This window comes from Streptomyces sp. NPDC048484 (assembly GCF_040651415.1).
Lineage (GTDB): Bacteria > Actinomycetota > Actinomycetes > Streptomycetales > Streptomycetaceae > Streptomyces.
The window spans coordinates 1-114747 of sequence record NZ_JBEZJY010000012.1; the positions used below are offsets into that span (position 1 = coordinate 1).

97 protein-coding genes, 2 tRNA genes and 1 riboswitch (1 of these 100 only partly in view) are annotated in these 114747 nt (G+C 70.6%); of the genes, 57 read left to right on the plus strand and 42 right to left on the minus strand.

Annotation, left to right across the window (positions count from 1 at the left end):
- Positions 1–255: 255 nt before the first annotated feature.
- A complete protein-coding gene (locus AB0D14_RS14060; protein WP_362778221.1) occupies positions 256–402 on the plus strand; it encodes a hypothetical protein in 147 nt (48 codons plus the stop codon).
- Here AB0D14_RS14060 and AB0D14_RS14065 read toward each other — a convergent pair.
- Complete coding sequence (locus AB0D14_RS14065; protein WP_362778223.1) at positions 383–1279, minus strand: adenosine kinase; 897 nt, start codon at positions 1277–1279, stop codon at positions 383–385. The two genes, AB0D14_RS14060 and AB0D14_RS14065, sit on opposite strands and share 20 nt — an antisense overlap.
- 119 nt (positions 1280–1398) lie before the next feature.
- Entirely contained in the window at positions 1399–2589 is a 1191-nt protein-coding gene (locus AB0D14_RS14070; RefSeq protein ID WP_362778225.1) for a saccharopine dehydrogenase NADP-binding domain-containing protein, read from the minus strand.
- Positions 2590–2788: 199 nt separating this feature from the next.
- Between AB0D14_RS14070 and AB0D14_RS14075 the strand changes: the two genes are divergently transcribed.
- Genes AB0D14_RS14075 through AB0D14_RS14090 form a run of 4 tightly spaced genes read left to right on the plus strand, consistent with a single transcriptional unit; the run spans position 2789 to position 8599 of the window.
- Positions 2789–3928, plus strand: a complete 1140-nt coding sequence (locus AB0D14_RS14075; protein WP_362778228.1) for a CaiB/BaiF CoA-transferase family protein — start codon at positions 2789–2791, stop codon at positions 3926–3928.
- Positions 3925–5067: an acyl-CoA dehydrogenase family protein gene (locus AB0D14_RS14080; RefSeq protein ID WP_362778230.1), complete on the plus strand. Its 1143-nt coding sequence runs from the start codon at positions 3925–3927 to the stop codon at positions 5065–5067. Before AB0D14_RS14075 ends, AB0D14_RS14080 begins: the two co-directional genes overlap by 4 nt.
- Before the next feature lie 39 nt (positions 5068–5106).
- Positions 5107–6321, plus strand: coding sequence for an acetyl-CoA C-acetyltransferase (locus AB0D14_RS14085; RefSeq protein WP_362778232.1), 1215 nt, complete (start codon positions 5107–5109; stop codon positions 6319–6321).
- Positions 6322–6379: 58 nt separating this feature from the next.
- Positions 6380–8599: a 3-hydroxyacyl-CoA dehydrogenase NAD-binding domain-containing protein gene (locus tag AB0D14_RS14090; RefSeq protein WP_362778233.1), complete on the plus strand. Its 2220-nt coding sequence runs from the start codon at positions 6380–6382 to the stop codon at positions 8597–8599.
- A 207-nt stretch (positions 8600–8806) separates the two neighbouring features.
- On the opposite strand, the gene AB0D14_RS14095 is transcribed toward AB0D14_RS14090, so the two are convergent.
- On the minus strand, positions 8807–9517 hold the full coding sequence (locus AB0D14_RS14095) for a MerR family transcriptional regulator (RefSeq protein ID WP_362778235.1): 711 nt from the start codon (positions 9515–9517) through the stop codon (positions 8807–8809).
- A gap of 267 nt (positions 9518–9784) precedes the next feature.
- On the opposite strand from AB0D14_RS14095, the gene AB0D14_RS14100 reads away from it, so the two are divergent.
- The 3 genes from AB0D14_RS14100 (at position 9785) to AB0D14_RS14110 (ending at position 14851) form a co-directional block, all read left to right on the plus strand.
- Positions 9785–11749 carry a Xaa-Pro dipeptidyl-peptidase gene (locus tag AB0D14_RS14100; RefSeq protein WP_362778238.1) on the plus strand — a complete coding sequence of 655 codons (1965 nt, stop codon included), beginning with the start codon at positions 9785–9787 and terminating at the stop codon, positions 11747–11749.
- Positions 11746–13044: a M14 family metallocarboxypeptidase gene (locus AB0D14_RS14105; protein ID WP_362778241.1), complete on the plus strand. Its 1299-nt coding sequence runs from the start codon at positions 11746–11748 to the stop codon at positions 13042–13044. The genes AB0D14_RS14100 and AB0D14_RS14105 overlap by 4 nt, the downstream gene beginning before the upstream one ends.
- A gap of 88 nt (positions 13045–13132) precedes the next feature.
- Positions 13133–14851 carry a BCCT family transporter gene (locus AB0D14_RS14110; protein ID WP_362778244.1) on the plus strand — a complete coding sequence of 573 codons (1719 nt, stop codon included), beginning with the start codon at positions 13133–13135 and terminating at the stop codon, positions 14849–14851.
- A 195-nt stretch (positions 14852–15046) separates the two neighbouring features.
- Here AB0D14_RS14110 and AB0D14_RS14115 read toward each other — a convergent pair whose 3' ends face one another.
- Positions 15047–16006: an FAD-dependent oxidoreductase gene (locus AB0D14_RS14115; RefSeq protein WP_362778247.1), complete on the minus strand. Its 960-nt coding sequence runs from the start codon at positions 16004–16006 to the stop codon at positions 15047–15049.
- A gap of 66 nt (positions 16007–16072) precedes the next feature.
- Between AB0D14_RS14115 and AB0D14_RS14120 the strand changes: the two genes are divergently transcribed.
- Entirely contained in the window at positions 16073–17119 is a 1047-nt protein-coding gene (locus tag AB0D14_RS14120; protein ID WP_362778250.1) for an oxidoreductase, read from the plus strand.
- Between the two features lie 135 nt (positions 17120–17254).
- A complete protein-coding gene (locus AB0D14_RS14125; protein ID WP_362778253.1) occupies positions 17255–18895 on the plus strand; it encodes an ABC-F family ATP-binding cassette domain-containing protein in 1641 nt (546 codons plus the stop codon).
- 31 nt (positions 18896–18926) lie between these two features.
- On the opposite strand, the gene AB0D14_RS14130 is transcribed toward AB0D14_RS14125, so the two are convergent.
- From AB0D14_RS14130 to AB0D14_RS14140, 3 genes are all read right to left on the minus strand, one after another.
- Entirely contained in the window at positions 18927–21347 is a 2421-nt protein-coding gene (locus AB0D14_RS14130; protein ID WP_362778255.1) for a Tex family protein, read from the minus strand.
- Positions 21348–21519: 172 nt separating this feature from the next.
- Entirely contained in the window at positions 21520–21663 is a 144-nt protein-coding gene (locus AB0D14_RS14135) for an LPFR motif small protein (protein ID WP_362778257.1), read from the minus strand.
- A gap of 130 nt (positions 21664–21793) precedes the next feature.
- Entirely contained in the window at positions 21794–22660 is an 867-nt protein-coding gene (locus tag AB0D14_RS14140; protein WP_362778260.1) for a hypothetical protein, read from the minus strand.
- A 187-nt stretch (positions 22661–22847) separates the two neighbouring features.
- Here AB0D14_RS14140 and AB0D14_RS14145 point away from each other — a divergent pair, with 187 nt between their 5' ends.
- Positions 22848–23483, plus strand: a complete 636-nt coding sequence (locus AB0D14_RS14145; protein WP_362778261.1) for a DJ-1/PfpI family protein — start codon at positions 22848–22850, stop codon at positions 23481–23483.
- On the opposite strand, the gene AB0D14_RS14150 is transcribed toward AB0D14_RS14145, so the two are convergent.
- Complete coding sequence (locus tag AB0D14_RS14150; protein ID WP_362778264.1) at positions 23470–24249, minus strand: enoyl-CoA hydratase-related protein; 780 nt, start codon at positions 24247–24249, stop codon at positions 23470–23472. The two genes, AB0D14_RS14145 and AB0D14_RS14150, sit on opposite strands and share 14 nt — an antisense overlap.
- A 95-nt stretch (positions 24250–24344) precedes the next feature.
- Here AB0D14_RS14150 and AB0D14_RS14155 point away from each other — a divergent pair, with 95 nt between their 5' ends.
- Together AB0D14_RS14155 and AB0D14_RS14160 are read left to right on the plus strand one after the other, a co-directional pair.
- Complete coding sequence (locus tag AB0D14_RS14155) at positions 24345–24983, plus strand: DUF308 domain-containing protein (protein WP_362778267.1); 639 nt, start codon at positions 24345–24347, stop codon at positions 24981–24983.
- Positions 24984–25139: 156 nt separating this feature from the next.
- A complete protein-coding gene (locus tag AB0D14_RS14160; protein ID WP_362778569.1) occupies positions 25140–25649 on the plus strand; it encodes an ATP-binding protein in 510 nt (169 codons plus the stop codon).
- Between the two features lie 145 nt (positions 25650–25794).
- On the opposite strand, the gene idi is transcribed toward AB0D14_RS14160, so the two are convergent.
- Both idi and galE read right to left on the minus strand, forming a co-directional pair.
- On the minus strand, positions 25795–26388 hold the full coding sequence (gene idi / locus AB0D14_RS14165) for an isopentenyl-diphosphate Delta-isomerase (protein ID WP_362778270.1): 594 nt from the start codon (positions 26386–26388) through the stop codon (positions 25795–25797).
- 322 nt (positions 26389–26710) lie between these two features.
- Positions 26711–27679: a UDP-glucose 4-epimerase GalE gene (gene galE, locus AB0D14_RS14170; RefSeq protein WP_362778273.1), complete on the minus strand. Its 969-nt coding sequence runs from the start codon at positions 27677–27679 to the stop codon at positions 26711–26713.
- Between the two features lie 292 nt (positions 27680–27971).
- Here galE and AB0D14_RS14175 point away from each other — a divergent pair, with 292 nt between their 5' ends.
- The 20 genes from AB0D14_RS14175 to AB0D14_RS14270 all read left to right on the plus strand — a co-directional run bounded on the left by AB0D14_RS14175 (position 27972) and on the right by AB0D14_RS14270 (position 49231).
- Positions 27972–29783 (plus strand): DUF5941 domain-containing protein, encoded by a 1812-nt coding sequence (locus tag AB0D14_RS14175; protein ID WP_362778571.1) that lies wholly within the window; start codon positions 27972–27974, stop codon positions 29781–29783.
- Positions 29780–30532, plus strand: coding sequence for a phosphocholine cytidylyltransferase family protein (locus AB0D14_RS14180; RefSeq protein WP_210887711.1), 753 nt, complete (start codon positions 29780–29782; stop codon positions 30530–30532). Before AB0D14_RS14175 ends, AB0D14_RS14180 begins: the two co-directional genes overlap by 4 nt.
- The gene (locus tag AB0D14_RS14185) at positions 30520–31581 is read left to right on the plus strand and encodes an iron-containing alcohol dehydrogenase family protein (protein ID WP_362778275.1); all 1062 of its coding nucleotides are present in this window, start codon (positions 30520–30522) and stop codon (positions 31579–31581) included. The genes AB0D14_RS14180 and AB0D14_RS14185 overlap by 13 nt, the downstream gene beginning before the upstream one ends.
- A gap of 28 nt (positions 31582–31609) precedes the next feature.
- Positions 31610–32338 (plus strand): CDP-alcohol phosphatidyltransferase family protein, encoded by a 729-nt coding sequence (locus tag AB0D14_RS14190; RefSeq protein ID WP_362778277.1) that lies wholly within the window; start codon positions 31610–31612, stop codon positions 32336–32338.
- Positions 32335–33228 (plus strand): glycosyltransferase, encoded by an 894-nt coding sequence (locus AB0D14_RS14195; protein ID WP_362778279.1) that lies wholly within the window; start codon positions 32335–32337, stop codon positions 33226–33228. Before AB0D14_RS14190 ends, AB0D14_RS14195 begins: the two co-directional genes overlap by 4 nt.
- 120 nt (positions 33229–33348) lie before the next feature.
- Complete coding sequence (locus AB0D14_RS14200) at positions 33349–34284, plus strand: ABC transporter permease (protein WP_362778281.1); 936 nt, start codon at positions 33349–33351, stop codon at positions 34282–34284.
- Positions 34277–35056: an ABC transporter ATP-binding protein gene (locus AB0D14_RS14205; RefSeq protein ID WP_362778283.1), complete on the plus strand. Its 780-nt coding sequence runs from the start codon at positions 34277–34279 to the stop codon at positions 35054–35056. Before AB0D14_RS14200 ends, AB0D14_RS14205 begins: the two co-directional genes overlap by 8 nt.
- A gap of 384 nt (positions 35057–35440) precedes the next feature.
- The gene (hpnC, locus tag AB0D14_RS14210; protein ID WP_362778284.1) at positions 35441–36343 is read left to right on the plus strand and encodes a squalene synthase HpnC; all 903 of its coding nucleotides are present in this window, start codon (positions 35441–35443) and stop codon (positions 36341–36343) included.
- A complete protein-coding gene (hpnD, locus tag AB0D14_RS14215) occupies positions 36340–37290 on the plus strand; it encodes a presqualene diphosphate synthase HpnD (protein ID WP_362778287.1) in 951 nt (316 codons plus the stop codon). The genes hpnC and hpnD overlap by 4 nt, the downstream gene beginning before the upstream one ends.
- A complete protein-coding gene (locus AB0D14_RS14220; protein WP_362778290.1) occupies positions 37290–37430 on the plus strand; it encodes a DUF6380 family protein in 141 nt (46 codons plus the stop codon). The genes hpnD and AB0D14_RS14220 overlap by 1 nt, the downstream gene beginning before the upstream one ends.
- On the plus strand, positions 37427–38851 hold the full coding sequence (gene hpnE / locus AB0D14_RS14225; RefSeq protein WP_362778292.1) for a hydroxysqualene dehydroxylase HpnE: 1425 nt from the start codon (positions 37427–37429) through the stop codon (positions 38849–38851). The genes AB0D14_RS14220 and hpnE overlap by 4 nt, the downstream gene beginning before the upstream one ends.
- A gap of 53 nt (positions 38852–38904) precedes the next feature.
- A complete protein-coding gene (locus tag AB0D14_RS14230) occupies positions 38905–39993 on the plus strand; it encodes a polyprenyl synthetase family protein (RefSeq protein ID WP_362778573.1) in 1089 nt (362 codons plus the stop codon).
- A 112-nt stretch (positions 39994–40105) separates the two neighbouring features.
- Entirely contained in the window at positions 40106–42124 is a 2019-nt protein-coding gene (gene shc, locus AB0D14_RS14235; protein ID WP_362778295.1) for a squalene--hopene cyclase, read from the plus strand.
- On the plus strand, positions 42124–42768 hold the full coding sequence (locus AB0D14_RS14240; protein WP_362778297.1) for a 1-hydroxy-2-methyl-2-butenyl 4-diphosphate reductase: 645 nt from the start codon (positions 42124–42126) through the stop codon (positions 42766–42768). The genes shc and AB0D14_RS14240 overlap by 1 nt, the downstream gene beginning before the upstream one ends.
- Positions 42769–42773: 5 nt before the next feature.
- Positions 42774–43796, plus strand: coding sequence for an adenosyl-hopene transferase HpnH (gene hpnH, locus AB0D14_RS14245; protein ID WP_362778300.1), 1023 nt, complete (start codon positions 42774–42776; stop codon positions 43794–43796).
- 4 nt (positions 43797–43800) lie between these two features.
- The gene (ispG, locus tag AB0D14_RS14250; RefSeq protein WP_362778302.1) at positions 43801–44982 is read left to right on the plus strand and encodes a flavodoxin-dependent (E)-4-hydroxy-3-methylbut-2-enyl-diphosphate synthase; all 1182 of its coding nucleotides are present in this window, start codon (positions 43801–43803) and stop codon (positions 44980–44982) included.
- A gap of 30 nt (positions 44983–45012) precedes the next feature.
- The gene (dxs, locus tag AB0D14_RS14255) at positions 45013–46947 is read left to right on the plus strand and encodes a 1-deoxy-D-xylulose-5-phosphate synthase (RefSeq protein WP_362778304.1); all 1935 of its coding nucleotides are present in this window, start codon (positions 45013–45015) and stop codon (positions 46945–46947) included.
- The gene (locus tag AB0D14_RS14260) at positions 46944–48341 is read left to right on the plus strand and encodes an aspartate aminotransferase family protein (RefSeq protein ID WP_362778306.1); all 1398 of its coding nucleotides are present in this window, start codon (positions 46944–46946) and stop codon (positions 48339–48341) included. The genes dxs and AB0D14_RS14260 overlap by 4 nt, the downstream gene beginning before the upstream one ends.
- A gap of 87 nt (positions 48342–48428) precedes the next feature.
- Positions 48429–49109 carry an XRE family transcriptional regulator gene (locus tag AB0D14_RS14265; protein ID WP_362778308.1) on the plus strand — a complete coding sequence of 227 codons (681 nt, stop codon included), beginning with the start codon at positions 48429–48431 and terminating at the stop codon, positions 49107–49109.
- Positions 49106–49231, plus strand: coding sequence for a DUF6126 family protein (locus AB0D14_RS14270; RefSeq protein WP_362778311.1), 126 nt, complete (start codon positions 49106–49108; stop codon positions 49229–49231). Before AB0D14_RS14265 ends, AB0D14_RS14270 begins: the two co-directional genes overlap by 4 nt.
- A gap of 55 nt (positions 49232–49286) precedes the next feature.
- Here AB0D14_RS14270 and AB0D14_RS14275 read toward each other — a convergent pair whose 3' ends face one another.
- The gene (locus AB0D14_RS14275; protein WP_362778313.1) at positions 49287–50084 is read right to left on the minus strand and encodes a tyrosine-protein phosphatase; all 798 of its coding nucleotides are present in this window, start codon (positions 50082–50084) and stop codon (positions 49287–49289) included.
- Between the two features lie 168 nt (positions 50085–50252).
- On the opposite strand from AB0D14_RS14275, the gene AB0D14_RS14280 reads away from it, so the two are divergent.
- The 3 genes from AB0D14_RS14280 (at position 50253) to AB0D14_RS14290 (ending at position 54797) form a co-directional block, all read left to right on the plus strand.
- Entirely contained in the window at positions 50253–52343 is a 2091-nt protein-coding gene (locus AB0D14_RS14280) for an alpha-galactosidase (protein WP_362778314.1), read from the plus strand.
- Positions 52344–52645: 302 nt separating this feature from the next.
- A riboswitch (cyclic di-AMP (ydaO/yuaA leader) is annotated at positions 52646–52802 on the plus strand.
- A gap of 4 nt (positions 52803–52806) precedes the next feature.
- Positions 52807–53745: a LysM peptidoglycan-binding domain-containing M23 family metallopeptidase gene (locus AB0D14_RS14285; protein WP_362778316.1), complete on the plus strand. Its 939-nt coding sequence runs from the start codon at positions 52807–52809 to the stop codon at positions 53743–53745.
- 266 nt (positions 53746–54011) lie between these two features.
- Positions 54012–54797 carry an SGNH/GDSL hydrolase family protein gene (locus AB0D14_RS14290; RefSeq protein ID WP_362778576.1) on the plus strand — a complete coding sequence of 262 codons (786 nt, stop codon included), beginning with the start codon at positions 54012–54014 and terminating at the stop codon, positions 54795–54797.
- A gap of 179 nt (positions 54798–54976) precedes the next feature.
- Here the strand turns inward: AB0D14_RS14290 and AB0D14_RS14295 are convergent, their stop codons facing one another.
- Positions 54977–55597 (minus strand): TetR family transcriptional regulator C-terminal domain-containing protein, encoded by a 621-nt coding sequence (locus AB0D14_RS14295; protein WP_362778318.1) that lies wholly within the window; start codon positions 55595–55597, stop codon positions 54977–54979.
- Positions 55598–55702: 105 nt separating this feature from the next.
- The gene (locus AB0D14_RS14300) at positions 55703–56866 is read right to left on the minus strand and encodes a Glu/Leu/Phe/Val dehydrogenase dimerization domain-containing protein (protein ID WP_362778578.1); all 1164 of its coding nucleotides are present in this window, start codon (positions 56864–56866) and stop codon (positions 55703–55705) included.
- Between the two features lie 347 nt (positions 56867–57213).
- Here AB0D14_RS14300 and AB0D14_RS14305 point away from each other — a divergent pair, with 347 nt between their 5' ends.
- The 9 genes from AB0D14_RS14305 (at position 57214) to AB0D14_RS14345 (ending at position 66637) form a co-directional block, all read left to right on the plus strand.
- Complete coding sequence (locus AB0D14_RS14305) at positions 57214–58437, plus strand: MBL fold metallo-hydrolase (protein WP_362778320.1); 1224 nt, start codon at positions 57214–57216, stop codon at positions 58435–58437.
- A gap of 372 nt (positions 58438–58809) precedes the next feature.
- Positions 58810–61083, plus strand: coding sequence for an ATP-binding protein (locus tag AB0D14_RS14310; protein WP_362778322.1), 2274 nt, complete (start codon positions 58810–58812; stop codon positions 61081–61083).
- Between the two features lie 65 nt (positions 61084–61148).
- The gene (locus tag AB0D14_RS14315; protein ID WP_055509592.1) at positions 61149–61583 is read left to right on the plus strand and encodes a roadblock/LC7 domain-containing protein; all 435 of its coding nucleotides are present in this window, start codon (positions 61149–61151) and stop codon (positions 61581–61583) included.
- Positions 61584–61585: 2 nt separating this feature from the next.
- Positions 61586–61957, plus strand: a complete 372-nt coding sequence (locus tag AB0D14_RS14320) for a DUF742 domain-containing protein (RefSeq protein WP_362778325.1) — start codon at positions 61586–61588, stop codon at positions 61955–61957.
- The gene (locus AB0D14_RS14325) at positions 61935–62534 is read left to right on the plus strand and encodes an ATP/GTP-binding protein (protein ID WP_362778328.1); all 600 of its coding nucleotides are present in this window, start codon (positions 61935–61937) and stop codon (positions 62532–62534) included. The genes AB0D14_RS14320 and AB0D14_RS14325 overlap by 23 nt, the downstream gene beginning before the upstream one ends.
- Positions 62531–63226: a GAF domain-containing protein gene (locus tag AB0D14_RS14330; RefSeq protein WP_362778331.1), complete on the plus strand. Its 696-nt coding sequence runs from the start codon at positions 62531–62533 to the stop codon at positions 63224–63226. The genes AB0D14_RS14325 and AB0D14_RS14330 overlap by 4 nt, the downstream gene beginning before the upstream one ends.
- A gap of 176 nt (positions 63227–63402) precedes the next feature.
- Positions 63403–64431, plus strand: a complete 1029-nt coding sequence (gene tdh / locus AB0D14_RS14335; RefSeq protein WP_362778334.1) for an L-threonine 3-dehydrogenase — start codon at positions 63403–63405, stop codon at positions 64429–64431.
- Between the two features lie 76 nt (positions 64432–64507).
- Positions 64508–65710, plus strand: a complete 1203-nt coding sequence (locus AB0D14_RS14340) for a glycine C-acetyltransferase (RefSeq protein ID WP_362778580.1) — start codon at positions 64508–64510, stop codon at positions 65708–65710.
- A gap of 21 nt (positions 65711–65731) precedes the next feature.
- Complete coding sequence (locus AB0D14_RS14345; protein ID WP_362778337.1) at positions 65732–66637, plus strand: LysR family transcriptional regulator; 906 nt, start codon at positions 65732–65734, stop codon at positions 66635–66637.
- Between the two features lie 14 nt (positions 66638–66651).
- On the opposite strand, the gene AB0D14_RS14350 is transcribed toward AB0D14_RS14345, so the two are convergent.
- Entirely contained in the window at positions 66652–67947 is a 1296-nt protein-coding gene (locus AB0D14_RS14350; protein ID WP_362778340.1) for an RICIN domain-containing protein, read from the minus strand.
- A 226-nt stretch (positions 67948–68173) separates the two neighbouring features.
- On the opposite strand from AB0D14_RS14350, the gene AB0D14_RS14355 reads away from it, so the two are divergent.
- A complete protein-coding gene (locus AB0D14_RS14355) occupies positions 68174–68533 on the plus strand; it encodes an MmcQ/YjbR family DNA-binding protein (RefSeq protein WP_362778343.1) in 360 nt (119 codons plus the stop codon).
- A 146-nt stretch (positions 68534–68679) separates the two neighbouring features.
- Here AB0D14_RS14355 and AB0D14_RS14360 read toward each other — a convergent pair whose 3' ends face one another.
- Together AB0D14_RS14360 and AB0D14_RS14365 are read right to left on the minus strand one after the other, a co-directional pair.
- Positions 68680–69585 carry a transketolase gene (locus tag AB0D14_RS14360; protein WP_362778346.1) on the minus strand — a complete coding sequence of 302 codons (906 nt, stop codon included), beginning with the start codon at positions 69583–69585 and terminating at the stop codon, positions 68680–68682.
- Positions 69586–69649: 64 nt separating this feature from the next.
- Positions 69650–70363: a transketolase gene (locus tag AB0D14_RS14365; RefSeq protein ID WP_362778348.1), complete on the minus strand. Its 714-nt coding sequence runs from the start codon at positions 70361–70363 to the stop codon at positions 69650–69652.
- Between the two features lie 139 nt (positions 70364–70502).
- On the opposite strand from AB0D14_RS14365, the gene AB0D14_RS14370 reads away from it, so the two are divergent.
- Positions 70503–70576: transfer RNA gene (locus AB0D14_RS14370), tRNA-Pro, on the plus strand.
- Positions 70577–70918: 342 nt separating this feature from the next.
- Here the strand turns inward: AB0D14_RS14370 and AB0D14_RS14375 are convergent.
- The 4 genes from AB0D14_RS14375 to AB0D14_RS14390 form a co-directional block, all read right to left on the minus strand.
- Positions 70919–74371 (minus strand): glycosyl hydrolase, encoded by a 3453-nt coding sequence (locus AB0D14_RS14375; protein ID WP_362778350.1) that lies wholly within the window; start codon positions 74369–74371, stop codon positions 70919–70921.
- Between the two features lie 181 nt (positions 74372–74552).
- Complete coding sequence (locus tag AB0D14_RS14380) at positions 74553–74759, minus strand: hypothetical protein (RefSeq protein ID WP_362778352.1); 207 nt, start codon at positions 74757–74759, stop codon at positions 74553–74555.
- Between the two features lie 678 nt (positions 74760–75437).
- The gene (locus tag AB0D14_RS14385; RefSeq protein WP_362778354.1) at positions 75438–76529 is read right to left on the minus strand and encodes a DUF5937 family protein; all 1092 of its coding nucleotides are present in this window, start codon (positions 76527–76529) and stop codon (positions 75438–75440) included.
- 21 nt (positions 76530–76550) lie between these two features.
- Positions 76551–78125, minus strand: a complete 1575-nt coding sequence (locus AB0D14_RS14390) for an AbgT family transporter (RefSeq protein ID WP_362778356.1) — start codon at positions 78123–78125, stop codon at positions 76551–76553.
- 238 nt (positions 78126–78363) lie between these two features.
- Here AB0D14_RS14390 and AB0D14_RS14395 point away from each other — a divergent pair, with 238 nt between their 5' ends.
- The gene (locus tag AB0D14_RS14395; RefSeq protein WP_362778359.1) at positions 78364–80277 is read left to right on the plus strand and encodes a CocE/NonD family hydrolase; all 1914 of its coding nucleotides are present in this window, start codon (positions 78364–78366) and stop codon (positions 80275–80277) included.
- Positions 80278–80431: 154 nt separating this feature from the next.
- Here AB0D14_RS14395 and AB0D14_RS14400 read toward each other — a convergent pair whose 3' ends face one another.
- The 3 genes from AB0D14_RS14400 to AB0D14_RS14410 form a co-directional block, all read right to left on the minus strand.
- Positions 80432–81925, minus strand: coding sequence for a DHA2 family efflux MFS transporter permease subunit (locus AB0D14_RS14400; RefSeq protein ID WP_362778362.1), 1494 nt, complete (start codon positions 81923–81925; stop codon positions 80432–80434).
- 98 nt (positions 81926–82023) lie between these two features.
- Positions 82024–82926, minus strand: coding sequence for an alpha/beta hydrolase (locus AB0D14_RS14405; protein WP_362778364.1), 903 nt, complete (start codon positions 82924–82926; stop codon positions 82024–82026).
- 131 nt (positions 82927–83057) lie between these two features.
- Positions 83058–83666 (minus strand): TetR/AcrR family transcriptional regulator, encoded by a 609-nt coding sequence (locus tag AB0D14_RS14410; RefSeq protein ID WP_362778366.1) that lies wholly within the window; start codon positions 83664–83666, stop codon positions 83058–83060.
- A 117-nt stretch (positions 83667–83783) separates the two neighbouring features.
- Between AB0D14_RS14410 and AB0D14_RS14415 the strand changes: the two genes are divergently transcribed.
- The 4 genes from AB0D14_RS14415 (at position 83784) to AB0D14_RS14430 (ending at position 89241) form a co-directional block, all read left to right on the plus strand.
- Entirely contained in the window at positions 83784–84680 is an 897-nt protein-coding gene (locus tag AB0D14_RS14415) for an SAM-dependent methyltransferase (RefSeq protein ID WP_362778368.1), read from the plus strand.
- Positions 84677–86230 (plus strand): MmgE/PrpD family protein, encoded by a 1554-nt coding sequence (locus tag AB0D14_RS14420; protein ID WP_362778370.1) that lies wholly within the window; start codon positions 84677–84679, stop codon positions 86228–86230. Before AB0D14_RS14415 ends, AB0D14_RS14420 begins: the two co-directional genes overlap by 4 nt.
- Before the next feature lie 66 nt (positions 86231–86296).
- A complete protein-coding gene (locus tag AB0D14_RS14425) occupies positions 86297–87673 on the plus strand; it encodes a hypothetical protein (protein ID WP_362778372.1) in 1377 nt (458 codons plus the stop codon).
- Positions 87674–87765: 92 nt separating this feature from the next.
- The gene (locus tag AB0D14_RS14430) at positions 87766–89241 is read left to right on the plus strand and encodes a cation:proton antiporter (RefSeq protein WP_362778374.1); all 1476 of its coding nucleotides are present in this window, start codon (positions 87766–87768) and stop codon (positions 89239–89241) included.
- On the opposite strand, the gene AB0D14_RS14435 is transcribed toward AB0D14_RS14430, so the two are convergent.
- From AB0D14_RS14435 to AB0D14_RS14480, 10 genes are all read right to left on the minus strand, one after another.
- Positions 89211–89846, minus strand: coding sequence for a sigma-70 family RNA polymerase sigma factor (locus AB0D14_RS14435; protein WP_362778376.1), 636 nt, complete (start codon positions 89844–89846; stop codon positions 89211–89213). The two genes, AB0D14_RS14430 and AB0D14_RS14435, sit on opposite strands and share 31 nt — an antisense overlap.
- Positions 89843–90343, minus strand: a complete 501-nt coding sequence (locus tag AB0D14_RS14440; RefSeq protein ID WP_362778377.1) for a flavin reductase family protein — start codon at positions 90341–90343, stop codon at positions 89843–89845. The genes AB0D14_RS14435 and AB0D14_RS14440 overlap by 4 nt, the downstream gene beginning before the upstream one ends.
- Positions 90336–90815, minus strand: coding sequence for an aromatase/cyclase (locus AB0D14_RS14445; protein WP_362778379.1), 480 nt, complete (start codon positions 90813–90815; stop codon positions 90336–90338). The genes AB0D14_RS14440 and AB0D14_RS14445 overlap by 8 nt, the downstream gene beginning before the upstream one ends.
- 187 nt (positions 90816–91002) lie before the next feature.
- A complete protein-coding gene (locus tag AB0D14_RS14450) occupies positions 91003–92307 on the minus strand; it encodes an aspartate aminotransferase family protein (RefSeq protein ID WP_362778381.1) in 1305 nt (434 codons plus the stop codon).
- On the minus strand, positions 92307–93356 hold the full coding sequence (locus tag AB0D14_RS14455) for an SDR family oxidoreductase (protein ID WP_362778383.1): 1050 nt from the start codon (positions 93354–93356) through the stop codon (positions 92307–92309). Before AB0D14_RS14455 ends, AB0D14_RS14450 begins: the two co-directional genes overlap by 1 nt.
- Before the next feature lie 94 nt (positions 93357–93450).
- Positions 93451–94584 carry an acyl-CoA dehydrogenase family protein gene (locus AB0D14_RS14460; protein ID WP_362778385.1) on the minus strand — a complete coding sequence of 378 codons (1134 nt, stop codon included), beginning with the start codon at positions 94582–94584 and terminating at the stop codon, positions 93451–93453.
- A gap of 94 nt (positions 94585–94678) precedes the next feature.
- Complete coding sequence (locus tag AB0D14_RS14465) at positions 94679–95701, minus strand: DUF2156 domain-containing protein (RefSeq protein ID WP_362778386.1); 1023 nt, start codon at positions 95699–95701, stop codon at positions 94679–94681.
- A complete protein-coding gene (locus AB0D14_RS14470) occupies positions 95685–96239 on the minus strand; it encodes a hypothetical protein (RefSeq protein WP_362778388.1) in 555 nt (184 codons plus the stop codon). The genes AB0D14_RS14465 and AB0D14_RS14470 overlap by 17 nt, the downstream gene beginning before the upstream one ends.
- A 52-nt stretch (positions 96240–96291) precedes the next feature.
- The gene (locus AB0D14_RS14475) at positions 96292–97260 is read right to left on the minus strand and encodes a VlmB-like protein (RefSeq protein WP_362778390.1); all 969 of its coding nucleotides are present in this window, start codon (positions 97258–97260) and stop codon (positions 96292–96294) included.
- A 220-nt stretch (positions 97261–97480) separates the two neighbouring features.
- Positions 97481–98560 carry a ferritin-like domain-containing protein gene (locus AB0D14_RS14480; RefSeq protein ID WP_362778392.1) on the minus strand — a complete coding sequence of 360 codons (1080 nt, stop codon included), beginning with the start codon at positions 98558–98560 and terminating at the stop codon, positions 97481–97483.
- A gap of 336 nt (positions 98561–98896) precedes the next feature.
- On the opposite strand from AB0D14_RS14480, the gene AB0D14_RS14485 reads away from it, so the two are divergent.
- Positions 98897–98992, plus strand: a tRNA-Trp gene (locus AB0D14_RS14485).
- 90 nt (positions 98993–99082) lie between these two features.
- Positions 99083–100084: a diacylglycerol kinase family protein gene (locus AB0D14_RS14490; protein ID WP_362778394.1), complete on the plus strand. Its 1002-nt coding sequence runs from the start codon at positions 99083–99085 to the stop codon at positions 100082–100084.
- A 69-nt stretch (positions 100085–100153) separates the two neighbouring features.
- On the opposite strand, the gene AB0D14_RS14495 is transcribed toward AB0D14_RS14490, so the two are convergent.
- Positions 100154–100468, minus strand: a complete 315-nt coding sequence (locus tag AB0D14_RS14495; protein ID WP_362778397.1) for a DUF4873 domain-containing protein — start codon at positions 100466–100468, stop codon at positions 100154–100156.
- Positions 100469–100581: 113 nt separating this feature from the next.
- On the opposite strand from AB0D14_RS14495, the gene AB0D14_RS14500 reads away from it, so the two are divergent.
- Positions 100582–101568, plus strand: coding sequence for a diiron oxygenase (locus tag AB0D14_RS14500; RefSeq protein WP_362778399.1), 987 nt, complete (start codon positions 100582–100584; stop codon positions 101566–101568).
- 99 nt (positions 101569–101667) lie between these two features.
- Here AB0D14_RS14500 and AB0D14_RS14505 read toward each other — a convergent pair whose 3' ends face one another.
- The 5 genes from AB0D14_RS14505 to AB0D14_RS14525 all read right to left on the minus strand — a co-directional run bounded on the left by AB0D14_RS14505 (position 101668) and on the right by AB0D14_RS14525 (position 108713).
- Positions 101668–102195, minus strand: a complete 528-nt coding sequence (locus tag AB0D14_RS14505; protein WP_362778581.1) for an NUDIX hydrolase family protein — start codon at positions 102193–102195, stop codon at positions 101668–101670.
- A 139-nt stretch (positions 102196–102334) separates the two neighbouring features.
- Positions 102335–103399 (minus strand): iron-siderophore ABC transporter substrate-binding protein, encoded by a 1065-nt coding sequence (locus AB0D14_RS14510; protein WP_362778402.1) that lies wholly within the window; start codon positions 103397–103399, stop codon positions 102335–102337.
- On the minus strand, positions 103399–105402 hold the full coding sequence (locus tag AB0D14_RS14515) for an ABC transporter ATP-binding protein (protein ID WP_362778583.1): 2004 nt from the start codon (positions 105400–105402) through the stop codon (positions 103399–103401). Before AB0D14_RS14515 ends, AB0D14_RS14510 begins: the two co-directional genes overlap by 1 nt.
- A gap of 17 nt (positions 105403–105419) precedes the next feature.
- Complete coding sequence (locus AB0D14_RS14520; protein ID WP_362778405.1) at positions 105420–107123, minus strand: ABC transporter ATP-binding protein; 1704 nt, start codon at positions 107121–107123, stop codon at positions 105420–105422.
- Between the two features lie 198 nt (positions 107124–107321).
- Complete coding sequence (locus tag AB0D14_RS14525) at positions 107322–108713, minus strand: SidA/IucD/PvdA family monooxygenase (RefSeq protein WP_362778406.1); 1392 nt, start codon at positions 108711–108713, stop codon at positions 107322–107324.
- Positions 108714–108798: 85 nt separating this feature from the next.
- On the opposite strand from AB0D14_RS14525, the gene AB0D14_RS14530 reads away from it, so the two are divergent.
- The gene (locus tag AB0D14_RS14530; protein WP_362778408.1) at positions 108799–109746 is read left to right on the plus strand and encodes a methionyl-tRNA formyltransferase; all 948 of its coding nucleotides are present in this window, start codon (positions 108799–108801) and stop codon (positions 109744–109746) included.
- Between the two features lie 126 nt (positions 109747–109872).
- Here AB0D14_RS14530 and AB0D14_RS14535 read toward each other — a convergent pair whose 3' ends face one another.
- The 3 genes from AB0D14_RS14535 to AB0D14_RS14545 form a co-directional block, all read right to left on the minus strand.
- Complete coding sequence (locus AB0D14_RS14535) at positions 109873–110772, minus strand: ABC transporter ATP-binding protein (RefSeq protein WP_362778410.1); 900 nt, start codon at positions 110770–110772, stop codon at positions 109873–109875.
- 4 nt (positions 110773–110776) lie between these two features.
- Positions 110777–111796 (minus strand): iron chelate uptake ABC transporter family permease subunit, encoded by a 1020-nt coding sequence (locus AB0D14_RS14540; RefSeq protein WP_362778584.1) that lies wholly within the window; start codon positions 111794–111796, stop codon positions 110777–110779.
- A 137-nt stretch (positions 111797–111933) separates the two neighbouring features.
- Complete coding sequence (locus AB0D14_RS14545) at positions 111934–112956, minus strand: iron ABC transporter permease (protein WP_362778412.1); 1023 nt, start codon at positions 112954–112956, stop codon at positions 111934–111936.
- Between the two features lie 188 nt (positions 112957–113144).
- Here AB0D14_RS14545 and AB0D14_RS14550 point away from each other — a divergent pair, with 188 nt between their 5' ends.
- Positions 113145–114747: the beginning of an amino acid adenylation domain-containing protein gene (locus AB0D14_RS14550; RefSeq protein ID WP_362778413.1), read on the plus strand. It continues 17534 nt past the right edge of the window; only the first 1603 of its 19137 coding nucleotides appear in the window; its start codon is at positions 113145–113147; its stop codon lies off the right edge, out of view.

Sequence of the window (114747 nt, forward strand, 5' to 3'; positions counted from 1 at the left end):
GTGTTCCCCAACCTCGTGGTACCGGTGCCGGACGGCCACCCGGCACCAAGAACCGCCGTCCCGCACCCCGCTACGACGTGGGCAAGACCGTCAAACGCCCTGAGACCCTCAAGGCCATCGGCAGACCCGGTAGATTCTGGTAGATAAAGAACAAGCTGAAAGCGACGACGGTTCCTGAGTACCTGCCTTCTGAGTACCTGTTCTGAGTATCCGTACGGATGCCGGGGCGCCGCCACGATCGGCAGGCTGGTCCGTATGACGACCCACCGTGCTCCGAAGCCAGCCGCAAGCCCCAGCCAGCCCGTCGAGCGTGCCGTGATGGCCGGGCTGGTCCTCGCGGTGGTCGCCGGGGTCGCCTGGATAGCCGGGATGATCTACACGGTCATGGGGTGGCCGCTCTGAGCAGCTCCTCGCGCCCGATGACGTCGGCCCTCGTGGCCGGCACCGTGCAGGCGTAGGCCCCGGCGATCGAGCCGAAGAGGCCGCACCGCTCGGGCGGTTCTCCCGTCAGCCGTCCGAAGAGATAGCCCGCCGCGAAGGCGTCCCCGGCCCCGTTCGAGTCCACGACCGGCGCGGACGGCACGACGGTCGGGATGTGCGTCAGCGCGCCGTCGAGCAGCTGGTACGCGCCCTCGGCTCCGGCGGTGGCGACGACCACCTCGGCCCGGCCCCGGCCGGCGATCCGCCGCATGGTCTTCTCCGGGTCCGCCAGTTCCGCCGCCGACAGGAAGACGATGTCGGCCTGGTACGCGAACTGCTCCTGGTAGGCCTGCGTACCGTCCCAGTTGTGCAGGTCGGTCGAGAGGGTCGCTCCCGACTCGCGCAGGAGCGGCAGGGCGTGCGCGCAGGGCTGGGTGATGGAGACATGGACGTGGCGGCTCACCGAGGCCAGGGCCCGTACCGTCTCCGGGGGCAGCCGGTCGTCCTCGTGCCCGCGCGTGCTGTCGTACAGCGACAGCCGCCGCCCGTCCGGCCCGACGAGGTTCACGGCACGCTTGGTGCCGGCCGGCTGGGGAACCTCGGTGAGCGCGACACCCCGCTCGCGGTGCAGAGCCCGGACCAGATCACCGTGGTGGTCCGCGCCGAGCATGTCGAGATGATGCGTACGCAGCCCCAGCGCGTGCGCCCCGAGCGCCACGAAGTCACCGGTCTGCCCGGCCCGCGCCTCGATCGAGGGCACCATGTGACTGTCGGCGTAGGGCAACGGCAACTCGGGCACGTACACAATGGTGTCGACCCCCGCCCCGCCGAGGACAAGGACATCGATCTCGCTGCTCAACTGCACTCCTTTGACGGCGTGGGTTCAGTCTTCAGGGGCGCGGGGAACTGGCGCGACAAGCCACGACGGCGCCGCAGCAGTCATCCGGCCACAGTCGTACGTCGCCCAGAGGCGGAGCGCTACCGCACCGCGGCAACCCGAAAACTGATCCCGGCCTCCCGCAGCCGCTCGATGAGCGAGTCCCCCATGGCGACCGCCGTCGTCACCTGCCCCGAAGTCGGGGGAAGCTCGTCGAAGGCAAGGCACAACGCGGACTCGGCAAGCATCTTGGCGGTTTCCCCGTAGCCAGGGTCGCCGCCGGTCACCTCGGTGAAGACCCGCTTCCCGCCCCCCTCACCGACGAACCGCACCGAGAACCAGCTCTTCGCCCGCTTCTCCTCACTCGGTCCGTCACCCGGCTTGAGCCGGTTCGACAGCCAGCGCCGCACGGGCGGCACCTGCGCCGCCGCGAAGAGCGCTCCGGCCCCGGCCACTCCGCCCACGGCCGACGGCAGCGTCTCGACCGCCGCGTAGTGCCGGTAACGGAAGTGGGGCCCGTACCGTTCCAGCACCCGCGCGGACCGCTGCACGATCTGCGCGTCGATGGTGGGCAGGGGCAGCGCCCACGCGCCGAGTTCCCCGGCGTAGTGCGGGACGCCCGGCGGCGCGTACGCCCGGCGCCCCACCCTCCGCGGCTCGTGCCGCTCGCGGTCGCGCGCGGCGGCGATGATGTGCCGCCCGCGCGCGAACTGGCTGAGGGCGGAGGCGAGGGTGCCGCCCGAGATCGTCGCCTCGGCCCGCACGAACCCGTCCACGGTCAGCGGCACGCCTTCGGGCAGCTGTCGCACGGTGAAGTAGGCGCCCAGGTCGTGGGGGACCGAGTCGAAGCCGGCGGCGTGCACCAGCCGGGCACCGGTCTCCCGCGCGCGTGCGTCGTGCCGCACGTACATGAGGTCCACGAACTCGGGCTCTCCGCAGAGGTCCAGATAGTCGGTGCCGGCGTCCGCGCAGGCGGCGAGCAGGTCCTCGCCGTACTCTACGTAGGGGCCGACGGTCGTGGCCACCACGCGCGCGTGCTCCACGAGTTCCCGCAGGGAGGCCGGATCGGTGGCATCGGCCCGGAGTACGGGCAGCTCCTTGCAGGCCGGGTCGATCGCCGCCAGGCGGTCCCGCAGTCGGGCCAGCTTCGCGGTGTCGCGGGCCGCGATCGCCCAGCGCAGCCCCTGGGGAGCGTGTGCGGCGAGGTACTCCGCGGTGAGCGTTCCGACGAACCCCGTGGCGCCGAAGAGCACGATGTCGTACGCGCGTCTCGTCCCGTTCTGCCTGTTCATGGCACCTCACAGCCGTCCAGCCCCGCGCCGTTGTCGGTGGCCGAGGCTAGCGTGAGGGGCGAAGACCGATCCAGGCACCCCGCGCAGGAGCCGGAATTGACTGAGCGCTTGCTCGCCAAAGGCTTGTGCGGAGTGGAACACGTTCTTAACATCACTGATGTCACATCAGTTGTGTCACAGCGCAGCGCGGGGGGACTTGATGGCAGCGGCAGGAACGGCAGGACCCGGCCCGCTGGCGGGTGTGCGGGTGGTCGAGCTGGCGGGCATCGGGCCCGGCCCGTTCGCCGCCATGCTCCTTGCCGACCTGGGCGCGGACGTGGTCCGCGTGGACCGGCCGACCGGCGGGGGACTCGCGATCGACCCCGCGTACGACATCACCAACCGCAACAAGCGCTCGGTGATCGTCGACCTCAAGGCGCCCGGCGGCGCGGAGCGAGTCCTCGCCCTGGTCGAGCGCGCCGACATCCTCGTCGAGGGCTACCGTCCTGGCGTGGCCGAGCGCCTGGGCGTCGGGCCCGAAACCTGCCACGCCCGCAACCCGAAGCTCGTCTACGGACGGATGACCGGCTGGGGCCAGGACGGGCCGCTCGCCCCGCGCGCCGGCCACGACATCGCGTACATCGCGCTGACCGGCACCCTCGGCATGATCGGCGCCCCGGACGAGCCGCCGGCCGTCCCCGCGAACCTCCTCGGGGACTACGCGGGCGGCTCGCTGTACCTCGTGGTCGGCGTCCTCGCAGCCCTTCACCACGCGCGCGCGAGCGGCACCGGACAGGTCGTGGACGCGGCGATCGTGGACGGCACGGCCCACCTCGGCGCGATGATCCACGGCATGCTGGCCGCCGGCGGCTGGCAGGACCGGCGCGGCGCTAACCTCCTGGACGGCGGCTGCCCGTACTACGGGACGTACGAGACGGCCGACGGCCAGTACATGGCGGTCGGCGCGCTGGAAGCGCAGTTCTACGAGGAGTTCACCGAGCTGCTCGGGCTCGGGGAGTACGCCTCGGCACGCAAGGACGTGTCCCGCTGGGGCGAGCTGCGCGAGGCGGTCGCGGCCCGCTTCAGGACCCGTACCCGGGACGAGTGGACCGCGGTCTTCGAAGGGTCGGACGCGTGTGTGGCGCCCGTGCTGTCGCTGCGCGAGGCACCGCACCACCCGCATCTCGCGGCCCGCGGCACCTTCACCGACCACGGAGGCATCACCCAGCCCGCCCCCGCACCCCGCTTCTCCGCCACCCCCACCACCGTCCGCGGCGGGCCCGCCCTGCCGGGCACCGACACCGCGGACGTGGCCCGCGACTGGGACGTACCGGACCTCCTGAAGGGCGCCACCGAATGAAGCGGCAGATCTTCTCGCCCGAGCACGAGGCGTTCCGCGAGACCGTGCGCACCTTCCTCGCAAAGGAGGTGCTCCCGCACTACGAGCAGTGGGAGAAGGACGGCATCGTCTCGCGAGAGGCCTGGCTGGCGGCCGGACGGCAGGGGCTGCTCGGTCTCGCCGTCCCCGAGGAGTACGGAGGCGGCGGCAACGCGGACTTCCGGTTCAGCGCCGCCCTGGCCGAGGAACTCACGCGCGCGGGAGCCGGCGGGCTCGCCCTCGGGCTGCACAACGACATCATCGGGCCGTATCTGACCGGGCTCGGCACCGAGGAGCAGAAGCGGCGCTGGCTGCCCGGCTTCTGCGACGGCTCCCTGATCACCGCCATCGCCATGACCGAGCCCGGCGCCGGATCCGACCTCCAGGGCATCAGGACGCACGCCGAGGACCGGGGCGACCACTGGCTGCTCAACGGCTCCAAGACCTTCATCTCCAACGGGATCCTGGCCGATCTCGTCATCGTCGTCGCGAAGACCACTCCCGAAGGCGGTGCGCGCGGGCTCTCCCTGCTGGTCGTCGAGCGCGGCACGGACGGCTTCGAGCGCGGCCGCAACCTCGACAAGATCGGCCTGAAGGCCCAGGACACCGCAGAGTTGTTCTTCAACGACGTGCGCGTCCCGAAGGAGAACCTGCTCGGCGAGCTGAACGGCGCCTTCGTGCATCTGATGACGAACCTCGCCCAGGAGCGCCTGGCCATCGCCGTTGCCGGGATCGCGGCGGCCGAGCACCTGCTGGAGATCACCACCGATTACGTCAAGGAGCGCGAGGCCTTCGGGCGACCGCTGTCCAGGCTCCAGCACATCCGCTTCGAGATAGCCGAGATGGCGACCGAGTGCGCCGTCACCCGGACGTTCGTCGACCGCTGCATCGTCGACCACGCGGCGGGCGAACTCGACGCGGTGCACGCCTCGATGGCCAAGTGGTGGGCCACCGAGCTGCAGAAACGTGTCGCGGACCGTTGTCTGCAACTGCACGGCGGCTACGGCTACATGACGGAGTACCGCGTCGCCAAGGCCTTCACCGACGGCCGCATCCAGACCATCTACGGCGGGACGACCGAGATCATGAAGGAGATCATCGGCCGTTCCCTGCTCGGCTGACCGTCTCCTGCTTCCGGGCTCTTCCTGAAAGGCTTACGCGTGACCACCGAAGCGTACGTGTACGACGCGATCCGCACCCCGCGCGGCCGGGGCAAGGCGAACGGCGCCCTGCACGGCACCAAGCCCGTCGACCTGGTCGTCGGACTCATCCACGAGATCCAGGCCCGCTTCCCGGGACTCGACCCGGCCGCGATCGACGACATCGTGCTCGGTGTCGTCGGGCCGGTCGGCGACCAGGGCTCCGACATCGCCCGTATCTCGGCCATCGCCGCCGGGCTGCCGGAGACCGTGGCCGGCGTCCAGGAGAACCGCTTCTGCGCGTCGGGCCTGGAAGCCGTCAACCTGGCCGCGATGAAGGTCCGTTCGGGCTGGGAGGACCTGGTCCTCGCGGGCGGCGTCGAGTCGATGTCCCGGGTGCCCATGGCCTCGGACGGCGGCGCCTGGTTCGCCGACCCGATGACCAACCTCGCCACGAACTTCGTACCGCAGGGCATCGGCGCCGACCTCATCGCCACCATCGAGGGCTTCTCCCGCCGGGACGTCGACGAGTACGCCGCGCTGTCCCAGGAGCGCGCCGCCGCGGCCCGGAAGGACGGCCGCTTCGAGAAGTCGGTCGTCCCCGTCAAGGACCGCAACGGACTCGTCGTCCTCGACCACGACGAGCACCCGCGCCCCGGCACCACGGCCGACTCCCTGGGCAGGCTCAAGGCGTCGTTCGCGGACATCGGCGACCTGGGCGGCTTCGACGCCGTGGCACTGCAGAAGTACCACTGGGTGGAGAAGATCGACCACGTCCACCACGCCGGCAACTCCTCCGGGATCGTGGACGGCGCCTCGCTCGTCGCCGTCGGCTCCCGCGAGGTCGGCGAGCGGTACGGCATCACCCCGCGCGCGCGGATCGTCTCCGCGGCCGTCTCCGGCTCCGAGCCGACCATCATGCTGACCGGGCCCGCCCCCGCCACCCGCAAGGCACTCGCCAAGGCCGGACTGACCATCGGCGACATCGACCTCGTCGAGATCAACGAGGCCTTCGCGGCGGTCGTCCTGCGCTTCGCCAGGGACATGGGCCTGTCCCTGGACAGGATCAACGTCAACGGCGGTGCCATCGCCCTCGGCCACCCGCTCGGCGCGACCGGCGCCATGATCCTCGGCACGCTCGTCGACGAACTGGAGCGCCAGGACAAGCGGTTCGGCCTCGCCACCCTGTGCGTGGGCGGCGGCATGGGCATCGCGACGATCATCGAACGCCTGTAACCGCCCAGTGGACCCCCGGACTTCTGTGGACCCCCGGACTTCTACGGAGAAGACCCTCATGACCGAGAGCACCACCATCCGCTGGGAACAGGACGAGACGGGCGTCGTCACCCTGGTTCTCGACGACCCCGCCCAGTCCGCGAACACCATGAACCAGGCGTTCCGGGAGTCGCTCACCGCGATCGCCGACCGCTTGGAGGCGGCGGTCCGGGCCGACCCCGCGTCCATCCGGGGCATCGTCTTCACCTCCGCCAAGAAGACCTTCTTCGCGGGCGGCGACCTGCGGGACCTCATCCGGGTCACGCCCGAGACCGCCCAGCAGCTCCTCGACGGCGGACTCGCCATCAAGCGCGACCTCCGCCGCATCGAGACGCTCGGCAAGCCCGTCGTCGCCGCCATGAACGGCGCGGCCCTGGGCGGCGGCTACGAGCTCGCGCTGGCCTGCCACCACCGGGTCGCCCTCGACGCGCCCGGCTCCAAGATCGGCTGCCCCGAGGTCACCCTCGGCCTGCTGCCCGGAGGCGGCGGCATCGTCAGGACCGTACGCCTCCTCGGCATCGCCGACGCACTCCTCAAGGTGCTGCTCCAGGGCACCCAGTACAGCCCGCGGCGCGCCCTGGAGAACGGCCTCGTCCACGAAGTGGCGGCCACCCGCGAGGAGATGCTTGACAAGGCCCGCGCCTTCATCGACGCCAACCCCGAGTCGAGTCAGCCCTGGGACAAGCCCGGCCACCGCATCCCGGGCGGCACCCCGTCCAGCCCGAGGTTCGCGGCGAACCTGCCCGCCTTCCCGGCCAACCTGCGCAAACAGACGGGCGGCGCCCCCTACCCGGCGCCGCGCAACATCCTCGCGGCCGCCGTGGAGGGCTCCCAGGTCGACTTCGAGACCGCGCAGGTCATCGAGTCGCGCTACTTCGTGGAGCTGGCCGCGGGACAGACCTCCAAGAACATGCTCCAGGCCTTCTTCTTCGACCTCCAGGCCGTCAACTCCGGCGCCAACCGCCCGAAGGACGTCGAGCCCCGCCAGGTCCGCAAGGTCGCCGTTCTGGGCGCCGGGATGATGGGCGCCGGCATCGCGTACTCGTGCGCCCGCGCCGGCCTCGACGTCGTCCTCAAGGACGTGTCGGCCGAGGCCGCCGCGAAGGGCAAGGGCTACTCCGAGAAGCTCTGCGCCAAGGCCGTCTCCCGGGGGCGTACGACGAGGGAGAAGGCCGACGCGCTCCTCGCCCGCATCACGCCCACCGCCGACCCGAACGGCCTCGCGGGCTGCGACGCCGTCATCGAGGCCGTCTTCGAGGAGCCGGCGCTCAAGCACAAGGTGTTCCAGGAGATCCAGCACATCGTCGAGCCGGACGCGCTGCTGTGCTCCAACACCTCGACCCTGCCGATCACCGCGCTCGCCGAAGGCGTCGAGCGGCAGGCGGACTTCGTCGGGCTGCACTTCTTCTCGCCCGTCGACAAGATGCCGCTCGTCGAGATCATCAGGGGCGGGCGCACCGGCGACGAGGCCCTCGCGCGCGCCTTCGACCTCGTACGGCAGATCAGGAAGACCCCGATCGTCGTCAACGACTCGCGGGGCTTCTTCACCTCCCGGGTCATCGGGCGCTTCCTGGACGAGGGCGTGGCGATGGTCGGCGAGGGCATCGAGCCCGCCTCCGTCGAACAGGCGGCCGCCCAGGCCGGCTACCCCGCCAAGGTCCTCTCCCTGATGGACGAACTGACGCTCACCCTGCCCCGCAGGATCCGCGCCGAGTCGAAGCGGGCCGTCGAGGAGGCGGGCGGCACCTGGGAGACGCACCCCGCCGAGGCCGTCATCGACCGCATGGTCGACGAGTTCGGCCGCACCGGCCGCAGCGGCGGCGCGGGCTTCTACGAGTACGGGGAGGACGGCAGGCGCGCCGGACTGTGGCCCGGCCTGCGGGAGCACTTCACCCGCGCGGGCACGGAGGCCCCCTTCGAGACTGTGCCTTTCAAAGACATGCAGGAGCGCATGCTGTTCTCCGAGGCGCTGGACACCGTCCGGCTCCTGGAGGAGGGCGTCCTCACCTCGGTCGCCGACGCCAACATCGGGTCCGTCTTCGGGATCGGCTTCCCCGGCTGGACGGGCGGTGTCCTGCAGTACATCAACGGTTACGAGGGCACCGGCGGGGAAGCTGCCGGGCTGCCCGCGTTCGTGGCACGCGCGCGGGAACTCGCCGAACGCTACGGGGAGCGGTTCGCGCCGCCCGCCCTGCTCGTGGCGAAGGCGGAGAAGGGGGAGCGGTTCAGCGACCGCTGATCCCGCGGCCCGCAGCGCGACGGCGGTGTACGGAGGAACGGCGGTGTATCGCTGAGTGGTACGCCGCCCTTGGCCCCGTGGGACGGGTTCCCGACGCTGACCGGCGAACGGGCCCCGTCCCCACGAGGAGCCAACGATGGGCTGCCGCCCCGCCTCCGCCCTGCGCACCCCGCCCGGCCAGACCCTCAACGTGGCCGGCGGCTCCGCCTAATTGTGAGGCGCCTTCAGCCACTCCCGCAGTTCTTCGTTGAGGGATCGCTGAAACGTCGTCAGGAGGGCCTGTACGACGAGTGGTTGCATGTGCGCCGACAGGTCCTTCACCGCCTCGACCGAATCGTGCTCGGACACCTCGTCCCGGAACAGCAGGGAGAGCTCGTGGGCCGCGGCGCGCGTGTGTTTCAGCAGAACCTCGCGCGCGGCGAGTATCGTCTCGTGCGCCATCGGTACGTCGAGCAGCTGGACGCCGAGCCGCAGCAGCCCGAGATCCACGCGGTACGCGTCCGGGCCTGCCGTCTCCCTGAGGACGCCCATCGCGGTGAGCCGGCCCAGATCCTTCTCGCCGAGCGGGCGTCCCGCCCGGCGCTCCAGCTCCGCCCTGATCACCTCCTCCGCGGCGTCGGGCGCCCAGGAGGCCACCACGGCACGGTGGATGGCCAGGTCATGGGCACTGAGCCCGTCCGGCAACTGCTGCAGATAGCGCTCGATCCCGGCCAGCGTCATCCCCTGGTGCTGCAGCTCCTCGATGAGCGCGAGGCGCGCCAGATGCTCCTGGCTGTAGTGCCCCACCCGGCGCGGCCCGATCACGGGCGGTGGCAGCAGCCCCCTGGTGCTGTAGAAGCGGACCGTCCGCACGGTGACGCCCGCCCGCGCGGCCAGCTCGTCGACGGTGAGTGCCGGTTCCTCGATGTCCGTCGCCATGCCTGCTCCTTCGGGTACCGCGTCCACCACCTGGTGCGGTGCAACAGTATTGCTGTCTCACCCGTGTTGTGAAAGATCCTCGGTGACGGGTGCCCTCAGCCCTCCGCGGGGCCCGCCCCTACCCATGAACGTACCTGTCACATGCCGCCATTCGGCCGACATGCGCGATCCCCGTCCCCTGCACCGTTCAAGCCACACATGGGCCGAACCCCGTACACCCAGATCGGCCCCCTTTTGCACAGGAGTTGACCGGAGTACCTTCCGCGCATGCGGACACCTGCGCGCTACATGCGCCTCATCACCTGGAGATCGCTCGCGACGGCGGCCACCGCCGCCCTGATGGCGACCCTGCTCACCCCGGCCGCCGCCCAGAGCGCTCCGCGGGAGAGCACCCCTGTCTACTCGTACGACAACGCGATCCGTGAGTCCGTCTGGGTGGACACCGGACTGGACGGCGACAGCGACGGGAAGACCGACCGCGTCGCCGTCGACATCGTCCGCCCGCGCGAACCCGCTCAGCAGGGCCGCAAAATCCCCGTGATCATGGATGCCAGTCCGTACTACTCCTGCTGCGGCCGAGGCAACGAGAGCCAGCTCAAGACGTACGACGCGAACGGCGACGTCGTCCAGATGCCGCTGTACTACGACAACTACTTCGTGCCGCGCGGCTACGCCTTCGTGGGCGTCGACCTCGCCGGCACCAACCGCTCCGACGGCTGCGTGGACGTAGGCGGACGCTCCGACGTCCAGTCCGCGAAGGCTGTCGTCGACTGGCTGAACGGCCGGGGCAAGGGCTACACCTCCCGTACGGGGAGCACGAAGGCCAAGGCCGGCTGGACCAACGGCAGAACCGGCATGATCGGCAAGAGCTACGACGGCACCATCGCCAACGGCGTCGCGGCCACCGGGGTCGAGGGCCTGGAGACGATCGTCCCGATAGCGGCCATCTCCTCCTGGTACGACTACTACTTCGCCAAGGGCGCCCCCCTCTACGACTCCGGCCCGGACTGGCTGTCGGACTACGTCGAGAGCCCCGAGGCCCGCGCCAGGTGCGCCGCCGTCCAGCAGAGCATCGTCGACGGGGCTCCGCGCACCGGCGACCGGACGAAGTTCTGGACCGAGCGCGACTACGTGAAGGACGTCGGCAAGGTCGACGCCAGCGTCTTCGCCATCCACGGCATGCAGGACCTCAACGTCCGCCCGAAGCACTTCGGCCAGTGGTGGGACGGCCTCGCCGAGAACGGCGTCGACCGAAGGGTCTGGCTGTCCCAGACCGGCCACGTCGACCCCTTCGACTTCCGTCGCGCCGCCTGGGCCGACACGCTGCACCGCTGGTTCGACCACGAACTCCTCGGCTACGACAACGGCATCGACGACGAGCCCATGGCCGACATCGAGCGCGCCCCCGACCAGTGGGTCACCTCGGACGTCTGGCCGCCGCGGAGCACCGACACAGTGAAGCTGCGTCCGGGCAAGGGCGAGCAGGCCGGCGTCGGCACCCTCGGACTGCGTACCGGATCGGGCACCGAGACCTTCACCGACGACCCGGGCCAGGACGAGACCGCCTGGGCCGCCCAGATCGACCGCTCCACGTCCGCCAAGGCCGGATTCATCACCAAGCCGCTCACCCGAGACGTCCGCCTGTCCGGCTCGTCCGAGGTGACCGTCACCGCCACGCCGACCACGTCGAGCGCCCATCTGTCCGCGGTCCTGGTCGACCTCGGCCCCGACACGATCCGTGACTACGCCGCCGCGGGCGAGGGCATCACCACGCTCACCGACCGCACCTGCTGGGGGCCGAGCACCACGGGCGACAGCTCCTGCTTCAGGCAGACACAGGCCAGGACCACCGCCGTCGACCACACGGTGTTCAGCCGGGGCTGGGCCGACCTCGGCAACCACGCCTCCGAAGCGAAGGGCGAACCGCTCACCCCGGGCAAGCGGTACACCATCACGCTCGACCTGCACGCGAGCGACCACGTCGTCCCGAAGGGCCACCGGCTCGCGCTGATCGTCGCCGGCACCGACCAGGGCCTCATCGACCCTCCGCCGAGCACCCCGACGCTCACGCTCGACCTGTCCCGTACGTCGGCCAGTGTGCCCCTCGTGGGAGGCGCCGCCGCCTTCGCCCGCGCCACCTCGGGATCCTCGTACGTGACGCCCGACGCCATCCTCGACGGTGTCGGCGAGCCCCGTGCCACCCAGCGCGTCCCGGGAGGCGGCGAACGATGACATCCCGCCGGATCGCAGCCCTCGCCCTGACGGCGGCGGCGCTCACCGCACCCCTCCTCACCGCGCCCGCCCTGACGGCACCGGCCCAAGCGGCCGAACGCCCGCCGCGCACCGGATTCGAGCGGACCGGTGGAGCACGCTGGACCACCCAGCCCGAGGAACAGACCTTCCTGACCGCCGTCGACCGGAAGAGCGAGCGGGTGTCGCTCAGCCGGATCGGCACCACGAAACAGGATCGCCCCGTCCAGCTCGTACGCGTCGGGAATCCGCACGCCGACACCACCGTGCTGCTCATCTGCAGCCAGCACGGCGACGAACCGTCCGGGCGCGAGGCCTGCCTGACCACCGTCCGCGACCTCGCGTTCGCCGCGGACGCGGGCACCCGCAGGTTCCTCGACCGCACCACGCTGCTCGTCGTGCCCACCGCCAACCCGGACGGCCGGGCCGCCGACACCCGCGGCAACAGCGACGGCGTCGACATCAACCGTGACCATCTCGCGCTGCGGACGGCCGAGGCCCGTGCCATGGCCGCCGTCGTCCGCGACCGCGAGCCCGACGTCGTCTACGACCTGCACGAGTACGGGGCCACCCCGCCGTACTACGACAAGGACCTCTTCGACCTCTGGCCGCGCAACCTCAATACCGACACGGCCGTGCACGACGAGGCACAGAACCTGTCGGGGGTGTACGTACGGCCCGCCGCCCGTGCCGCCGGCTACTCGATCGGAACGTACGGCATCTGGACCGACCCGGTGACCGGCGACCCGATCCAGCAGGTGGCGGGCGACGGACAGGAGCGGATCCTGCGGAACATGTCCGGCATCAAGCACGGCGTCGGACTGCTCATCGAGAGCCGCGTCGACCCCCTCACCGAGGCCGAGAAGGCCGACGAGGCGCTCAACAACCGGCGCCGCGTCCACTCCCAACTGGCCGCGCTGGACGGCCTGTACGACTTCACGGACGAACGGCGCGGCCGTATCTCGGCAGCCACGTCGGTGGCCCGGCTGGCCGGCTACCGGGACACCGGACCGGTCTACACGGGAGGCGCCGACAACGACCCGGCCGAACCGTCCGAGATCATCGGGGACCCGCCCTGTGCCTACCGGCTGACAGCGGACCAGTACGCGGACGTCGGGGACGAGCTGACCCTGCACGGCGTCCGGGCGCGGCAGGACCCGCGCGGTGGCGGCGCCGTCGTACCACTGCGCCAGTCGCTGCGTGCCCTCGTCCCGCTGCTGCTCGACGAGCGCGCCCCGTACCACCTGACGGTCGCGGAGCCCGACACCCGTTGCTGACGCGGTTGGGATCGGCGGTACCTGTGGTAGGTCGTAGGCACACGATCAGGTATGTGTGTCCGAACGCTTTCCAGGGAAGGTGCCGCCGATGACCGAAGATTTGAAGAACAGGGGAGGCCGGGACGATCCGTCGGGCGTTCCCGGCGTTCCCGGCAGCTCCGGCCCCCACACCGACCGGGTGGTGTTCGGCGTCACAGCCGCGCTCACCGTGGCCTTCGTGATCTGGGGGTCGGTGGCCACCGACTCCCTGGAGAGCGCCTCCACGACGATGCTCGGCGGCCTGATCCACAACGGCGGCTGGGCGTTCATGCTCGCCGCCTCGTGTTTCGTGGTCTTCGCGCTGTGGATCGCGATGAGCCGCTACGGAAGAATCCACCTCGGTGCCGAGGGTGAGGAGCCCGAGTTCCGCACCGTCTCCTGGGTGGCGATGATGTTCAGCGCCGGCATGGGCATCGGCCTGATGTTCTACGGCGTGAGCGAGCCCCTCTCGCACTACTCGACGCCTCCGCCGGGCACCGCGCCCGCCGACTCCGCAGAACGCATGGAGACGGCGATGGCCACCACCCTCTTCCACTGGACACTGCATCCCTGGGCGATCTACGCGGTGGTCGGCCTCGCCATCGCCTACAGCACCTACCGCAAACGCCGCCGCCAGACCATCAGCGCGGTCTTCACCCCGCTCATCGGCGAGAAGCACGCCAACGGCTCGGTGGGCCGGGCGATCGACATCCTCGCCATCATCGCCACGGTCTTCGGATCGGCGGCCTCACTGGGTCTCGGCGCCCTCCAGATCGGCTCCGGTTTCACAGAGCTCGACTGGATGGACGACGTGAGCAACGGCCTGCTCGTCACGATCATCGCCGTGCTGACCGTTGCGTTCGTCGCCTCGGCCATCTCCGGCGTGGAGAAGGGTATCCAGTGGCTGTCCAACATCAACATGGTGCTGGCCCTGGTGCTCGCGGTCTTCGTTTTCATCGCGGGCCCCACGATCATCGTGCTCGACCTGCTGCCCACCTCGATCTTCTCCTACCTCGGTGACCTGCCGCAGCTCGCCGGCCGTACCGAGGCCAGCGGCGGGAAGGGCGTCGCCGACTGGCTCGGCAGCTGGACCGTCTTCTACTGGGCGTGGTGGATCTCCTGGACGCCCTTCGTCGGCATGTTCATCGCCCGCATCAGCCGTGGCCGCACCATCCGGCAGTTCGTCGGCGGCGTCATCCTCGTGCCCAGCACGGTGAGTCTCGTCTGGTTCGCGGTCTTCGGCGGAACGGCGATGAAGCTGAAGCAAGGCGGCGCGCTCGCCGGTGAGTCGACTCCCGAGGGGCAGCTCTTCGGCGTCCTGCAGGAGTTCCCCATCGCGACGATCACCAGCCTGCTCGTGATGATCCTCGTCGGCATCTTCTTCGTCTCGGGAGCCGACGCCGCGTCCATCGTCATGGGCACGCTCTCCCAGAAGGGCGCCCTCGAACCCAGCCGGTTCGTCGTGATCTTCTGGGGTGTGGTGACCGGAGCCGTCGCCGCCATCATGCTGCTCGTGGGCAGCGGCAGCGGCGACGCGCTCACCGGCCTGCAGAACCTCACGATTCTGGCCGCCGCACCCTTCGTCCTGGTGATGATCGGGATGTGCGTCGCACTCATGCGCGACCTGCGCAGGGACCCGGTCATCGTCCGCAACGAGATGGGCTCGGAGGCCGTCGAACTCGCTGTGATCGAAGGCCACAAGAAGTACGACGGCGACTTCGAGATCAGGGTCGGCCCCGGCGCCGGCACAGAAACCGACGGCGACCCCTTGGGCCACGACCACACCTGACCACAGTCCAGAGCCACAGACGGGCGCCCCGCTCTTCGGACGCGGGGCGCCCGTCTGTCTTTGTCTTTCAGGGGCGCGGAGAGCGGCTGTCTTTCAGAGGCGCGGGGAACTGCGCGACCAGCCACAGCGAACCCGCAGCCAACACACGGCCACCCGGCAGAGCCACCCGCGCTCACTCGGCAGAGCCACCCGCGCTCACTCGGAGACAAGGTCCAGAACAACCCGCGCACATCCCCAAGCCACAGTCACGCCCGCCCCACCATGCCCGTAGTTGTGCACCAACACCCCACCCCCACGTCGAACCTCCCGCTCAAGTCGCACAGCGTCCCGCACGGGCCGCAACCCCACCCGATGCCCCAGCACCCGCGCCCCCGCGACCTCGGGCCGCAGCAGCGCGCACCGCTCGACGATCCGCGAGGCCACCGCCGGGTCAGCCGTCTGCGACCACTCGTTGTCGTCCGTGGTCCCGCCCAGAACCAACCGGTCCGGCTGCGGAAAGAGGTACGTGGTCGTCCCGGCGACCGCGTCGGTCGACACGAGCCACGTCCGGATGCCCGGGTTCTCCACGATCACGAGCTGCCCCCGCACGGGCCGGACCGCCGGATCCGCCACGAGCTCACGCGCACCGAGCCCCGTGCAGTTGACGACGGTCCCCGCCTCCGCCCGAGCCTCGGCGAGGTCCGTCACGGTGCGTGCCTCGACCGTCCCGCCCGCCCGCAGGAACCGCTCGCGCAGCCACCCCAGATGCACCGGCATGTCGATCAGCGGCAGCCGCGCCCACAGTCCCGTGCCCGCGTACTCCTCGGCCGTGGACGCCCGCAGCCCCGGCAGCCGGGCGGCGGCCCACGAGCCCTGCTTGTCCAGTCGGGCCTCACCCATTACGCCCTCGACCATGCGTACGCCCGTCTCCTGTGGGCGCGCCGCCAACTCCTCGTACACGGAAAGTGATTGCAGCGCCCACGCGCGGGCGAGCCTGCGCGGTTCGATGGCGTACGGCCACCACAGCGCGCCCGCAACCGCCGAGGTGGTCCGCTCGGCGGGCTCCCGCGTCCAGATCCGTACGCGCCTGCCGCTCTCGGCGAGAACGAGGGCCGTCGTGAGCCCGATGACACCGCTGCCGACCACGATCACGTCACTGCTTCGATCTTCCGCCACGCGGGGACGTTAGCGAAATATGTCATGCCGTGCTCAGAGTCCGCCCACTCTGGGGATACTCACAACATGTCTGCCGAGTACACGACCTTCGGCCTGGCACCGGCGATGCGTGCCGGTGGGGTTCTGGCCAACGGTGACTACCAAGCGCATCGGGACTTCGTGGACTTCATCGTCGACGGACGCCCGCTGCTGTACCAGCTCTCCGACCTCGACGCCGTGTCCCCCCTCGCCTCCGACGTACCCCCCGCCATCTTCACCGCCCAGGTGCGCAGTCTGCTGCTGGAAGCCGACCCTCCGCTGGAGGACGGCCGGTACGTCATATACGGCTGCCCGGAGTGCGAGGACCTCGCGTGCGGCGCCGTGACCGCCGTGATCGACCGGCACGGCGACGACTTCGTGTGGCGCGACTTCGCCTGGCAGACCGACGAGCACGCCGACCTGGAACGGAACGGCTATCACGGCATCGGCCCCTTCCTCTTCCACGGCGACGACTACCGCGCCGCCCTGAGCTCCCTGCTCACCGGGCCCACGGGCCCCACCGGGCTCACGGGCGCCGCGGGCGAACGCCGCCGGGTCCTGCTCATCGGCGCCCGGGCAGCCGTCCTGGCCAAGCTCGCCGCCGCCCTGCGCATCATCGGCATCGGCGCCGACATCACCAGGGACGCCACCGACGTCCCCGCCGACGAACTGCGTGCCTACGGCGCCGTCGCCTTCGGCCGTGCCGTCACCGAGCAGGAACGTGCCGCCGTCCGGGAGTCCTTCGAGCATGCCGGAGTCCACGTCGCGTACGTCGAGGGCCTGGCCCCGATCGTCCCGCTGCTGGTCGCCCAGATAGAGAACGCCCTGGACCGCAGCCCGCGGGAGCAGCGCCGGCTGACCCGGCTGGTCGCCGCCGACGGTGAGGCGGGCGTAGAGGTCACCTCCCCCTGCCGGGTCCGGCTGACCGCGTACCGCCTGGACCGTCTCTACCGCACTCATATGCACGAGGTGTTCGACGGCGTCCTGGAAGCGGGCCGCCACCGGCTTCCGCTGGACGCGAGGGCGACGAGAGGGGAGTCGTTCATCGTGGCGCGGACCTCCGGGAGCGTGCTGGTGGAGGCGATGGCCCGCTGACACCCCGGAGCCGGCGCGTGTGCCGACACGCGTGCCGACGCGGGTGTCGGCACGCGAAGGGCGTGGGCGTGCGCGTGGGCGTGCGCGAAACCCTGGCGCGGGCGGGCGAGCTCGGCGATTAGGATCGGCTCCCTGATGACTGCCACTCTCGTCGCCAAGAACCTCGCCGCCGGCCACGGCGACCGCACGCTCTTCGCCGAACTCGACCTCGTCGTCGCGCCCGGCGACGTGATCGGTCTCGTCGGTGCCAACGGTGCGGGCAAGTCCACCCTGCTCCGGATGCTCGCCGGGCTCATCAAGCCCGAGGAGGGCGAGCTGCGGCTCTCGCCGCCCACCGCGGCCGTCGGCCATCTGCCGCAGGAGCCGGAGCGCCGGCCCGGCGAGACCGTGGGGGAGTTCCTGGCGCGCCGCACCGGTGTGGCCGAGGCCCAGCGGGTGATGGACGAGGCCACGCAGGCACTGGTCGACGGAGCACCGGGCGCGGACGACGCGTACGCGGACAGCCTGGAGCGCTGGCTCGGGCTCGGCGGCGCCGACCTCGACGAGCGGGCCGAGGAGGTCGCCGACTCGCTCGGTCTCGCCGTCGGCCTGGACCAGCCGATGACCTCGCTCTCCGGTGGCCAGGCGGCCCGCGCGGGACTCGCCTCACTTCTCCTCTCCCGCTACGACGTGTTCCTGCTCGACGAGCCGACCAACGACCTCGACCTGGACGGTCTGGAGCGCCTCGAACGCTTCGTCTCGGGCCTGCGCGCCGGAACGGTCGTCGTCAGCCACGACCGCGAGTTCCTCACCCGCACGGTCACCAAGGTCCTCGAACTCGACCTGGCCCAGCAGCAGATCACGCTGTACGGCGGCGGCTACGAGGCCTATCTGGAAGAGCGGGACGTGGCGCGCCGGCACGCCCGCGAGGGCTTCGAGGAGTACGCCGACAAGCGGTCCGCGCTCGAGGGCCGCGCCCAGATGCAGCGCTCCTGGATGGACAAGGGCGTCAAGAACGCCAGGCGCAAGGCGAACAACGACAACGACAAGATCGGCCGCAAGTTCCGCAGCGAGGCCAGCGAGAAGCAGGCCGCGAAGGCCCGGCAGACGCAGCGCATGATCGAGCGGCTCGACGTGGTGGACGAGCCGCGCAAGGAGTGGGAGCTGCGGATGGAGATCGCGGCGGCCCCGCGGTCGGGCTCCGTGGTCGCCACCCTGCGCGACGCGGAGGTCCGGCGGGGCGCATTCACCTTCGGCCCGGCCACGCTCCAGATCGACTGGGCGGACCGGGTGGCCGTCACCGGTGTGAACGGCGCGGGCAAGTCCACGCTGCTCGGCGCCCTGCTCGGCCGGGTGCCCCTGGACTCGGGCCACGCCACGCTCGGCTCGGGCGTGATCGTCGGCGAGGTCGACCAGGCCCGCAAGCTGTTCCACGGCACGGAGCCCCTGCTCGACGCGTTCTGCGCGGCCGTCCCGGACACCGAGCCGGCCGAGGTCCGCACGCTGTTGGCCAAGTTCGGCCTCAAGGCGGAACACGTCCTGCGCCCGGCGGCCGGCCTCTCCCCGGGCGAACGCACCCGCTCGGCCCTGGCGCTCCTCCAGGGCCGCGGCGTCAACCTCCTGGTCCTCGACGAGCCGACCAACCACCTCGACCTCCCGGCGATCGAGCAACTGGAATCGGCCCTCGACTCCTACGAGGGCACCCTCCTCCTGGTCACCCACGACCGCCGCATGCTGAACGCGGTCCGCACGACCCGCCGCCTGGAAGTGGCTGCGGGCAAGGTACTGGAACGCTAGGCGCCCCGCAGGGCGCGCCCGGCAGGCCAACTCAGCCGCGCCCCTTCCCACCCTTCGGGTCGGCAAGCCCCGCCCGCCGCAACGCGTCAGCCATCGCACTGTTCCCGGGCGCGGGCGCGGGCGCCGGCTGACGCCCCCCGGAGCCACCCGCACCGCCACCACCACCGGTACGGCCCCGCTGCCGATCCCGCTGCTGAGGCGGCCGTCCACCCCGCTGAGGGCGCCCCCCGGAAGCGGCCTCCTGCCCCGCCGGTACCGCTTCGTCGTCCAACCGCAGCGTCAAAGAAATCCGCTTGCGCGGAATGTCGATCTCAAGCACCTTCACCTTGACGATGTCGCCGGACTTCACCACGTCCCGCGGGTCCTTGACGAACGTCCTGGACATCGCCGAGACGTGCACCAGGCCGTCCTGGTGCACACCGACGTCCACGAACGCACCGAAGGCCGCCACATTGGTGACGACCCCTTCGAGGACCATCCCGGAGGCCAGGTCGGAGATCTTCTCCACGCCGTCCTTGAAGGTCGCCGTCTTGAAGCCCGGCCGCGGGTCGCGCCCCGGCTTCTCCAGCTCCCGCAGGATGTCCGTCACCGTCGGCAGACCGAACGTCTCGTCCACGAAATCGGTCGGCCTCAGCGAGCGCAGCACCCCGGTGTTGCCGATCAGCGAGCCGACCTCGCTCCCCGCCGTCTTCACCATCCGACGGACCACGGGGTACGCCTCGGGGTGAACACTCGACGCGTCCAGCGGGTCCGCCCCGCCGCGGATCCGCAGGAAGCCCGCACACTGCTCGTACGCCTTGGGGCCGAGCCTGGCCACCTTCTTCAGCGCCGTACGCGACGTGAACGGGCCGTTCGCGTCGCGGTGCGCCACGATGTTCTCGGCGAGTCCGGAAGTGATGCCGGAGACCCGGGTGAGCAGGGGAGTCGACGCCGTGTTCACGTCCACGCCGACGCCGTTCACACAGTCCTCGACGACCGCGTCCAGGGAGCGCGAGAGCTTCACCTCGGACAGGTCGTGCTGGTACTGGCCGACACCGATCGACTTCGGGTCGATCTTCACCAGCTCGGCGAGCGGGTCCTGCAGACGCCGGGCGATGGAGACGGCGCCGCGCAGCGACACGTCCATGCCGGGCAGCTCCTGCGACGCGAACGCCGACGCCGAGTACACGGACGCCCCCGCCTCGGACACCATCACCTTGGTCAGATTCAACTCCGGGTGCTTGGCGATCAGTTCACCGGCGAGCTTGTCCGTCTCGCGGGACGCCGTGCCGTTGCCGATCGCGATCAGCTCGACCGCGTGCTCCTTGGCGAGGCGGGCGAGCTTGGCGACGGCCTCGTCCCACCTGTTCGCCGGGACGTGCGGGTGGATGACGTCCGTGGCGACGGCCTTGCCCGTCGCGTCGACCACGGCGACCTTCACACCCGTACGGAATCCGGGGTCGAGCCCCAGCGTCGAGCGGGTGCCGGCCGGAGCGGCCAGCAGGAGGTCGCGCAGGTTCGTCGCGAAGACGTTGACCGCCTCGTCCTCGGCGGTCGTGCGCAGGCGCAGCCGCAGATCGATACCGAGGTGGACGAGCAGCCGGGTGCGCCAGGCCCAGCGGACCGTGTCCGTCAGCCACTTGTCGCCCGGCCGGCCGCGCTCGGCGATCCCGAAGCGATGCGCGACGATCCCCTCGTACGAGGACGGGCCGGGCTGCTCGGACGGCTCCTCGGGCTCCAGGACGAGGTCCAGGACCTCCTCCTTCTCCCCGCGCAGCATGGCGAGGACGCGGTGTGAGGGCAGCTCCTTGAAAGGCTCGGCGAAGTCGAAGTAGTCGGCGAACTTGGCGCCCGCCTCCTCCTTGCCGTCCTTCACCCTGGCGACCAGCCGGCCACGCACCCACATACGCTCGCGCAGCTCGCCGATCAGGTCGGCGTCCTCCGAGAACCGTTCGGTGAGGATCGAGCGGGCGCCGTCCAGGGCCGCTTGCGGATCGGCGACGCCCTTGTCGGCGTCGACGAAGGCCGTGGCCGCGGTGATCGGGTCGACCGACGGGTCCCCGAGGAGCCCCTCGGCGAGCGGCTCCAGGCCCGCCTCACGCGCGATCTGCGCCTTCGTGCGCCGCTTCGGCTTGAACGGCAGGTAGATGTCCTCCAGCCGCGCCTTGGTCTCCGCGCCACGGATGCGCGCCGCCAGCTCTTCGGTGAGCTTGCCCTGCTCGCGCACCGAGTCGAGGATCGCCGACCGCCGCTCCTCCAGCTCCCGCAGGTAGCGCAGCCGCTCTTCGAGCGTGCGCAGCTGCGCGTCGTCGAGCATCTCGGTCGCTTCCTTGCGGTAGCGGGCGATGAAGGGCACCGTCGAGCCGCTGTCGAGCAAGTCGACGGCCGCCTTGACCTGCCGCTCCCGTACGCCGAGTTCCTCGGCGATCCTGCTTTCGATGGACCCTGCGAGGGGTGGCAGCTCTGTGGTCACGATTCCCGTACCGCCTTCTTGACTGAGGTTGCGCGGCAATTGTGGCAGGTGGCACCGACAACGGGGGGATCAAGGGCGGCTCGGACCTGCGGGGAGCCGGACCTGCGGGGAGCCGGACACGCGGGGAGCCGGACACGCCCTCGGCGTGTCCGGCTCCCACAGCGGTCTCAGGTCAGGCCCTGCGCGTCCGTCCGCCCCTGCGCGTCGCGCTTGAGGCGCCGCCGAACAGCCGGGCCACTGCCCGGAACGGGAGCGTCACCACTGTGGCGACGGCTCCGCCGATCTGCCGGAACACGTCTGCGATGGCACGGAACACGAGATACCCCTTTCGTCTCCCGATCAGTACGGCCGGGAGGCTTACGGGTACCTCGGATCCGCGTCCTGAACCCTGGCTGAACCCTGGCTGAACCCCGGGGCCGGCCAGGGCCGGTGTGAGCGGGGCGTGTTCAGCTCTTGCCGATCATGCCCTCCGGGAACGCGCCGGCGGCCATCGCCGCCGTGACCAGCTCCGTGGCCAGCTCCGTGAGGCGGTCGACGCCCGCGGCGCCCAGATGCTCGTACGGGGCCGTGTCGAGGCGGTCCGTCCGGGCCTCGATCTCCTGGCGGAGGGCGACACCGCCCTGCGTCAACTCGCCCTCGGCGGTGAGCAGCCCCCGCTCCTGGAGCCGCCCGGTGGCCGCGTCCCAGTCCTCGCGGCGCCAGCCACGGGTGGAGAGGACCCATTTCGGCGCCATGCCCCTGCCGGTGGCGGTGTGGCTCACCAGCGCCTCCATGGGGTCGAGTTCCGCGCCGAGCAGCACTGCGAGGTGCCCGTCGCCCCGGTGCTCGCGCAGCAGCGTGGCCGCGTGCCAGAGCGCGAGGTGCGGCTCGTCGGGTACCGGCAGGTCCGCGTGGGCGGCGTACAGCGGGCGGGCGGTCCTGGTGCACGCCTCGGCGGCCCGCAGCGCGAGCCCCGCCGCCTCGGCGACCTCCTTCGAGGCGATCACCTCGTCTCCGAGCAGCCGCCGCAGCGTCGAGTCGGCGGCACGCGCGCGTGCCGCGAGGACCACCTCCGGAGAGGCGATCCGCCACACCTCGGGCACATGCCGCGCCACGAGCTCGTGCCGGAAGTTGTAGAACGTCGCCGTCACCGTGCCCGCCCCCACCGGCCCCATGGCCGCGGCGCGCACCGCGAAGTACGCGGCGCTGCGGTCCGTCACCCCGATCTCGGCCAGCTCCTGGCCGAGATCGGGCGAGAAGTAGTGGCACGAGTGCAGCGGATTGAGGACGTTGTGGCATCGGCGTCCGGCACGCTCCGGCAGAACTGTCATCATGCCTCGCACGTTACCGACTGGTCAGTACGCAGAAAAGAGGGGGCGCCCATCCGGCCCCGTGTCCGTCCGGACAGGGCGCGCAGGGCACGCCCGCCTCCGCTCGGCACAAAACACCTGGCGGGCAAGGCCGGGCGCGTGCGAGAAAGGGCGAGGTTATTCGTCCGCCGCAGGAAAACGAAAGGCCTTCATGCAGATCGCCATCGTCCTCTTCGACCGCTTCACGGGCCTCGACGCGGTCGGCCCGTACGAGATCCTCGGCCGCCTCCCCGACGCGGAGACGGTCTTCGTCGCCGAACACCGAGGACCCGTCCGTACGGACACCGGCGACCTCGCCATCACGGCCGACAGGACCTTCGCCGAGGTCCCGCGCCCGGACATCGTGGTGGTCTCGGGAGGTCCCGGCCAGACTCCGCAGATGGAGAACGAGATCCTCCTCGACTGGCTGCGCACGGCCGACGCCACGAGCACCTGGACGACGTCCGTGTGCACCGGCTCACTGCTGCTCGCGGCGGCCGGACTGCTGACGGGCCGCCGGGCCACCTCGCACTGGCTGGCCCTCGAACATCTCCGGCGCTTCGGCGCCGAGCCCACGGAGGAGCGGGTCGTGACCGACGGCAAGTACGTCACGGCCGCCGGCGTCTCGTCCGGGATCGACATGGGTCTCACGCTGCTCGGCAGGATCGCGGGCGACGAGCACGCCCGGACCGTACAGCTGGCCGTGGAGTACGACCCCCAGCCGCCCTACGACGCGGGCTCCCCGCGGAAGGCGCCCGCGCACCTCGTCGAGCGGCTCCGCTCGCGGAGCCGGTTCAACCTCTCCTAGCCGCCGACGTGGCCGACGTGGCCGACGTGGTCCATGGGAACTCGGGCGAGCGGCGTTCCAGGAAGGCGGCGACGCCCTCCGCGGTGTCGCCGCCCTCCCGCGCCTGCCTCGCCCAGTAGGCATCCCGGTCGGTGCGGCCGTCGGCGAACTCCTTCGCCGCGGCCTGCGTCAGCTGCGAGCGGGACACGAGGATCCGCGTGAACTCCGCGACCCGGTCGTCCAGTTCGGCGCCGGGCAGCACCTCGTCCACCAGGCCGGTGCGCAGCGCTCGTCCCGTGTCGATCAACTCACCGGAGTACAGCAGGTACTTGGCGGTGGCGGGCCCCACGAGGGACACCAACCGCCGTGTGGAGGACGCCGCGTAGACGATTCCCAGCTTCGCCGGAGTGATCCCGAACGACGCCTGCTCGTCCGCGAACCGCAGATCGCACGCCGCCGCGAGCTGGCATCCTCCGCCCACGCAGTAGCCGCGTACGACGGCGAGCGTAGGCCCGGGGAACGCGGCCAGCGCTTCCTCCGCCGCCACGGCGAGGTTCTGTGCCTCCCCGGCCGAATCCCGCAGCGAGGAGATGTCGGCCCCGGCGCAGAACGTCCCGCCCTCTCCGGTGAGCACGAGCACGCGGACGGCCGGGTCCGCGGCCAGCGTGTCGAGCAGGGGTGGCAGCGCCCGCCACATGTCCGCCGTCATGGCGTTGCGCTTGGCCGGGTGGTGGATGACGACGGTGGCGACCCCGTCGGCGACGCTGTGCAGCAGCTGCGGCTCCATGGCCGGATGCTATCCGTCCTCCTCGAACGTACGATCAAGAAGGGGGCGGGTAGGCGTGAGGACAGGGGGCAGACAGGCAGTCCGAGGAGGCGCTGATGGCCAGGTCCAGGTTCCGGTCCGCAGCCAAGTCCACATCCGCGGCCAAGGCCGGGGGTGAGACCGCGAAGCTCAGCCGCAGCTTCGGCTGGCTCGCCGCGCTCGGCGTGATCCTGGTGCTCGCGGGCCTGGTCGGGCTCGTCTACACCGGGGTCGCCACGCTGACCTCGATGCTGCTGTTCGGCTGGCTGCTGCTGATCGGCGGCGTGGTCGGTCTGCTGCACGCGGTGCAGGCCCGCGCCTCCAACTTCTTCTGGCTCGGAGTCGTGGTCGCTGCCCTGAACATCGCGGCGGGCGTCGTGATCATCAGCAGGCCCGAGGCAGCCGCCGAGGCGCTGGCCATGTTCGCCGCGCTGCTGTTCCTGACCGGAGGTGTCTTCCGGCTGGTCGGCAGCCTGGTGGTGCGCGGCCCCCAGTTCGGCTGGTCGCTCGTGCAGGGAGCCTTCGGTCTGCTGCTCGGCATCCTCGTGCTCGCGTCCTGGCCGAGCAGCAGCAAGTACGTCATCGGCACCTTCTTCTCGCTCGCGCTGCTCTTCGACGGGCTCGGCCTGGTGGCGACCGGATACGGTGGCCGGCGCATCGTCAGTCTCGTCTCGGACCAAACCCGTACAACCGGAAGAGTTCGGGAATCGCCATAAGACGGACAGGACTCGTCGCGCAGCTGACGGCGCCATGCGGAGGCGATCAAAAAATATCGATAGTTGCCGACTTCTGTTCAGTTATCCGGCACGGACCAGCGCGTTACCAACACTCGACGTGTGGTGACAATCGAGCGCAAGGGCGGCGACCGGACGATGGACGACCAGGGGCGGGGGTCCGGCCCCCGTCCTGAACGCGGTGAGGAGGCGTCCCCCGATGCCGGACCACCCGGCCCGCTGCCGTACGAGGGCGTCTGGCGATTCAGTGCTCCCGCCGTCGAAGCCTCCGTACCGCAGGCGCGGCACGCGGTCCGTGACCTGCTGGTCCGCCAGGGCGTACCGGTCTCGGACGACGTCGTCCACGGGCTGCTGCTGATCGTCTCCGAGCTGGTGACCAACGCGGTCCGGCACGCGGCGGTGCTCTCCCCGACGCTCGCCGTCGAGGTCGCCGTCGGCGCCGAGTGGGTGCGGGTCTCCGTCGAGGACAGCCATCCGTACCGCCCGACGGCCCTGGAAGCCGACCACGGCCGGACGGGCGGCCGCGGCCTCCTCCTGGTCAGCGAGATCACGCGAGAGGCGGGCGGGTGGTGCGACGTGGAGCATACGGCGACGGGAGGCAAGGTGATCTGGTCGGCGCTGCCCCTCACCGTCGCGCGAGCGGTCTGAAGCCTCGCGCGAACGGCCTGAGCGCCGGCCATGATGCAGGCCGCCGCCATGAGGTGTGCCCCGCCATGAGGTGTGCCGCTGTCATGACATGTGTGCCGCCGCCATGACGTGTGCCGCGCCCCTTCCGGGGCGCGGAAACCCGAGGTCACCAGCCCGCGGAGTCGCCCGTCAGCTCCCTGATCGCGGGCCGGGCGGCGTCCAGCACGGTCATGAACCATGCCGAGAACGGGTCCTTCGCGTGCCGCTCGGCCAGCTCGGCCGCGCTCACGAAGGCCGTCGACCCGACCTCCTCGGGGTCCGGCCGCAGAGAGGACTGCACCATCCCGACGAACAGGTGGTTGAACTCCTGCTCCACCAGTCCCGAGGCCGGGTCCGGGTGGTTGTAGCGGACCGTGCCCGCCTCGGCCAGGAGTGAGGGCGAGACCCCCAGCTCCTCGTGCGTCCGGCGCGCGGCCGCCGCGAAGGGCGCCTCGCCGGGGTACGGGTGACCGCAGCACGTGTTGGACCAGACACCGGGGGAGTGGTACTTGCCCAGCGCCCGCTGCTGCACCAGCAGCCGGCCCCGCTCGTCGAAGAGGAAGACGGAGAACGCCCGGTGCAGTTGCCCGGGCGGCTGATGGGCCGTGAGCTTCTCCGCCGTGCCGATCGTGGCGCCGTCCTCGTCGACCAGTTCGAGCAAGATGGCTTCAGCGGTGCCGTTCGACGAACTGTGCGTCGCGGTGGCAGGAGTGATCGGCATACCCATCCTTCGCATCGGTCTTCAAGTCCCAAGTCTGCCGTACGGGACCGGCACTCCCGGCACCACGCGGGGTCCCGTACGTCCGGTTCCGCCGCGCGACCGAACCGGACATCACGCCCCGTACCGGCCGGACACCGAAAAGGGCCGGACAACTGATCGTTCCCGCCGCAACCGGCATGGAATCGTCCAGACCGGGAGTTTCGCCCCTTCGCCCGCAGCGCGAAACCGGGCCGTACGCCGTAGCGCGCAGTCGGTGCACCACGCCTGCCGACCGGCCCTCACCCGCGCGGGGTGCCTCCACCACCGGGCGCACGCCGGATCGTCAAGAGTGGTGCAGCTGCCAGCCCCGCCATGCGGATTCGACCATCTCGCGCATCCCGCGCCGGGCCGTCCAGCCCAGTTCCGCCGCGGCCAGCGCCGCTGAGGCGACCGCACGCGGGGCGTCACCCGGTCGGCGCGGCTCGACGAGAACCGGACGGGTGTCACCGGTGACCTCGCCGACGAGCGTCACGAGTTCGCGCACCGAGACACCCTCGCCGCGGCCGATGTTCACCGTCAGATCACCCGGGACATCCGTCGAGGCCGGCCGCCGGGCCGCCGCGAGATGCGCCTCGGCGAGGTCGGCGACATGGATGTAGTCGCGTACGCACGTGCCGTCCGGCGTCGGATAGTCGTCACCGAAGATCCGGGGGGACTCGCCGCGCGTGAGCCGGTCGAAGATCATCGGGACCACGTTGAAGACGCCGGTGTCCGCCAGCTCCGGCGTGGCGGCGCCCGCCACGTTGAAGTAGCGCAGGCACACGGTCCTGATGCCGTGCGCGTGGCCCGCGGCCCGCACCAGCCACTCACCCGCGAGCTTCGTCTCGCCGTAGGGGCTCATCGGAGCGCACGGAGTGTCCTCCGTGATCAGCTCCGTGTCCGGGTTGCCGTAGACGGCAGCGGACGAGGAGAAGACGAAACGCTCCACACCCGCTCCGGCGACCGCGTCCAGGAGCGTGGCGAGCCCTCCGACGTTCTCCTGGTAATAGCGCGTGGGCTGCTCCACGGACTCCCCGACCTGCTTGCGCGCGGCCAGGTGCACCACACCCGTCACCGCGTGCTCGGCGAGGACCCGTTTCAGCAACTCCCCGTCCAGCGCCGAACCCCGCACGAGGGGAATCCCGTCGGGCAGCCGTGCGGGAACCCCGGCCGAGAGATCGTCGAGCGCGAGCACGCGCTCCCCGGCCTCGGCCATGGCCCGCGCCACGTGCGCCCCGATGTATCCGGCCCCACCTGTGATCAGCCATGTCATGGGTGCTCACCCTATGCCGGTCCGCCGCCTTCACGGGGCACGGGAGCTATGCCGTGAATTGCGTCGTAATAGGCCGTGGTTTGTGGGCCGGGGCCCGAATCCACGATGATGATCGCGGCGGACGCGCCGATCGGAACGTGTTGATCGGGCCGTGAACGGGCGGTGAACGGCCGCTTCCCACCATCCGATAGCCTCTGCCGACATGCCGCCCGGCCGTACCTGGCCCGAGGCGCACCCCCACCACGCACATGCCCGGCGTCGCGCACGCCGGAACCCGGAGGAGTGAGTTCGTCTGTCGACCGCCATCCTCACCGGTCAGCCGGCCCCCGGATCGTCGATCGAGGGCGATCTGAGGTCGCTCGGCTTCGACGTGCGGGCCGCCGCCGACGCGGCCGACGCCGAGACGCTTCTCGCCGCCGTCCCCGCGGACCAGCGGGTCGCCGTCGTCGACGCCCGCTTCATGGGACACGTCCACGCGCTGCGGCTCGGACTGACCGACCCCCGCTTCGAGGCCGCCGCGATCCCCGGCGCCGTCACCGCCCGGCCCGCGGCCCGTCCGGCGCTGGCCAGGGCGCTGCGCACCGCCTCCGGTGACGCGTCGAACGGTTCCGTGGTGGTCGGCATCCTCGCCGACCGCGTCGCGGAGGCCCTCGACACCGATCTGCACCGCCCCGAGCTGGGCGAACTCGTCGCCGAGGTCCCCAGGGATCCCCAGGCCCGCAACGAGGTCCGCCAGGCCGTCGCCTCCGTGGACGACGAGGCGATCCGGCTGCGTACCGCTGTGAAGTCCCGCGACGGCTTCTTCACCACGTACTGCATCAGCCCGTACTCCCGCTACCTCGCCCGCTGGTGCGCCCGCCGCGGCCTGACCCCGAACCAGGTCACCACGGCGTCGCTGCTCACCGCGCTGATCGCGGCCGGCTGTGCGGCGACCGGCACCCGGGCCGGCTTCGTCGCCGCGGGCCTGCTGCTCCTCTTCTCCTTCGTCCTCGACTGCACGGACGGCCAGCTCGCCCGCTACTCCCTGCAGTACTCCACGCTCGGCGCCTGGCTCGACGCGACCTTCGACCGCGCCAAGGAGTACGCCTACTACGCGGGCCTCGCCCTCGGCGCCGCCCGCGGCGGGGACGACGTGTGGGCGCTGGCCCTCGGCGCGATGGTCCTGCAGACCTGCCGGCACGTCGTCGACTTCTCCTTCAACGAGGCGAACGCCGACAGCACGGCCGCCAACACCAGCCCCACCGCCGCCCTTTCGGGCAAGCTCGACAGCGTCGGCTGGACGGTCTGGCTGCGGCGGATGATCGTCCTGCCCATCGGTGAGCGCTGGGCGATGATCGCCGTACTCACGGCGGTCACGACACCCCGTATCACCTTCTATGTGCTGCTGATCGGGTGCGCCTTCGCCGCGTGCTACACCACCGCGGGCCGTGTCCTGCGGTCGGTGACCCGCAAGGCACAGCGCACCGACCGGGCCGTCCAGGCGCTGGCGGACCTCACCGACTCGGGCCCGCTCGCACGGGCCTGTGCCTCGCTGCTCGGGAAGCTGCCCGCCACACCGCCGTTCGGATCGCGCCTGCTGATCGCGCTGCCGGGCGCGGTGATCCTCGTCGCCGCGGCCTGGACCGCCGACTACGGCAGTGGCTGGTCCGCCCTCGCCGCCGTGCTGTACGTCCTCACCTCCGGCGCCGCCGTCGCGCTGCCCCTCAAGGGCGCCCTGGACTGGCTCGTCCCGCCGGTGCTGCGCGCCGCCGAATACGGCACCGTTCTGGTACTGGCGGCCAAAGCCGACGTGAACGGCGCGCTTCCGGCGGCTTTCGGGCTCGTCGCCGCGGTCGCCTACCATCACTACGACACGGTGTACCGCATCCGCGGCAACGCCGGCGCGCCTCCGCACTGGCTGGTGCGGGCGATCGGCGGGCACGAAGGCAGGACGCTGCTGATCACCGTCCTGGCCGTGCTGCTCGCCGCCGAAGATTTCAAGGTCGCGCTCACGGCTCTCGCCGTGGCCGTGGCACTGCTGGTGCTCTTCGAGAGCATCCGCTTCTGGGTGACCGCCCACAGGCGCGGCGCACCCGCCGTACACGATGAAGGAGAACCCGCATGATCGGCCTCGTGCTGGCTGCCGGCGCCGGACGGCGTCTGCGCCCCTACACCGACACCCTGCCCAAGGCTTTGGTGCCGGTGGGACCCGAAGGCGACGAGGACAGCATCACCGTGCTCGACCTCACCCTCGGCAACTTCGCCGAGATCGGCCTGACCGAGGTCGCGATCATCGTCGGTTACCGCAAGGAAGCCGTCTACGAGCGCCGTGAGGCGCTGGAGCAGAAGTACGGCGTCAAGATCACTCTGATCGACAACGACAAGGCCGAGGAGTGGAACAACGCCTACTCCCTGTGGTGCGGCCGTGACGCGATCAAGCACTCGGTGATCCTCGCCAACGGCGACACCGTGCACCCGGTCTCCGTCGAGAAGACGCTGCTCGCCGCCCGCGGCGACGGCAAGAAGATCATCCTCGCCCTCGACACGGTGAAGTCCCTCGCCGACGAGGAGATGAAGGTCGTCGTCGGGCCCGAGGGCGGCATGACGAAGATCACCAAGCTGATGGACCCCGCCGAGGCGACCGGTGAGTACATCGGCGTGACCCTCATCGAGGGCGACGCCGCCGACGAGCTGGCCGACGCGCTCAAGACGGTCTTCGAGACGGACCCGCAGCAGTTCTACGAGCACGGCTACCAGGAGCTCGTGAACCGCGGCTTCCGCATCGACGTGGCCCCCATCGGCGACGTCAAGTGGGTCGAGATCGACAACCACGAGGACCTCGCCAAGGGACGTGTGATCGCGTGCCAGTACTGACGAGGCTCATCCCCTCGCCGGTCGTCGTGGACATCCGACCGGGTGCCCTGGACGACCTCTCGGCCGTCCTCGCCGACCAGCGCATCTCGCACTCCGGCAAGCTGGCCGTCGCGATCAGCGCCGGTTCGGGCGCCAAGCTGCGCGACCGGCTGAGCCCGGCGATGCCGGGCGCCGACTGGTTCGAGGTCGGCGGCGGCACCCTGGACGAGGCGATCAAGCTCGCCGACGCCATGAAGAAGGGGCACTACGACGCGGTCGTGGGCCTCGGCGGCGGCAAGATCATCGACTGCGCGAAGTACGCCGCGGCCCGGATCGGCCTCCCGCTGGTCGCCGTCGCGACGAACCTCTCGCACGACGGCCTGTGCTCACCGGTCGCGACCCTCGACAACGACGCGGGCCGCGGTTCGTACGGTGTGCCGAACCCGATCGCCGTGGTCATCGACCTCGACGTGATCCGGGAGGCCCCGGTCCGCTTCGTGCGCTCCGGCATCGGCGACGCCGTGTCCAACATCTCCGCGGTCGCGGACTGGGAGCTGGCCAACCGCGAGAAGGGCGAGCAGATCGACGGTCTCGCAGCCGCGATGGCCCGCCAGGCCGGCGAGGCCGTGCTGCGGCACCCGGGCGGCGTCGGTGACGACGCCTTCCTCCAGGTGCTCGCCGAGGGCCTGGTCCTCACCGGCATCTCGATGTCCGTCGCGGGCGACTCCCGTCCGGCGTCCGGCGCCTGCCACGAGATCAACCACGGCTTCGACCTGCTCTTCCCCAAGCGCGCCGCCAGCCACGGCGAGCAGTGCGGTCTGGGCGCCGCCTTCGCGATGCACCTGCGCGGTGCCCGCGAGGAGTCCGCGTACATGGCCGAGGTCCTGCAGCGCCACGGCCTGCCCGTGCTGCCGGAGGAGATCGGCTTCACCCCGGACGAGTTCGTCCAGGTCGTGGAGTTCGCTCCGTCGACCCGGCCGGGCCGCTACACCATCCTCGAACACCTCGCCCTCTCCACCGAGCAGATCAGGGACGCATACGCCGACTATGCAAAAGCCATCGGTAGCTGAACTCCGCCCGGTCGTCCACCCCCCGGGTGTGAAGGACCGGCGGAGCGGCGAGCACTGGGGAGGCCGGCTCTACATGCGCGAGATCTCGCTGCGCATCGACCGGCACCTGGTGAACACCCGGGTCACGCCCAACCAGCTGACCTACGTGATGACCGTCTTCGGCGTGCTCGCCGCCCCGGCCCTGCTCGTGCCGGGCATCCCGGGCGCCGTGCTCGGCGTGCTGATGGTCCAGCTGTACCTGCTGTTCGACTGCGTCGACGGCGAGCTCGCCCGCTGGCGCAAGCAGTACTCGATGACCGGGGTGTACGTCGACCGCGTCGCCGCCTACCTGTGCGACGCCGCGGTCCTGGTCGGCTTCGGCCTGCGCGCCGCGGACCTGTGGGGCACCGGGCGGATCGACTGGCTGTGGGCCTTCCTCGGCACCCTGGCCGCCCTCGGCGCCGTCCTGATCAAGTCCGAGACCGACCTAGTGGGGGTCGCCCGGCACCAGACCGGCAAGGCGCCGGTCCAGGAGTCGGCGTCCGAGCCGCGCTCCTCCGGCATGGCGCTGGCCCGCCGGGCCGCCGGCGCGCTCAAGTTCCACCGGCTCGTCCTCGGCATAGAGGCCTCCCTGCTCATCCTGGTCCTCGCGGTCCTGGACACGGTCAGGGACGACCTGTTCTTCTCGCGGCTCGGCGTCGCGGTGCTGGCCGGCATCGCGCTGCTGCAGACCCTGCTGCACCTGGTGTCCATCCTCGCTTCGAGCAGGCTGAAGTGAGCACGGCCACGAAGGTCGGCGCGGTGATCATCACCATGGGCAACCGCCCCGACGAACTCCGCGCCCTCCTCGACTCGGTCGCCAAGCAGGACGGCGACCCGGTCGAGGTGGTCGTGGTCGGCAACGGCTCGCCCGTCCCGGACGTCACGGGGTCCATACCCGGTGTCCGTACGGTCGAGCTGCCGGAGAACCTCGGCATCCCCGGCGGCCGCAACGTCGGCATCGAGGCGTTCGGCCCCGGTGGCACCGACGTGGACGTGCTGCTCTTCCTGGACGACGACGGTCTCCTCGCCCACCACGACACCGCCGAGCTCTGCCGGCAGGCGTTCGAGAACGACCGGGAGCTCGGCATCATCAGCTTCCGCATCGCCGACCCCGAGACCGGGATCACCCAGCGGCGCCACGTACCGCGGCTGCGCGCCTCCGACCCGATGCGCAACTCCCGCGTCACCACCTTCCTCGGCGGCGCCAACGCGGTCCGTACGAAGGTGCTGGCCGAGGTCGGCGGACTGCCCGACGAGTTCTTCTACGCCCATGAGGAGACCGACCTCGCCTGGCGGGCCCTCGACGCGGGCTGGATGATCGACTACCGCTCGGACATGGTGCTCAACCACCCCACGACCGCACCCTCGCGGCACGCCGTCTACCACCGGATGGTCGCCCGCAATCGCGTCTGGCTCGCCCGCCGCAACCTGCCCGCCCCGCTGGTCCCCGTGTACCTCGGCGTGTGGATGCTGCTCACGCTCGCCCGTCGCCCCTCCCGCCCGGCCCTGAAGGCCTGGTTCGGCGGTTTCAAGGAGGGCTGGACCAGCCCGTGCGGCCCCCGGCGCCCCATGAAGTGGCGTACGGTATGGCGCCTGACCCGACTGGGCCGACCACCCGTCATCTGACAAGCTCGATGTCTGAGAGCATTCGGGCCGTACCCCGGTCCCTGCCGTACCCCGGTCCCGGTCCCTGTCTTTGGCCTACGCCCCACCAGGCCGCGCATCCTGAGGACGAAAGTTTCCACTGTGAGTGAGACAACGCATGACGGCGGCGTCGCTGTGAGCGCCCCTCCGTCCCCCGACGAAGGGCTTTCCGCGGCGGACCTCGCCGGCAAGTACGGGCTGTCCGTGAGCGGCGCCCGGCCCGGACTCGTCGAGTACGTCCGCCAGCTCTGGGGACGGCGTCACTTCATCCTCGCCTTCTCGCAGGCGAAGCTCACCGCCCAGTACAGCCAGGCCAAGCTCGGCCAACTGTGGCAGGTGGCCACACCGCTGCTGAACGCGGCCGTGTACTTCCTGATCTTCGGCCTGATCCTGAAGGCCGACCGCGGCATGGAGCGGGAGGTCTACATCCCGTTCCTGGTGACCGGCGTCTTCACCTTCACCTTCACCCAGAGTTCGGTGATGGCGGGCGTGCGGGCGATCTCCGGCAACCTCGGCCTGGTCCGCGCGCTGCACTTCCCGCGCGCCGCGCTGCCGATCTCGTTCTCGCTGCAGCAGCTCCAGCAGCTGCTCTTCTCGATGATCGTGCTGTTCGTCGTGGCGATCGGCTTCGGCAGCTACCCCAGACTGTCCTGGCTGCTGATCGTCCCCGTGCTGGCCCTGCAGTTCCTCTTCAACACCGGCCTTGCGATGATCATGGCCAGGATGGGCTCCAAGACCCCGGACCTGGCCCAGCTCATGCCGTTCGTGATGCGTACGTGGATGTACGCGTCCGGTGTCATGTTCTCGATCCCCCTGATGCTCGCCGAGCACCCCAAGTGGATCGCCGACATCCTTCAGTGGAACCCGGCCGCCATCTACATGGACCTGATGCGCTTCGCGCTGATCGACGGCTACGGTCCTGCCCACAAGGTTCTGCCGCCGCACGTGTGGGCGGTCGCGAGCGGCTGGGCCGTCCTCGTCGCCGTCGGCGGCTTCGTGTACTTCTGGAAGGCTGAGGAGCGTTACGGCCGTGGCTGAGCAGAACACCGGGTCACTGATCCCGACCGTCATCGCGGACGAGCTGCACATCGTCTACCGCGTCAACGGCGCCAGGACCGGCAAGGGCAGCGCCACCGCCGCCCTCAGCCGCATATTCAAGCGCGGCGAGGAGCGGGGCGTCCGCAAGGTGCACGCCGTGCGGGGTGTCTCCTTCAAGAGCTACCGCGGTGAGGCGATCGGCCTGATCGGATCCAACGGCTCCGGCAAGTCCACCCTGCTGCGGGCCATCGCCGGACTGCTCCCGGCCGAGCGGGGCCACGTCTACACCGACGGCCAGCCCTCGCTCCTGGGTGTCAACGCGGCCTTGATGAACGACCTCACCGGCGAGCGGAACGTCATCCTCGGCGGACTGGCCATGGGCATGTCCCGGGAACAGGTCAGGGAGCGCTACCAGGACATCGTCGACTTCTCGGGCATCAACGAGAAGGGCGACTTCATCACCCTGCCCATGCGCACCTACTCCTCCGGCATGGCCGCCCGGCTGCGCTTCTCCATCGCGGCCGCCAAGGACCACGACGTCCTCATGATCGACGAGGCCCTGGCCACCGGCGACCGCAGTTTCCAGAAGCGCTCCGAGGCCCGCATCCGAGAGCTCCGCAAGTCGGCCGGCACGGTGTTCCTCGTCAGCCACAACAACAAGTCGATCCGCGACACCTGCGACCGCGTCCTGTGGCTGGAGCGCGGCGAGCTGCGCCTGGACGGCCCGACCGGCGAGGTTCTCAAGGAATACGAGAAGTTCACGGGCAAGTAGCGCGAACCGCACAAAAGAACGCAGGGCCCCGCCGGAACGGTTCGGCGGGGCCCTGCGTCTGCAAAGGAAAAGCCAACTCCCGGCACCCCTAGGAATCTTGAGGCCAATCGGTGTGTTCTTGTGATGCGCAGGACACCCCGGCGGGGCATGTCGGGTTGTACAACGTAAGCTGTACCGGTGCTGATTCGCGGCAAGTGGGGCGATAATACGCGACACCCGGCATAGGGTCTGCTGCGCGGACGACCGGGCGGCGTGTCCGAAATAGGCACCATTGGGTCAGCAGTGTAGAACGGGAGATGTGACGGCTATGGCTACGGAAACTCTCCAGCCCCGCTGTGCGTGTGCCGTCTGTGCGTGTGCCGTTCCCGGCCCGGGCAGCGAGCGGTGACGCCAGTCGGGACGGATCGCGCCGGTGACCCGGAGCGCGGGACCCTCGACAAGGCCGCGGGCGAGAACTTTCCCGTGGCACCGTTCTTCCTTCCCAGGGCCTGGCGCGCCGACCTCATGGCCGTCTACGGCTTCGCCCGGCTCGTCGACGACATCGGCGACGGAGACCTGGCCCCCGGCGGCGCCGACGCCCGCCTCCTGGGCGTCCCGCCCGAGGAGGCCGAGGACCGGTCGGTCCTGCTCGACGCCTTCGAGGCGGACCTGCGCAAGGTCTTCGACTCGACTCCGGACCACCCCATCCTGCGCCGCCTCCAGCCGACGGTCCGCCGCGCCGGCCTGACCCCCGGGCCCTTCCTCGGTCTGATCGCGGCGAACCGCCAGGACCAGCTCGTCAAGCGGTACGAGACATACGACGACCTCCTCGCCTACTGCGAGCTGTCCGCCAACCCGGTCGGCCGTCTGGTCCTCTCCGTCACCGGCACCTCGACCCCCGAGCGGGTCCGCCGCTCCGACGCCGTCTGCACGGCCCTGCAGATCGTCGAGCACCTCCAGGACGTCGCCGAGGACCTCGGCCGCGACCGCATCTACCTCCCCTCCGAGGACATGAAGCGCTTTCACGTCCAGGAGGCGGATCTCGCCACACCCACGGCAGGCGCATCGGTGCGCGCACTGGTTGCATACGAAGCAGAACGCGCCCGGTATCTCCTGAATGAAGGCACCCCCCTCGTGGGTAGCGTCCACGGCAGGCTGAAGCTGCTGCTCGCGGGGTTCGTGGCAGGAGGGAGAGCGGCAATCCGGGCGATTGCCGCCGCCGAATACGACGTACTTCCCGGCCCGCCGAAGCCCGGCAAGATCCAGTTGCTGCGCGAGGTGGGAGTGACTCTGCGAGGAGAGGGGTGATCCGGACCGTGGAGTCGGAACCACACATGTCCCCACCGGTACTCGCCGCCTACGGCTACTGCGAGGCGATCACCGGGCAGCAGGCCCGGAATTTCGCGTACGGCATCAGGCTGCTGCCGACGCAGAAGCGCCGTGCCATGTCTGCGCTGTACGCGTTCTCACGGCGCGTCGACGACATCGGTGACGGCGCGCTGGCGCCCGAGGTCAAGGCGAAGCGGCTGGAGGACACCCGGGCGCTGCTCGCCCGGATCCGCGACCGGTCGGTGGACGAGGACGACACCGACCCGGTAGCCGTCGCCCTCAGGCACACGGCGGACCACTTCCCGGTCCCGCTCGACGGCCTCGACGAACTCATCGACGGCGTCCTGATGGACGTCCGTGGCGAGACGTACGAAACCTGGGACGACCTGAAGGTCTACTGCCGCTGCGTCGCCGGGGCCATCGGCCGGCTCTCGCTCGGTGTCTTCGGTACGGAACCGGGAGCACGCGGAGTCGAGCGGGCGTCGGAGTACGCGGACACGCTCGGGCTCGCTCTCCAACTCACCAACATTCTCAGGGACGTTCGCGAAGACGCCGAGGGCGGGCGGACCTATCTGCCCGCGGACGATCTGGCGAAGTTCGGCTGCTCGGCCGGGTTCAGCGGGCCGCGTCCACCGGAGGGCTCCGATTTCGCGGGCCTCGTGCACTTCGAAGTGCGTCGGGCCCGCGCGCTCTTCGCGGAGGGCTACCGGCTGCTGCCGATGCTGGACCGCCGCAGCGGCGCCTGTGTCGCCGCGATGGCCGGCATCTACCGCCGCCTCCTGGACCGCATCGAGCGCGAACCGGAGGCGGTCCTGCGCGGCCGTGTCTCGCTGCCCGGACGCGAGAAGGCGTACGTCGCCGTACGGGGCCTTTCCGGCCTCGACGCCCGGTACGTCTCGCGCCGAACCGTCAGGAGGCGCGCTTGATGGACACTCTGGGCGAAGATGACCCAAGCGCCTGGAAACGGCACGCAACCCTCCGGTCGAGGACGGCGTCCCTGACTTCAACGGTCGGCCGTGCCCCGTTCCACCGGCACGGCGAGGCCGCGGGGGAAGGTGCACGATGAACGACACCACGCAGGACGAGGGGCTCGATGCCGACGCGTCGAACCGCCCCGCGACGGCCGTAGTGGTCGGCGGGGGGCTCGCGGGAACGACCTCGGCGCTCGCGCTGGCCGACGCGGGAGTGCGGGTGACGCTGGTCGAGGGCCGGCCCCGCCTCGGCGGGCTCGCCTTCTCCTTCCAGCGCGGCGGACTCACCGTGGACAACGGCCAGCACGTGTATCTGCGCTGCTGCACGGCATACCGCTGGTTCCTCGACCGCGTCGAGGGAGCGGACCTCGCGCCGCTGCAGGACCGTCTCGACGTCCCGGTCCTCGACGCCGGGGCGAAACCCGGGCGACGGCTCGGCAGAATCGGCCGAACGGCGTTGCCCGTCCCGCTGCATCTGGCGCGCAGCCTCGCGACCTACCCGCATCTGTCGCTCGCCGAGCGCGCCAAGGTCGGCCGTGCCGCATGGGCGCTCAAGGGACTCGATCTCGCCGATCCGGCGCTCGACGCGCAGAACTTCGGCGGCTGGCTGGCCGCGCACGGTCAGTCGGATCGGGCCGTCGAGGCACTGTGGGACCTCGTGGGGGTCGCCACCCTCAACGCGGTGGCCGGCGACGCTTCGCTCGGGCTCGCCGCGATGGTGTTCAAGACCGGGCTGCTCTCCGCCCCGGGCGCCGCCGACATCGGCTGGGCACGCGTCCCGCTGGGAGAACTGCACGACCGGCTGGCCCGCAAGGCGCTCGACTCCGCGGGCGTCCGTACCGAAGTCCGTACACGCGTCACCTCCATCTCCCAACACGAGAACGGACGTTGGCACGTTCAGGTTCCCGGCGAGACGCTCGACGCCGACGCGGTCGTACTCGCCGTACCGCAGCGCGAGGCCCACGATCTGCTGCCCGAGGGCGCACTCGACGCCCCCGGGCGACTGCTGGAGATCGGCACGGCGCCGATTCTCAACATCCACGTCGTGTACGACCGAAAGGTGCTCAGTCGGCCGTTCTTCGCCGCGCTCGGCTCCCCGGTGCAGTGGGTCTTCGACCGGACCGAGGCGTCCGGGCTCACCCAGGGCCAGTACCTCGCGCTGTCCCAGTCGGCCGCGCAGGACGAGATCGACGAACCCGTCCCGTCGCTGCGCGAGCGCTATCTGCCGGAACTGGAGCGGCTGCTGCCGCACGCCCGGGACGCGGAGGTCCGGGACTTCTTCGTGACGAGGGAGCGTACGGCGACGTTCGCTCCGACCCCCGGCGTCGGACGGCTGCGGCCCGGCGCCCGCACCAATGCACCCGGCCTGTACCTGGCCGGCGCGTGGACCGCCACAGGGTGGCCCGCGACCATGGAGAGTGCGGTCCGCAGCGGCGTGAGCGCGGCCGACGCCGTGCTGGATGCCCTGGGCCGGCCCCGAGACCACCTCTTCGAGGTCTTCGAGGAGGCGGCGTGACGCTCGATCAGAGCGCGGCTGCCCGCCGCGGTACTGGCTCCCGCACCCCCCGTATCGCAAATAGAGGAGAGACTGTGCCCACTGTGCCCCCGGCATCGAAGGCTGCCGACGCGGTGGACGTGACCGCGCTCCTGGAGCGCGGCCGGACCCTGGCCTCACCCGTACTGCGGGCGGCCATCGACCGCCTCGCACCTCCCATGGACACTGTCGCCGCCTACCACTTCGGCTGGATCGACGCCGCGGGCAACCCCGCCGAGGGTGACGGGGGCAAGGCTGTACGACCCGCCCTCGCCGTGCTGTCCGCCGAGGCCGCCGGCGCGGCTCCCGAAGTGGGGGTGCCGGGCGCGGTCGCCGTGGAACTGGTGCACAACTTCTCGCTCCTGCACGACGACCTGATGGACGGCGACGAGCAGCGCCGCCACCGGGACACCGTCTGGAAGGTGCATGGCCCCGCCCAGGCGATCCTTGTCGGCGACGCCCTGTTCGCGCTGGCCAACGAACTGCTCCTGGAGCTGGGCACGGTCGAGGCGGGCCGCGCCACGCGCCGCCTCACCACCGCCACGCGCGCGCTGATCGACGGCCAGGCCCAGGACATCTCCTACGAGCACCGCGACCGCGTCAGCGTCGAGGAGTGCCTGGAGATGGAGGGCAACAAGACCGGCGCCCTGCTCGCCTGCGCCTGCTCCATCGGCGCCGTCCTCGGCGGCGCCGACGACCGCACGGCCGACACGCTGGAGACGTACGGCTACCACCTCGGCCTCGCCTTCCAAGCCGTCGACGACCTGCTCGGCATCTGGGGCGACCCGGTGGCCACCGGCAAGCAGACCTGGAGCGACCTGCGCCAGCGCAAGAAGTCCCTGCCCGTCGTGGCCGCTCTCGCGGCCGGCGGCCCGGCCTCCGAGCAGCTCGGCGAACTGCTCGCCGCGGACGCCAAGAGCAGCGACTTCGAGACCTTCTCCGAGGAGGAGTTCGCCGTGCGCGCCGCGCTCATCGAGGAGGCCGGCGGCCGCGAGTGGACCGCCCAGGAGGCGCGCCGACAGCACACCGTCGCCGTCGAGGCGCTCGACACGATCCACATGCCGGACCAGGTACGGGCCCAGTTCGTGGAGCTCGCCGACTTCGTCGTCGTACGAAAGAGATGATCATTATCGGTCGAATAGCCCTCGCGTAGTCGCCGGCCGGTGCCGCGGGATCACGAGCACCGGCCGACGGCGGACCCACAGCAGAGACCTGCCACTGCACGAAGGGGAAGCCATGACAGCGACGACCGACGGAAGCACCGGGGCCTTGCCGCCCCGCGCTGCCGCGGCCAGCGACATCCGGACAGAATCGATTCCCGTGGCGGCCGGGACAGCCGACATCCGAGACACCGCCGTGCGTGCGATACAGCGCGCGACCGACTTCCTCCTCACCACGCAGGACGCCGAGGGCTGGTGGAAGGGCGACCTCGAAACCAACGTCACGATGGACGCCGAGGACCTGCTGCTCCGTCAGTTCCTGGGCATCGAGGACGAGAAGACGACACAGGCCGCCGCGCTGTTCATCCGCGGCGAGCAGCGCGAGGACGGCACCTGGGCCTCCTTCTACGGCGGACCGGGCGAACTCTCCACGACCATCGAGGCGTACGTCGCCCTGCGGCTGGCCGGTGACGCGCCGGACGATCCGCACATGGCGCGGGCGTCCGCGTGGATCCGGGAGCGGGGCGGCATCGCCGCGTCCCGGGTCTTCACCCGGATCTGGCTCGCCCTGTTCGGCTGGTGGAAGTGGGACGACCTCCCCGAACTCCCTCCGGAACTCATCTGGTTCCCGAAGTGGATGCCGCTCAACATCTACGACTTCGGCTGCTGGGCGCGGCAGACCATCGTGCCGCTCACCATCGTCTCGGCGAAGCGCCCGGTACGTCCCGCGCCCTTCGCACTGGACGAGCTGCACACCGACTCCCGTAACCCCAACCCGGCCGAACCGCTTGCCCCGGTGGCGAGTTGGGACGGAGCGTTCCAGCGGCTGGACAGGGCCCTGCACACCTACCGCAAGGTGGCTCCGCGCAGGCTCCGCAGAGCCGCGATGAACACCGCGGGCCGCTGGATCATCGAGCGCCAGGAGAACGACGGGTGCTGGGGTGGCATCCAGCCGCCCGCCGTCTACTCGGTCATCGCGCTGTACCTGCTCGGCTACGACCTCGAACATCCGGTGATGCGGGAAGGGCTGGCCTCCCTGGACCGGTTCGCCCTGTGGCGCGAGGACGGGGCCCGGATGATCGAGGCCTGTCAGTCACCGGTGTGGGACACCTGCCTCGCGACCATCGCGCTCGCCGACGCGGGCGTGCCCGCGGATCATCCGCAGATGGTGCGGGCCGCGGACTGGATGCTCGGAGAGGAGATCGTCCGCCCGGGGGACTGGGCGGTCAAACGGCCCGGACTCCCGCCCGGAGGCTGGGCGTTCGAGTTCCACAACGACAACTATCCCGATATCGACGACACCGCAGAGGTGGTCCTCGCACTGCGCCGCGTCAAGCACCACGACCCGGAGCGTGTGGAGAAGGCCATCGGGCGCGGGGTGCGCTGGAACCTCGGCATGCAGTCGAAGAACGGCGCGTGGGGCGCCTTCGACGTCGACAACACCAGTCCCTTCCCCAACCGGCTGCCGTTCTGCGACTTCGGTGAGGTCATCGACCCGCCGTCCGCCGACGTCACCGCGCATGTCGTGGAGATGCTCGCGGTCGAGGGTCTCGCCCACGACCCGCGCACCCGCCGGGGCGTCGAATGGCTGCTCGCCGAACAGGAGGCGAACGGCTCCTGGTTCGGCCGCTGGGGCGTCAACTACGTGTACGGGACAGGGTCGGTGGTGCCCGCGCTGATCGCCGCCGGACTGCCCGGGTCGCATCCCGCGATCCGCCGTGCCGTGGCCTGGCTGGAGACCGTGCAGAACGAGGACGGCGGCTGGGGCGAGGACCTGCGCTCCTATCACGACGCCGCCGAGTGGAGCGGTCGAGGCGCCTCGACCGCCTCCCAGACCGCGTGGGCGCTGCTGGCGCTGCTCGCGGCAGGGGAGCGGGATTCCAAGGCCGTCGAGCGCGGGGTCGCCTGGCTCGCGGAGACCCAGCTGGCGGACGGCTCCTGGGACGAGCCGTACTTCACCGGTACCGGGTTCCCGTGGGACTTCTCGATCAACTACCACCTCTACCGGCAGGTCTTCCCGCTGACCGCGCTCGGCCGGTACGTCAACGGCGAACCGTTCGCCGACCGGCAGAGCTCCTTCGGCAGGGCGAGCTGATGAGCACGACAGCGGGCGCCGTCCCGCTGCTGATCGCCTGCGCGCTCGGCATCGAACGGCTCGCCCTGCGCACCGGCGGCGACCCGGGCGGCGCCGGAGGACCGGTCACCGTGCTGCGTACGGGCATGGGACCGCTGGCCGCCGACCGGGCGGTCAGCAGGGCGCTGGCCACTCCCGCCCTGCGCGGGGCGGCCGTCCTGGCCACGGGCTTCTGTGCCGGGCTCGGCCCCGGGATGCATCCGGGAGACCTGGTCGTCGCCGAGGAGACCCGGGGCCCGAGCGGCGCGACGCCGTGCGTGGGCACCGATCTGCTCGTCGGGGAACTGACGCGCGCCGTGCCGGGGCGCATCGTCCACACGGGACCGCTCATCGGTTCCGATCACGTCATCCGCGGTCACGAACGGCCGGGACTGCTCGCGACCGGCGCCATCGCGGTCGACATGGAGTCGGCGGCCACGCTCCACAGCGCCGTCCGCGCCGGCGAGCGCCCGGTTGCCGCCGTACGGGTGGTCGTGGACGCTCCAGAACATGAACTCGTCCGGATCGGAACGATACGCGGTGGAATATCTGCCTTCCGTGTACTTCGTGCCATCCTTCCAGTTTTCTATGAATGGCACCGTTCTTCGCTGCTCCCCAGGAGGTGAGCCAGATGGCCATGCCACTGCGCCAGACCATCAAGGTCGCGACGTATCTCATGGAACAGAAACTCCGCAGGCGGGACAAGTTTCCGCTGATCGTCGAGCTCGAACCGCTCTACGCCTGCAATCTGGCATGCGAGGGGTGCGGCAAGATCCAGCACCCGGCCGGAGTGCTCAAGCAGCGCATGCCGGTGGCGCAGGCCGTGGGCGCGGTGCTCGAATCGGGCGCGCCGATGGTGTCCATCGCCGGTGGCGAGCCCCTGATGCACCCTCATATCGACGAGATCGTGCGGCAGTTGGTGGCCCGGAAGAAGTACATCTTCCTCTGCACCAACGCCATGCTGCTGCGCAAGAAGATGGACAAGTTCACGCCTTCGCCGTACTTCGCGTTCGCCGTGCACATCGACGGCCTTCGGGAGCGGCACGACGAGTCCGTCGCCAAGGAGGGGGTGTTCGACGAGGCGGTGGCGGCCATCAAGGAGGCCAAGAAGCGCGGCTTCAGGGTGACCACCAACTCGACCTTCTTCAACACCGACACCCCCCAGACGATCATCGAGGTGCTCAACTTCCTCAATGACGACCTGAAGGTGGACGAGATGATGATCTCGCCCGCGTACGCCTACGAGAAGGCGCCCGACCAGGAGCACTTCCTCGGCGTGGAGCAGACCCGCGAACTGTTCAAGAAGGCCTTCGCGGGCGGCAACCGGCTCCGCTGGCGGCTCAACCACTCCCCGCTCTTCCTGGACTTCCTGGAGGGCAAGGTCGACTTCCCCTGCACGGCGTGGGCGATCCCCAACTACTCGCTGTTCGGCTGGCAGAAGCCCTGCTACCTGATGAGCGACGGGTACGTCACGACGTACAAGGACCTGATCGAGAAGACCGACTGGGACGCCTACGGCCGCGGCAAGGACCCGCGGTGCGCCAACTGCATGGCGCACTGCGGCTACGAGCCGACGGCGGTCATGGCCACCATGGGCTCCCTCAAGGAGTCCCTGCGGGCCGCCCGTGAGACCGTCTCGGGAAACCGCGGGTGACGTCATGACCGCCATCTCCTTGGGCCTCCCCGAGGTACCGGTCCGGCCGATCGCGGAGCGCCGCGTCGCGCGGCAGATCCAGGTCGGACCGGTGGCGGTCGGGGGCGGGGCACCCGTGTCGGTGCAGTCGATGACGACGACGCGTACGTCGGACATCGGCGCCACCCTGCAGCAGATCGCCGAACTCACCGCGTCCGGCTGCGAGATCGTCCGCGTCGCCTGCCCCACGCAGGACGACGCGGACGCGCTGGCCACCATCGCGCGCAAGTCACAGATCCCGGTGATCGCGGACATCCACTTCCAGCCGAAGTACGTGTTCGCCGCGATCGAGGCGGGCTGCGCGGCGGTGCGGGTGAACCCCGGCAACATCAAGCAGTTCGACGACAAGGTGAAGGAGATCGCGCGGGCCGCGAAGGACCACGGCACGCCGATCCGGATCGGGGTCAACGCCGGTTCGCTGGACCGGCGGCTGCTCCAGAAGTACGGGAAGGCGACGCCCGAGGCGCTGGTCGAGTCGGCGCTGTGGGAGGCGTCGCTCTTCGAGGAGCACGGCTTGAGGGACATCAAGATCTCGGTCAAGCACAACGACCCGGTTGTGATGGTCAACGCCTACCGGCAGCTGGCGGCCCGGTGCGACTACCCGCTGCACCTCGGCGTGACCGAGGCGGGTCCGGCCTTCCAGGGGACCATCAAGTCGGCGGTCGCCTTCGGCGCACTGCTCAGCCAGGGCATCGGAGACACCATCCGGGTGTCCCTCAGCGCGCCGCCCGCCGAGGAGTGCAAGGTCGGCATCCAGATCCTTCAGTCGCTGGGGCTGCGGGAGCGGCGCCTTGAGATCGTGTCCTGTCCCTCCTGCGGACGGGCCCAGGTCGACGTCTACAAGCTCGCCGACGAGATCACGGCAGGTCTGGAAGGCATGGAAGTGCCCCTGCGCGTCGCGGTCATGGGCTGCGTCGTCAACGGGCCGGGAGAAGCGCGGGAGGCGGACCTGGGGGTCGCCTCCGGCAACGGCAAGGGACAGATCTTCGTCAAGGGCGAGGTCGTCAGGACGGTGCCCGAGTCGAAGATCGTGGAGACCCTCATCGACGAGGCGATGAAGATCGCCGAGCAGATGGAGGCGGACGGCGTCGCGTCAGGCGAGCCGAAGGGCACAGCGCCGGGGAAACCCTCCGTCACTGTGAGTTGACTGCAGCACGGACCGAGAGGGGGCCCGAGCGTGACGATTCTGGAGACCATCCGGGGACCACGCGACCTGAAGGCGCTGTCCGAGGCCGAGATAGACCAAGTGGCCGAAGAGATCCGGGAGTTCCTGGTGCACGCGGTCGCCAGGACCGGCGGGCATCTGGGACCCAACCTGGGAGTGGTGGAACTGTCCATCGCGCTCCACCGGGTCTTCGAGTCACCCGTCGACCGCATCCTGTGGGACACCGGCCACCAGAGCTACGTACACAAGCTCCTGACAGGGCGTCAGGACTTTTCCAAACTGCGCGGCAAGGGCGGCCTCTCCGGCTACCCGTCGCGCGAGGAGTCCGAGCACGACATCATCGAGAACAGCCACGCGTCCACCGCGCTCGGCTGGGCCGACGGGCTCGCCAAGGCCCGCCAGGTGCAGGGGGAGAAGGGACACGTCGTCGCTGTCATCGGCGACGGCGCCCTCACCGGAGGCATGGCGTGGGAGGCGCTGAACAACATCGCGGCCGCCAAGGACCGGCCGCTGATCATCGTCGTCAACGACAACGAGCGCTCGTACTCGCCGACCATCGGCGGTCTCGCGAACCACCTGGCGACCCTGCGCACGACCGACAGCTACGAGAAGGTCCTGGCCTGGGGCAAGGACGTCCTGCTGCGCACACCCGTCGTCGGCGGCACGCTCTACGAGTCGCTGCACGGCGCCAAGAAGGGGTTCAAGGACGCGTTCGCCCCACAGGGCATGTTCGAGGACCTCGGGCTGAAGTACGTCGGGCCGATCGACGGGCACGACGTGGGCGCGGTCGAGTCGGCCCTGCGGCGCGCGAAACGCTTCCACGGGCCCGTACTCATCCACTGCCTGACGGAGAAGGGGCGCGGTTACGAGCCCGCGCTCGCGCACGAGGAGGACCGCTTCCACACGGTCGGCGTGATGGACCCGCTCACCTGCGAGCCCCTCGCACCCGCCAACGGCCCTTCCTGGACCTCGGTGTTCGGCGACGAGATCGTGCGCATCGGCGAGGAGCGCGAGGACGTCGTGGCGATCACGGCGGCCATGCTGCACCCGGTGGGGCTGGCGAAGTTCGCCGAGCGGTTCCCCGGCCGGGTGTGGGACGTCGGTATCGCCGAGCAGCATGCCGCGGTGTCCGCGGCCGGGCTCGCGACCGGCGGGCTGCATCCGGTCGTCGCCGTGTACGCGACCTTCCTCAACCGTGCCTTCGACCAGCTCCTCATGGATGTCGCGCTGCACCGCTGCGGAGTGACCTTCGTGCTGGACCGCGCAGGCATAACGGGAGCTGACGGGGCGTCACACAACGGCATGTGGGACATGTCCATCCTCCAGGTCGTGCCGGGGCTCAGGATCGCCGCGCCGCGTGACGCCGACCAACTCCGTGCCCAACTGCGCGAGGCGGTCGCCGTGGACGACGCCCCCACAGTGATCCGCTTCCCGAAGGAGTCGGTGGGACCCGGGATTCCGGCGGTCGACCGGGTCGGCGGTGTCGACGTGCTGCACCGCGGCGAGCGGCCCGACGTACTTCTCGTCGCCGTGGGCGTGATGGCACCGGTGTGTCTCCACGCGGCCGATCTCCTTGAGGCCCGGGGCATCGGCTGCACGGTGGTGGACCCGCGCTGGGTCAAGCCCGTCGATCCCGCGCTGCCCGGCCTCGCCGCCGGCCACCGCATCGTCGCGGTCGTCGAGGACAACAGCCGGGCCGCCGGGGTGGGCGCGGCGATCGCGCTCGCCCTGGGGGACGCCGAAGTCGACGTGCCCGTACGGCGGTTCGGGATTCCCGAGCAGTTCCTCGCGCACGCCAAGCGGGGAGAGGTGCTGGCCGACATAGGTCTGACCCCGGTCGAGATCGCGGGCCGGATCAGCGCGAGCCTGGCAGTCCAGGAGGCCGCGCCGCCCCTGGACGCCGCCGGGGACGCCACCACGGACGTGTCCAAGGAGAAACAGGAATGACGACCAGCGAGTCCCAGGAGTTCGACCTCGGCAGTCTCCTCGCCGGGCGCGGAGCCGAGCGTTACGAGCTGCACGCGAAGTACCTGAACCACCAGTTGCCGCGCATGCTGCACACCATCGGCTTCGACAAGGTCTACGAGCGGGCCGAGGGCGCCCACTTCTGGGACGCGGACGGCAACGACTACCTGGACATGCTCGCCGGGTTCGGGGTGATGGGCCTCGGCCGCCATCACCCCGTCGTCCGCAAGGCGCTGCACGACGTCCTGGACGCCCAGCTCGCCGACCTCACCCGGTTCGACTGCCAGCCGCTGCCCGGGCTGCTGGCGGAGAAGCTGCTCGCCCACAGCCCGCACCTGGACCGGGTGTTCTTCGGCAACAGCGGTACGGAGGCTGTCGAGACCGCGCTGAAGTTCGCCCGGTACGCCACCGGGAAGCCGCGCGTGCTGTACTGCGCGCACTCCTTCCACGGCCTGACCACCGGGTCCCTGTCCGTGAACGGCGAGGACGGCTTCCGGGACGGATTCGCCCCGCTGCTGCCCGACACGGCGGTCCCGCTCGGCGATCTCGGCGCCCTGGCAGCCGAGCTGAAGAAGGGCGACGTCGCCGCACTGATCGTCGAGCCGATCCAGGGCAAGGGCGTGCACGAGTCGCCGCCCGGGTATCTGCGCGCCGCCCAGGAGCTGCTGCACAAGCACCGCGCGTTGTTGATCGCGGACGAGGTGCAGACCGGGCTCGGCAGGACCGGGGACTTCTACGCCTACCAGCACGAGGACGGGGTGGAGCCGGACCTGGTCTGCGTGGCGAAGGCACTCTCGGGCGGCTATGTGCCCGTCAGCGCGACGCTCGGCAAGGACTGGATCTTCAAGAAGGTCTACTCGTCCATGGACCGCGTCCTCGTGCACTCCGCGAGCTTCGGGTCCAACGCGCAGGCCATGGCGGCCGGCCTCGCGGTGCTGTCGGTCATGGAGAACGAGCAGATCGTGGCGAACGCCCGCGCCACGGGGGAGCAGCTGAAGTCCCGGCTCGCGGCGCTGATCGGCAAGTACGAGCTGCTGAGTGACGTACGCGGCCGCGGGCTGATGATCGGCATCGAGTTCGGCCGGCCCAACTCGCTGAAGCTGCGCGGCCGCTGGACGATGCTGCAGACCGCGCGCAAGGGACTGTTCGCGCAGATGGTGGTCGTGCCGCTGCTGCAGCGCCACCGGATCCTCACCCAGGTCTCCGGCGACCATTTGGAGGTGATCAAGCTGATCCCGCCGCTGGTGATCGGCGAGCAGGACGTGGAGCGGTTCGTCGACGCCTTCACCGCCGTGATGGACGACGCGCACAGCGGGGGCGGACTGATGTGGGACTTCGGGAAGACACTGGTCAAGCAGGCGGTTGCCAACAGGTAGGAAAACGGCTCCCCGGCTCCCCCTCAGCCTTTTGCCTCTGAGGCAATAGATTTGCCTCAGAGGCAAGCCTGCGGCCCAATGGAACACATGAACCCTGCCAAGGGTACGAGCCCTTCCGAGCCGGTAGCAGCCGAGGACCCGTTGCCCGCCGTCGCCCCCCAACTGCGTGCGCTGCGGCGCCGCGCGTCGCTCACCCTGGAGTCCGCGGCCCGGGCCGCCGGGCTGTCGCCCGCCCACCTCTCCCGGCTGGAGACCGGGCAGCGCCAGCCCTCGCTGCCGATGCTGCTCGCGCTGGCCCGGATCTACGCCACCACCGTGTCGGACCTGCTCGGTGAGACCGTCACCGAGCGGGACGCGGTCGTGCGCGGCGCCGACATGGAGCCCACCCGGGCGGGCGGCTGGACGTACTGGCAGGCCGGTGCTGCCGGTCGCGGCATGCAGGCCCTGCGTGTGCACGTCCCCTACGGGGCGCAGGGCGATATCGTGCGGGTCCACCCCGGCGAGGAGTGGCTGTACGTCCTCCAGGGGCGGCTGCGGCTGCGCCTCGGGGACACCGCACACGTCCTCGCACCCGGTGACAGCGCCCACTTCGATTCGCTGACCCCCCACCGGATCGCCGCCGCGGACCGGGACGGAGCCGAGCTCCTCTTCGTACACACCCTGCTGCAGAGCCCGACGGCCGCCCTGTGTCTCGGCCCGAATACGACCTCGTCGGCCGCCTCGACGACCTCGACGACCTCGACGACAACCTCAGGAGAAGACTCATGAAGGATCTGGAGGAGAAGTTCCCGCGCGCGCTGTGGGTGCGGCTGCTCATCTACGTGGCGGTCGGGCACGTCTTCGCCGCCTTCATCTACCTGCTGTTCACGCTCGGAGCCAAGAACCAGTAGAGGTGCTGCCACGGGTGGCGGCGCGCGGCGCGGTCGGTCGAAGGTCGGTCGAGGGTCAGTCGAGGAACCGCTCCCGCAGCCGCTCCCCTGTCTCGGGGGTCACTCCGAGCCCCCGCTCCAGGTACGCGTCGACCCCGCCCCATGTCTCCTCGATCGTCTCGAACGCCGCCGCCAGGTACTCGGCGCGTGCGTCGAAGAGCGGGCTGAGCAACTCCATCACCTCGGGCGTGTACGCCGAGGCGGCGGAGCTGCTGCGGTGGACCTTGTAGCGGCGGTGCGCCGCGTTCGATTCCAGATAGTCCGTGACGATGGCCTCGCGCTCGACCCCTATGGCGAGGAGCGTCACGGCGACGGACAGTCCGGCCCGGTCCTTGCCGGCCGCACAGTGCATCAGGGCCGGGACGCTGTCCTCGGCCAGTGCGTGCAGCACCTGGCGGTGCTCGGCTGTGCGCTCTTTGATGATCGTGCGGTAGGACACGATCATGCGGTTCGCCGCCTTGCCGTCCGCGAGCAGCCCACGCAGCTGGTCCAGGTCCCCGTCGCGGACCATCGTCCAGAACTCGGCGCCGTGGGCGGGGTCCGTCAGCGGCAGGTTCACATTGCGCGTCCCGGGGAGCTCGACGTCGGCGCCCTCCAGCTTCTGGTCCGCCGCGTTGCGGAAGTCGAAGATCGTGTGCAGGCCCAGGGAGGTGAGGAACGCGGCGTCCGACGCCGTCGCGTGCGCGAGGTGGCCGCTGCGGAACAGCCGTCCGTACGCCACCCGCCTGCCGTCCACCGTGGGCAGGCCGCCCACGTCCCGGAAGTTGCGCACTCCGGTCAGCTCGGGTTCGGTCGACGGGACCTGCTGCGTCACGGGGGCTCCTCCCATCCGCTGCCGACGCGGCTCGTCGACGAGGTGCGTGTCCGACGATACGACATCGGTTCGTGGGCCAATGAGTTGTCCACAGGCGTTGCCCGAAAGGCCCGCGGGCCCCGATGATGTTGGGGCTTGAGCGTGCCTGTTCGAATATGTGAGGGCTTGATGGTAGAGATCGGCGCAGACGGCCGTACGTGGCTTCTTTCGGGGCCCACGAGCAGTTACGGCCTGCGGCTCGGTGACGAGGACGAGCTGGTTCATCTGCACTGGGGTCCGAGGATCGCCCTCGCGGACGCCGAGGCGCTCGCCGCGGGCCCCGGTCCGGAGTACTGGGCGTTCGAGGCCACCCTGGACGGCCACGAGGAGTACCCGGTCGAGGGCGGCCCCCGCTTCGTGCGGCCCGCGCTGTCCGTGCGTACGGCCGACAGGCGCGGAACGGAATGGCGTTTCGAGGGATACGAGACCGACGGGGGCGACGGTGACGAACTGCGACTGCGGTTCTCCGACTCCGGGCTCGGCATCACGCTGCACTACCGGATGCGGGCCGACGCCGATGTCGTCGAGCGATGGGTGACCCTCGCCAACGAGGGCCCTGCCCTTGAGGTGCTGCGCGCCGACTCCGCGACCTGGACACTGCCGCTCCGTGACGGATGGCGGCTGTCCCAGCTGCACGGGCGGTGGGCGGCCGAGTCCCGCCTCGTGCGCTCCGAACTCACCTACGGCGAGAAGATCATCGGCAGCCGGCGCGGACACACCGGGCACCAGCACCTGCCCTGGGTCGCCCTGGACGCGGACGGCACGGCGACCGAGGAGCTGGGCGAGGTCTACGGGTGTGCGCTCGCCTGGTCGGGAACCTGGCGGATCGCGGTGGCGCAACTGCCGGACGCGCGCGTGCAGATCACCGGCGGAGCCGGGTACGACGACTCGGGTCTGCTGCGGCTGGAGCCGGGGGAGAGCTTCGTCACTCCCGTCTTCGCGGGGCTGTGGAGCGACGGCGGCTTCGGCGGGGCGAGCCGCGCCTGGCACGCGTACCAGCGTGCGCGGGTGATCCCGGACGCGGACCAGGACCGCCCTGTGCTCTACAACTCGTGGGAGGCCACGGAGTTCGACATCTCCGAGGAGCAGCAGCGGGCGCTGGCCCGCCGGGCCGCCGAGACGGGAGTCGAGCTGTTCGTGGTCGACGACGGCTGGTTCGGGGCGCGCACCAGCGACCGGGCCGGGCTCGGCGACTGGACGCCCAACCGGGACCGCTTCCCCGGCGGCCTCAAGCCGCTGAGCGACTACGTGCACGGGCTCGGGATGCGGTTCGGGATCTGGGTCGAGCCCGAGATGGTCAACGCGGACAGCGAGCTGTACCGCGCGCACCCGGACTGGGTGCAGTTCCAGCCAGGACGAAAGCGGACGGAGCTACGCAATCAGCTCGTTCTGAACCTCGCCCGCGAGGACGTCCAGGAGTATCTGTGGGAACAGCTCGACACGCTGCTCTCCAGTGCGCCCATCGACTACGTGAAGTGGGACTTCAACCGCTGCTTCACCGACGCGGGGTGGCCCGGCGATGCCTACCCGCAACGGCTGTGGGTGGACCATGTGCACGCCCTGTACAACCTGTTGGACCGGTTGCGGGCGGCCCACCCCGGGGTGGCCTTCGAGTCCTGCTCGGGCGGCGGCGGCCGGATCGACCTCGGGATCATGGCCCGCACGGACCAGGTGTGGACCTCGGACAACACGGACCCGCTCGACCGGCTCGCCATCCAGCACGGGTTCAGCCAGGTGCATCCCGCGCGGGCCATGGCCGCCTGGGTCACCGACAGTCCGAACGCACAGCTCAACGGGCGCGTCAGCTCACTGCGGTTCCGCTTCGTGAGCGCGATGGCCGGGGTGCTCGGAGTCGGTGGCGACCTCACCCGGTGGAGCGAGGCGGAGCTGGCCGAGGCGCGGACCTGGGTGGAGCTCTACAAGGAGATCCGGCCCGTGGTGCAGGGCGGTGACCTGTACCGGCTGCGGGCGCCGGAGGGCGGGCTGAGTGCCGTCCAGTACGTCCGCGACGGCGAGGTCGTCGTCCTCGCCTGGCTCCAGGCCCAGCACTTCGGTGAGCCGGCTGCGCCGGTGAGGCTGCGGGGCCTCGACCCGTCGGCAACGTATGAATGCCTCGAAACGGGCGAAGTTCATCGAGGTGCGGTGCTGCTGCATCACGGAGTGCGGACCGGGTTGCGCGGGGACCTCGATGCGACGGTTATCCGACTGCGCCGCATGTGACTGTTGTGTCCGTAATGGAGCCTTCGTTACAACTTGCTCTGGAGTGAGGGCTCCTGGGGCGGTGGTCCGTGAGCAGCGTCATACTCGTGACGTTCCGCTGTCGCCATGCTCATGTAAGTCCGGTTTGTTTCCAGGGAAATGACAAGTGGAGAAGATTCCTGATTAACACAGGGTGACCGGTATTTCGGTCGGGATCAAGAAAGTGGGGCACACAGGAAACCCCAAAGGTTGTTTCCGTGTCTTGGTGTCGCTTACGTTCACCTCCACTCCGGACGGACGCCCAATCCTGCCGCCGCCCGGAATCCGCACACCCACCCGTCCACGGCAGGAGCGGGGGACCCACAGGTACAACGCCTGTTCCGGTCTCCGGAACGGCTAGGGGTTAAGTCGTGTGACAGCACGGCCGGGCATCTCCAGCTCGCACCCGACAGCTCACCTCGCAGGCGCCGGAGAGGAATTCGACATGCCCGCGAAGGGTAAGCACCGCCGTCCCAAGTCCCAGCGTTTCACCCGCTCCATAGCCGTGGCCGGAACCGGGGGCGCCGCGCTCGCCCTCCCGCTGCTCGGAGCGGCCGGGGCGCACGCCGCGACTCCGCAGTCCGCCGCCGATTCCGTCGCGAGCGCCTCGAACGTCGCGAGCGAGGCCGCCGAGTCCGCTCCCGCCGCCGGGAAGCAAGCCGAGGCGAAGAAGGCCGAGGCGAAGAAGGCCGCGACCAAGACGTACGCCGTGCGTTCGGGCGACTCTCTCTCGAAGATCGCCGACACGCAGGACGTCAGCGGCGGCTGGAAGAAGCTGTACTCGGACAACCGGAAGTCGATCGGCGGTGACCCGGAGCTCATCCACCCGGGCCTGAAGCTCACCGTCAGCGGCAAGGCCGCAGCCACCCCCGGCTCCGACTCCGGCGCTTCCGCCGACTCCAGCGCCTCCAAGGCCGAGAAGTCTCCCGCGAAGAAGTCGACCACGGCGTCCAAGGCGGCGGACACCTCGACCGCCAGCGGCTTCGCGCTGCCGGTGGCGGGCGCGTCGATCGGCACCTCGTACAAGATGTCGGGCAGCATGTGGTCCAGCGGCTACCACACCGGTGTCGACTTCGTGGTTCCCACCGGCACCGCGCTCAAGTCCGTCGGCGCGGGCACGGTCGTCTCCGCCGGATGGGGCGGCGCGTACGGAAACCAGGTCGTCATCCAGCTCGCCGACGGCCACTACGCCCAGTACGCCCACCTGTCCTCCCTCTCCGTCTCGGCCGGACAGACCGTGACCGGGGGGCAGCAGGTCGGCCTCTCCGGGGCGACGGGCAACGTCACCGGCCCGCACCTGCACTTCGAGATCCGCACCACCCCGGACTACGGCTCCGACGTGGACCCACTGGCGTACCTGCGCGCCAAGGGCGTCTCCGTCTGACACCGGGCCCGCACCCGCGGGCCCTGCCGCTTCGCCCGCCTCGCTCATCTCCGAAGGCCGGACCCCGTGAACCCCGGGTCCGGCCTTCTCCCACGTCCGGGAGCTGCGACAACATCCCTGAACGAGCCCCTTATTCCGGGATTGACCAACACTTGACGAGTGGCTTTTCTCACCGCGCGTCAACCCCTTCCTACGGTCGCGTAGCTCACACCCAAGGTGAATCATGGGCCGACGTGGCAGACGATTCTAAAGACGGCAACAGTTCAGTGATCGGGTCGTACGTGGCGGTGGGGGACAGCTTCACCGAGGGCGTCGGCGACCCTGGCCCGGACGGGGCATACGTAGGCTGGGCCGACCGGTTCGCGGTATTGCTCGCGGACCGGCGGCCCGAAGGCGACTTCGACTACACCAACCTCGCGGTCCGCGGGAAGCTGCTCGACCAGATCGTCGAGCACCAGCTGCGGCGGGCCAGGGAGCTGGGGCCGGACCTGGTCTCCTTCTGCGCGGGCGGCAACGACATCATCCGGCCGGGCACCGACCCCGACGAGGTCGCGGAGCGCTACGAGCGTGCCGTCGCGGACCTCACGTCGGCCGTCGGCACGGTCCTCGTGACCACCGGCTTCGACACCCGTGGCGTACCCGTGCTCAGGCACATGCGCGGCAAGATAGCCACGTACAACCTGCATCTGCGGGCCATCGCCGACCGGTACAACTGTCCGGTGCTCGACCTGTGGTCCCTCAAGACCATCCAGGACCGGCGGGCCTGGGACGGCGACCGGCTCCATCTGTCGGCCGAGGGGCACACCCGGGTCGCCCTGCGCGCCGGGCAGGTCCTCGGCCTTGAGGTGCCCGCGGACCCGGACCAGCCCTGGCCGCCGCTGCCGCCGCGCGGCACGTCGGAGACGCGGCGGGACAACATCCTCTGGGCGCGCGAGTATCTGGTGCCCTGGATCGGGCGGCGGCTGCGCGGGGAGTCCTCCGGCGACCGGGCGGTCGCGAAGGGGCACCTTTCACCGGGCGACATCAAGACGTGGATCGAGGCGGTGGCTTGAAGGCCCGAGGCGAGTGAGGGCCCGAGGGGAGTGAGGGGGAGTGAAGGGCCGCGGGGTGGCGGTGGCGGGTGTTGTCCGACCGGCCGATGCCGGGCTTCACCGGCCGTCCCTCGCCGTCCCTCGCCGTCATTACGTCCCGGGTGAGCGTCCCACGCCGTCGCGTCCCGCGTACGTGGCCCTCAGGCGTTCGGTGTCTTCAACGCCTCGTGGTCGAGTCCCAGCTCACGGGCCAGTGCCTCGTCCACCCACTGCTGGGTGCGGGCGCGTGACACCGCACCCGGATACGCCGTCATCTGGACGGCCAGCCCGTCCAGCAGGGCGGTGAGGCGCAGCGCCGTGGCCGTCGGGTCCGGGCACGTGAACTCGTCCCCGGCCACACCCTCGGCGATCACCTCGGTCAGCGCGGCCTTCCACTGCCGGTCCAGATCGCGGGTGACGTCCCGCAGCGCGGGCTCGCGCAGTGCCACCGCCCAGCCCTCGATCCACAAGCGCCAGCCCTTGGCCGGCCCCGTCGGCGCGTACCACCGCACGGCGGCCCGCAGCCGCCGCAGTGCCGTCGTCCGGCGGCCGAGCAGCTTCCGCAGGTGGGTGAGGTCGTCCTCGGCCGCGTACGTGAACGCGGCGGCGACCAGCTTCTCCTTGGTGGAGAAGTGGTAGAGCACCAGGGCGTTGCTCACCCCGAGCGTGTTCGCCACATCGGCGATCCGCACCGCGGACACACCGCGCTCCTCGATCTGCCGGATGGCGGCCCGCAGCAAGTCCTCGCGCCGCTCCGCCACACTCAACCGCACTCTTGCCACCGGGCAACCCTATGGCCCGTCCGGGAGCGGTGCCGCCGCAGGGGTGGTTACCGGCCGTTCAGGGGCCGTCACCAGCCGTACGGCCGTGCGGCCGCACGGGGATCATCACCGGTACCAGCCGAACCGCTCCGCGATGGCCGGCAGCCGCTCCGCGACGATGGCGTGCGCGGCCGCCCGCGGCGTCGTCCCGTCGGCCTCCGCGCGCGCGAGCGTCCGGTCGATCAGGGCACGCATCGAGCGCCGCGTGTACGCGAACGCCTCGTCCCCGTCGGCACCGATGTCACCGAACAGCGTCCACCACCACCAGGCGTTGGTCCCGGAATTGACCACGACGTCCGGCAGGACGGTGACACCGCGTGCGGCGAGCAGTTCCTCCGCCTCGGGCAGGACAGGCATGTTGGCCGCCTCGACGATCCAACGGGCCGTGATCCGCCCCTGGTTGGCGCTGTCGATGGCGTAGGAGACCGCGGCCGGCACCAGCACGTCGGCACCGGTGGACAGCCAGTCGTCGCCGGGCAGTTCGCGGTCGGCGGGGCGCAGGGCCGAGCGGTCGACCGTCCCGTACGTGTCACGTGCGGCGAGCAGCGCGTCCACGTCCAGCCCCTCGGCATTGGCGATCGTGCCCTTCACGTCGGCGATCGCCACAAGGCGCAGGCCCGCGCGGACCAGGAACCGGGCCGTGGCCCCGCCCATCGTGCCCAGACCCTGCACGGCGACCCGCGTCCCGTCGTACGCCACCCCGGCCCGGTCCAGGGCCGCGAGCACCGACTCGGCCACCCCGCAGCCGCCGACCAGCTCGTCCAGGCCGATGCCGTCCACCTCTACCGCGAACGCGTCCGCCAGCCGCTGCCGTGCCGCCCCCTCGTCGTCGAGCAGTGGATACACGGCCTGGATCGACGACACGAGACCCGCCTCCGCCGCGGCCCGGTCGACGAGGTCCTGGGTGAGGCCGAGGTCCTCCCCGGTGGTCCAGTGGTTCTCGATGTAGGGGCGCATGGCGCGCAGATAGCGCACGAGCACGCCGTACGCCTCCGGGGCCTGGGGATCGCAGTCGATGCCACCCTTGGCACCGCCCAGCGGGATGTAGCGGCCCTCCGGGTTGTAGTGCAGCGCCTCCTTCATGGTCATTCCCCGGGCCAGACCCGCGACCTCGTCCAGCGTGCACCCCGCCCGCATCCGCAGTCCGCCGCTGGAGACGCCGCGCACCAGGCGGTCCACGACCAGGTGACCCTGGTGGCCGGTGACGTGGTCGGTCCAGGTGAGCGACATCAGGGGGACGCTGTCCGGGGCGGTCACATGGTCTCCTCAAGAAACTCGGGAACAGGGATCGGCTTCGGAACGTTTGACCCGCTGGGAGCCGGGCGCATGCAGTGTCCCGGTGCCGGTCCGGCACCCTCGCTACTGAATGATCGGTCAGTGTCGAAAGCGCCGAGCGTACCTGTCAACGTGCTGAACGGTGCCGAACGGACCTCCGGCGCGGTGACGTCGTACGGAGCGATCCGGACGACGCCACCCGGCCGTGTCCGGCACGGACACCGCCCCGTCACATGCCTGACCCGGCGCTGTCGGAGAGGGCGACCATAATGGAAGATCAGACCTACCCACCTGGAGGTGCCGTGACCGGCTCCCGTTCCCTGAGTTCCGGGCTCCGTGCTCTGCGCCCCGCCGCGTTCGGCGCGGATCCGAGTGGTGAGCGCATGGAGCGCATCCGCAGATCACCGAATTACGCGGACGGCGTCTTCCGCAATCCCGAGGGCGCCCCTCGTCCGGACGGAGCCATGCTCGAGTTCGGGCGCGCCTTCTTCCGTAAAGAGGAACGTGTCCGCCGGGCTCCGGCGGGCGTCGTGCCGGTGCATGCCACGACCCTCGCCGATCTCGCCTCGCCCCCGACCGACGGGCTGCGGCTGACTTGGATGGGCCACTCCAGTGTGCTCGCCGAGATCGACGGGCACCGGGTGCTCTTCGACCCCGTCTGGGGCGAGAGGTGCTCCCCGTTCGCCTTCGCCGGGCCCAAGCGGCTGCACCCCGCGCCCCTGCCGCTGGCGGCGCTCGGCCCGGTCGACGTGGTCGTCATCTCCCACGACCACTACGACCACCTCGACCTGCCCACGATCAAGGCGCTGGCCACTACGGACACGGTGTTCGCGGTGCCCCTCGGGGTCGGCGCCCACCTGGAGCACTGGGGCGTCCCGGCGGACCGGCTGCGCGAGCTGGACTGGCACGAGACGACGAAGGTCGGCGGCATCTCCCTGACGGCCACACCGGCCCGTCACTTCTGCGGCCGCGGCCTGCGCAACACGCAGCACACCCTCTGGGCCTCCTGGGCGGTGGCGGGCGACGAACACCGGATCTACCACAGCGGCGACACCGGGTACTTCGCCGGCTTCAAGGACATCGGCGCCGCGTACGGTCCCTTCGACGCCACGATGATCCAGATCGGCGCGTACAGCGAGTTCTGGCCCGACATCCACATGACGCCCGAGGAGGGTATGCGCGCCCACCTCGACCTCCAGGGCGGCCGGCCCTCCGGTGTGATGCTGCCGATCCACTGGGCCACGTTCAACCTCTCGACGCACCCCTGGGCCGAGCCGGGCGAGGGCACCATCGACGCCGCCCGCGCGGTCGGCGCCCGGATCGCGCTGCCCCGTCCCGGCCAACCCTTCGAACCCACGACCGAGACCGTTCCGTCCGAGCCATGGTGGCGTGGTGTGGCCCTGGCGCCGCAGGGCGGCTGGCCCGCCGTCGAGGAGACGGTCCGTGACACACCGCGTGACAAGGCGGAGGTCACCGGGGACAAGGCGGAGGGCACCGGGAACCCGGAATCGGTCCCCACCGGGTGACGTGGACGTGCCCGAAGGCGGTCGGCGAGGGCCGAGGAGCAAACTGCTCCTCGGCCCTCCGCCGTTTTTCGCTGACCGCTTCTGACCAGGTGTGATCGGTTCAATGGGCCTTGCGAGCGCGCGTTCGAGGGGTTTATCGGTCTGTCGTACGAACGCTCATACCAGAGCGGGACGTCGGCCGTCGGACTTTGTCAACTGCCCACCGCACATGATGCGGTGGCGACTACCGTGAGTGGTCGCTGAGCGACGCAGAGCCGAATTCTTCGGCTCTCCCGCCCGGCGGCGCAGCGATGGCGCACGCCCCCTCGGCGCACGCCTTGATCGCAGACCGGGGGAGCCCCACAGCCCCGACACACCAGTACGAGGACGTCGATGTCTCACCTTCGCGCACCGGCCGCACGCGCAGACCGCCGCGAGGGCGGGCGGCACGGGCGACCGGTCACCCGAGCCGCCCCCACGCTGCCCGAGACCCACATACGGCCCCAACTGCTCCGGCTCGCGGTCCTGCCGCCCATCGCGGTGGCTCTCAGCGGGAGCGCCGCCGTGCTCTTCACCGTCCGCACGGCCGGCGAACGTCCTGGCCCAGTCCTGTGGATCGTTCTCGCCGGCGCCGTCGGGGTAGCTCTCGCGGGCATCGTCATCGCCGCCGTGGCCGCCAACCGAGCCGCCCGGTCCGTGCACGACCGCATCGGAACACTGCGCCGCACCAGCGCCCGCGGTCAGGCCGATCTGCACACCCTCGTCGAGTCACTGCGCCGCGGCGACGGGCCGCCCGCCCGCCGGCCGCGCGGCCGCCCCGCCCCGGACGCCGACGACTTCGACCTGCTCGCCGACGACCTGGCGTCCGCCCACGACGGCGCGGTCGCCGCGGTGGTCCAGGCCTCCCAGCTCTCCAGCCACGCCGGCAGCGAGCAGAAGGTCGAGGTCTTCGTCAGTCTGGCCCGGCGGCTCCAGTCCCTCGTGCACCGCGAGATCTCCATCCTCGACGAGCTGGAGAACCAGATCGAGGACCCGGACCTGCTCAAGGGCCTCTTCCACATCGACCACCTCGCCACCCGCATCCGGCGCCACGCCGAGAACCTCGCGGTGCTCGGCGGTGCCGTCTCGCGCCGGCAGTGGAGCAATCCGGTCCCCATGACCGAGGTGCTGCGTTCCGCGACCGCGGAGGTCGAGCAGTACTCACGGGTCAAGCTCGTCCCGCCGATCGACGGGACCGTGCGCGGGCACGCCGTGGCCGACGTGATCCATCTGCTGGCCGAACTCGTCGAGAACGCCACGGTGTTCTCGGCCCCTCACACCCAGGTGCTGCTGCGGGCCAACGTGGTGACGTCCGGGCTCGCCGTCGAGGTCGAGGACCGTGGTCTTGGCATGCCGTTGGCCGAGCAGCACAAGATGAACGCGCTGCTCGCCGACCCGGACCAGGTGAACGTCGCGAGTCTGCTGCAGGACGGGCGGATCGGGCTGTTCGTGGTCTCACAGCTCGCGCGCCGACACGGGATCACGGTCCGGCTGCAGACCAACATCTACGGCGGCGTACAGGCAGTGCTGGTCGTACCGCAGGCGTTGCTCGGGGCCGAGGAGGGGCCGCAGGCCGGGGCGCGCGGTGCTTCGGCGCGCGGTGCGCCCGTACGCAGTGGGCCGGCACACGGTGCATCGCTACGTGGGGCGGTGGCACAGGAGGCGGTGGTACAGGGGAGGTCCGCCTATGAGGCCCCGGTCCATCGCGCTCCTGCCCATGGGACGTCTGCCCATGAGACGCCCGCACATGGGACTTCGGGTTCTCATGGCATGTCGGCACAGGGAATGTATGCGCATGGCGTGCGTGGCCACGACGGCCTGGCAGGGCAGGGCGCACCGGTGCAGGACATACCGGTGCAGGACATACCGGTGCAGGACATACCGGTGCAGGGCACTCCGTCCCACGGGGTGAGGGCCGTCGTGCCCCCGACCCCGGCGCCCCCGCAGCGGCAGTCGCAGCGGGGCGGTACGCCGGTCGGGCCGACCGGCGTGAACGGTGGAGGCGGCCCCGCCCCGCTTCCCATGCGCGGCGCCGAGACGAGGGCCAACCCCGCGGAGGCCGTTCCCGGCATCCGGCCCGACGACAGGCACACCGTCGCCGAGAACGCGGTCACGCCGCCCACTCCGCGCAACAGCACGGTGCGCGGCAGCATGAGCCGGCCGCAACTGCCCAAGCGGCGGGCTCAGGAGCACATCGCGCCCGAACTGCGGGGCGGGCCCGCGCCCCGGCAGGAGTCCGAGTTCCTCGTGGAACACGACCCCGGTCTGATGGCAGCGTTCCAGCGCGGCATCGGGCTGGCCGAGGCCCAGGACAGGGACGCGGGGCCAGTGGGCGCGGCCCACACCGAGCCCCCGCACACCGAGCCCCCGTATACGGAGGCGGCGCACATGGCGCCCGCCCACACGGGGGCTGCCCATATGGAGCCCGCCCACATGGGACCCGATCACATGGGACCCGATCACATGGACGGGGTGCCCTCCGGTGCAGCGCACACAGCGCACACAGCGCACGAACCGCCCGGGCCACCCGGATCACCCGGATCACCCGGATCACCCGGACCATCCGAACCATCCGAACCATCCGAGGCTCCCGCCTCACGCGAGAGTGGGAGCACGCCAGCCGGATGAACGACGCCACCCCCACCCACACTTCCGCTCCCGCTGACCTTCGTATTTCAAGGAGTCGATCCCCCATGGCGAGCGATGTGCCGACCGGCCATGCATCCGATCTCGACTGGCTGATGAGTGGCTTGGTGCAGCGCGTACCGCACACCAGAAGCGCGGTGCTGCTGTCCTGCGACGGCCTCGTGAAGTCGGTGCACGGACTCGACCCCGACAGTGCCGACCACATGGCCGCCCTGGCCTCCGGGCTCTACTCCCTGGGGCGCAGCGCGGGCGTCCGCTTCGGCGACGGCGGCGACGTGCGCCAGGTCGTCGTCGAACTGGACTCCACGCTGCTGTTCGTGTCCACCGCGGGTTCCGGCACCTGTCTGGCCGTGCTCGCCGGACGCGACGCCGACGCGGCCGTACTCGGCTACGAGATGGCGATGCTGGTCAAGAGCGTCCGCCCGTACCTGATGACCGCCCCGCGGCAGCACTCCGTCGAACCGTCGGCGATGAGGCCTTGAACGTGGCTGCGGCCGGCGACGGGCCCTGGCTCGATGGCGCGGCCGGCCGCCTGGTGCGTCCTTACCAGGTCAGCAACGGCCGGACCCGGCCGAGCACCGCGCTCGACCTTCTGTCCCATGTGATGGCCACCGGAGTCACCCCCCTCGGTTACCTCGGCCCGGAGCACGCCCAGGCACTCGAACTGTGCCGAGACCCCGTGTCGGTGGCCGAGGTTGCCGCACATCTGAAGCTGCCGGCAGTGGTGACCAAGGTGCTGCTGTCCGACCTCGTCGACTGCGGGGCGCTGTCCATGAAGCCCCCTACGTTCCACCACAACCCCACTGACCGGTCTCTTCTGGAGGCAGTGCTCGATGGACTACGACGACAGCTCTGACCCTTTCCCCACCGCGCTGAAGATCCTGGTGGCAGGAGGTTTCGGGGTGGGCAAGACCACCTTCGTCGGCGCGGTGAGCGAGATCGCGCCGCTCAGCACGGAGGAACTGCTGACCACGGTCAGCGCCGCGACCGACAATCTCGACGGCATCGAGAACAAGGTCGAGACGACCGTGGCGATGGACTTCGGGCGCATCACCCTCGATCCGGAGCATGTGCTGTACCTGTTCGGCACACCCGGCCAGGAGCGGTTCTGGTTCATGTGGGACGAGCTCTCCGAAGGCGCACTCGGTGCGGTCATCCTCGCCGACACCCGCCGCCTGGAGGAGTGCTTCGCCGCCGTCGACTTCTTCGAACAGCGCGGCCTCGGTTTCATCGTCGCCGTCAACGAGTTCGACGGCGGCTTCCGCTACGACCCGGAGGAGGTACGGGCGGCCATCGACCTCGACCCGGACGTGCCGGTCGTCCGCTGTGACGCACGGATCTCCAGCTCAGGAGTGCAGACCCTGCTCACCCTCGTCCGCCACCTGCTCGCTCACGCGCCCTCGCGCGCCCCAAGTCACGGAGCACACACATGAGCTACGACCCGCCGCGCCCGGCCGGTCGACTGCTGCTCACGCCCGAGGACAAGGAGGCACCCGCCCGGACGTGCCGCCTGCGTGTGCTGGGCCTGGGAGAGCGCGCGGAACCGGCCCTCGACGCGTTCGCGGAGCGGCTCGCCGAGCTGGCCGGGGCGCCGTACGCGATGGTCAACTTCGTCGGCGAGGAGCAGCAGTTCTTCGCGGGACTGCACACCCGGCACGGCACGGCGATCGGAGGCGTCCCCGTCCCCGCAGACCTCCTGGGAACCGACGGAACCCACAGGACCAACGGAACCGACGGAACCAACCGAAGCGACGGAATCGACGGAATCGACGGAATCCTGGCAACCACGGGAGCCGCGAGCCGCGCGGAGGGCGCGCGGTTCGGGCTCGGCCGTCGCATGGCCCGCGACTACGGGTTCTGTCCCCATGTGGTCGTCCGCCACAAGGCGCTGGTCCTGGAGGACGTCCGGGACTATCCGCGCTTCGCCGGCAACCCGGTCGTCGACGAGTTCGGCATCCGCTCCTACCTGGGGGCCCCTCTCCTCGACCGCACGGGGATCGCGCTCGGCACGGTGTGCGTCACCGATGTCGAGCCCAGGCCGTGGGGAAGGTCCGGCCTGGACACCATCAAGGCGATGGCCGTGGAACTGGTCGAGCAGATCGAGCTGCGCGAGGGCGGGTTCTGAACGGGATCCGCCCGCCGGCGGCACCGGTGTGAAGGAAAGCTGCGGCAGCGCTTAAGAAAACCTCGCTGGACCCGGGGTACCGACGTACGGCAGATTGCTCGGCGAATCCACTTTTCTCCCCGGTGCGGGCCTCCGTCGGCATGCCTGGATCCGGGACCTCACCCACGGGAGTCCCGTTGAAGGCGCTGGTCAAGGAGAAGGCGGAACCCGGGCTGCGGCTCATGGACGTACCGGAGCCGGCCATCGGCACCGGCGACGTGCTGATCAAGGTCCTCAGGACCGGGATCTGCGGCACCGACCTGCACATCCGCAACTGGGACGGCTGGGCGCGGCAGACCATCAAGGCCCCGCTCGTGATCGGGCACGAGTTCGTCGGCGAGGTCGTGGAGACGGGCCGTGACGTCGGCGACATCGCGGTGGGCGACCGGGTCAGCGGTGAGGGCCACCTCGTCTGCGGGAAGTGCCGCAACTGCCGGGCCGGGCGACGCCACCTGTGCCGCGCGACGGTCGGGCTCGGGGTCGGCCGCGACGGCGCGTTCGCCGAATACGTGGCGCTGCCCGCGTCCAACGTCTGGGTGCACCGCGTTCCCGTCGACCTCGATGTGGCCGCGATCTTCGACCCGTTCGGCAACGCCGTGCACACCGCGCTGTCGTTCCCGCTGGTCGGAGAGGACGTACTGATCACCGGCGCGGGCCCCATCGGCCTGATGGCAGCCGCCGTCGCCAGACACGCGGGCGCCCGCCACGTCGTCGTCACCGACGTCAGCGAGGACCGCCTGGAACTCGCCCGCAAGATCGGCGTCAGCCTCGCGCTGAACGTCGCCGAGTCGAGCATCGCCGACGGACAGCGCCAACTGGGCCTGCGCGAGGGCTTCGACATCGGCCTTGAGATGTCGGGCAACCCCGTCGCCATGCGGGACATGCTCGCCAACATGACGCACGGCGGCCGGATCGCCATGCTCGGGCTGCCGTCCGAGGAGTTCGCCGTCGACTGGTCCCGGATCGTCACCTCCATGATCACGATCAAGGGCATCTACGGCCGTGAGATGTTCGAGACCTGGTACGCGATGTCCGTGCTCCTCGAAGGCGGCCTCGACCTCGCGCCCGTGATCACCGGCCGCTACGGCCACCGCGACTACGAGGCGGCCTTCGCGGACGCGGCGAGCGGCCGCGGTGGCAAGGTCATCCTCGACTGGACCTCGTAAGGACCTGGACCCCTTGGTTCCGGCCCCCGGCCCCCGGCCCCCGGTCTTTGGACTCTGGACTCTGTAAGGACTGATGATGTTCGACTCCGTACGCGACGACCTCCGCACCACTCTCGACGAGATCCGCGCCGCGGGTCTGCACAAGCCCGAGCGCGTCATCGGCACCCCGCAGTCCGCGACCGTGACCGTCACCGCGGGCGGCCGCCCCGGCGAGGTCCTCAACTTCTGCGCCAACAACTACCTTGGCCTCGCCGACCACCCGGAGGTCGTCGCCGCCGCCCACGAGGCGCTCGACCGCTGGGGTTACGGCATGGCCTCCGTGCGTTTCATCTGCGGTACGCAGGAGGTGCACAAGGAGCTGGAGGGGCGTCTCTCCGCGTTCCTCGGCCAGGAGGACACGATCCTCTACTCGTCGTGCTTCGACGCCAACGGCGGAGTGTTCGAGACCCTGCTGGGCGCGGAGGACGCGGTGATCTCCGACGCCCTCAACCACGCGTCGATCATCGACGGCATCAGGTTGTCGAAGGCCCGCCGGTTCCGCTACGCGAACCGTGATCTCGCCGATCTGGAAAAGCAGTTGAAGGACGCCGCGGGCGCCCGCCGAAGGCTGATCGTCACCGACGGTGTCTTCTCGATGGACGGTTACGTGGCCCCGCTGCGCGAGATATGCGACCTCGCCGACCGCTACGACGCGATGGTGATGGTCGACGACTCGCACGCCGTCGGTTTCGTCGGCCCCGGCGGCCGTGGCACCCCCGAACTCCACGGCGTCATGGACCGCGTCGACATCATCACGGGCACCCTGGGCAAGGCCCTCGGCGGAGCGTCGGGCGGTTACGTCGCCGCCCGCGCGGAGATCGTCGCCCTGCTGCGCCAGCGGTCACGCCCGTACCTGTTCTCGAACACGCTGGCCCCGGTGATCGCCGCCGCCTCGCTCAAGGTGCTCGACCTGCTGGAGTCGGCGGACGACCTGCGCGAGCGGCTCGCCGCGAACACCGCGCTGTTCCGCTCGCGGATGACCGAGGCGGGCTTCGACATCCTCCCCGGCGACCATGCCATCGCCCCGGTGATGATCGGGGACGCGACCGTCGCCGGCCGGATGGCGGAGCTGCTCCTGGAACGCGGTGTGTACGTGATCGGCTTCTCGTACCCGGTGGTCCCGCAGGGCAAGGCCCGTATCCGCGTACAGCTGTCCGCCGCGCACTCCACCGAGGACGTGAACCGGGCGGTGGACGCGTTCGTAGCGGCCCGCGCGCAGCTGACGGACGACACCGTCTGAATTCCTGAGAGAATCGGCCGCATGATCGAAGCGCGGCGGCTGCACATCCTCCGGGCGGTCGCGGACCACCGTACGGTGACCGCCGCTGCCGCCGCGCTCTATCTCACCCCCTCCGCGGTCTCCCAGCAGCTGACGGCCCTCGAACAGGAGACGGGCCATCGCCTGGTCGAGCGCGGCGCCCGGGGCGTACGGCTGACTCCCGCGGGGGAGATCCTGCTCAGCCACACCAACAAGGTTCTCGCGCAACTGGAGCGGGCCGAGGCGGAGCTGGCCGCCTACAGCTCGGGTTCGGCCGGCACGGTCACCGTCGCCTCCTTCGCGACCGGCATCGGCCTCGTCGTCGCACCGGCTCTGGCCCGGCTGGCGGGCACGGCGCCCGGCATCCGTATCCGCGTCCAGGACGCCGAGGGCGACGCCAGCCTGCCGATGCTCCTCGACCGGCAGGTCGACGTGGCGGTCGCCGTCGAATACCGGGGTGCCCCGGACGCCGACGACCTACGTCTCGCGCACATCCCGCTGTACGCCGAGCCGTTCGACGCCGTCGTGCCACAGTCGCACCGCCTCGCCGACCGTACGGAGGTGCCGCTCGCCGAGCTGGCGAAGGACCCGTGGATCGGCCCGTATCCGGGAAACCCCTGCCATGACGTGGTGGTCCTGGCCTGTGAGCACGCCGGTTTCCAGCCCCACCTCGAACACCGGTCGGACGACTTCCGCGCGGTCGTCGCCCTCGCGTCGGCGGACGCCGGGGTCGCCCTGGTGCCGCGTTCGGCCCTGCATGGCATGGACCTCGCAGGGGTGGTCGTGCGCCCTGTCGACGGCGTCGCCCCCACCCGCCGGGTCTTCGCCGCGGTACGCCGAGGAGCCGAGGACCACCCGCTGATCCGGCCGGTGCTGGACGCACTGGCGCAGGTGGCACCCGTCGGGTGAGGCGGCCGGCCCGGTCAGGAACGGGTGAAGGCCCACTCGTGGTTGTTCTGGCCCTCCGGAGCGCAGGGCCAGATGATCAGGTTGCGCGTATTGTCATTGTTGGCGTAGGAGTCCAGGCACTGATTGTTGCTGGCGGCGTTGCGTATCCAGAACCTGCCGTCGGACTGTTTGTCCAGCCACCACAGCTGGTTGTCCTTCGTGGTGCCGTTGCAGGGAAACTCCGTGACCTTCGTGGCGCCGCCGACGCCCTGGTAGCCGGGCAGATCCAGGCACATGCCGTCCATGACATTGCGGATCTGGAAAAGCGGTGCCCCGCCGGGCCCGGCGCTGGCGTAACGCTTCTCGACATTCCACAGCTGGTTGTCGTCGGTGTTGCTGTTGCACGTCGCGTGCGTCACCGGACCGTCGGGTCGGCCACTGGCGAAGCCGGGGACGTCCACGCAGGTGTGATTGGTGTTGTTCTTGATCAGCACCCTGGTCATGACGGCCGGCAGGTTGCTCGGCGCCTTCTTCGAGGCAGCCTTCTTCTTCGTCTCGGCCTTCTCTGCCTTCTTCGCCTTCTTGCTCGGCGAAGGGCTGGGTGCCGGAGCGGGTGCCCCGGCCTTCTCCCCGGCCGGCGACCCGGGCTCCGCCTTCTGCTTCTTCTTCTCGGGCTTCGTCTTCGCGGGGGAGGGCGACCGGGTGGCGAAGACGCCGGCCGGGCCGCCCGCGTCGCTCAGCACGGTGTCCGCGGCCGCGTTGTCGACGGTCTTCTTCTCCTCGTCGTCGCCGGTCAACGCGATCAGCAGCGGCACGGCGACGAGAAGGGCGCCCGCCAGTGCGGCACCGGCCAGCACCGGCTTACCGGGTCGGCCGACCGCGCTCCGGGTGGAACCGGCCGCGCCCTTGGCGGTCGCGGCGGCCGCGACGGCCCGGTGGTGCTCTCCGGTCGCGGCGGCGGAGAGCGCTCGCGCGCTGTTCCCGTCCGGGCCGGCCTCGCCCGGGGGATTCTCGGCGGCACCCTTCTCGTTCTCGCCGCCCTGAGCCTCGCCGCTTTCGGCCTCCTCGGCCGTCGCCTCGGCGCTCGCGGTCTCCCCGGCCTTCAAGCCCTCCGTCGACGGGGACGGGGTGGGCCGGGACTCCTCCTCGGTGTCACCACCAGCCTCCGGTCCGCTCGGGGCCGAGCTTCCCGCATCGGTGCCTTGCGGCACGGGGGCGGTCTGGGCCTCCCCTGTACCGGTGAGTTGGGCGGCTACGGCCTCGGCGTCAGGTGAGGTGGTCGCCGTTTCGTGGGCGGAGGACTCTCCCGATGCCTGCTGCTGGTCGGACATGTACTTCCATACCTTTCCTCTGGGTCGACCGGGGAAGTTCATGCAGAAACTGTTGGGCGGGGCTCGATCCGGAATTCGTGGGCACGGTTGTACGGCTGGGGCCAGAGTAGTTGGTGATGTTCCGGTGTCTGCCGCGGCCTGCCGGGTTCCGGGCCGGCCCCGGACCAGGCTGACCGCCGAGGTCCGCCGACCGCCGATGTCAGTGGCATTGGCTACGGTGCGTTCCATGCAGGATGCCGATGACGTACGCCGAATCTGTCTCTCTCTGCCGGACACGGTGGAGAAGATCGCCTGGAGCATGCCCACCTTCAGGGTGGCGGGGAAGATGTTCGCCACCCTGCCCGAGGAGGAGACCTCCATGGCCGTGCGCTGTCCGAAGGCGGAGCGGGACGAACTGGCCCTCGCGGAGCCCGACAAGTTCTGGATCGCCGATCACGAGGCCGGTTCCGCCTGGGTACGTGTGCGGCTCGCGGCTCTGCAGGACGCGGACGAGTTGCGTGACATCCTCGCGGACTCCTGGCGACAGGCGGCTCCGACCCGGCTGCTGGAGTCCTACCCGGAGTTGGGGATCGTGTCGGACGGCTGAGGGGCCTTCAGGCAATCAACAGCGTTCGGGCGGGGGCGTTGTCAGTGCCGCGTGGCATGATCCGAAGGCTGGTGGGAGCGCGGCACACGGGGGCCGCGATCCTACCCGGTCCCGGCGCGGCACCCTGATCCCCGTGGTCCTCGTGGTCACGCCCGCACGCCCAGGAACCTGTCGATCCGCTGCCTCAGCGTCTCCGCGTCCAGCCCGTGCGCGGCCATGTGCTCATCCACGAGGCCGTAGCGGCGCAGCTCCCGACGGCCCACACCGAGGCCGAGCACGCGGTGCGGAAGATCGGCGAGGGCGTCGTTCACGGCGGACGCCGACGTTCCGGCCAGATACGGCTCGACCAGGATCACGTCGGTGCCGGCTGCTTCCGTGGCACGGCGCAGCGCCGCCGAATCGAAGGGCCGCACGGTCGTCGCGTACAGCACGGTGACGTCGAGCCCGTCCGTGGCGTCGAGCACCGGGTCGAGCACGGGGCCGACTGCGACGACCACGCCGGCGTGCCCCTCGCGGACGGTGTGGAACCGGGCGCCGTCGCCGGGGCGAGCCTGCGTGTTCGACTGCGCCGACAGCCGTACGTACACCTTGTCGTCGCCCGCCGCGACGGCGTGCCGCAGCAGTGCCTCGGCCTCGTCCGGGTGCCCCGGAACATGCACGGTCCAGCCGTCCAGGGTGTCGAGCAGAGCGACATCGCCGGGGGACATATGGGTGTAGCCGCCCGCCGGCCAGTCGAACGACGCGGCGGCGCTGACCAGTACCGCGCCGACGCCCTGGTGCCCGAGGTCCAGCTTGATCTGCTCGAAGGGCCGCTCGACGAGGAAGCTGGCGAACGTGTGCACCACGGGCCGCAGCCCGGTCAGCGCCAGGCCCGCGCCCGCCCCGATCAGCAACTGCTCACGGATGCCGACGTTGATCACACGGTCCGGATGCCGCTTCCGAACCTCCTCGAAACCGGCCAGCCCGACCTCGGCGAGTACGACGGCGACGCGCGGATCCTCGTCGAGCAGCCGGGATACGACGGGGACGAACCGGTCACGCATGGTGTCCATGGAAAACCCTTCGGGAGGAAAGATCGGGAGGAAAGAAGGGGAAGGACGGAGATGGAGAGCAGCCTTAGTCACCCTTCGGCTCGACCTGGGCGACGACCACGCGAGGGCGTCCCGGATGAGGTGCCGTGAACGCGGCGTACAGGGCCTCGTGGTCCCGGCCGTCGAGGGTCGCGGCCGACCAGCCCGCGGCCTCGAACCGTGCGGCGATCCCGCCGGGCAGCGCCCAGCTCGCGGAGGAGTTGTCGATCACGACGGTGTGCAGGCGGTCGAGCCCGGCGGGCCCCGCGTAGGCGATGGCCTCGTGGTTGCTGCCCTCGTCCAGCTCGGCGTCCCCGACGAGTACCCACACGTGCGGGTCGTGAAGTCCCTGGGCCCTCAGCCCCAGCGCCGTGCCGACCGCGATCGGCAACCCGTGCCCGAGCGAACCACTGCCGATCTCGGCGCCCGGCACGAGCACACGGTCCGGATGGTGGCCGAGCGGTGAGTCGTACGAGCCGAATTCCGGAAGCCAGTCGACCGGTACGAATCCCTTGGCGGCGAGCACCGCGTAGTAGGCCATCGGTCCGTGCCCCTTGGACAGCAGGAACCTGTCCCGTCCGGGGTCGTCCGCCCGCTCGGGATCCACCCGCAGCACCCGGTCGTAGAGCACCCAGAGCGCGTCCAGCGTGGACGTCGCCGCGGGGCCGTGCTTCTCGTCCCCGCTCATCAGCGCCATCAGACCGGACAGCGCCTCGTACCTGTCGTATCCGTGTTCCGTTGCCGTTGCTGTTGCCGTCATGCGGACGATCGTGCAACCTCAAGCGAGGTTGAGATCAAGCGGCGGCCGCGGGACAAAAGGAGTGCGCGACCACCGACTCGAGTGCGGTAGGATTTCGGTGCACGTTCAGCCAGGGGAAACCCCAGGTCACAGCGGGCATCGGGACGTGGCGCAGCTTGGTAGCGCACTTGACTGGGGGTCAAGGGGTCGCAGGTTCAAATCCTGTCGTCCCGACTGGAGACAGTCGCAGGTCAGGGCCGGTTTCGGAGACATCCGAAACCGGCCCTTGGTCATTCTTGGGGACCAGTTGGGGACCGGCGGCCTTGACCGGGGTCAGCGGGTCATGACGATCGGGCTCGGCAGGGAGCGCGGCGCGCGGAGCACACTGAGGTGTGCGGAGAGCGCCGCGCCGGCGGCCGTGTGCCCTTGGTGCCCTTGTCGGTCGGTCGGCCTGCCGGGTGCGCATCTGCCGCGTTGTCGTCGGTCGCGATGGCTCCGCCATCACTCCCTCCTCCGCCTCGCAGCCGCACGCACCAGACCCCGCTCCTTCTCCCACCCCCCAACTGCCGGTCGGTCTTAGCCGAGACGCGTTTGGCGGGGCGTACGGGCGAGGGGGACCCGGACCCGGAGTTCTGGGCGCAGCACGGCCGGCCCCAGGAGCCCCGAGGTGGCCACATCTCCGCGCGCGTTGGCGCCGGTGTTGGTGACTCGCACGCGGACAACGTTCGAGCCCGGGCGCAGGGCGGTGGTGACGTCGAGGCGGTAGGGCGCCCAGAGGCGTGCAGGGAGCGTTACCCCGTTGACGGTGATCTCGGCGACGTCGCGCACCTGCCCGAGGTCCAGGTACCAGAGGCGGCCAGACAGGGTGGCCGCGTCCAGGGTTACCTGACGTTCGTAGAAGGCGGATCCGGAGTACGCGGGGTCCAGGGCCGTCCAGCTGCCCAGAGGTCGGCGGGTTTCGGGCGCGCCGTCGCGGTCGAAGCGGAAGCTCCAGTCACCGTCCAGTGGCACGGCGGTCAGCGGGTCGGTGACTGCGAGGGTTCCGCCATATCGGCGCTCGCCGTGCCGGGCCGCGACCCGGACGGTCGTGGCGGAGGCAACGCGGACGGTGGCGGTGCCGGTGCGGGCGTCGACCGACAGGGCCTCCACCGGGGCGTTCGACTCGACCACGTGCGCGGGACCTCGGCGCGCGGACGGGCGGAAGACGATGGCGAGCATCGCTTTCGCCTGCAGTGTCAGCGGTATCGCCGTACCCCTGCCCTTCCCCGGCCGCGTGCCATCCGGGAAGGGCGCTGTGCGCCAGACGCCCGCCGCCGCGGTCTGCCCGGTGTCGGGGTCCCAGAGTTCTGGCACCCCCAAGGCGGGGAAGGTCGCCGTGATCTGGACCGGTTCGGCCCGCTCATTGTGCAGGAGGAAAGCTTGGCGGCCGGCGCGTTCAAGGCGCAGCACCCGGATCGCTGGGGTGGCGGGCTCCAGTACGGCGGCGCCGCCGCCGGCCGCCGCTACGATAGCCGCCGCTTCGGTGGGGTCCTTGACTCGGTGGGCTTTGGACGTGCGCCCGCCGGAGAAGAGCCGCTCAAGAGCCCTCGCCAACTGGTCGTCCCGGCCCGACGGTTCGCGCTGGGGCAGCTCGCCGATCAAGACCATGGTGCCGCCGCCGTCCACGAAGGCGGTGAGTGACTCGACGGCGCCGACCGACAGTACGGGAGTGTGCGGGAGGACGACGATCCCGTATTGCTGGCGTCCCACGGCCAGCCGGGGTCCGCGGGGCCGGGCGTGCTCGATCAAAGCAGGGTCCCGGTCCAGCGCGCCCTCGTCGAGGAGGTCGAAGTCGATCTGCATGTCCTCCAGGGCGTGAACCAAGGCGACGAACTGCTCGTCGAGGGCAGTCTGCTGGGAACGGTCCTGGCAGGTTTCCGCGGCCCGCTGGGGCTGCAGGAGCGCGGTGCGGGCCCTGCCCGTTGCGCGCGCAGCCTCGACCACCCTGCCGATCCACTCGTTGAGCGGCAAGGAAAGGTCCCACCACGGGCTGGCCGGCTGGAACGGCGGCGGGAAGACGACGGTGTCCTGATCGGAGAACCGGGCGTGCAGAAGGACCTTGTTGACGCCGCGGACCACGAAGGCCCCGATCACCTCACGGGTCAGGGCGGGTGTCACGCTCCAGCCCGTGCCGCCCATGGCTTCCAGGTAGACGCGGGAGTGCCCCAACTGGTGGGCCGAACTCGCCGGCCAGCGCGGCAGGATCCGGTGATACCCGCGCTGGTAATGGTCGAAGATCAGGTCCGTGCCTGGAATCTGAGCCCACTGGTGTGCCGTGTGGAGGTTGCCGGTGCTCTTGATCTGTTCGGCGGGGCCGTACTCGTCCCACAGCGGGTTGGAGATGAGATCGAGACCGCGCTCACCCATCCAAGTGCCGAAGCGCTGGTGGTACGCGGCGGAAAACCGATTGGAGACCGCGCGCCAGAAGACGCCACGCAACCGGTCACCCTCCTCGCCGAGGTCGTCCAGGACCGCGGACAGGACGATTCCGAGCCCCGCCTTGGCTTCCAGTTTGCTGATCTCGCCCGGAAGGCTCGGGGACCAAGGGGGTTGCCCCCAACCGGCGTCCGCGGATGCCAGGAAGGGCTCGTCGTCGGCGAATCCGCGCAGCACACCACCCACGGCCCAGGGGAACCTGCGCAGGTACTCCCCGGGCACGATGTCCAGGAAGAGGTCAACCGCCTCGTCGTCGAGAAGGTCGAGGTAGTTGCGTCGGCTGCCGGTCGCGTCGACGAGCGGCCGGGAGATGTGCAGGTCGACCTGCCATCGGCCGGCCGGAGCGGTCCACCGGCCGGTGCCGTGCGCCGCATCGGTAAGGTCGATCATCCTGGAAACCGTGCCGTCCCCGGTGGCACCTGAGGGGCGGGCAACGGCAGCGATTACCTCGCCGAGGCCGGCCGGCGTCTCGAAGTCGTCGACCGCGGTGGGGTCTTCGAACGCCTGAGCGTACAGCGTGGTGTCGGTGGGGTCGACGACGGTGAGGCTGTCCCAGGAGGAGCGCTGGGTGGCAGTGGCACGTACGCCGACGGTGCCGGTGGTGTACGCGGAGTCACTCACCGCTGGGTACGCGATGCCATCCAGCGACGGAGTGAGGGTCGGTCCACGCAGCAAGAGGGCGAGTACGTGGTCGGCGGCGGGGTCGAATCCCTCTGCGGGGCCGCCTTGGCGCAGCAGGGTGAAGCCACCGTCGCGCTGGCGCCAGATATCGATGCCGCCGTCCGCGCGCAGGTCGGCCAGGTAGCCGTTTCGAGCGCCAGAACAGCGCGCCATCAGCCCGGCGTTGGCCCGTTCGACGCGGACGGTGGCAGTGACCGTGTAGTCGTCCCAGTCGGCGCCCCGCTTCAGAACGCGCACACCGTCGTATGTGGCGGCGTCTACGCTCAGCCGTCCGCCTGAGGCCGTCAGTGCGGCGGCGGTCAGTGGGAGAACCGTACCGCCGGTGACCTCGATGCTGGTCCGGCCCAGGTTCTTGGCCCGCAGGTCGGGGCGCGGTTGGTAGTTGTGGTCGCCGACCCTGCCGCCCCGCACCACGTATCCGCCCGCCCTGCCGCTCGGGAAGAAGTCGTCGTCGAACAGCCACACACGCATGCGATGACGGTCCGCCTCGCGGAGCGTGTGCTCGATGATGTCGAACCAGGCCTCGGTGAAGAACGCCGGGCGCAGGGCCGGAGTGTCGAAGGGGAAGACCAGGACCTCGGTCACTCCCTTGTCGCGCATGTCCGCCAGGGCCGAGTCCACGAGGGCGGGGGTCACCGTGCCGTTCCAGAACCACAGGATCAGCGGCATGCTCCCGGTCCCGGGGCGGGCAAAGCGCGCGGCGGAGTATGCGTCCGGGCCCTCGGGGGTGCGGCCGAGGGCGGAGAGGGCCGCAGGTTCACCGGGCGTCGCGGCGTGTGCGGCCCCCCAGGGGGCAGCACCACCGGCTGCGGCGGCCGCCGCAGCGGCGCCAATCTGGAGGACGTGTCTGCGGCTGCTTGTGCCATCGTTCATCAAGTCTCCCTCAGCGGGCCGCAACACGTCCCATGGAACGGATGAAAGCTTGCAATGACGCAGGTACAGAACGTAGAGAATGAATCGTTTCAGTCCCAGAAGCTAGGGCTCCACGGGGCGGCTGTCAATGGGGCTGGACCATTCTCCGAGTAGGACCTCGTCCATCGGACACAGGGGCGATTCAGTCGCCCGACCCACCCATGTCGGTCACGGGATCTGACGCCGCGTCGACGTCGTTCAGGTCACCCATCACAACCGCGAGAGCCACTTCCAGCGGGATCGTGCGCCGCCCGAGCCCGTCGCTGCGTCGAGCGCCGCGATACCGTCCTGTCAGGCTGGCAACGGGGACGGTTTTCACCAGCGGCGCCCCGCCGACCTGCGAGACCACCCCGCTCCTGCAGCACTCGATGCGGACACGCGGATGGTCTCGATTCGCTTCCTCACCCAAGGAAGGAGCCGGGCCCCAGACAAGCCCCAGGACTACGAAGCATGCGTACTCGTGGCGTTCCGACACGCATCGGACACTCTGGAGGAACTGGCGGCTTGGCAGCCGGTCGATGACGAAGAGTGGTGCAGCAGCGCTTCCTGGCAACGGCAGGACACCATCCGAGAGCTCAGGAGCAGGGCCGCGAGGTGTCACGCCGTGACGGGTCCTGGCGAGTCGGCCTCTTGACCTGGCGGCGACCGTTGGACGTGCGTCACGGACATGCCCCGTGGGGACCAGTTGGGGACCAGGCGGTGTCCGCGCACCTGAACGGCACGCGCGGCGCCGCACGCTGTACACCCTGATTTCTGACCTATGTGCAGGCAGAAGGGGTACCCCCTGTTCCTGGGGGGCAAGGGGTCGCAGGTTCAAATCCTGTCGTCCCGACTTTGAAGTCGTAGGTCTGGGGCCGTGTCGGAGTCATTCCGGTACGGCCCCTTGACCGTTCCTGGGGGCCATGTGGGGATGCGGCAGTCACGGGTCAGCTCGGTCCGGTCGGTCCGGGGTGTTGCGCGGCGTGCAGCTGCTTGGGATGCGTCGACATTGGCCGGTGGCCGGGTAGGTCTGTCATCTCTCGTCGGTTCACCGTGCCACGGTTGCGAGGACATCGTTGCCCAGCCGCTGGATGACATCCGTGGCGAGCCGGTGTCGAACCAGCTTGCCGTCTCGGGTCGAGCGAACCAGGCCCGCGTCGCGCAGGGTCCGCAGGGCGCGGGAGACCTGTGGTTCGCTGGAGCCGAGCCGGGCGGCGAGCTCCGAGGTGGTGATGGGCTCGCCCAGCAGATGGCGGCAGAGCTCCATCCGGGCGGGGGAGGTCAGCGCCATCAGCCGGTGGTGCAGATCCCGAAGGGTCAGCTGTCCGGACGGGACGGTGCCGCGGGCCGCGTACTGCACCACCACGCACGACGGGTGCTCGTTCTTGACCGTCAGATGCGGCCACACCCGGGCGGACGGGACGAGGACAAGTGGGCGCGGGGCCACCTTCACCTCGTCGATCTGCAGCTTGTCCAGCCGTACCCGTTCCCCCGGACCGACCCGGGCCGCCGTCGGCAGCAGCTCGGTGAGCACCTCCGCGGGCGACCGGACCGCCAGCCGGCGACGCACCTCCCGCGCGTGCCCCTCCAGGGCCGGGCGCAGGGTGCGCCAGTCCTCGGCGAAGAACGCGGTGTCGGCGGCCCGCAGCACCGCCAGCAGCCGGTCCCGCAGTTCCAGCGGTGCCGCCACCAGCTGTCGCGCCAGTTCACCGCGGGCGTAGGAGCGGCGCAGGCAGCGGCGGGTGTAGTCCTCCGCGGCGGCAGTGCCGGCACGCAGCTCGCGGGCCGGTGGAACGGACTGCGCGCTGGTGCCGAGGACTCCGGGCGCCACCAATTCGAGGAAGGCGTCCTTCGGCAGCTCCCCTATCGCCGCCAGCTCCTCGTCGAGGCTCGCCGCGAGCGGCACCGTACGGGGAAAGAACAGGCGGCAGCGGAAGCGGGCCCACAGCGGAGCGAACACGGACAACTCGTCGCGCAGCTCGGGTCCCGCCGCGGCGGCGCGGGCCGTCCAGTCGGCGGCCTCCGGGTGGTGCTCGGGTTCGGCGAGCACATGCAGGCTCGCCATCAGTTCCGACAGCGCGGAGGGCCCGGCCGTGAGGTCCGCGGGACCGAGCTCTCCGAGGTCGAGGACGATGCTCACGCCGTCAGCGTACGGCGGCGCTCACCGTACGGGCGCGCCGGGACCGAGCGGGATGCCCAGCAGGTACCAGACGAAGAACAGCAGCACCCAGACCACCAGCATGATCATGGCGAGGGGCAGGGTGAAGGAGACCAGGGTGCCGATACCCGCTGTGCGGCGGAGGGTCTGCAGGTAGCCGACACAGAGCATGAACGAGGTGCTCATCGGGGTGATGGAGTTCGTGCAGGAGTCGGCGATGCGGTAGAGGGCCATGGTGGTGGCCGGGCTGGTGCCGAGCAGCATCAGCATCGGCACCAGTGCCGGGGCGACCAGGGCCCACAGGGCGGAGCCGGAGGTGATGAGGAGGTTCATCAGCGCGACCGCGACGATCAGCAGGGAGAACAGCACCAGAGTGGGCGCGCCCAACTGCTTGAGGAAGTCCGCGCCTTCGACCGCGACGACCGTGGCGATGTTGGTCCACTTGAACAGGGCGAGGAACTGGGACACGGCGAAGAAGAGCACCAGCAGCGGCGCGATGGAGCGCACTCCCTCCGCCATGAACTCCGGTATCGCACGGCTCCCGCTGATCCGCCCGGTGAGCCGCCCGTACACGGCGCCGACGAGCAGGAAGAAGACGGTGAGGAAGACGGCGATGGAGCCCATGAAGGTGGACTCCACGATCGCGCCCCCCTCGCCGCGCAGCGGTGACGAGGCGGGCAGCATCGCGAGCACGATCAGCGCGGCGTAGCCGAGCACGGCCAGGCCGGTCAGCTTCAGGGCACGCACCTCGGTGGCGTCGTCGACCTTCGCGGCGACGACCTGCTGTGCCGCGGCGGCCTCCAGGTCCGCGTCGGGGGTCAGGTGGTGCTCGCGTTTGGCGAGGATCTTGTCCACGACCAGGGCGATGGTGCCGGCCAGCACGAACGCCGAGACGGTGGTGAAGTACATGTTGTCCGTCGCGCGGACCACCACGTCCTTGTCGACGAGCTGCGCGGCCTCGGTGGCCACGGAGGCGAACAGAGCATCACCGGGGGCGATCAGCGGGTTGGCGTCGCCCGCGGCGTTGATGGAGACGAACGCGACGATCATGCCGAGGACGGGGGAGCGGCCCACGGCGCGGAAGGCCACTGCCCCGAGTGGGATGAGGACCACGTACGCGGAGTCGGACAGGAACTTCCCCAGCACACCGCCCAGGGCCACGCCGAAAACGACCGTGCGCGGGGACAGGCCCGACAGCATGCGGCGCGCGAGCGCTTCGAAGAGGCCCGACCTCTCGGCGACCGCGACGCCGAGCATCACCATCAGCACGGTGCCGAGCGGGCCGAAGGTGACGAAGGACTCCTCGGCGCCGCCGATCAGGTCCCGTACGGCGTCCGCAGACAGTGCGCTGCGGACGCCGACCAGGTCACCCGAGGACGGGTCCTCGACGCGCAGGCCGGAGGCGTTCAGGACCCAGCTGACGCAGGCGACCACCCCGCACAGGATCCAGAACAGCCAGAACGGATGCGGCAGTGCGTTTCCCGCGCGTTCGACCAGGTCGAGGAGCCGGGAGCCACGGCCCCCCTCGTCGGGCTCCGGGGCCTGCACCTCCTGAGTGCGGTGGGCAGGTGTGCTCATGGCGGCCTCCTGTGAGGACGGGGAAACGAGGGCATGGCGCTGCCGCGCCGCGAGCAGTGCGAAACGGGACCCAGGAGCCGCGCACGATCCGTCGCGCCGTCGCGATGGCACGTGGGGCATTCCCGGGTTGCGCTGCACAGTAGGTCCCGTGTCCTGTCCCGTCACCGTCTGGCGGAACAGTTGACCTGATGACGTCAAGTGATCGCCATGATCTGAGTCACTGCCTAGCGTCACGGGCGTGACCTGCTACGACACCTCCCACGCCGGCCGACCCGAATCGCTCCAGGGCGGCGCCCTGCGGCGCCGCACCCTGCGCATCCCGATGCGGGACGGCATCCGTCTCGCCGCCGACCTGTACTCCGCCTCACCCGAGCCGGAGGCGACCGCGCTTCCCGTGCTCCTCGAACGCACCCCGTACGGTCGGCGTGCGCAGCGCGGTTCGGACCAGGACCGCAGCGACGCCCCTGTCCCACAGCCGGAGGACATCGCCCGGTACTTCACCGAGGCCCGTTACCACGTCGTACGGCAGGACTGCCGCGGCCGCGGCGGCTCCGAGGGAACGTTCGTGAAGTACCTCGGCGAGGGCCAGGACGGGGCGGACACGATCGCCTGGATCAGGAACCAGCCGTGGTGTGACGGCAGGGTCGTGATGACCGGGGTGTCCTACTCCGCCCACGTCCAGGCAGCCGCGGCCGCCGAGGAGGTGGCCGGGCTCGCCGCCATGTTCCAGGACTCGGGCGGTTTCTCCTCCGCGTACGACGCGGGGATGCGGATGGGCGGCGCCTTCGAGCTGAAGCAGGTGACCTGGGCACTGCGGCAGGCGGCGAGGAGCCCCGAGGCGGCGGCGGATCCGGTGCTGGCGGAGGAACTGCTGCGGGTGGACGTGGCGGGCTGGTTCGGTGCGATGCCTTGGCGGCCGGGCTGCACGCCGCTGCGGCACCTGTCGGCGTACGAGGACTTTCTGCTGGAGCAGTGGCGGCAGGACACCTTCGGGGACTACTACCGCAACCCGGCGATCTACGGGCGAGGCTTCTACGAGCGTTTCCCGGACGCGCCGAGCCTGCACATGGGCAGCTGGTACGACCCCTACGTCCGTTCCACCATCGAGAACTTCACCGCCCTGCGGGAGCTGAAATCGGCACCCTCCTACCTGGTGATGGGCCCGTGGACGCATGGGCACCGCTGCGAGACGTTCGCCGGGGACGTGGACTTCGGTCCGCGGGCGACACTGGACGGCAACCTCGCCCCGTCGTACCTGGAGTTCCGCCGTCGCTGGTTCGACCGGGCGCTGGGCCGGGAGGGCGAGGGGAACCCGGACGGCGGAGACCTCCCCGCCGTCCAGTACTTCCTGATGGGCGGCGGCGACGGCCTACGGGATGCGGCCGGGCGGATGAGGCACGGCGGCGCATGGCGCACCGACACCAACTGGCCGCCGGCGTCGACAGCCCCCGTCGCGCTGTACCTCACCACCGACGGCGCCCTCACCCTCGCCCCGCCCACCGCGTCCGCCGCGTCGGTGACCTACGACTTCGACCCGCGCCGCCCGGTCCCCACCATGGGAGGCCAGGTCACCTCGGGTGAGCCGGTGATGACGGGCGGGGCCTACGACCAGAACGCCCCGGACGTCCGGGTGTACGGGGCACATGAGCCGTACCTGCCGCTGGACTCCCGCCCGGACGTGATCAGCCTGACCACACCGCCACTTCAGCGAGACGTGGTCCTGGCCGGCCCGGTGTCGGCAACGCTCCACATCTCCACCACGGCCCCGGACACCGACTTCACCATCAAGCTGGTCGACGTCCACCCGCCCAACGCGGACTACCCGCACGGCTTCGCCATGAACCTCACCGACGGCATCGTCCGCTGCCGCTTCCACCGCTCCTACGAGAAGCCGGAGCTCCTCACTTCCGGCGAGGTGTACGAGATCGAGGTCACCGCCCCGGACACGGCAAACCGCTTCGCCGCCGGCCACCGCATCCGGCTCGACATCTCCTCCAGCAACTTCCCCCGCTTCGACGTCAACACCAACACCGGCGAACCAGAGGCAGCGGCCCGCCGCACCGCCGTAGCCGCGAACACCGTGCACATGGATGCCGAGCACCCCTCCCACCTGCGCGTGTGGCTGGAAGGAGGAACGGACGCGCTCACGTAGCCGGACGGCAGGGTGCCCGCCGGGCCGACCCAGGGATTGGCTGGGGCGACGATTGGCTGGGGCGACCGGATCGGCCAGACCTTCCTGCTCCTGTGGTGACTTGTGTCAGTCACCACGCGTGAGGAATGGGCGGTTTGCTCGCCGCGTCGACCGCTCAGCGATCCGTGGTCAACGCCGCGGCCCCGTGCCCGTCCGCCGCCGGTGCGTCTGTCGGTGCGTCTGTCGGGGCGGCCGTCTGTGCCGCCGTCGGGGTGGGCTCGCGGCGCAGCAGGGCGAGGCCGGACAAGGCCGCGACGGCTGCCGCGATGCCGCTGAAAAGGAATATCTCGCGGAAGCCGAGTGGCCCCGTGATGCCCCGTTCGGCGAGGATCACCGCGGTCGCCGCCACGCCGAGCGCACCGCCCAGCTGACGAGCCGTGGTGTTGAGGCCGATGCCTGTGGCGAACTTCTCGCCGGGCACGGACATCGCGGCGGCCGTCGACAGTCCGGTCATGGCGGCGCCCAGTGCCGCGCCGCCGAGGGCACCGGCCGGCAGCCAGACCTGCAGGAACTCGCGCTCCGCCCCGACGCCGAGATACATCCACACACCGGTGACGGTGAACATCAGCAGGCCGACCGGGACCGCAGCACGCTGCCCCGCCGGGGACAGCCGTTTGCCCACGATGATCGCCGCGATCGCGGAGGTGACCGCGCCCGGTGTCACCGCGAGCCCGGCATCGAGGACCGAGTACCGCCAGACGGTGGCGCAGAACAGCGGACCGCTCAGCAGCCAGGCGAACATCCCGATGCCCGCCAGCAGCGAGGTGAGGTTGGCCGCGGCGAACGTGCGGTTCTGCCACAGTCCGGTCTCCACCGCGGGTGCCGGATGCCGTCGCGAGCGGTACAGCCCGTACGCCGCAAGCATGACCCCGCCGAGCAGCGCGGAGAGGGTCCGGCCGCTGGTCCAGCCCCATTCGGAGCCTTCCGTGAGGCCGCCGACGAAGCTGCCGATGCCGAGGGTGACCACCAGCGTGCCGACCAGGTCGGGCAGTTGGCGGCCGGTCGGGCGGTCCGCCGGCAGACTGCGCAGACCGCCGACGAGCAGCGCGAGGCCGAGCGGGACGTTGATCAGGAACACCGCACGCCAGCTGTCGATCTCCACCAGCACACCGCCCAGCGTCGGACCGGCCGCCGCGGCGGCGGACGCGGCGGCGCCCCACACCCCCAGGGCCACGGTGCGTTTCTCCGGCGGCGTCTCGTGCAGGACCAGGCCCAGCGCGGCGGGGATCATGCCGGCGGCGGCGGCGCCCTGCACGGCCCGGGCCGCGATGAGTGCCTCGATGTTCGGTGCGAGCGCGTTGGCCGCCGAAGCCGCCGTGAACAGCAGCAGCGAGACGAGGAACACCCGCTTGCGGCCGAGTACGTCGGCGAGCCGGCCCGCCGGGGTGAGCAGCGCGGCGAGGACGACGGCGTACGAGCTGACCACCCAGGACAGGGTGGCGACGGAGGTGTCGGGATAGCTGGTGCGCAGCGCGGGGAACGCCACGTTGACCACGGTGGTGTCCAGGAAGGCGAGGAAGGTCGCGCCGCACGTCAGCAGGAGCACCACCCCCGGCCTCGGTGCGACGGAGCGGATGGTGGGGGAGCCGGCCCCACGTGTCTCTTTCACCGGAGTGTCCTTTCTCTGGCGGTCATCGGGTCGCCGACGGTCATCGGGTCAGTAACGGGTCCGTATGGGGAATCGGCGGCATCGGGGACGTCGGGCGGTCATCGCGCGCTGACGTCGTGCCCGGGAGCGGCGGGAGACGGGATGGGGGACGGGGCGGGCGTGGTGATGAAGGACACCGCCTCCCGTACCACCTCGGGGGCGCTCAGGATGCGCCGGTGGCCGAAGCCGGAGGTGAGCGTCAGCTGGGAGTCCGGCCAGGCGGCGGCGATGTCCTCGCTGTCCGAGGGCCGCGTCTCCTTGTCCTGGCGGTCGTGGATGAGCAGCAGCGGAGGGGGTGGAGCGGACATCCGATCGGCCATCGACGGCACGTCGAAGTAGGCCAGGTCCATCGAGACACGCTGTTCGATCCGCCGCACCATCCGGGTGCGGATGCGTTCGCCGAAGCCGACGCGGCGGGCGAACTCGCGGGTGTAGGGCCGGATGTCGGCCATGGGGCCGATGAACACCAGCCGCCCTGCGGAGAGTTCCTCCCGCTGCAGGGCGACCGAGGTGGCCATGCAGCCGATCGAGTGGGCCACCACGGCGTGGGCGGGCCCGACGGCCGCGGATAGCGCGGCGAGCAGGTCGGCGAACTCCAGGATCGTGCTGCGCCCGGGGCCCGCCTCACCCGGACCGGAGTCGCCGTGGCTGGTGGCGTCGACGGCGATGACGCTGAAGCCGGCGGCCACCAGCGGGTCCACGAAAGCGCCGAGGTGGGCTCGACGTCCGCCCCAGCCGTGCATCAGGTACACGACGGGCCCCTCGCCGAAGTGCTGCCCGACCAACAGGCCGCCCTGGAGCCGCAGTTCGAGGGGACGGCCCGGGGCCGTCGGAGTGACGTCGGCGCGGGCGCCGCTGTCCGGCACGGTGAACCACAGCCGTTCGGCCCAGCGTCCGCCGAGTCCGGGGGCTGTGTGTTCGAGCGTCCTGAACGCCGCGCTGATCGCGGCGAAGGTTGCCATGCGAATGGCACGAACGATCGTGCTTTTTTGCAGTGCCACGTTCGATCCCACTCTCTTCAGTTCTTCCGGGTCTTCGGTGTTTCGGGTCTTCGGTCTTCTCTGTTCTTTTCTGTTCTTTCAGTTCCGCTCTTTCAGTTCCGCGTGTCCCGCTGTGGGTCGCGGGCCGCGTCGAGCAGCGCCTCCAGTGCCCTGCGCGCGCGCGCCTCGGCCTGCGGGTCCCGCAGCATCCGGTTCGCGTGGTGGTAGCCGAGCAGCACGCCGTACAGGTCCTGGGCGAACTGGTCGGGGTCGGCGTCGGCGCGGAACGGCCCGTCGGCCACCCCCGTGCGGAAGACCTGCGTGATCACGTCCATCCAGTCCCGCTGGTTCTGGGCGAGGCGGTCGCGCACCGGTCCGGACTGGTCGTCGAACTCGGTCGCGGCGGCGACGAACAGGCAGCCGCCGGGCAGGGCGTCCGACGCCCAGCGCAGCCACCGGTCGAACAGCTCCCGCAGCCTCGGCTCGCCCCGTGGGGTGCCGAGGGCGGGCAGGATCACGTTGTCGACGAACTTCTCGGTGGCGTGCTCCAGCACCTGCAGCTGAAGCGATTCCTTGGAGCGGAAGTGCGCGAAGAGGCCGCTCTTGGACAGTTGGGTCCGGGCGGCCAGCGAGCCGATGGTCACCCCGCCGAGCCCCACCGTGCTGGCGATGCGCGTCGCCTCGTCCAGGATGGCTTGCTTCGTGTCCGCGCCCTTACTCATGCAGAAGTTTTAGCACGACCGTGCTGTACCGGCAATCGCAAGGAACTGACGTGAGGGTTGCGCCGCGGGAACGGCGTAACCCTCTTGACAGACCCGACACCCGAAAGGCGGTGCACCATGGCCGAACGGCCGGCGAAACGGCTGAGCTCCGGGCAGCCGAGTGCCACAGCGGAGATCAACGCCCAGATGCGGGCCGCGGACGCCACCCTGAGTCCCGGCCATCGTCTCGTGGGCGACACATATGCCCGGTACTTCGTCAGCAACCCCCGATACCGGCTGCTGCGGCTCACCCCCAAGGTCGCGCTGGCCGGGCTCGTGGGCTTCGACCGTCTCTTCGGCGGGATGCTGGCCGAGATCCTGCTGCGCGGGAGGTATGTCGACGAGGTGCTGGCCGACCGGTACTTCCGGGCGGACGTACGCCAGAGCGTGCTGATCGGCGCCGGCTACGACGCCACGGCGCTGCGCCACCCGGTCCTGCGCGACATGCGCTGGTTCGAGGTGGACCACCCGGCGACCCAGCAGGCGAAGCGAGCGGCACTGCGACGGATCGGGATCACGGCCGACAACGTCGTGTTCGCCGCCGCCGACCTCGGCCGGGACCCGCTGCTCGACCGGCTGAAGGAGACCGGCTTCGACACCGCGGAACCCAGTCTCGTCACCTGGCTCGGTGTGTCGTACTACCTCGAATACGAGGCCTTCCGGAGCGCACTCGCGGACATCGCCGAAGTCAGTGCACCCGGCAGCACCCTCGTCTTCGACTACCTGGACGCCTCGGTGATCAACGGCACCACCCACTTCCGGGGCGCCCGCCGGGCCGCGCGCTCGGTACAGCGGCGCGGCGAGCCGTACGTCCTGGGCATGAGCGAGGAGGAGGCGTTCCAGGCGGCGGAGGAGGCCGGGTTCGAGCGGGTGGAGGCGTTGCGCGTCACCGATCTGGTGGGGCGCTACGGCGGCCGTCGGCCCTACTGCCGTCCCGACGACTACATGGGCGTGGTCACCGTCCGGCGCCGATGACGCTCCTTGAGGAACTCGCCGGCTGGGCCGGCCGGTTGACACTCGACCAGGTCCCGGAACGGGTCGTGCGGACGGCCCGAAGTCAGGTGCTGTCCCAGCTGGCCGCCGTACGGGCCGGTCTCGGCCATCCGCTCGGTGAAGCCGTCGTGGCTGCGTTCGGGCCACCGCTGCAGCCCGACGCCAAGCAGTCCGCGTGCGTGCTGGCCGGACTGTCGGCGTGGCTGCAGATGGACGACACGGCGTACGCGGGCCACCTGTCCAACTCGACCGTCAACGTGCCGCTGGCCCACGCGCTCGCGTCCGGCGCCGACGGGCGGGCCCTGCTCACCGCGGTGATCGCGGCGAACGAGTGCGCGGCCCGGCTCACCGCCGCCGCGACCCTGGGCCCGTTCCGCGGGCAGAGCGCCACCCACACTCATCTCGCGGGTGCCGTGGCGGGCCGGCTCCATCTGGCCGGGGCCGACCGGCAGCAGTGGGTGGATGCCTGGGCGCTCGCCTTCGGCATGCCGCCACGGGTGATCGCGCCCGCGTTCCTGGCCAGCGACACCAAGGTGTTCAACGCGTTCACCCCGGTCCGCGCGGCGCTCGACGCGTGCGACGCGGCCCGGGCCGGACTCGGCGGCGCCGCCGATGTCATAGAGCACCCGGACGGCTTCCTGGCCCGGTTCGCCTCGGTGCCGCTGCCCGAGGTGGTGACCTCGGGCCTGGGCAGGACCTGGCACACCGACACGCTCTCCTTCAAGGTTCACCCCGGCGGCCCCGGAGTGGACTCCGCGGTGGACTGTGCGGCCGAACTGGCCCGCGAACTCGGCCCGTTACGGCCCGAGGACGTCGAGGAGATCGTCGTCCACACGTCCTGGTACTCGGTCTTCGTCGACCAGCGCACCCGCGACCTCGTGGAGGGGCCCGGCACCCCGGTGAGCGTGCTGGTGGTCTCGCTCCCCTACACGCTGGCCACCACCCTGCTCACCGGCCAACTGCTCCCGGCGGACTTCGCCGGCGACCGGCTGGCCGACCCCGGACGCTGGGAGCTGGCGCGGCGGGTGCGCGTGCTGCACGACCCGCGGATGACCCGGGACTCCTTCCGCTCCGAGGTCCCCTTCGGCGCCGCGCTGCGACTGGCCGGACCGCGGGCCGCCCAGTGGGAGTTCGGCAAGCCGGGACAGGACCTCGCCTCGCTCGGCCTCGCCGACCTGCTCGACGGGCTCGGCCCGCCGCCCGAGTCCTTCGCCGAGGCGACCAAGGTCACCGGTGCCCGGGTCGTCGTACGCCTGCGGGACGGCCGTACGGCGACCCGGCAGCGGGACATCCCGCTGGGAGCCGCCGGGCCGCACACCCGCGCCCATCACGCGGCGCTGGTCCGCGAGAAGTTCCTGAGCACGGCCGGCCCGCCCGAGGTCGCCGACGGCCTCGCCGAGGTGGACCGGCTGCCGGCGGACCGGCTCGCCCGGCTCGTCGAAGCGGCCCTGCGCCCGCCCTTCACCCTTGCCCCCAGCGCCCCCATTGCCCCCGGTCTCCACCGTCGGGCGGGCGCACAGCCAGTTCAGTAGGCGCACAACCGGTTACGAACAGTCGTACCAAGTCACTACCGTTTACTAAGGTTTCCAGGAGGAACCATGTCAACTCCCCACCCTGAGGCCCAGGTTCACACCGGAACACTCGACGGAGCGGAGTACCGGGTCGAGGTACCCGTGAAGTGGAACGGCACCCTGCTGCTGTACAGCCACCACTACCGGCAGCCGGGTCTGCCCTGCCCCGCGCTGGCGGTGCCCTCGGACGACGAGCTCGGGCCGCGGCTCGACGGTGCGGCACTCCGGGAGCTGCTGCACGAGCGCGGTTACGCCCTCGCCGGCACGGCCAGGACGACGGGCTGGATGATGGAGGACACCCTCCGCGACCAGGTACTCCTGCAGGACTGGTGCATCGCCAACATCGGCCGGCCGGAGCGTACCTACGTGTGGGGCGCCTCGCCCGGCGGCCTCGCCTCCATCACCCTCGCCCAGCTGCATCCGCGACGTTTCGACGGCGCGCTGTCGCTCAGTGCCGACGCCAGCGGTGTCATCAACCAGATGCTGCTGCGCCTGGACATGGGGCATGTGATCAACACCCTGCTCGCCCCCGACCATGACCTCGAACTGGGCCTGATCAGTGACCCGCAGGGCAACTTCGACAAGGCCAACGCGATCATCGGCGGCGCTGCCCAGGGTGACGCCCTGTCCCGGGCCAGGCTCATCCTCTCCGGAGCGGTCGCGAGCATCGAACCATTGGTGGACGGACACACCAACCAGCCCGTCACCGATCCCGAGGAGGCAGCCGAACAGCTGGTCTGGGTCCTGATCATGGCCCACAGCTCCATCCTGTTCGGGCCCGCCCGCAAGGAGATGGAGGAGCGGGCCGGCGGCAACCCGATCTGGAACGACGACGTCGACTACCGCGCGCTGTACGCCCGCACGACGCCCGCCCTGCGGGAGCTGACCGAGCGCGCCTACCGCGAGGCCGGCGCCGACCTCGGCGCCGACCTGGCCGCGCTCGACGCCGCGCCGCGCGTCTCGGCCGACATCCCGGCGCGCAACTACCTGGTGCGTACCGCCGGATTCCCGGGGCTCACCCCGGTGCCGGTGGTCACCGTGCACAACACCCTCGACGGTCCCACCCCGGTGGGGCACGAGCGCTCCCTGGCCGACCGGGTGGCCCTGGTCGGCGACCCGGGCAATCTGCGGCAGCTCTTCGTCGACCGCGGCTTCACCTGCGGGCTCAGTCCGGCGGAGATCATGACGGCGCTGGACGTGCTGGAGCAGCGGGTGGCGGCGGGCGAGTGGGGCGACACCACGCCGGAGGCGCTCAACGCGGCGGCCGGCAAGTACTCCGACGTCCACCGGCGGGTCTACAACTTCTGGATCCCGCAGGAGCGTGAGGAGGAGCGATACGCCCCGCTGGCCCCGGCGTTCACGGAGTTCACTCCACTGCCACTGCCGAGGTCGTACCCGTTCTGATCGGCACCCGTACCGATCCGTGCAGATTCGCACGGATCAGTACAGATTCGCACTGATCCGTTCCGATCACTTCCAGAACTCAGGGAGACAAGGTGCCCAAGACCTCACCGGTGCGGCCGACCTCGCTCGCGGAACGGATCCGCACGCGTCGCACCTGGCGTACGGCCGTGGTGTACGCCGGTCTCGTCCTGGTCCCCACGGCCCTCGCGGTGGTGCTCCTGAGCACCGCCGCGTCCGGCCGGGCCACCGTCCGGCCGAACGCGGCGGTGAGCAGCCCGCTGCCCCGGCTGCTGCTCGCGATGGTCGTGATCGTGAGCGTGTGCAAACTGGCCGGCCTGCTCGCGCGGCGGGTCGGTCAGGCGCCCGTGATCGGCGAGATGGCCGCGGGTGTCGTCCTCGGCCCGTCGGTGCTCGGCGCGCTGTGGCCGGACGGGCTGCACCGGCTGGCCCCGCCGGGCGTGCTGGCACAGTTGGACGTGCTCGCCCAGCTCGGCGTGGTGCTGTTCGTGTTCCTCGCCGGGTTGGAGGTGAACACCCGGCTGCTGCGGGGCAAGGGGCATGTGGCGGTCGTGGTCAGCCACGTCGGGATCGCGGTGCCGTTCCTGCTCGGTGTGGTGCTGGCGCTGCTCGCCCATGAGCGGTTCGCGCCGGAGCAGAGCGGGTTCCTGCCCTTCGCGCTGTTCCTCGGCGTGGCGATGAGTGTCACCGCGCTGCCGGTGATGGCCCGCATCCTGCTGGAGACCGGGCTGTACCGCACCGAGTTGGGCACCCTCGCGCTGACCTGCGCGGTGGTCGACGACGTGACGGCGTGGACCCTGCTGGCCCTGGTCGTCGCGCTGGTGACCGGCGGCAGCGCGGCCGCGGTCCTGGTCACCGCGGCGCTGACCGTGGGCTTCACGGCGGTGCTCTTCCTGGTCGTCCGACCGCTCCTGCTCCGCGCCGAGTCCACGCTGGTCGTACGCCATCCCGACCACGCGGTGGCGCTGGCGCTGGTCGGGCTGCTGGGGTGCGCGGCGCTGACCGAGCGGATCGGCGTGCACGCCGTGTTCGGCGCGTTCATGTTCGGCCTGGTCGTCCCCGCCGACTCGCGGTGGGTGGCCGCCCTCCGCGGGCGGCTCAACGGACTGACCATGATCCTGCTGGTCCCGCTGTTCTTCGCGGTCAGCGGGCTGCGCACAGAGATCGGGCTGCTCGGCTCCGACCCCGTGGCGTGGCTGTGGTGCGGGCTGGTACTGGCGGCGGGGGTGCTCGGCAAGTTCGTGGGCTCCACGATCGCGGCACGGGCGGTCGGCACCGGCTGGCGCCGGTCGTGCCAGATCGGCGCCCTGATGAACTGCCGGGGCATGACCGAACTGATCGTGCTGAACGTCGGGCTGAACCTCGGTGTGCTCAGCCCGACGCTCTTCACCATGCTGGTCATCATGGCGTTCGTGTCGACCGCGCTGACGACCCCTCTCGTCTCCCGGCTGCGCGGCCCCGAGGACGCCGGTGACAGCACCCCGGGGCCGGGGCCCGCGTCCTCGGAGCCGGAGACCGCTCAGGCTGTCTCGGCCAAGGAGTCGTCGTAGAGCGTGCGCAGCCTCGCCCGGCCGCGGGTGAAGGCGCTCTCCGCGGCCTTGCGGGAGATCCTCAGCCGGCTGGCGGCCTCCGCGGTGCTCATCCCGTTCGCGCGGGCCAGCAGCACCTCGCGCTCCCGGCCCGAGAGCTGTTTCACCTCGTCCAGCAGCCACAGCCCGACCGCGCTGTCGCACGCCGTGTCCTCCGGGCCGGGGACGTGTTCGGTGAACGACAGCCGCAGATGCAGCCGGCGGCGGCGGTCGGAGTCCCGGTAGTGATCCACGCAGAGCCGCAGCGCGGTCGTGGTGAGGAATCCGCCGACGTACCGCGTGTCCAGCGTGGGGTGGGCGGCGGCCCGCAGCAGGGTCTCCTGGACGCAGTCCTCGGCGTCGTGGCGATTGCGCAGCCGGCTCCGGACGAGCCGCAACAGCCGGTCGCGGTGCGGCAGCAGCAACTCCCAGCGGTCGAGCCCGCCGACGGGCGTGATCCGTTCGCCCTGGTCGGCAGGCACCGCTGTCGTCACCGCTGTCGTCACCGCCGTCGTCACGGACATGGACGCGGTGCCGGGCACGGCTGACACCGTCAGGGTGGAGGGCAGGGTTTTCGTGGCGGTCATGACGCGGGGCGCTCCAATCCCCAGAACGCTCCGGAGTGCCAGAGCAGCGGGCGGCCGGGGCCGACCGTGGCCTCGACCATCCGGCCGATGACCAGCTGGTGGTCCCCGTAGCGCCGGATGTCCTCGACCTCGCACACGGTCCGGGCGAGCGAGGACGGGAGGGTCGGCACACCGAGGACCTCGTCGGTGCACCGCCCGGCCGTCGCGTGGCCCGGCGGCCAGGGGTGGCGGGCGAACGCCGTCGCGTCCCCCCGCCGGCTCTCGTGCAGCAGGTGCAGGGCGAACAGGCCCCGTTCACGCAGGACCGCGAGGGTACGTGACCCGGTCGCCAGGCTCACGAGGAGCAGCGGTGGGTCCAGCGAGACCGAGGTGACGGTGGAAACGGTGCTCCCGACGGGGCCGTCCGGGCCCCGCGTGGTGACCACCGCGACTCCACCGGCGAGCCTGCGGTAGAAGTCCAGGCACAGAGAGGGTTCGAGGGCTGTGGTTTCAGACACCGCGCCCCCGCCCGCCCGGTTCCCGGCCGCCTGCGACGGCGTCGTCCACCACCTGGATCTCCCCGAGCAGGCCGCCGAGGATGCGCACGATGTTGTCGCGCAGCGCGGCATCGGCCACCGGGTCGAGCAGGTCGGCGAGCGAGGGGATGCCGAGGTCGAACGCGGCCTCGAAGGTGACCCGGCAGCTGTCCGGCCGGTCCGCCTCCGTGATCCGCCAGACGCCCTCGAAGACGGCGAAGTCGCCCTTGAGCTGGGTGAAGGTGATGGTCCTGGCGACCGGATCGCACAGGTCGCGTTCGGTCCAGGTCAGCAGGCCGTTGCGGAAGAAGACGGTCCAGGTCGAGACGACGCCGCCGTCGGGCTCGGAGTCGTCGACCGTCACCTCCTTCACGGCGTCGGTGAGTTCGGGATAGCGGGCGAAGTCGCTGATCAGCTGGTAGGCCTGGGCGGGAGTGGCCGTGGGTGTACTCACCTGAAGGGTTACTTGGCGCACTGTTGGTGGCTCCTTGGAGAAGTCATCGGAAGGCCGAGAAGGGCCGAGAAGGTCGAGAAGGTCGAGAGAAGCGCTGAAAGGCCGAGAAGCGCTGAAAGGGGCTGAGAAGGGCAGAAGGCAGCCGAGTGCCGTCAGCGCGTGCTGTCGGCGCGTTCCGCCGTCGCGTTCAGGCGGCGGCCCGGGTGACCGGACCGATGCGTTGCCTGACGGCCCGCAGCGCGCCGTCGAGCACGGTCAGGAACCGTTCCGCCTCGCTGTCGGGGACGACAGCGGGCGGGGTGAGCCGCAGCACCGCACCGGCGTTGAGGGAGTGGTTGACGAGGACGCCCCGCTCCAGCAGCTCCAGGGCGAGTTCGCCGGTGGCCCGCTGGTGGCGCATCTCCAGACCGATCAGCAGCCCGCGCCCGCGAACCTCGCCGACCAGATCGCCGTACTCCTTCGCGCACACGTCGCGCACCCTGTCGAGCAGCCACTCGCCGAGCGCGTGTGCCCGGGCGGGGATGTTCTGTTCGCGCAGGACGTCCACCGTGGCGAGCGCCGCGGCGCAGGCCAGCGGCGAGCCGCCGAAGGTGGAGGAGTGCAGGAAGGGGTCTCGGCCGAACGGCTCGTACACCTCGTCCCGGCACACCACGGCCGCGACCGGTACGACGCCGCCGCTGAGCCCTTTGCCGACCAGCAGCATGTCGGGCACGACGCCCTCCCGCTCGATGCCCCACCAGGCACCGAGCCGGCCGAGTCCGGTCTGGATCTCGTCGACGACGAGGAGCGCCCCGTGCGCACGGCAGGCGTCCGAGACGGCGCGCAGATACCCGTCAGGCGGGATCACCACGCCGCCCTCGCCGAGCACCGGCTCCAGCACCACGCAGACCCGCTCCCCGTACCGGTCGAGCGCCTCGTGTACGGCGGTTTCGTCGCCGTACGGCACGTGCAGGACGTCGGGCAGCAGCGGGCGGAACGGGTCCTGGTACATCGGGTTGGCCGTGACGCTGAGCGCGCCGAGGGTCTTCCCGTGGAAGCCGCCCCGGGCCGAGACAAGGACGTCCTTGCCGTGGTGGCGGGCGAGCTTGAGGGCCGTCTCGGTCGCCTCCGCACCGGAGTTGACGAAGTGCACCCGGTCAAGACCCGCCGGGGTCACCCCGGAGAGCGCCTCCGCGGCGAGCGCGACGACGGGCTCCAGGAAGACCCTGGTGGCCAGCGGATGGGTGTCGAGCTGAGCGCGGACCGCTGCGGTGACCGCGGGGTGGCGGTGGCCGAGGATGAACACGCCGTACCCGCCGAAGTCCAGATAGCGCCGGCCGTCCGCGGCGGTCACCCAGGCACCCTCGGAGGCGACTTCGACGGTCCCGCCGAGCAACCGGCCCAGGGCGGCCCGACCGACGGCGAGATGTCGTTCGTAGCGGGCGATGACGTCCGTGGGCCGGTGCGCGCCGTCGGGTAAGCCGTCGGGAGCACCGTTGTGAAAGGGACTCATCACGCCACCGCCTGCGAGGTCTGCCCGGTGAGGCCGTTGGCCTCCGCCCAGTACAGGTTGTGCTGGGTGAACACCGCGTCGAGCGTCTCGCGGGTGGCTGCTTCGGCGAGCCCGAGCCGCCCCAGGTCGGACGGGAAGGGCTCGGCGTCCTGGAAGAACAGCATCATCTGGGCGAAGGCGCTGAACCGCTTGCGCAGTCCGGGCGGCATCACGTCCTCCAGGAGCGGCAGCAGCAGCCGGTCCAGCGCCTCCAACGGGACCATCCGCGGCGGGTGGACGTCCAGGCCGAGCCCCTCGGCGACGGCGAGGGTGTTGGCGACCGCCTCGGTCAGCAGCAGCGCTTCCCGGCCCGCCGTCAGCCAGTAGTCGCCCTCCCGTACACCCCCGTCGAGCAGGCGCCGTACGGCCGTGGTGACCAGGTCCTGGGGCACGAAGTCGATATGCGAGCCGGAGTCGGCCGGTATGACCGGCAGCGCGTTGCGCAGGATGGAGCCCGACATCATGTGGATGCCCTGGAACGCGGCGATGTGACCGTCGCGCGAGTCGCCCACGACGACCGAGGGCCGCAGGATCACCGAGGGGACACCGCTGTCCCGCACCATGTGTTCGGCCTCCGCCTTGGAGGTGACGTAGGCCGCGGGGCCGCTCTCGTCCTCGGCGCATTCATCCGCCCGCGCCACGAAGGCCGTACTCATGTGGTAGAGCGCTGCCTCGGCCCGTTCGGCGAAGGCCAGCACATTGCGGGTGCCGCCGATGTTGACGGCGGTGACCTCCGCGGCGGCGGCGGTCCACTTGGTGTTGGCGCCGTTGTTGAGGACGAGGTCGACCCGGTCGGTCAGCCGGCGCAGGTCCGACGCTGCCATTCCGAGGTCCGGCCGGGACAGGTCGCCCACCACTTCGCGTACCCGTGGGTCGTTCAGCGGAGTGCGGTGGCGCAGGCAGATCAGGTCGTAGTCATGGGCCAGTTCGTCTATCAGGGCGCGGCCCATGACACCGCTCGCGCCCGTGACCAGGATCGTGGTCCGGTCCTGAGTCGTGTTGTGCCTCATTGCTGTTCCCCCGTTGCATGTGTTCCATGCGTTCCGTGCGTTGCGTGATCGAGTGCGCGCGGGTCACCGGTTCCCCGTGACCCGGCAGGTGGTTTCAGTGGATGACCAGCGGCCCGCCCTCCAGGTAGTTCGCGAGGTCCTCGGCCGCCCTGGGGCGCGAGGGCGGGTGGAAGCCGAGTCCGTGGACGGCCGCCGCGAGGTAGCCGATGTCGTCCCCGCCGACGAACGCCATGCCGCCGAGCAGTTCCACCGCGCGCGGTACGACCCGGGCGATGGCGTCCTGGGCGGCGTACCGGGCGAACAGGCACTCGGCGAGCAGTTCCTCCTCGGCCTGGTGCTCCGGGACCCGTCGGGCCACGTTCTCCAGACCGCCCATGGCCGCCTCCAGCGCGGCGACCAGCGCGACCCGGTCGGCCGCCGGCACCGCGGGGCGCCGCAGCACCCGCTCCACCAGGGCGCTCGCCGCGCCCAGATAGCTGGCGCCCATCAGCAGCTCGAACCAGACGAACCCGGCGGTCTGGAGTTCGTCCAGCGCCTTTCCGACGGGCGTCTCGGTGCGTACGACGAGTTCCTCCGGGACCAGGACATCGTCCAGCGTGACCTGGTCGCTCTCCGCCCCGGCCAGGACGAAGCTGCCCCAGAACGGGCTGACGTGGAGCCCTTCGCTGCCCGCCGGGACCAGTGCAACGGCCAGTTGCTCGCCGTTCCCGTCGAGACGGGGCACCCGTACGCTCGCGGTGAGCAGGTCCATGGAGTGGGCGAGGCTGCACGGGCGTTTGACACCGCTGACGCGTACGCCCGCGGATTCCACCTCGGCGGTCATGGTGGGCTCCAGGATCCCGGCACCGGAGCGGCCCTCGGCGAAGCCCGACGCGAGCAGCTGCCCGGTGGTCGCGATGCCCTCCATGAGCATCCACTCCAGACCGTCGCCGGTCTCGCTCAGCACCACCAGGCTCGCCATGGAGAAGTGGTGCATGGTGGTGGCGACGGCCAGCGAGGGCGAGCGGGCGCCGATGGCCCGCTGGACCCGGACCGCCTCCACCGCTGTCGCGCCGACGCCCTTGTGCCGGGTGGGCACCAGCAGGCCCGGGCCACCGGCCGTGCGGAAGTCCTGGATGCCCGGGCTGCCCGGCCGTTCGAGGTCGAGCAGCGGATGGTCCGCCAGGGCCTGGTCGAGCCCCGGCAGCAGCTTGTCGATGGTGCTCCGTTCACGTGCCAAGAAGCGCATGCGCGCCTGGCCCCCGTTTCTGTGTCTGCTCTGTGGTCCGTTCTGCGTCGGTTCTGTCTGTTCTGAATTCCGGGGTGCGGGATGCGGGGTGCGGTCACACGGCGTTCGCCGTCCGCATCAGTCGCCACACCGCGCCCGGACGTGGGCGCCCCTGGAAGGCGATGTACTCGGGCAGCACCGTGTGCGGTCCCCACTTCTGCTTGTAGGCAAGCTGGGTCGCCGCCGGATACACGGCCTCGCCGTGAGTGGCGAGGAAAGCGACGATCCGTCGTACGAACGGACTCGACCCCGGTGTCTCGTACTGCTCGTCGAGGCCGGTGAAAGGGGTGAACCCCAGGTGCAGCCAACCCGCCCCTTCCTCCGTGAACCGTTCGATGGCGGTGACATTGATCGTCTCCATCACCCCGGGCGGCACCTCGGGGCGGCGACGGGTCAGATCATGCAGCAGGCCCGGCCGGCTGCCGTGCACGGGCGCGTAGGTGATGTATGCGACGGGCGTGCCGTCGAGTCGGCCGAGGAAGAGCCGGCGCTGTGCGTCCCCCGCGCCACCGCGCTCCCCGACGAGGAAGTTCAACTCCTTGGTGTGCCGGCCCTTGGCGCGCAGCCACTGTCCGTCTATGTCGTCCAACTCCCGTGCCCACGCGCCGGGTTCGACCTCCTCCACCACAAGTCCGCTGCGCCGGGCCCGGGAGATCTTGTTGCGCAGCTTTACGAAGGGAGCGCCGCGCAGGGTGAACCGTTCGAGGTCGATCGCGTACGACGCGCCGATCTGATTGACCGTGAAGCCTCGTCCGGCGTAGATGTCCGCGTCGGCGCGCTGGAGCTGGACCGCGAGTATCCGCTTGCGCCGCTCGGCCGCGAAGTCGGTGAACCGGGCGAGCAGTGCCTCGTAATCGGCGTCCGGGGCCAGCGGGCCGGCGAACTGGACGAGATACCGCCCGGCGGTGCGGTAGACCACCGCGCCGCGCAGCCCCGGCGCCGTGAAGACCTCGTTGCCGGTGTTCAGCGCGAGGAAGCCACTGGGGTTGTCGCTGTACTGCAGCGCGTCCAGCACTTCGGTGAGTTCGGTGAGTTCGGTGAGTTCGGTGAGTTCAGGGAGCTCAGGAGTCGACGGCATGCGGGCCCCTCCTTCCGGTCCGCTCCGACTGGTGCGCGTTCGCGGTCGCGAGCGCTTGTGGAGTGTCTTCTGGCGTGTTCGGAGCGCCCTGCCCCTCCGGCTTGGTGTAAGTACCCACAAAGTCTGAGAAAGCGGGATGAGTGGCCGGCTCGAACGGGATGCCGAACGGCTTCAGGGAGTTGCCGAACAGCCCCCGGTCGCCCAGCAGATGGATCGGGATCGCGAGCAGAGCCCACTCCGGCTCCACCAGCCAGGCCCACAATCCCGCCATGACCGCTCCGGTGACCAGGCTGTGCATGGTGTTGTAGGCGACGTAGTAGCCCTTCGGGACCCGGCCGTCCCTGCTGCGGCGGAAACGTATCGCCCCGGGTAGGTAACCGACGAGGTCGATGACGGCGAAGAAGCCCACAAAGACCGGCCAGCGGATGTCCTCCAGGTGGGCCAGGGCCAGGACCACCGAAACGCCCAGCGCGACCAGCCATTCCGCCCGGTGCAGCGCGTACGTCGTCCTCGTCTCGAAGAGGTTGCGACTGTCCACGTCTTCGTCTCTCCCCGTGTTGTGCGTAGGTGTGGCGGACAGGTGTCGCGGGTCAGAGTCCGGCGGCCATGGCCGCGGTGAGCCCCATGTACTCCATGCGCTGGTCCTGCATGTCGGAGGACCAGGTCAGCGCCTGTTCGATGCGCTCCTGCGCGGTGGTGTCGACCAGTCGGCGCCCGGGCCAGATCTCGTAGTCGCCCACGTCGTCGGCGTGTTCCTCAAGGCCCTGCTGGAAGAGCGCCTCACGTCGGCCGAGCATCTCCAGCACCGGCACGGAACCCCACAGGTCCCGGCCGCGCCGGATGAGGTCCGCCAGTCGCCCGGTGTCCTCCGGGTGGTCGCGCAGATGCGTGCGTACGACGCTGCTGCCCACGGTGAGATGGCGGATCTCGTCGATGCCGGCGCCCCGCTCGATCTGGGCGGCGGCGGGGTCGAGGACCCGCCACTTGCGCTCGCTCAATTCGGCGGCCGGGGCGAGAACACCCTCCACGAGGACGGTGAGCGTGACCACGCCACCGATGAAGTCGCCCTGGTCACGCAGTGGTTGGGTGAACTCCTCCAATGGCTCCAGCACCTTGCGCACATCGTCGCCGGAGAACTCCTCGATGGTCCGGGCGAGTTCGTCGCGCGGGATGCCGAGGTCGACGATGTGGTCGCGGAAGACGCGGGCGTGCCGGGCCTCGTCGATCAGTTGAGTGGCGTAGAACTCCATGGTCGGGATGGTCGGTGCGGTGTCCACCAGGACGGTGATCGCGCGGGTCGCCTTCTCCTCGGCGACGGACCGGAAACCCAGTTCGCTGATGAGTGCGGAGCGCAGCGGCCCCTCGCGCCGCATGTACTCGGGGATGCGGGCACCGGCGGTGTGCCCGCGGACCAGGCCGCGCAGGGTGCCCTGTGCGACGGCCGACAGCCAGTAGTCCAGGTCGCAGCTCTCCGGGGTGAGTTCAAGGGTCATGGCCCCCTCGATGAGATTGGGTGCGGACTCCCAGTCCGCTTCCCTTGGCGTCGGAGTTGCCGTCATTTAAATCTCCCGATTCATCGACGCTGTCGACTGTGTCGACTGTGAAATGTGTGGCATTTTTTGCGCACTGGTGCGCGCGGCTCAGTTCACGGAGTTTGCTGCAGTACTGACCGCGCGTCACCGGATTCCGGCGCCCGCTGGGTACAATGGCAATGCCGACACGCTGGGTGCCCCGAGTGTTCCAGCCGTCCGGACCCGCTCCGGCGGCCTACTGTTTCTCTCAGGCCGCTCCGTGCTCTCCGGCCTCGATGAGGGACTCGACTTCCTTGCTTCGCGCGGCGAATTCACGCCGATCAGAGTCCTCGCGCTCCGCGATGTCCTCGTCGTCCCGCATCAGAGTGCTGAGATCGACGTCCGCCATCCGCAGGACTCCCATCTCGCTGTAGGCGTCACGCACTCGGGGACCCCACAGTCCGATGTCTTTGACGCACGGCACGATACGGCTGAACAGATGTGTGCGGAAGGAGCGTACCCGTTCGCCCTTGTCCATATATTCGAGGCATTCGTCCTGGTCGTAGCCGAGCGTTTCCCACACCTCCTGCATCCGGAAGCGGTCGCGCATCAGATAACAGCCGTCGATGACGAACTCCTCGCGCTCGGCACGCTCCTTGTCGGACAGCTGGGCGTAGTAGTCGCGCAGCGCCAGCCGGCCGAACGCCACGTGCCGGGCCTCGTCCTGCATGACGTAGGCCAGGATCTGCTTCGGCAGCGGCTTGTCCGTACGGTCCCGCAGCACACCGAAGGCCGCCAGTGCGAGCCCCTCGATGAGCACCTGCATCCCCAGGTAGGCCAGGTCCCAGCGGGAGTCGCTGAGCGCGTCCTGCAACAGCCGCTGCAGATGCGGGTTGATCGGATAGACCATGCCGATCTTGTCGTGCAGGAAGCGCGAGAAGATCTCCGCGTGCCGCGCCTCGTCCATCACCTGGGTCGCCGCGTAGAACTTGGAGTCCATATCCGGAACTGTTTCCACGATGCGGGCCGAAGTGATCAGCGCACCCTGTTCACCGTGCAGGAACTGCGAGAACTCCCAGGAGGCGAGGTGCTGCCGGAGTTCGCGCTTGTTGGCGTCACTGAGCTTGCGCCACTGCCGTGATCCGTAGATCGATATCATGTGTTCCGGCGTGCCCATGACGTCAAAAGGGTCGACGTCGGCGTCCCAGTCTATCCGCGTAACACTGTCCCACTGTTTGTCCTTGCCCTTCTGGTACAGGGCCAGCAGGCGCTCACGGCCGTCTTCGTAATCCCAGGTGAACTGGGTGTCGGCTCCTCCTGAAAAGTTCCAGCCGTCTTTATGATCCATTTCTGTTCCCCCGTCAGGCACACGTTTCCCCCGGCTGCCACCGGACACTCGAACCTCACACGGTGGTGACCCGAGGCTCATCCAGCTAAACAGATCCACTTTTTATCTGCGGGGCGGCGCGGCGTGATTCCTGAAAAATCTCCCGCACGCCCGCACTCTTGAATCTCCCGCACTCTCTCGGTGCTATACGGACGGGGGACTCGCATCCCGCGTGTGACATGGGTCACGTAAAAAGAGGTCGGTGGCGCGAGGGGTGCGGCAGATGACCGCGTATTGAAGGCGTCGCAAAGTTCGTTCCACCCCCGCCCCGAACCGCGGAAAGCGCCGGGTGGGAGAGGAGAGGTTCCCGTAGCGGCCCAACGGGGGCCGGACCCAGGTCCGGCCGGGCGCACATGATGCGCCTCGCAGGTTCGAATCCTGCCCTCTCCGCCAGACCTGATCACGCGGGCGTCTGCGCACCCGGGCGTTTGCTCACGCGGGCGTCTGTTCGCCCATCGATCCGCCCGTCCGAGAGGGAGCACCATGACCGGAACGGCCGGCACAGCGGCATCGCAGCCCACCACACGCTGTCTGGTCGTCGCCAACCCCGCTGCGGGCAGCGCCGATCCGGACCTGATCGGCCGGATCCTGAGCACGACGCGGGTGCTCGCGGACAGCGTCCGTGTCCACCGGACCACCGCGCCCGGCGACGCCACGCGCGTGGTGGCGCAGGCCGCGGACAGCGGCGTGGACGCGCCCGAGGTGGTACTCGTGATCGGCGGCGACGGTACGGTCCGGGAGGCCGCCGAGGGGATCGCGCGGGCGGCCCGCCCCGGCCCCCGGCCCGCACTGCTCATTGCCCCGGCGGGCACCGGCAACTCCGTGCACCGCGCACTGTGGGGCGATCTACCCTGGCCCGAGGTACTGCGCACCGCGCTGGGCACCCGCGCCACCGTCATCCGCCGCCTGGACGTCGCCTGGGCCGCAGACCGTGAACGAGCGGTGGGTGGACGGGCGGTGGGTGAACGAGCGGTACTGCTCGGTGCCGCCACCGGCTTCGTCGCCGAGGTGACCGCCCGCGCACGCGAACTGGCCGAGGTCGCGGGCCGGGAGCGGTATCACCGCGCGATGGGCGAGGTGCTGCCCACGTACCGTCCCTACCCGGGGCGCGTCACCGTCGACGGCACCGTACTCCACAAGGGGCCGACCACCATGGCCCTGGTCGGCGGGGCCCGGCATCGCGTCGGGACCTTCAATGTGCTGCCCTGCTCCGAGCTCGACGACGGCCTCCTGGACATCTGCGTCATCGACGGCGACCTCGGCACCGCCGAGCGCGACGAACTCGCTCTCCACATCATGGCCGGCACCCACCTCGGCCGCCGCGGCGTCCACTACGCCCAGGGCCGCCACGTCCTCCTTGAACGTACCGACGCGCTGCCCCTCACCTTTGAACACGACGGCGAACTCTGGCCCTCCGCCCCCCGCTCCGTGGAACTCCGGGTGTCCCCGGGGGCGGTCCCGGCCCTGGCACCCGCGCAACGCTGACCCGCGAAGCACCGGAAACCGTATGAGCCCCCCGCTGCTGCCGGGGGGCTCACGAGGTCCTGCGCCGGCCTACACGGTCTCCGGCTCCGCATCCGGCACGATCCTCATCGGGAACGGAGGCAGACCGACCCCGCTGAGCCGGTACCGGTTCCACGGATCGACATCCCCCAGCCTGGCCGGCGCCTCGCCGTGGGGCGTGCGCAGGACGACGTCGGCAGTCCGGTCCTCGGCGAGTGCGGTCACCTCGGAGTCCGGGCTCACCCTGCCGTACCAGTGGTACCGCCCGTCGATCGGCTCGAAGTACACGCCCAGATGCACCTGGACCGGCAGGGTCGTGTTCCCGGAGCGGATCACGGCCTCGCCCCGGTATTCCTGATCGTTCATTTCGGTCCCCCTGGAATCGGCTGCGCGGGAGATGTGGTGATCCCCGCGTAAAAGAGGTGACTGACCTCAGCCGGAGAAGGGCCGTACCTCAACGCTAATGGAGGAACCCGGAAATGACGACCCGTGACGACACCCGTGACGACACCCGTGACGACACCCGTGACGACACCCGTGACGACACCCGTGATGACACCCGGGGCGACAACCGTGATGACACCCGGGGCGACAACCGAGAGAACACCGCCTCACGCCTGTTGGCCGCTTCGGCCCGGCGCTCCTACGACTCGGCGGTGGACATCGACTGGTCTGCTCCCCTGCCCGAGGATCTGTACCACTGGCCGCCGGAGCGGATGAGTCTGTACGGCACCGAACTGTGGGACACGCTGAGCCCCGAGCAGAAGGTCCGGTTGTCCCAGCACGAGGCCACGAGCATGGCCGCCACCGGCGTCTGGTTCGAGATGTTCTCGGTGCAGATGCTGGTGCGTTACGCCTACAAGCTCGACCCGACCGCCCAGCCCACGCAGTACGCGCTCGTCGAGGCCGGGGACGAGTGCCGGCACATAGTGATGTTCTCGCGGTCCATCCACCGGGGCGGCACACCGGTGTACCGACTGAGCCGGTTCACCAGTGTGCTCGGCAGCGTGATGGCGAAGACCGCCTGGGGGCCCTCCCTGCTGGCCACGATCCTCACGGCGGAGGAGATCACCGACCGGTTCCAGCGCGAGACGATGAACGACGAGCGGATCCAGCCGCTGGTCCGCGCCGTGGGCCGGATCCATGTGGTGGAGGAGGCCCGCCATGTCCAGTGGGCCCGCGAGGAAATCGTCCGCCTGATGGCCGACACCAACCGCCTGAGCCGCGCGGTCCATCGAGTGGTGCTGGCAGGCGCCGCCGGTACGGTCGCCCGCAGCCTGATCAACTCCCGGGTGTACGAGGCTGTCGGCCTTCCTCGTCGCCGCACCCGCAGGGCCGCCCTCCGCAATCCCGAATACCAGGAGACCCTCCGCTGGTCGGCGGAGAAGATCATCCCCTTCCTCACTGAGGTGGGCCTCATCGGCGGCCCCACCACCTGGCTCTGGCGCCGGGCGCACCTGCTGTGACCGACGCCCGTCCCGATCGCTCAAGGCCGGGAGGCCGAGCCGGTCATTCGTCGGGACCGGCGACCTGGGTCCGCTCGGGGCGGGCCGGTGCCGCGTCCCTCAGGACAAGCGGCCCACATGCGCCAGGGCCTGCCTGAGCAGGGTGCCGCGGCCGCCCGGCATCTCGTTGAGGACCATGGGGGACGAGGCCTCCTCGGGGCTGAACCAGACCAGGTCGAGGGCGTCCTGGCGGGGGCGGCAGTCGCCGGCCACCGGGACGATGTAGGCGAGGGACACCGCGTGCTGGCGGGGGTCGTGGAACGGCGTGTCCCCGAGCGTCGGGAAGTACTCGGCGACGGTGAAGGGCTGCAGCGCGGCCGGGACCCGGGGCAGCGCGACCGGTCCGAGGTCCTTCTCCAGGTGACGCAGAAGGGCGTCCCTGACCCGTTCGTGGTGCAGCACCCTGCCGGAGACGACGGAGCGGCTGACCGCCCCGTCCGACCCGATGCGGAGCAGCAGTCCGATGCTCGTGACTTCGCCGCTGTCGTCGACGCGTACGGGTACGGCCTCGACGTACAGGACCGGCATGCGGGCGCGTGCTTCCTCCAGGTCGTCGCGAGTCAGCCAGCCGGGCGTGGTATCAGTCATGTCAGACATTCGTTGATCATACTTTCAGCCTCTGGTGTCGCGAGCGTGTCGCCGGACACAGCGGGGTCCGGGGTCATGGATCGTCCATGACCCCGGAGCCTTATAACCGCTGGCCCCCGCCGCAACCGCGAGGTCACTCTCAGGAGGTCGGTTCGGTCACCTTCGTGGCGGTGTCGCCGTCGACGGCCGCGGCCAGTTGCGGGACCAGCCGCTCCAGCATGTACGGCAGGCTCAGCACCGAGACGAAGGAGACGGAGTTGCCGTAGTCGGCGGTCTCCTCGACGAAGACCTCACGTCCCTGCTTCGCCACGTCCAGGTCGGCGTAGAGCGCGTTCTTGTGGAGCTTGGCCCCGTCCTTCGCCGTGTCCGAGACGATCCAGACGACCGCGTCGGTGTCCAGCAGGTCGGTGCGTTCCTTGCTGATGTTGGCGCCGAACTCGTCACCGATGACCTTGTCCAGATCCGTCGGCAGTTTGAAACCGAGGTCGCTCAGGACACGCGAGCGCGGGTCCTGGCTGCCGAAGACGAAGATGCCCTCGTACGGTGTCGCCATCACCCCGGTCGACCTGCTGAACTCCGGATTGTCCTTGGCGGCCGCCGCGAACCTGCCCTCGACGCCCTTGACCAGGTCCTTCGCCTTGGACTCCTGGCCGAGTGCCTTACCGATGATCCCGGTCTGCTGCTGCCACGGCACACCGAAGTCGTTGTACTCCTTGGGCTGGGCCACGACCGGGGCGAACTTCGAGAGGGTCGTGTACTGATCCTTCGTCAGGCCGCCGTAGACCGCGAGGATCAGGTCGGGCCGCAGAGCGGCTATCTTCTCCGTCTGCGGGCCCGTGCCGGTGTCCTTCAGCACGGTCGGGGCCTTCGCGCCGCCCAGTTTGTCGGCGGCCCAGGGGCCGATGGCGCCCTTGTAGCCGCCGAGCCACTCGGTGGTCCCGACGGGCACCTTGCCGAGGGCGAGTACGGCGTCCTGGTCGGTCAGCCCGACCGTGACGATCCGCTTCGGCTCGGACTTGACGGTGGTGCTGCCGTATTTGTGGGCGAGCGTCACCGGGAAGGCGCTGTTCGCGGACGCGGACCTGTCCGTTGCGGCGGCGGCGTCGGAGTCGTCGTCGGAGCCGCAGGCTGCCGCGGTGGTGAACAGGAGGAGCGCGGAGGCGAGCGCCGCGACAAGGCGTGCGCCTCTGGAAGAGCCGGGCATCAGTGGTCCTTCACGGTGGTGGTGTCAGGGCTGTGGTCGTGCGTGCCGTGCTCGTGCGTGTTGCCATGGTGCGTTTTGCGGTGGTGCGTGGGGGTCGGGTCGGCCGCGGTGCGGGTGCCGGACCATGCCTCCCACAGGGAGGCGTAGGGGCCGGCCGCCGTGCACAGCTCGTCGTGCGTGCCGCTCTCCACGATCCGGCCGCCGTCCATGACGACGATCCGGTCCGCGGTGGCGGCCTGGGTGAGGCGGTGCGCGACGATCAGCGCCGTGCGCCCTTCGACCGCCCGGTCGGCCGCCTGCTCCAACAGCCGGGCGCCGGTGCTGCCCGCCTCGGCGGTGGCCTCGTCCAGCACGGCCACCGGCGGATCGGCCAGCACCAGGCGCGCCAGGGCGAGTTGCTGGACCTGTGCGGAGGTCAGGCGGTGTCCGCCGTCGCCGACGACCGTGTCCAGCCCTTCGGGCAGCGCCCCGGCCCAGTCGAGGGCGTCCACCGTGGCCAGCGCCGTGCGCAGCTCGTCGTCGGTGGCGCCGGCCCGTGCGAGCCGCAGATCGTCCGCGAGCGGCCCGGCGAAGACATGCGTCTCCTGCGTGACCAGCGCGACGGGCAGCGCCTCCCGGGGCACTTCGCCGCCGCTCGTCACGTGTACCGGGCTCGTCACGCTCACCGAGCCGGACGTCGGGCGGTGCACGCCCGCGATGAGTTTGGCCAGCGTGGTCTTGCCCGCGCCGCTCACGCCGACCAGGGCCACCCGCTCACCCGCCCGGAGCGTGAGGTCCACGTCGTGCAGGACGGGGCGGCCCGGCTCGTAGGCGTGGTCGATGCCCGTCACGATGACGGTGCCGCCGTGCGAGTCCGCGGTCCGCCGGCCGGCATCGGCCCGTGCTTCCGGGCCGGGCGTCGGCTCGGACGACGACGGCAGGGGCGACGGAGCAGCCGACGGCTCCGACGACGGCTTCGACGACGGCGACTCGGGTGACGGCTGGTCGGCGACCCCGACGAGGCGGGCGAGCGCGGCGGTCGCCGACTGCGCGTCGTCGAGGAGCACGAGCGCCGAGTTGACCGGCGTGAACAGACTGTGGAAGTAGAGCGCGGCGGCCGTGGCCGTACCGATGGACACCGAACCCCCGCGCACGAGCAGGAACCCGGTGACGAGGACCGCCGCGAGTCCGGCGTACTCGGCCACGTGCAGCCGGTTGTAGAAGTTGAGCACCAGCCGTACGCCGCGCAGCGTCAGCTCGACCGCCGCCGACGAACGCCGGGTCACCCGGGCGGTGTGCTCCTCCTCAAGACGGAACGCCCGTACGGTGCCGGCGCCCGCGATGGTGTCGAGCAACTGCTGCTGCTGGGCCCCCGTCGCGATCCGCTGCTCGGCGTAGAGCGGCACGGCGTTGCGTACGTACCAGCGGGCGGTGGAGGCCTGGACGGGCACCGCGATGAGGGCCGCGAGGAAGAACCGCCAGTCCAGCGCGGCCATCGCGGCCAGGGTCAGCGCGATGGCCAGCAGGGAGCGGGCCAGTTCGGGCAGGGCCGAGCGCACCGCCTCGCCCACCACCGAGACGTCCCGGGTCACCCGCGCGGTGAGGTCGCCCGCCCCCGCCTTCTCCACCTGTTCGAGGGGGAGGCGCAGGGCCTTTTCGACGAATCGCTCGCGCAGTTGCGCCAGGACGGTCTCGCCCAGCCGGGACACAAGCCCGAGCCCCAGCACGGTGGTCGCGCCCTGCGCGAGGGCGACCAGCATCAGCAGGACGACCGGCAGGGTGATGCTTCCCGGTGGGCGGTGGTCGGCGACCAGGTCCACGATCCGGCCCAGCAGCGGCTGGACCAGCAGGCCGACGGCGGTGGCCACGATCATCATGGCGAAGCCGCCGAGCGCGAGGCGGCGGTGCGGGCGTATCAGTTCGCGTACGGCGGCACGGGTACGGGCCTGCGTCGCGGTGGGCAGCAGTTCCCGGCCGGCGGGGGCCTGCCCGGTGTCACCGATGCCGAGGGAGATGCCGCTCATGTCACGGGCGGTGTCGCTCATGCCAGTACCGCCGCTCGATATACCTCGTGACGGGCTATCAGGTCGGAGTGCGAGGCCGTGTCCATGACCCGGCCGTCGTCGAGCAGCACCACCCGGTCGGTCACGGAGAGCAGTGCGGGGCTGGTGGTGACGAGAACCGTGGTGCGGCCCTTGCGGACCTGGCGCAGGCCGGCGGCGATGCCCGCCTCGGTCACCGCGTCGACCGCCGTGGTCGGGTCGTGGACCACGAGGACGGGACGGTCGGCGGCCAGAGCGCGGGCGAGGGCGACCCGTTGGCGCTGACCGCCGGAGAGTGAGCGGCCGCGCTCACTGACCGCGGTGTCCTCACCTTCGGGCAGTGTCTGCGCGACCTGGGCCACCCCGGCCGCCGTCATGGCGGGTTCGGGATCGCCGGACTCGGGGGCGGCGGCCGTGACGTTGCCGCGGACGGTGCCCTCGAAGAGGTCCGCGTCGTGCTCGGCCACCAGCATCGCCGTACGCATCTCGGCCGGGTCCAGGTCCCGCAGGGACACCCCGTCCAGTTCCACCGTGCCGGTGTCGGGATCGGCCCGCCGGGCCAGACAGCGCAGCAGGTCGGTGGCGTGGGCGGGGTCGGTCGCGACCACGCCCAGCAGTTCGCCGGGTGCGATGTCCAGGTTCACCTCGCGCAGCCCGCCGTGGCTGACGCCGGCCAGCCGCACCGCGCCCCGTACCCGCTGGGGCAGGGCCCGCTCCCCGGCCGTGACGCTGTGCGCGGTCGCCAGCACCTCCGCGACCCGCCCGGCCGAGGCCCGGCCCTGCGCGAGTTCGGCGTTGACCCAGGCGAGCGTTTCGAGGGGGCCGAGCAGGAAGAGCGCGAGCCCGACCGCCGACACCAACTGGCCCAGGCTGATACTGCCTTCGGCGGCCAGCCGTCCGCCGACCAGAGCGACGACGGCGATCAGGCAGCCGGTCAGGGAGAGCACCATGCCGCTCTGGAAGGCCTGCGCGCGGGCGGCCTTCAGCGTGGCCCGCAGGGAGTCGCGGCTGGTGGTGCGGTAGCGGTCGATGGCCGCCGACTCCCCGCCGATGCCCTTGAGGACCCTGAGGCCGGCCACCAGGTCGGCGGCGACGGCGGAGGCGTGTGCCGCCCGCTCCTGCTCGGCCTCGCTGCGGGTCTCCAGGGGTTTGCTCAGCAGATGCCCGAGCCAGAGCAGCACGGGTGTGCCCAGCAGGACGACCAGGCCCAGCAGGACCGAGGTGCGCAGCAGGACGAAGGCGCAGGTGAGGATGCCGACCAGGGACGCGATCCCGTACATCACCGCCGTGTTGACGCCGCCGACCCGCTTGGCGTCCTCGGTCGCGATGTTGGCCAGCGCCCCGGGCAGCCGGCCTTCCTCGGCGCCGCCGCCGGGGTGCAGTACCCGTCGTACGAGGGCGATGCGCAGGGAGTGTTCGGAGCGGACCGCGGACCGGTCGCCGGCCCAGGCGCCGAAGCGGAAGGACAGTGCCAGCGCCACATAGACCACGGCGAGGACGCCGAGCCAGAGGAAGAGGGCACCGGTGTCGGACCCGGTGACGGCCCGGTCGATCACCACGCCGATCAGAACCGGAACCAGTGCTTCCCCGATCTGGTGCCCGGAACCGAGCAGTGAGCCGAGGGCGACGTCCCGCCGCTGCTCTCTGACCGACTCCCGCAGGACGTCACGTCCCGATGGATATGACGGATATGTGGGACTCACCCGTAACCCCTCGGGATCGGACGAAGTGAACTTAGGTGAGGCTACTCTAAGTTGCTGACCATGGTGTAGCCAGAGCCGACAGTGTCGTCGCTGTCGCCGTCGTCGATGCCGCCCAGCCGGCGCGCATCGTGCCGAAGGCACCCGCGCGGGTGTGACGGCACGCGAATCCGTGACGTCACACCCGGCCCGGGCGACCCCTCAGCCGGCTCGCACGGCCGCGTCGGCCGTCTCCGTCACGCGGGTCAGGTCCGCCGCGTCGGTCGCGTCGGTCAGGTGGTCCGTGCGATGAGCTATCAGGGAGTCGAGGATCTCGCCGGACCGGACCGCCGTGGTGGACAGCAGAGTCGAGGTGAGGCCGTGCGTGTGCTCGGTCGCACCCTGCAGGTAGATGCCCGCCGTGACATCGGGAGTGAGCTCGACACGGTGGTCGCGTCCGACGCGCACCGCGTCCCTGTCGTCCCGCAGGCAGAGTTTCGCCGTTCTGCCCAGGAGGGTGTCGAGGTCTCTGGGGCGGTAGCCCGTCGCATGGACCAGCAGGTCCGCGGAGAGCACCTCCCGTTCTCCGGTGGGCAGATACTCGACGGTGACCTCCAGGTGGTCGTCGAGGCTGCGTACGTCCCGGATGCGGGACACGTTGCGCAGCCGCAGCCGTTCACGGCCCTGGACCTTCTCGCGGTACATCGTCGCGTACAGCGACTCGATGAGATCCATGTCGACCACCGAGTAGTTGGTGCTCCGGTGGTAGTCGACCAGGGACTGCTTCACCTCCGTCGTGGACCGGAAGTAGACGTCCACGGCCTCCGGGTCGAAGATCCGGTTGGCGAACGGGCTGTCGTCGGCGGGCGTGTACCCGTACTTGGCGAAGACCGCGCAGATCTCCGCCTCGGGGAAGGACCGGTGCAGGTAGTCGAGCGCCTCGGCGCCGCTCTGTCCCGCGCCGAGCACGAGAACGCGGCCCACCGGGGCGCCGGAGGTGTTCAGTTCCCGTACGCGCGGAACGAGTTGGCTGTTGTGCCAGATACGGTCCGACAGGGCCGTGTCCGGGGGCAGATGCGGTTCCAGGCCGACGGCCACCGAGATGTTCCGGGCCCTTCGGGTGATGGTCCGCTCCGGCGCGCCGGGCACGCGGCTGACGACGTCCAGCCAGCGGATCTCACCGTCCGGCCCCGTCACCGGCTCGACGGACACGACCTCGTCCGAGTAGTCGACCAGGTGCGCCACCCGGTCGGCCGCCCACTCGAAGTACTCGTGGAACTCGATCCGCAGAGGGAACAGCGTCTTTGCGTTGAGGAAATCCACCATCCTGTCCCGCTCCCGCAGGAAGCACAGGAAGCTGAAGTCGCTGGTCGGGTTGCGCATGGTGACCAGGTCCTTGAGAAAGGAGACCTGCATCGTGGCGTCTTCGATGAGCATTCCCCGGTGCCAGCCGAACGACGGCTGGCGCTCCAGGAATCCCGCGCGGATCCGGTTCTCCGGAGCGGCTTGGGCGTTGTGTTCCTCAATCGCAATGGCCAGTGCGAGATTTGACGGCCCGAAACCTATACCGAGCACGTCAAGGACGGCGTCCGGCTCGTCGTGCAGTGCGTTCACCGCAACTTTTCCTTCCCCTAGACGCACCGATGGTAAATAAGGTTAGCCTTACCTTGCAATGGTGTGTCCTAAGAGAGGATCGACTATGCGGGTCGTCATGTTCGGCTATCAGACCTGGGGGCATCGCACCCTCCAGGCTCTGTTGGACTCCGACCACGAGGTGGTCATGGCCGTGACCCACCCCAAGAGCGACCACGTGTACGAGAAGATCTGGGACGACTCGGTGGCCGACCTGGCCGAGAAGCACGAGGTTCCGGTGCTGCTGCGCAACCGGCCCGACGACCCCGAGCTGCTCGCCGCCCTGCGAGATGCGGCGCCCGACCTGATCGTCGCCAACAACTGGCGCACCGTGCTGCCCCCGGAGGTCTTCGACCTGCCGCCCCACGGCACGCTCAACATCCACGACTCGCTGCTCCCGGCGTACGCGGGGTTCTCCCCGCTGATCTGGGCGCTGATCAACGGCGAGCGGGAGGTCGGTGTCACCGCGCACCGGATGAACGCCGAACTCGACGCCGGGGACGTCCTGTTGCAGCGGGCCGTGCCGGTCGGTGCGGCCGACACCGTCGCCGACCTGTTCCACCGCACGGTCGATCTGATCGCCCCGGTCGTCAACGAGTCGCTCGACCTCATCGCCTCGGGCCGCGCCCAGTGGATACCGCAGGACCGCAGCCGGGCCAGCTTCTTCCACAAGCGGTCCCTGGAGGACAGCCGCATCGACTGGACCTGGCCGGCCGAGGACATCGAGCGGCTCGTACGGGCCCAGTGCGACCCGTACCCGAACGCCTTCACCCACCACCGCGGGCGGCGCCTCAGGATCGTCGAGTCCGCTGTGTCCAGGGGCTGTTACGGCGGCACGCCGGGGCGGATCTTCATCCGGGAGGGTGATGGCGTGGTCATCGTCGCGGGTACGGAGGCGAGGAACGGCCGTCTGCGCGGGCTGGTCGTCAAGCGCGTACGCACCGAGGACGGGGAGGAGCACGCGGCGACCGACTACTTCCGCACGATGGGCGGCTACCTCACGGTCCGGCCGTAACCGGCCCGGCCGTAGCCGGGCTGCCCGTAAGCGGCCCGGCAGCGGCCGAAGCCGCCGTGGCAGTAGCCCGCGGGATGTGCTTCGTCCGCGGGCGCGTCGTGGCTGGGCGCGCAGTTCCCCGCGCCCCTACGTGGCGCCGGCCCCGTGGTGGCGACCCATGGGGATGACCAGCGGTGTGTGGCTGACCGGGTCCATCGTGATCCGGCAGGTCAGGTCGAAGACGTCCTCGACGGTCTCGGCGGTGATGACCTCGGCGGGGCTCCCCTCGGCGACGATCTTGCCGGACTTCATGGCGACCACGTGATCGGCGTACCGGCAGGCCTGGTTGAGGTCGTGGAGCACCATCACGACCGTGCGGTTCTCCCGCCGGTTGAGGTCGGTGACGAGGTCCAGGACGTCGATCTGATGGGCCAGGTCGAGATACGTCGTCGGCTCGTCGAGCAGCAGTACGGGCGTGCCCTGGGCGACCGCCATGGCGATCCAGGCGCGCTGCCGCTGGCCGCCGGACAACTCGTCGACGGGCCGGTCGGCGAGATCCGTCATGTTGGTGGCGGCCAGCGCCTGGTGCACGGCCTGCTCGTCCGCCTTCGACCACTGCCGCCACCAGGTCTGGTGCGGTGAACGCCCGCGGTTGACCAGGTCGATGACGGTCAGACCCTCGGGCGCGACCGGGCTCTGCGGCAGGATGCCCAGACGCTGGGCGAGTTCCCTGCTCGGGATGGACTGCAGGGCCCGGCCGTCGAGGTGGACGGCGCCTGCCTTGGGCGCCAGCAGCCGGGCGAGGGCCCGCAACAGGGTGGACTTGCCGCACGCGTTGGCGCCGACGATGGCCGTGATCCGGCCGGGCGGGACCGCCAGGTCGAGGCCGTCGACCACCAGCCGGTTGTCGTACGCCAGCCGCAGACCGCTCGCCCGCAGGTCGGGGTCGGGGGCGGAGGCGGGGGTCGAATCGGTGCCGGGGGACACGGAGCCGTCCGGCGCGCGGTCGGTCGGCAGGGGATCAGCCGACAGAGGATCAGCCGACATGAGATCAACCTCCTGAACCCGCGCGGTTGGCGCGGACGAGCAGCCAGAGCAGGACCGGTGCGCCCAGCACACCGGTGACGATGCCGACCGGCAGTTCCGTGCCGGAGACGAGCGTACGGGCGATGAGGTCACCGCCCAGGACGACGAGAGCCCCGGTCAGTCCGGAGGCGACGGTGGGCGGCCAGGCCGTGCCGGCCAGCCGCTGCGCGATCTGCGGAGCGGCGAGCGCCACGAAGGCCACGGGCCCCGCGGACGCGGTGGCGAAGGCGATCAGGCCGACACCGGTGAGCAGGATGGCGAGGCGTACGGGCTGCACGCGCGTCCCGAGGCCGGTGGCCACGTCGTCACCGAGTTGCAGGGTACGCAGCAGGCGGCCGAGCAGCAGGGCCGCGGGCAGCAACACGGCCAGCGCTACGGCGAGCGGCCCGACCTGGCCCCAGGTGCGGCCGTTGAGGTTGCCGACCAGCCAGCCGAGCGCGGCCTGCGCCTGGAAGCGGCCGCCCCTGGCCACGAGATAGTCGGTGGCGCTCGTACAGATCCAGGCCACACCGATGCCGACCAGGATGATGCGGTAACCGGTGGTGCCGCGCCGCCAGGCCAGCGCGTAGACGGTCAGGGCGGTGACCAGGGCCCCGAACAGTCCGAGGGCCTGGGTGCCCAGACCGCCGTCCCAGCCCAGCACGATGCCCGCGACCACGGCGGTGCCGGCGCCCTGGGTGAGGCCGATCATGTCGGGGCTGGCCAGCGGATTGCGCGTCATGGTCTGGAACAGCGCGCCGGAGACCCCGAAGGCGATCCCGGCGAGCAGTCCGACCAGGGCGCGGGGCAGGCGCAGTTCCTCCACCACGAGGACGGTACCGGGGTCGCCCGACCCCACCAGGGCCCGTACGACATCGGTGAAGCCGATCGGGTAGTCGCCGGTCGTCAGGCCCCAGCAGAACAGGAGGAAGGTGCCCGCGGCGAGTACCGCGGACAGGGCCACCAGCCGGGGGCGGAAGACGCCGGAGAGGGGCGGCAGGGTCAGTCGGTAGGTGCGGAAGTGGGCGGAACCGGCCGAACGGCCGACGCGGGAACGGGACTTGAGAGCGTCACTGGCTTTGAGAGCCGCCCGGGGGTTGAGGTCGGAACGGGGCTCGAGGGCTGGTTTCGGGTTCGGCACGCTCACACCTCCGCCAGATTGCGCCGACGGACCATGGCGATGAAGAACGGGCCGCCGATGAAGGCGACCAGCACACCCGCCTGGATCTCGGTGGGCCGCGCCACGAGGCGTCCGAGGATGTCCGCCGCGAGCAGCAGGATGGGGGCGAGCACCGCCGACAGGGGCAGCAGCCAGCGCTGGTCGGGGCCGATGCCCGCCGACTGGGCGAGCACGCGGGCCACATGGGGGACCACCAGGCCGATGAACACGACGGGGCCGATGACCGCGACCGCGGCCCCCGTCAGCAGGGTGATCGAGGCGACGCCCGCCAGCCGGACCAGGCCGAGCCGCCGGCCGAGCGAGGCCGCGACGTCGTCCCCGAGGGCCAGGCTGTTGAGGGCCGGAGCGCAGGCCAGCGCCAGCACCCCGCCGATGACGAGGAACGGCAGGACCCGCCACACCATGCCGTTCTCCGCCTCCGCGAGCGAACCGGCGGACCAGAACCGGAACTTGTTGAGCGCGTCCACGTCGGTGAGCACGATGGCCTGCGTGAACGACCACAGCATCGAGGTGACGGCGATTCCCGCGAGTGCCAGCTTCACCGGGGTCATCCCGGACCGCCCGAGCCCGCCCAGCAGATAGACGGCCCCCGTGGCGATCAGCGCCCCGGCGAACGCGAACCACACATAGCCGTACAGCGAGTTGATGCCGAGCACTCCGACGGCGAGCACGATGGCGAAGGAGGCGCCGGCGCTGACCCCCAGTACTCCGGGGTCGGCGAGCGGATTGCGGGTCAGGGCCTGCATCAGCGCCCCGGCCAGCCCGAGGGCCGCGCCCGCCGTGAGGCCGAGCGCGGTGCGGGGCATCCGCGCGGACCAGACGACATTGTCCACGAAGCGGCTCGGAGCGTCGCCGAACAGGGCCCGGATCACCTGGTCCGGCGGGATGTTGGCCGCGCCGAGCGCCAGTGACAGCAGGCAGAGAACGGCCAGGACGGTCCCCAGCAGTGTCACGAGAAGGACAGGGCGCACTCTCTTGCCCGTCATCTTGCGGTCTCCAACGGCCGGCTCCCTTAGGTTAGGCAGGCCTTAATCGTAGTGGGGATCACGAGCCCGCCGAGACTGCGCCCTTTTGGTTAGGTAATCCTTACCTTAGTATTACGTGCGGTTCTCCGGCTCAGCCGGTTCCGCACACTCTGGAGGCGCGGTCAGCTGTGTCCGGTTTCGAAGCGCGTGTGTCCGGTATCGACGACGGTGACGTGGCGGCGTACTGGCGTCGACGGCTCGACCCCCTTCCGCAGGAGTCGGTCCTTCCTGTCGACTTCCCGTACCCGCCGGCGCCCGGCGGAGAGACGCGCACGATCAGCCGCACGCTGGGCGCGACGGGCGATGAGGCCACCCTCCTGTCCGCTTTCGTGGCGCTGCTGCACCGCTACGGCGGCGCGCACGACATCACCGTCGGGTATGGCGGGCTGCCGGTCCGGGTGGCTCTCGACGGCGGAACCGAGTTCGCCGAACTGGTCCGGCGGGTGTCCGCGGCGTGCGAGGCGGCCGCCGCCCATCGCGTCGAACTGTCCACGCTGGTCGCCCAGATGAGGCCGGTAACCACCCGGGGCGGCGGGCTGCTGTTCAACACGGCCTTCGGGCCGGCACCCGACAGCGCGTCCGACAGCGCGTCCGGCAGCGCACCTGACAGCGTGTCGGACAGCGCACCTGACAGCTTGTCGGACGGTGGGCCGGACGGCGGCTCGCTCGACCTCGTACTCGAAGTCCGTGCCGGTGCGGTACGGGTGACGTACCGGCAGGACCTGTTCCGGGCCGAGACCGCCCACCGGGCCGCGGGCCACTACGCCACCCTGCTGGCCGACGGGCTCGCCCGGCCGCACACCCCTGTCGGTGAACTGCACCTCCTGGACGCAAAGGAGCGTCACCGCGTCCTGGCGGAGTGGAACGACACCGACCACGGCATTCCCCTGCGGACCTGGCCGGAGATGTTCGCCGAGCAGGTCCGGCAGCGGCCCGACGAGATCGCGCTGGTCTTCGAGGACACCCGGCTGACCTACGCCGAACTGGACGAACGCGCCAACCGGCTGGCCCACGCCCTCGTCGCACGCGGTGCGGGACCCGAACGCGTGGTGGCCCTCGCGGTGCCCCGCTCGGCCGAACTGATCGTCGCCGAGGTCGCCGTGCTGAAGTCCGGCGCCGCCTACCTGCCGGTGGACACCGACTACCCGGCCGACCGCATCTCCTACATGCTGGCCGACGCGCGACCAGCCTGCCTGCTCACCACCGCCGAGGCCGCGGAGGACATCCCGCCGTGCGAGGGCATGGACATGGTGGTGCTGGACGCGCCCGAGACCGTACGGGAGATGGCGGAGCGTCAGCCCGCATCGCCCGGCCTCGGCGCCCTCTCCGTCGACAACGCCGCCTACGTCATCTACACCTCCGGCTCCACCGGCCGCCCCAAGGGCGTGGTGCTCTCCCACGCGGGCGTCGCCAAGCTGGTCGCCACGCAGACCGAGCGGTTCGGCATCGGACCGCACAGCCGGGTCCTCCAGTTCGCCTCGCCGAGCTTCGACGTGGCCTTCTGGGACCTGTGTCTCGGACTGCTCTCCGGCGGCCGGCTCGTCGTCGTACCGGCCGAGTTGCGGGTGCCCGGCGCACCGCTCGCCGACTACGCCCACGCCAACGGCATCACCTTCATGATCCTCCCGCCGGCGCTGCTCGCCGCGATGCCCGAGGACGTCACGCTGCCGCCCGCCACCCTGCTCGCCGGCACCGAGCGGGTCTCGCCCGAACTGGTCGGCCGGTACGCCCGCGGCCGGATGATGTTCAACG

What these genes read in the sequence shown, in the direction of transcription:
- AB0D14_RS14490 (WP_362778394.1), top strand. Translation starts at nt 99,083, where the DNA reads ATGACCGGAACGGCCGGCACAGCGGCATCGCAGCCCACCACACGCTGT.
- AB0D14_RS14270 (WP_362778311.1), top strand. Translation starts at nt 49,106, where the DNA reads ATGAAGGATCTGGAGGAGAAGTTCCCGCGCGCGCTGTGGGTGCGGCTG.
- ispG (WP_362778302.1), top strand. Translation starts at nt 43,801, where the DNA reads ATGACCGCCATCTCCTTGGGCCTCCCCGAGGTACCGGTCCGGCCGATC.
- AB0D14_RS14140 (WP_362778260.1), bottom strand. Translation starts at nt 22,660, where the DNA reads ATGATGACAGTTCTGCCGGAGCGTGCCGGACGCCGATGCCACAACGTC.
- AB0D14_RS14530 (WP_362778408.1), top strand. Translation starts at nt 108,799, where the DNA reads ATGCGGGTCGTCATGTTCGGCTATCAGACCTGGGGGCATCGCACCCTC.
- AB0D14_RS14285 (WP_362778316.1), top strand. Translation starts at nt 52,807, where the DNA reads ATGCCCGCGAAGGGTAAGCACCGCCGTCCCAAGTCCCAGCGTTTCACC.
- AB0D14_RS14075 (WP_362778228.1), top strand. Translation starts at nt 2,789, where the DNA reads ATGGCAGCGGCAGGAACGGCAGGACCCGGCCCGCTGGCGGGTGTGCGG.
- AB0D14_RS14070 (WP_362778225.1), bottom strand. Translation starts at nt 2,589, where the DNA reads ATGAACAGGCAGAACGGGACGAGACGCGCGTACGACATCGTGCTCTTC.
- AB0D14_RS14100 (WP_362778238.1), top strand. Translation starts at nt 9,785, where the DNA reads ATGCGGACACCTGCGCGCTACATGCGCCTCATCACCTGGAGATCGCTC.
- AB0D14_RS14120 (WP_362778250.1), top strand. Translation starts at nt 16,073, where the DNA reads ATGTCTGCCGAGTACACGACCTTCGGCCTGGCACCGGCGATGCGTGCC.
- AB0D14_RS14105 (WP_362778241.1), top strand. Translation starts at nt 11,746, where the DNA reads ATGACATCCCGCCGGATCGCAGCCCTCGCCCTGACGGCGGCGGCGCTC.
- AB0D14_RS14150 (WP_362778264.1), bottom strand. Translation starts at nt 24,249, where the DNA reads ATGGAGCCGCAGCTGCTGCACAGCGTCGCCGACGGGGTCGCCACCGTC.
- AB0D14_RS14350 (WP_362778340.1), bottom strand. Translation starts at nt 67,947, where the DNA reads ATGTCCGACCAGCAGCAGGCATCGGGAGAGTCCTCCGCCCACGAAACG.
- AB0D14_RS14330 (WP_362778331.1), top strand. Translation starts at nt 62,531, where the DNA reads ATGAGCTACGACCCGCCGCGCCCGGCCGGTCGACTGCTGCTCACGCCC.
- AB0D14_RS14375 (WP_362778350.1), bottom strand. Translation starts at nt 74,371, where the DNA reads ATGAACGATGGCACAAGCAGCCGCAGACACGTCCTCCAGATTGGCGCC.
- AB0D14_RS14180 (WP_210887711.1), top strand. Translation starts at nt 29,780, where the DNA reads ATGATCGGCCTCGTGCTGGCTGCCGGCGCCGGACGGCGTCTGCGCCCC.
- AB0D14_RS14300 (WP_362778578.1), bottom strand. Translation starts at nt 56,866, where the DNA reads ATGTCGCTCACCTGGACCGACCACGTCACCGGCCACCAGGGTCACCTG.
- AB0D14_RS14355 (WP_362778343.1), top strand. Translation starts at nt 68,174, where the DNA reads ATGCAGGATGCCGATGACGTACGCCGAATCTGTCTCTCTCTGCCGGAC.
- AB0D14_RS14095 (WP_362778235.1), bottom strand. Translation starts at nt 9,517, where the DNA reads ATGGCGACGGACATCGAGGAACCGGCACTCACCGTCGACGAGCTGGCC.
- AB0D14_RS14515 (WP_362778583.1), bottom strand. Translation starts at nt 105,402, where the DNA reads ATGAGCGGCATCTCCCTCGGCATCGGTGACACCGGGCAGGCCCCCGCC.
- AB0D14_RS14435 (WP_362778376.1), bottom strand. Translation starts at nt 89,846, where the DNA reads ATGACCGCCACGAAAACCCTGCCCTCCACCCTGACGGTGTCAGCCGTG.
- AB0D14_RS14500 (WP_362778399.1), top strand. Translation starts at nt 100,582, where the DNA reads ATGACGACCCGTGACGACACCCGTGACGACACCCGTGACGACACCCGT.
- AB0D14_RS14420 (WP_362778370.1), top strand. Translation starts at nt 84,677, where the DNA reads ATGACGCTCCTTGAGGAACTCGCCGGCTGGGCCGGCCGGTTGACACTC.
- AB0D14_RS14545 (WP_362778412.1), bottom strand. Translation starts at nt 112,956, where the DNA reads ATGACGGGCAAGAGAGTGCGCCCTGTCCTTCTCGTGACACTGCTGGGG.
- AB0D14_RS14265 (WP_362778308.1), top strand. Translation starts at nt 48,429, where the DNA reads ATGAACCCTGCCAAGGGTACGAGCCCTTCCGAGCCGGTAGCAGCCGAG.
- AB0D14_RS14110 (WP_362778244.1), top strand. Translation starts at nt 13,133, where the DNA reads ATGACCGAAGATTTGAAGAACAGGGGAGGCCGGGACGATCCGTCGGGC.
- AB0D14_RS14155 (WP_362778267.1), top strand. Translation starts at nt 24,345, where the DNA reads ATGGCCAGGTCCAGGTTCCGGTCCGCAGCCAAGTCCACATCCGCGGCC.
- hpnE (WP_362778292.1), top strand. Translation starts at nt 37,427, where the DNA reads ATGAACGACACCACGCAGGACGAGGGGCTCGATGCCGACGCGTCGAAC.
- idi (WP_362778270.1), bottom strand. Translation starts at nt 26,388, where the DNA reads ATGCCGATCACTCCTGCCACCGCGACGCACAGTTCGTCGAACGGCACC.
- AB0D14_RS14280 (WP_362778314.1), top strand. Translation starts at nt 50,253, where the DNA reads ATGGTAGAGATCGGCGCAGACGGCCGTACGTGGCTTCTTTCGGGGCCC.
- hpnH (WP_362778300.1), top strand. Translation starts at nt 42,774, where the DNA reads ATGGCCATGCCACTGCGCCAGACCATCAAGGTCGCGACGTATCTCATG.
- AB0D14_RS14425 (WP_362778372.1), top strand. Translation starts at nt 86,297, where the DNA reads ATGTCAACTCCCCACCCTGAGGCCCAGGTTCACACCGGAACACTCGAC.
- AB0D14_RS14510 (WP_362778402.1), bottom strand. Translation starts at nt 103,399, where the DNA reads ATGCCCGGCTCTTCCAGAGGCGCACGCCTTGTCGCGGCGCTCGCCTCC.
- AB0D14_RS14405 (WP_362778364.1), bottom strand. Translation starts at nt 82,926, where the DNA reads ATGGCAACCTTCGCCGCGATCAGCGCGGCGTTCAGGACGCTCGAACAC.
- AB0D14_RS14160 (WP_362778569.1), top strand. Translation starts at nt 25,140, where the DNA reads ATGGACGACCAGGGGCGGGGGTCCGGCCCCCGTCCTGAACGCGGTGAG.
- AB0D14_RS14060 (WP_362778221.1), top strand. Translation starts at nt 256, where the DNA reads ATGACGACCCACCGTGCTCCGAAGCCAGCCGCAAGCCCCAGCCAGCCC.
- AB0D14_RS14465 (WP_362778386.1), bottom strand. Translation starts at nt 95,701, where the DNA reads ATGCCGTCGACTCCTGAGCTCCCTGAACTCACCGAACTCACCGAACTC.
- AB0D14_RS14220 (WP_362778290.1), top strand. Translation starts at nt 37,290, where the DNA reads ATGGACACTCTGGGCGAAGATGACCCAAGCGCCTGGAAACGGCACGCA.
- AB0D14_RS14480 (WP_362778392.1), bottom strand. Translation starts at nt 98,560, where the DNA reads ATGGATCATAAAGACGGCTGGAACTTTTCAGGAGGAGCCGACACCCAG.
- AB0D14_RS14410 (WP_362778366.1), bottom strand. Translation starts at nt 83,666, where the DNA reads ATGAGTAAGGGCGCGGACACGAAGCAAGCCATCCTGGACGAGGCGACG.
- AB0D14_RS14450 (WP_362778381.1), bottom strand. Translation starts at nt 92,307, where the DNA reads ATGAGTCCCTTTCACAACGGTGCTCCCGACGGCTTACCCGACGGCGCG.
- AB0D14_RS14080 (WP_362778230.1), top strand. Translation starts at nt 3,925, where the DNA reads ATGAAGCGGCAGATCTTCTCGCCCGAGCACGAGGCGTTCCGCGAGACC.
- AB0D14_RS14125 (WP_362778253.1), top strand. Translation starts at nt 17,255, where the DNA reads ATGACTGCCACTCTCGTCGCCAAGAACCTCGCCGCCGGCCACGGCGAC.
- AB0D14_RS14325 (WP_362778328.1), top strand. Translation starts at nt 61,935, where the DNA reads ATGGACTACGACGACAGCTCTGACCCTTTCCCCACCGCGCTGAAGATC.
- AB0D14_RS14345 (WP_362778337.1), top strand. Translation starts at nt 65,732, where the DNA reads ATGATCGAAGCGCGGCGGCTGCACATCCTCCGGGCGGTCGCGGACCAC.
- AB0D14_RS14310 (WP_362778322.1), top strand. Translation starts at nt 58,810, where the DNA reads ATGTCTCACCTTCGCGCACCGGCCGCACGCGCAGACCGCCGCGAGGGC.
- AB0D14_RS14145 (WP_362778261.1), top strand. Translation starts at nt 22,848, where the DNA reads ATGCAGATCGCCATCGTCCTCTTCGACCGCTTCACGGGCCTCGACGCG.
- AB0D14_RS14505 (WP_362778581.1), bottom strand. Translation starts at nt 102,195, where the DNA reads ATGACTGATACCACGCCCGGCTGGCTGACTCGCGACGACCTGGAGGAA.
- AB0D14_RS14260 (WP_362778306.1), top strand. Translation starts at nt 46,944, where the DNA reads ATGACGACCAGCGAGTCCCAGGAGTTCGACCTCGGCAGTCTCCTCGCC.
- AB0D14_RS14390 (WP_362778356.1), bottom strand. Translation starts at nt 78,125, where the DNA reads ATGAGCACACCTGCCCACCGCACTCAGGAGGTGCAGGCCCCGGAGCCC.
- AB0D14_RS14455 (WP_362778383.1), bottom strand. Translation starts at nt 93,356, where the DNA reads ATGAGGCACAACACGACTCAGGACCGGACCACGATCCTGGTCACGGGC.
- AB0D14_RS14460 (WP_362778385.1), bottom strand. Translation starts at nt 94,584, where the DNA reads ATGCGCTTCTTGGCACGTGAACGGAGCACCATCGACAAGCTGCTGCCG.
- AB0D14_RS14315 (WP_055509592.1), top strand. Translation starts at nt 61,149, where the DNA reads ATGGCGAGCGATGTGCCGACCGGCCATGCATCCGATCTCGACTGGCTG.
- AB0D14_RS14240 (WP_362778297.1), top strand. Translation starts at nt 42,124, where the DNA reads ATGAGCACGACAGCGGGCGCCGTCCCGCTGCTGATCGCCTGCGCGCTC.
- AB0D14_RS14415 (WP_362778368.1), top strand. Translation starts at nt 83,784, where the DNA reads ATGGCCGAACGGCCGGCGAAACGGCTGAGCTCCGGGCAGCCGAGTGCC.
- AB0D14_RS14365 (WP_362778348.1), bottom strand. Translation starts at nt 70,363, where the DNA reads ATGACGGCAACAGCAACGGCAACGGAACACGGATACGACAGGTACGAG.
- AB0D14_RS14360 (WP_362778346.1), bottom strand. Translation starts at nt 69,585, where the DNA reads ATGGACACCATGCGTGACCGGTTCGTCCCCGTCGTATCCCGGCTGCTC.
- AB0D14_RS14090 (WP_362778233.1), top strand. Translation starts at nt 6,380, where the DNA reads ATGACCGAGAGCACCACCATCCGCTGGGAACAGGACGAGACGGGCGTC.
- AB0D14_RS14475 (WP_362778390.1), bottom strand. Translation starts at nt 97,260, where the DNA reads ATGACGGCAACTCCGACGCCAAGGGAAGCGGACTGGGAGTCCGCACCC.
- galE (WP_362778273.1), bottom strand. Translation starts at nt 27,679, where the DNA reads ATGACATGGCTGATCACAGGTGGGGCCGGATACATCGGGGCGCACGTG.
- shc (WP_362778295.1), top strand. Translation starts at nt 40,106, where the DNA reads ATGACAGCGACGACCGACGGAAGCACCGGGGCCTTGCCGCCCCGCGCT.
- AB0D14_RS14340 (WP_362778580.1), top strand. Translation starts at nt 64,508, where the DNA reads ATGTTCGACTCCGTACGCGACGACCTCCGCACCACTCTCGACGAGATC.
- AB0D14_RS14495 (WP_362778397.1), bottom strand. Translation starts at nt 100,468, where the DNA reads ATGAACGATCAGGAATACCGGGGCGAGGCCGTGATCCGCTCCGGGAAC.
- AB0D14_RS14535 (WP_362778410.1), bottom strand. Translation starts at nt 110,772, where the DNA reads ATGTCGGCTGATCCTCTGTCGGCTGATCCCCTGCCGACCGACCGCGCG.